This is a genomic window from Shewanella sp. GJ50-10 (assembly GCF_055808815.1).
Genome location: NZ_JBVVSS010000001.1, coordinates 2,595,214 through 2,710,556, shown reverse-complemented (window position 1 = coordinate 2,710,556; position 115,343 = coordinate 2,595,214). Strand labels below are relative to the sequence as shown.

At 40.2% G+C, this 115,343-nt stretch carries 95 protein-coding genes, 4 tRNA genes and 1 pseudogene (2 of these 100 only partly in view); 61 read left to right on the top strand and 39 right to left on the bottom strand.

Annotation, left to right across the window (positions count from 1 at the left end; genetic code table 11):
• From AC0L4E_RS11380 to glnS, 14 genes and pseudogenes are all read left to right on the top strand, one after another.
• Positions 1–922 carry the final stretch of a TonB-dependent receptor gene (locus AC0L4E_RS11380; protein WP_473679269.1) on the top strand. The gene continues 1,925 nt to the left of window position 1, outside the view, so the window shows 922 of its 2,847 coding nt (coding positions 1,926–2,847); its start codon lies off the left edge, out of view; it ends in the stop codon at positions 920–922.
• Positions 923–1,009: 87 nt separating this feature from the next.
• Positions 1,010–1,255, top strand: coding sequence for a hypothetical protein (locus tag AC0L4E_RS11375; protein WP_473679268.1), 246 nt, complete (start codon positions 1,010–1,012; stop codon positions 1,253–1,255).
• Positions 1,256–1,711: 456 nt separating this feature from the next.
• Positions 1,712–2,495: pseudogene (locus tag AC0L4E_RS11370) on the top strand (DUF3450 domain-containing protein).
• Positions 2,495–3,850 (top strand): MotA/TolQ/ExbB proton channel family protein, encoded by a 1,356-nt coding sequence (locus AC0L4E_RS11365; RefSeq protein ID WP_473679267.1) that lies wholly within the window; start codon positions 2,495–2,497, stop codon positions 3,848–3,850. The pseudogene AC0L4E_RS11370 and the gene AC0L4E_RS11365 overlap by 1 nt, the downstream one beginning before the upstream one ends.
• A complete protein-coding gene (locus AC0L4E_RS11360; RefSeq protein WP_220755538.1) occupies positions 3,850–4,377 on the top strand; it encodes a MotA/TolQ/ExbB proton channel family protein in 528 nt (175 codons plus the stop codon). Before AC0L4E_RS11365 ends, AC0L4E_RS11360 begins: the two co-directional genes overlap by 1 nt.
• Positions 4,378–4,391: 14 nt before the next feature.
• Complete coding sequence (locus AC0L4E_RS11355) at positions 4,392–4,796, top strand: ExbD/TolR family protein (protein ID WP_055023897.1); 405 nt, start codon at positions 4,392–4,394, stop codon at positions 4,794–4,796.
• A gap of 1 nt (position 4,797) precedes the next feature.
• Entirely contained in the window at positions 4,798–5,418 is a 621-nt protein-coding gene (locus AC0L4E_RS11350) for an energy transducer TonB (RefSeq protein ID WP_473679266.1), read from the top strand.
• Positions 5,418–6,668: a tetratricopeptide repeat protein gene (locus AC0L4E_RS11345; RefSeq protein WP_473679265.1), complete on the top strand. Its 1,251-nt coding sequence runs from the start codon at positions 5,418–5,420 to the stop codon at positions 6,666–6,668. Before AC0L4E_RS11350 ends, AC0L4E_RS11345 begins: the two co-directional genes overlap by 1 nt.
• A 202-nt stretch (positions 6,669–6,870) precedes the next feature.
• Positions 6,871–8,703 carry a DUF885 domain-containing protein gene (locus AC0L4E_RS11340; protein WP_473679264.1) on the top strand — a complete coding sequence of 611 codons (1,833 nt, stop codon included), beginning with the start codon at positions 6,871–6,873 and terminating at the stop codon, positions 8,701–8,703.
• A 102-nt stretch (positions 8,704–8,805) separates the two neighbouring features.
• A complete protein-coding gene (locus AC0L4E_RS11335) occupies positions 8,806–9,084 on the top strand; it encodes a peptidylprolyl isomerase (protein ID WP_473679263.1) in 279 nt (92 codons plus the stop codon).
• Positions 9,085–9,201: 117 nt separating this feature from the next.
• Positions 9,202–9,711 (top strand): GNAT family N-acetyltransferase, encoded by a 510-nt coding sequence (locus AC0L4E_RS11330; RefSeq protein ID WP_473679262.1) that lies wholly within the window; start codon positions 9,202–9,204, stop codon positions 9,709–9,711.
• Positions 9,712–9,924: 213 nt separating this feature from the next.
• Entirely contained in the window at positions 9,925–10,164 is a 240-nt protein-coding gene (locus AC0L4E_RS11325; RefSeq protein ID WP_220755543.1) for a FeoA family protein, read from the top strand.
• On the top strand, positions 10,157–12,451 hold the full coding sequence (gene feoB / locus AC0L4E_RS11320) for a Fe(2+) transporter permease subunit FeoB (protein ID WP_473679261.1): 2,295 nt from the start codon (positions 10,157–10,159) through the stop codon (positions 12,449–12,451). Before AC0L4E_RS11325 ends, feoB begins: the two co-directional genes overlap by 8 nt.
• 156 nt (positions 12,452–12,607) lie before the next feature.
• Positions 12,608–14,278 carry a glutamine--tRNA ligase gene (glnS, locus tag AC0L4E_RS11315; protein WP_473679260.1) on the top strand — a complete coding sequence of 557 codons (1,671 nt, stop codon included), beginning with the start codon at positions 12,608–12,610 and terminating at the stop codon, positions 14,276–14,278.
• A 95-nt stretch (positions 14,279–14,373) separates the two neighbouring features.
• Here the strand turns inward: glnS and AC0L4E_RS11310 are convergent, their stop codons facing one another.
• Both AC0L4E_RS11310 and AC0L4E_RS11305 read right to left on the bottom strand, forming a co-directional pair.
• Entirely contained in the window at positions 14,374–15,360 is a 987-nt protein-coding gene (locus AC0L4E_RS11310) for a glucosaminidase domain-containing protein (protein ID WP_473679259.1), read from the bottom strand.
• A gap of 191 nt (positions 15,361–15,551) precedes the next feature.
• A complete protein-coding gene (locus AC0L4E_RS11305) occupies positions 15,552–16,148 on the bottom strand; it encodes a Yip1 family protein (RefSeq protein ID WP_473679258.1) in 597 nt (198 codons plus the stop codon).
• A gap of 325 nt (positions 16,149–16,473) precedes the next feature.
• Between AC0L4E_RS11305 and miaE the strand changes: the two genes are divergently transcribed.
• Positions 16,474–17,226, top strand: coding sequence for a tRNA isopentenyl-2-thiomethyl-A-37 hydroxylase MiaE (gene miaE, locus AC0L4E_RS11300; protein ID WP_473679257.1), 753 nt, complete (start codon positions 16,474–16,476; stop codon positions 17,224–17,226).
• Positions 17,227–17,331: 105 nt separating this feature from the next.
• Here the strand turns inward: miaE and AC0L4E_RS11295 are convergent, their stop codons facing one another.
• Complete coding sequence (locus AC0L4E_RS11295; protein ID WP_473679256.1) at positions 17,332–18,054, bottom strand: UDP-2,3-diacylglucosamine diphosphatase; 723 nt, start codon at positions 18,052–18,054, stop codon at positions 17,332–17,334.
• A gap of 6 nt (positions 18,055–18,060) precedes the next feature.
• Positions 18,061–18,555, bottom strand: a complete 495-nt coding sequence (locus AC0L4E_RS11290; RefSeq protein ID WP_220755472.1) for a peptidylprolyl isomerase — start codon at positions 18,553–18,555, stop codon at positions 18,061–18,063.
• Positions 18,556–18,697: 142 nt separating this feature from the next.
• Here AC0L4E_RS11290 and cysS point away from each other — a divergent pair, with 142 nt between their 5' ends.
• A complete protein-coding gene (gene cysS, locus AC0L4E_RS11285) occupies positions 18,698–20,080 on the top strand; it encodes a cysteine--tRNA ligase (protein ID WP_473679255.1) in 1,383 nt (460 codons plus the stop codon).
• A 182-nt stretch (positions 20,081–20,262) separates the two neighbouring features.
• Here cysS and folD read toward each other — a convergent pair whose 3' ends face one another.
• Positions 20,263–21,117 carry a bifunctional methylenetetrahydrofolate dehydrogenase/methenyltetrahydrofolate cyclohydrolase FolD gene (folD, locus tag AC0L4E_RS11280; protein WP_473679254.1) on the bottom strand — a complete coding sequence of 285 codons (855 nt, stop codon included), beginning with the start codon at positions 21,115–21,117 and terminating at the stop codon, positions 20,263–20,265.
• A 253-nt stretch (positions 21,118–21,370) separates the two neighbouring features.
• Here folD and AC0L4E_RS11275 point away from each other — a divergent pair.
• From AC0L4E_RS11275 to AC0L4E_RS11225, 11 genes are all read left to right on the top strand, one after another.
• Positions 21,371–21,447: transfer RNA gene (locus AC0L4E_RS11275), tRNA-Pro, on the top strand.
• Between the two features lie 108 nt (positions 21,448–21,555).
• Positions 21,556–21,632, top strand: a tRNA-Arg gene (locus tag AC0L4E_RS11270).
• Positions 21,633–21,639: 7 nt separating this feature from the next.
• Positions 21,640–21,715 (top strand) — tRNA-His (locus tag AC0L4E_RS11265).
• A 284-nt stretch (positions 21,716–21,999) separates the two neighbouring features.
• Positions 22,000–23,304 carry a trigger factor gene (tig, locus tag AC0L4E_RS11260; protein WP_473679253.1) on the top strand — a complete coding sequence of 435 codons (1,305 nt, stop codon included), beginning with the start codon at positions 22,000–22,002 and terminating at the stop codon, positions 23,302–23,304.
• An 88-nt stretch (positions 23,305–23,392) separates the two neighbouring features.
• Positions 23,393–24,004, top strand: a complete 612-nt coding sequence (gene clpP / locus AC0L4E_RS11255) for an ATP-dependent Clp endopeptidase proteolytic subunit ClpP (protein ID WP_153916032.1) — start codon at positions 23,393–23,395, stop codon at positions 24,002–24,004.
• Between the two features lie 129 nt (positions 24,005–24,133).
• Positions 24,134–25,414: an ATP-dependent protease ATP-binding subunit ClpX gene (gene clpX / locus AC0L4E_RS11250; RefSeq protein ID WP_473679252.1), complete on the top strand. Its 1,281-nt coding sequence runs from the start codon at positions 24,134–24,136 to the stop codon at positions 25,412–25,414.
• 130 nt (positions 25,415–25,544) lie between these two features.
• Entirely contained in the window at positions 25,545–27,896 is a 2,352-nt protein-coding gene (gene lon, locus AC0L4E_RS11245) for an endopeptidase La (RefSeq protein ID WP_473679251.1), read from the top strand.
• 265 nt (positions 27,897–28,161) lie between these two features.
• On the top strand, positions 28,162–28,434 hold the full coding sequence (locus AC0L4E_RS11240; protein WP_055023877.1) for an HU family DNA-binding protein: 273 nt from the start codon (positions 28,162–28,164) through the stop codon (positions 28,432–28,434).
• 221 nt (positions 28,435–28,655) lie between these two features.
• The gene (locus AC0L4E_RS11235; protein WP_473679250.1) at positions 28,656–30,527 is read left to right on the top strand and encodes a SurA N-terminal domain-containing protein; all 1,872 of its coding nucleotides are present in this window, start codon (positions 28,656–28,658) and stop codon (positions 30,525–30,527) included.
• Between the two features lie 114 nt (positions 30,528–30,641).
• Complete coding sequence (locus AC0L4E_RS11230; protein ID WP_473679249.1) at positions 30,642–31,232, top strand: HAD-IB family hydrolase; 591 nt, start codon at positions 30,642–30,644, stop codon at positions 31,230–31,232.
• A 124-nt stretch (positions 31,233–31,356) separates the two neighbouring features.
• A complete protein-coding gene (locus AC0L4E_RS11225; protein WP_473679248.1) occupies positions 31,357–32,280 on the top strand; it encodes an AraC family transcriptional regulator in 924 nt (307 codons plus the stop codon).
• A gap of 46 nt (positions 32,281–32,326) precedes the next feature.
• Here the strand turns inward: AC0L4E_RS11225 and AC0L4E_RS11220 are convergent, their stop codons facing one another.
• The 8 genes from AC0L4E_RS11220 to pspF form a co-directional block, all read right to left on the bottom strand.
• A complete protein-coding gene (locus AC0L4E_RS11220; protein WP_473679247.1) occupies positions 32,327–32,497 on the bottom strand; it encodes a DUF819 family protein in 171 nt (56 codons plus the stop codon).
• Positions 32,498–32,660: 163 nt separating this feature from the next.
• Positions 32,661–33,863 (bottom strand): enoyl-ACP reductase FabV, encoded by a 1,203-nt coding sequence (gene fabV, locus AC0L4E_RS11215; RefSeq protein ID WP_473679246.1) that lies wholly within the window; start codon positions 33,861–33,863, stop codon positions 32,661–32,663.
• Positions 33,864–33,968: 105 nt separating this feature from the next.
• Entirely contained in the window at positions 33,969–34,754 is a 786-nt protein-coding gene (locus tag AC0L4E_RS11210) for a peptide ABC transporter ATP-binding protein (RefSeq protein WP_473679245.1), read from the bottom strand.
• Positions 34,735–35,742, bottom strand: a complete 1,008-nt coding sequence (locus AC0L4E_RS11205; protein ID WP_473679244.1) for an oligopeptide/dipeptide ABC transporter ATP-binding protein — start codon at positions 35,740–35,742, stop codon at positions 34,735–34,737. The genes AC0L4E_RS11210 and AC0L4E_RS11205 overlap by 20 nt, the downstream gene beginning before the upstream one ends.
• A gap of 3 nt (positions 35,743–35,745) precedes the next feature.
• Complete coding sequence (locus tag AC0L4E_RS11200) at positions 35,746–36,636, bottom strand: ABC transporter permease subunit (protein WP_473679243.1); 891 nt, start codon at positions 36,634–36,636, stop codon at positions 35,746–35,748.
• A complete protein-coding gene (locus tag AC0L4E_RS11195; RefSeq protein ID WP_473679242.1) occupies positions 36,626–37,654 on the bottom strand; it encodes an ABC transporter permease in 1,029 nt (342 codons plus the stop codon). The genes AC0L4E_RS11200 and AC0L4E_RS11195 overlap by 11 nt, the downstream gene beginning before the upstream one ends.
• Complete coding sequence (locus tag AC0L4E_RS11190; protein ID WP_473679241.1) at positions 37,654–39,282, bottom strand: ABC transporter substrate-binding protein; 1,629 nt, start codon at positions 39,280–39,282, stop codon at positions 37,654–37,656. The genes AC0L4E_RS11195 and AC0L4E_RS11190 overlap by 1 nt, the downstream gene beginning before the upstream one ends.
• Positions 39,283–39,355: 73 nt before the next feature.
• Positions 39,356–40,453, bottom strand: a complete 1,098-nt coding sequence (gene pspF / locus AC0L4E_RS11185) for a phage shock protein operon transcriptional activator (RefSeq protein ID WP_473679240.1) — start codon at positions 40,451–40,453, stop codon at positions 39,356–39,358.
• A gap of 178 nt (positions 40,454–40,631) precedes the next feature.
• Between pspF and pspA the strand changes: the two genes are divergently transcribed.
• From pspA to AC0L4E_RS11155, 6 genes are all read left to right on the top strand, one after another.
• Positions 40,632–41,327: a phage shock protein PspA gene (pspA, locus tag AC0L4E_RS11180; RefSeq protein WP_473679239.1), complete on the top strand. Its 696-nt coding sequence runs from the start codon at positions 40,632–40,634 to the stop codon at positions 41,325–41,327.
• 20 nt (positions 41,328–41,347) lie between these two features.
• Entirely contained in the window at positions 41,348–41,587 is a 240-nt protein-coding gene (gene pspB, locus AC0L4E_RS11175; RefSeq protein WP_299572097.1) for an envelope stress response membrane protein PspB, read from the top strand.
• On the top strand, positions 41,574–41,969 hold the full coding sequence (pspC, locus tag AC0L4E_RS11170) for an envelope stress response membrane protein PspC (RefSeq protein ID WP_220755360.1): 396 nt from the start codon (positions 41,574–41,576) through the stop codon (positions 41,967–41,969). Before pspB ends, pspC begins: the two co-directional genes overlap by 14 nt.
• A 207-nt stretch (positions 41,970–42,176) precedes the next feature.
• Positions 42,177–43,619 (top strand): YcjX family GTP-binding protein, encoded by a 1,443-nt coding sequence (locus tag AC0L4E_RS11165; protein ID WP_473679238.1) that lies wholly within the window; start codon positions 42,177–42,179, stop codon positions 43,617–43,619.
• A 14-nt stretch (positions 43,620–43,633) separates the two neighbouring features.
• The gene (locus AC0L4E_RS11160; protein ID WP_473679237.1) at positions 43,634–44,713 is read left to right on the top strand and encodes a TIGR01620 family protein; all 1,080 of its coding nucleotides are present in this window, start codon (positions 43,634–43,636) and stop codon (positions 44,711–44,713) included.
• A 153-nt stretch (positions 44,714–44,866) separates the two neighbouring features.
• Positions 44,867–45,202 (top strand): ComEA family DNA-binding protein, encoded by a 336-nt coding sequence (locus AC0L4E_RS11155; protein WP_473679236.1) that lies wholly within the window; start codon positions 44,867–44,869, stop codon positions 45,200–45,202.
• Between the two features lie 105 nt (positions 45,203–45,307).
• Here AC0L4E_RS11155 and AC0L4E_RS11150 read toward each other — a convergent pair whose 3' ends face one another.
• Positions 45,308–46,045, bottom strand: a complete 738-nt coding sequence (locus AC0L4E_RS11150; RefSeq protein WP_473679235.1) for a YciK family oxidoreductase — start codon at positions 46,043–46,045, stop codon at positions 45,308–45,310.
• A gap of 259 nt (positions 46,046–46,304) precedes the next feature.
• Here AC0L4E_RS11150 and AC0L4E_RS11145 point away from each other — a divergent pair, with 259 nt between their 5' ends.
• The 3 genes from AC0L4E_RS11145 to AC0L4E_RS11135 all read left to right on the top strand — a co-directional run bounded on the left by AC0L4E_RS11145 (position 46,305) and on the right by AC0L4E_RS11135 (position 50,966).
• Complete coding sequence (locus AC0L4E_RS11145; RefSeq protein WP_473679234.1) at positions 46,305–48,794, top strand: VolA/Pla-1 family phospholipase; 2,490 nt, start codon at positions 46,305–46,307, stop codon at positions 48,792–48,794.
• 121 nt (positions 48,795–48,915) lie between these two features.
• Positions 48,916–49,929, top strand: a complete 1,014-nt coding sequence (gene sohB / locus AC0L4E_RS11140) for a protease SohB (protein ID WP_473679233.1) — start codon at positions 48,916–48,918, stop codon at positions 49,927–49,929.
• An 8-nt stretch (positions 49,930–49,937) separates the two neighbouring features.
• Positions 49,938–50,966, top strand: a complete 1,029-nt coding sequence (locus tag AC0L4E_RS11135) for a helix-turn-helix transcriptional regulator (protein WP_473679232.1) — start codon at positions 49,938–49,940, stop codon at positions 50,964–50,966.
• A 46-nt stretch (positions 50,967–51,012) separates the two neighbouring features.
• On the opposite strand, the gene AC0L4E_RS11130 is transcribed toward AC0L4E_RS11135, so the two are convergent.
• From AC0L4E_RS11130 to AC0L4E_RS11115, 4 genes are all read right to left on the bottom strand, one after another.
• On the bottom strand, positions 51,013–52,176 hold the full coding sequence (locus tag AC0L4E_RS11130; protein ID WP_473679231.1) for an SO2930 family diheme c-type cytochrome: 1,164 nt from the start codon (positions 52,174–52,176) through the stop codon (positions 51,013–51,015).
• A 318-nt stretch (positions 52,177–52,494) separates the two neighbouring features.
• Positions 52,495–55,143, bottom strand: coding sequence for an SO2930 family diheme c-type cytochrome (locus AC0L4E_RS11125; RefSeq protein WP_473679230.1), 2,649 nt, complete (start codon positions 55,141–55,143; stop codon positions 52,495–52,497).
• Positions 55,144–55,433: 290 nt separating this feature from the next.
• A complete protein-coding gene (locus tag AC0L4E_RS11120) occupies positions 55,434–56,501 on the bottom strand; it encodes a DUF3083 family protein (RefSeq protein WP_473679229.1) in 1,068 nt (355 codons plus the stop codon).
• Between the two features lie 209 nt (positions 56,502–56,710).
• Positions 56,711–57,292, bottom strand: a complete 582-nt coding sequence (locus AC0L4E_RS11115) for an arylesterase (RefSeq protein ID WP_473681622.1) — start codon at positions 57,290–57,292, stop codon at positions 56,711–56,713.
• Between the two features lie 49 nt (positions 57,293–57,341).
• Here AC0L4E_RS11115 and AC0L4E_RS11110 point away from each other — a divergent pair, with 49 nt between their 5' ends.
• The 4 genes from AC0L4E_RS11110 to AC0L4E_RS11095 all read left to right on the top strand — a co-directional run bounded on the left by AC0L4E_RS11110 (position 57,342) and on the right by AC0L4E_RS11095 (position 62,030).
• Positions 57,342–58,079: an ABC transporter ATP-binding protein gene (locus AC0L4E_RS11110; RefSeq protein ID WP_473679228.1), complete on the top strand. Its 738-nt coding sequence runs from the start codon at positions 57,342–57,344 to the stop codon at positions 58,077–58,079.
• On the top strand, positions 58,079–60,562 hold the full coding sequence (locus tag AC0L4E_RS11105; RefSeq protein ID WP_473679227.1) for an ABC transporter permease: 2,484 nt from the start codon (positions 58,079–58,081) through the stop codon (positions 60,560–60,562). The genes AC0L4E_RS11110 and AC0L4E_RS11105 overlap by 1 nt, the downstream gene beginning before the upstream one ends.
• A 41-nt stretch (positions 60,563–60,603) precedes the next feature.
• The gene (locus tag AC0L4E_RS11100; protein ID WP_473679226.1) at positions 60,604–60,897 is read left to right on the top strand and encodes an antibiotic biosynthesis monooxygenase family protein; all 294 of its coding nucleotides are present in this window, start codon (positions 60,604–60,606) and stop codon (positions 60,895–60,897) included.
• A 254-nt stretch (positions 60,898–61,151) separates the two neighbouring features.
• Entirely contained in the window at positions 61,152–62,030 is an 879-nt protein-coding gene (locus AC0L4E_RS11095; protein WP_473679225.1) for a LysR family transcriptional regulator, read from the top strand.
• A gap of 141 nt (positions 62,031–62,171) precedes the next feature.
• Here AC0L4E_RS11095 and AC0L4E_RS11090 read toward each other — a convergent pair whose 3' ends face one another.
• Positions 62,172–63,071 (bottom strand): TIGR01777 family oxidoreductase, encoded by a 900-nt coding sequence (locus AC0L4E_RS11090; protein ID WP_473679224.1) that lies wholly within the window; start codon positions 63,069–63,071, stop codon positions 62,172–62,174.
• A 495-nt stretch (positions 63,072–63,566) separates the two neighbouring features.
• On the opposite strand from AC0L4E_RS11090, the gene AC0L4E_RS11085 reads away from it, so the two are divergent.
• From AC0L4E_RS11085 to AC0L4E_RS11045, 9 genes are all read left to right on the top strand, one after another.
• A complete protein-coding gene (locus tag AC0L4E_RS11085) occupies positions 63,567–64,658 on the top strand; it encodes an AI-2E family transporter (protein ID WP_473679223.1) in 1,092 nt (363 codons plus the stop codon).
• A 44-nt stretch (positions 64,659–64,702) separates the two neighbouring features.
• Positions 64,703–65,632, top strand: a complete 930-nt coding sequence (locus AC0L4E_RS11080) for a class I SAM-dependent methyltransferase (RefSeq protein WP_473679222.1) — start codon at positions 64,703–64,705, stop codon at positions 65,630–65,632.
• Positions 65,633–66,101: 469 nt separating this feature from the next.
• Positions 66,102–66,260, top strand: a complete 159-nt coding sequence (locus tag AC0L4E_RS11075; protein WP_220754848.1) for a periplasmic nitrate reductase, NapE protein — start codon at positions 66,102–66,104, stop codon at positions 66,258–66,260.
• A 39-nt stretch (positions 66,261–66,299) separates the two neighbouring features.
• Positions 66,300–66,560, top strand: a complete 261-nt coding sequence (locus tag AC0L4E_RS11070) for a chaperone NapD (protein ID WP_153913658.1) — start codon at positions 66,300–66,302, stop codon at positions 66,558–66,560.
• Positions 66,561–66,562: 2 nt separating this feature from the next.
• A complete protein-coding gene (napA, locus tag AC0L4E_RS11065) occupies positions 66,563–69,052 on the top strand; it encodes a nitrate reductase catalytic subunit NapA (RefSeq protein WP_473681620.1) in 2,490 nt (829 codons plus the stop codon).
• Positions 69,053–69,063: 11 nt separating this feature from the next.
• Positions 69,064–69,534 carry a nitrate reductase cytochrome c-type subunit gene (locus AC0L4E_RS11060; RefSeq protein ID WP_473679221.1) on the top strand — a complete coding sequence of 157 codons (471 nt, stop codon included), beginning with the start codon at positions 69,064–69,066 and terminating at the stop codon, positions 69,532–69,534.
• 20 nt (positions 69,535–69,554) lie between these two features.
• The gene (locus AC0L4E_RS11055) at positions 69,555–70,142 is read left to right on the top strand and encodes a cytochrome c3 family protein (RefSeq protein WP_473681618.1); all 588 of its coding nucleotides are present in this window, start codon (positions 69,555–69,557) and stop codon (positions 70,140–70,142) included.
• Positions 70,143–70,564: 422 nt separating this feature from the next.
• Positions 70,565–72,175 (top strand): ABC transporter substrate-binding protein, encoded by a 1,611-nt coding sequence (locus AC0L4E_RS11050; protein WP_473681616.1) that lies wholly within the window; start codon positions 70,565–70,567, stop codon positions 72,173–72,175.
• Positions 72,165–72,923, top strand: coding sequence for a substrate-binding periplasmic protein (locus AC0L4E_RS11045; RefSeq protein ID WP_473679220.1), 759 nt, complete (start codon positions 72,165–72,167; stop codon positions 72,921–72,923). Before AC0L4E_RS11050 ends, AC0L4E_RS11045 begins: the two co-directional genes overlap by 11 nt.
• 23 nt (positions 72,924–72,946) lie before the next feature.
• Here the strand turns inward: AC0L4E_RS11045 and AC0L4E_RS11040 are convergent, their stop codons facing one another.
• Positions 72,947–73,366, bottom strand: coding sequence for a hypothetical protein (locus AC0L4E_RS11040; RefSeq protein WP_473679219.1), 420 nt, complete (start codon positions 73,364–73,366; stop codon positions 72,947–72,949).
• A 405-nt stretch (positions 73,367–73,771) separates the two neighbouring features.
• Between AC0L4E_RS11040 and AC0L4E_RS11035 the strand changes: the two genes are divergently transcribed.
• Entirely contained in the window at positions 73,772–74,077 is a 306-nt protein-coding gene (locus tag AC0L4E_RS11035) for a hypothetical protein (protein WP_220754854.1), read from the top strand.
• Here AC0L4E_RS11035 and AC0L4E_RS11030 read toward each other — a convergent pair.
• Entirely contained in the window at positions 74,074–75,075 is a 1,002-nt protein-coding gene (locus AC0L4E_RS11030; protein WP_473679218.1) for a D-alanine--D-alanine ligase, read from the bottom strand. The genes AC0L4E_RS11035 and AC0L4E_RS11030 overlap by 4 nt on opposite strands.
• Positions 75,076–75,316: 241 nt before the next feature.
• Entirely contained in the window at positions 75,317–76,402 is a 1,086-nt protein-coding gene (locus tag AC0L4E_RS11025; RefSeq protein ID WP_473679217.1) for an acyltransferase family protein, read from the bottom strand.
• A gap of 246 nt (positions 76,403–76,648) precedes the next feature.
• Between AC0L4E_RS11025 and AC0L4E_RS11020 the strand changes: the two genes are divergently transcribed.
• The 6 genes from AC0L4E_RS11020 (at position 76,649) to AC0L4E_RS10995 (ending at position 84,556) form a co-directional block, all read left to right on the top strand.
• A complete protein-coding gene (locus AC0L4E_RS11020) occupies positions 76,649–77,308 on the top strand; it encodes a GntR family transcriptional regulator (RefSeq protein WP_473679216.1) in 660 nt (219 codons plus the stop codon).
• 90 nt (positions 77,309–77,398) lie between these two features.
• A complete protein-coding gene (prpB, locus tag AC0L4E_RS11015; RefSeq protein ID WP_473679215.1) occupies positions 77,399–78,277 on the top strand; it encodes a methylisocitrate lyase in 879 nt (292 codons plus the stop codon).
• A gap of 216 nt (positions 78,278–78,493) precedes the next feature.
• Positions 78,494–79,618, top strand: coding sequence for a bifunctional 2-methylcitrate synthase/citrate synthase (gene prpC / locus AC0L4E_RS11010; RefSeq protein WP_473679214.1), 1,125 nt, complete (start codon positions 78,494–78,496; stop codon positions 79,616–79,618).
• 195 nt (positions 79,619–79,813) lie between these two features.
• Positions 79,814–82,444, top strand: coding sequence for a Fe/S-dependent 2-methylisocitrate dehydratase AcnD (gene acnD, locus AC0L4E_RS11005; protein WP_473679213.1), 2,631 nt, complete (start codon positions 79,814–79,816; stop codon positions 82,442–82,444).
• 160 nt (positions 82,445–82,604) lie between these two features.
• Complete coding sequence (prpF, locus tag AC0L4E_RS11000; RefSeq protein ID WP_473679212.1) at positions 82,605–83,825, top strand: 2-methylaconitate cis-trans isomerase PrpF; 1,221 nt, start codon at positions 82,605–82,607, stop codon at positions 83,823–83,825.
• A gap of 242 nt (positions 83,826–84,067) precedes the next feature.
• On the top strand, positions 84,068–84,556 hold the full coding sequence (locus tag AC0L4E_RS10995) for a type II secretion system protein (protein WP_473679211.1): 489 nt from the start codon (positions 84,068–84,070) through the stop codon (positions 84,554–84,556).
• A gap of 528 nt (positions 84,557–85,084) precedes the next feature.
• Here AC0L4E_RS10995 and AC0L4E_RS10990 read toward each other — a convergent pair.
• The 12 genes from AC0L4E_RS10990 to rmuC all read right to left on the bottom strand — a co-directional run bounded on the left by AC0L4E_RS10990 (position 85,085) and on the right by rmuC (position 105,633).
• Positions 85,085–85,216, bottom strand: coding sequence for a hypothetical protein (locus AC0L4E_RS10990; protein ID WP_473679210.1), 132 nt, complete (start codon positions 85,214–85,216; stop codon positions 85,085–85,087).
• A 181-nt stretch (positions 85,217–85,397) separates the two neighbouring features.
• Positions 85,398–85,574 carry a DUF6435 family protein gene (locus AC0L4E_RS10985; RefSeq protein WP_473679209.1) on the bottom strand — a complete coding sequence of 59 codons (177 nt, stop codon included), beginning with the start codon at positions 85,572–85,574 and terminating at the stop codon, positions 85,398–85,400.
• A gap of 112 nt (positions 85,575–85,686) precedes the next feature.
• Complete coding sequence (gene recD, locus AC0L4E_RS10980; protein WP_473679208.1) at positions 85,687–87,774, bottom strand: exodeoxyribonuclease V subunit alpha; 2,088 nt, start codon at positions 87,772–87,774, stop codon at positions 85,687–85,689.
• Entirely contained in the window at positions 87,771–91,580 is a 3,810-nt protein-coding gene (recB, locus tag AC0L4E_RS10975; protein ID WP_473679207.1) for an exodeoxyribonuclease V subunit beta, read from the bottom strand. The genes recD and recB overlap by 4 nt, the downstream gene beginning before the upstream one ends.
• On the bottom strand, positions 91,580–95,308 hold the full coding sequence (recC, locus tag AC0L4E_RS10970) for an exodeoxyribonuclease V subunit gamma (RefSeq protein WP_473679206.1): 3,729 nt from the start codon (positions 95,306–95,308) through the stop codon (positions 91,580–91,582). The genes recB and recC overlap by 1 nt, the downstream gene beginning before the upstream one ends.
• Before the next feature lie 209 nt (positions 95,309–95,517).
• On the bottom strand, positions 95,518–96,270 hold the full coding sequence (locus AC0L4E_RS10965; protein ID WP_473679205.1) for a hypothetical protein: 753 nt from the start codon (positions 96,268–96,270) through the stop codon (positions 95,518–95,520).
• A 747-nt stretch (positions 96,271–97,017) separates the two neighbouring features.
• Entirely contained in the window at positions 97,018–97,488 is a 471-nt protein-coding gene (locus AC0L4E_RS10960; protein ID WP_473679204.1) for a DUF2059 domain-containing protein, read from the bottom strand.
• A gap of 219 nt (positions 97,489–97,707) precedes the next feature.
• Positions 97,708–99,798, bottom strand: coding sequence for a transglutaminase TgpA family protein (locus AC0L4E_RS10955; RefSeq protein ID WP_473679203.1), 2,091 nt, complete (start codon positions 99,796–99,798; stop codon positions 97,708–97,710).
• Positions 99,785–100,879, bottom strand: a complete 1,095-nt coding sequence (locus AC0L4E_RS10950) for a DUF58 domain-containing protein (RefSeq protein ID WP_473679202.1) — start codon at positions 100,877–100,879, stop codon at positions 99,785–99,787. The genes AC0L4E_RS10955 and AC0L4E_RS10950 overlap by 14 nt, the downstream gene beginning before the upstream one ends.
• 5 nt (positions 100,880–100,884) lie before the next feature.
• Positions 100,885–101,796, bottom strand: coding sequence for an AAA family ATPase (locus tag AC0L4E_RS10945; protein WP_220754867.1), 912 nt, complete (start codon positions 101,794–101,796; stop codon positions 100,885–100,887).
• A gap of 153 nt (positions 101,797–101,949) precedes the next feature.
• The gene (locus AC0L4E_RS10940) at positions 101,950–103,899 is read right to left on the bottom strand and encodes a transglycosylase SLT domain-containing protein (RefSeq protein WP_473679201.1); all 1,950 of its coding nucleotides are present in this window, start codon (positions 103,897–103,899) and stop codon (positions 101,950–101,952) included.
• Positions 103,900–104,151: 252 nt separating this feature from the next.
• Positions 104,152–105,633, bottom strand: a complete 1,482-nt coding sequence (rmuC, locus tag AC0L4E_RS10935; protein WP_473679200.1) for a DNA recombination protein RmuC — start codon at positions 105,631–105,633, stop codon at positions 104,152–104,154.
• Between the two features lie 507 nt (positions 105,634–106,140).
• On the opposite strand from rmuC, the gene msrP reads away from it, so the two are divergent.
• The 3 genes from msrP (at position 106,141) to AC0L4E_RS10920 (ending at position 109,117) form a co-directional block, all read left to right on the top strand.
• Complete coding sequence (gene msrP, locus AC0L4E_RS10930) at positions 106,141–107,175, top strand: protein-methionine-sulfoxide reductase catalytic subunit MsrP (RefSeq protein ID WP_473679199.1); 1,035 nt, start codon at positions 106,141–106,143, stop codon at positions 107,173–107,175.
• On the top strand, positions 107,172–107,780 hold the full coding sequence (gene msrQ / locus AC0L4E_RS10925) for a protein-methionine-sulfoxide reductase heme-binding subunit MsrQ (RefSeq protein ID WP_473679198.1): 609 nt from the start codon (positions 107,172–107,174) through the stop codon (positions 107,778–107,780). Before msrP ends, msrQ begins: the two co-directional genes overlap by 4 nt.
• A gap of 491 nt (positions 107,781–108,271) precedes the next feature.
• A complete protein-coding gene (locus tag AC0L4E_RS10920) occupies positions 108,272–109,117 on the top strand; it encodes a magnesium transporter (RefSeq protein ID WP_473679197.1) in 846 nt (281 codons plus the stop codon).
• A gap of 89 nt (positions 109,118–109,206) precedes the next feature.
• On the opposite strand, the gene AC0L4E_RS10915 is transcribed toward AC0L4E_RS10920, so the two are convergent.
• The 4 genes from AC0L4E_RS10915 to AC0L4E_RS10900 all read right to left on the bottom strand — a co-directional run bounded on the left by AC0L4E_RS10915 (position 109,207) and on the right by AC0L4E_RS10900 (position 112,174).
• A complete protein-coding gene (locus AC0L4E_RS10915; protein WP_473679196.1) occupies positions 109,207–109,554 on the bottom strand; it encodes a hypothetical protein in 348 nt (115 codons plus the stop codon).
• A 315-nt stretch (positions 109,555–109,869) separates the two neighbouring features.
• A tRNA-Pro gene (locus tag AC0L4E_RS10910) sits at positions 109,870–109,946 on the bottom strand.
• Between the two features lie 103 nt (positions 109,947–110,049).
• Positions 110,050–111,852, bottom strand: coding sequence for a DUF3413 domain-containing protein (locus AC0L4E_RS10905; RefSeq protein WP_473679195.1), 1,803 nt, complete (start codon positions 111,850–111,852; stop codon positions 110,050–110,052).
• A gap of 103 nt (positions 111,853–111,955) precedes the next feature.
• Positions 111,956–112,174: a YejL family protein gene (locus tag AC0L4E_RS10900; RefSeq protein ID WP_102528342.1), complete on the bottom strand. Its 219-nt coding sequence runs from the start codon at positions 112,172–112,174 to the stop codon at positions 111,956–111,958.
• A gap of 275 nt (positions 112,175–112,449) precedes the next feature.
• Between AC0L4E_RS10900 and yejK the strand changes: the two genes are divergently transcribed.
• Complete coding sequence (gene yejK / locus AC0L4E_RS10895; RefSeq protein ID WP_473679194.1) at positions 112,450–113,478, top strand: nucleoid-associated protein YejK; 1,029 nt, start codon at positions 112,450–112,452, stop codon at positions 113,476–113,478.
• A gap of 216 nt (positions 113,479–113,694) precedes the next feature.
• Positions 113,695–114,642 (top strand): magnesium/cobalt transporter CorA, encoded by a 948-nt coding sequence (gene corA / locus AC0L4E_RS10890; RefSeq protein WP_473679193.1) that lies wholly within the window; start codon positions 113,695–113,697, stop codon positions 114,640–114,642.
• Between the two features lie 116 nt (positions 114,643–114,758).
• On the opposite strand, the gene AC0L4E_RS10885 is transcribed toward corA, so the two are convergent.
• Positions 114,759–115,343, bottom strand: partial view of an HD-GYP domain-containing protein gene (locus AC0L4E_RS10885; protein ID WP_473679192.1) — the 3' portion only. It continues 672 nt past the right edge of the window; 585 of the gene's 1,257 nt are visible here — the last part of the coding sequence; its start codon lies beyond the right edge, outside the window; its stop codon occupies positions 114,759–114,761.

The window sequence follows — 115,343 nt, the reverse complement described above, 5'->3', positions numbered from 1 at the left end:
GTTCGCTGGTGCTTCTGATAACAGCCCTTCAGTTACTGATAAATGTGCAACTAACCCAACAGCATTCTGTATAGCTGATGGTGTACCTGCGGCAGGTTTTGAGCCTATTGGTGACCAATTATCTTCAACTCGTGGTGGTAATGATGAATTGACACCTGAAGAAGCTGATACATTAACTGTTGGTATCGTTTATAGCCCTAGCTTTATTGATGGTTTATCTGTAACTGTTGATTACTGGGACATTGAATTAGATAACGCGATTTCAACAATCGGTGAACAACTAATTCTTGATAAGTGTGCTGATGAAGGTCTTTACTGTGACAAAATTACTCGTTACGGTGCCGATCAAGGTGCATTGTACGGTAATTCTAGCGACATTGATGACCGTAATATTAACGTAGGTTCAATTACATCTAGTGGTTATGACTTTAACTTATTATATGCGATTGAAACTGGTATTGGTGATTTAAGCTTTAACTTAGATTCTACTTACTACGATACATATGATATTACTCAAGCAGATGGTTCAGTTGTACAAAATGCTGGTTGGTTCCGTCGTTCAAGTGGTGATGGTAACTTCCCTGAGTGGAAAACAAACTTGAACATCAACCTTGCTCAAGGTGATTGGTCTGCTAACTGGAAAATCCGTTACATTGGCGAATCTTTAGAGCCATTTGATGCAAACAATGACGGTACTACTGATTTAGATGATTTAAGTGATTCTCGTACTATTGATAGTCAAACTATTCATGATGCTCGTTTTACTTATTACTTCGATAATGTAAGTACAACTATCGGTGTCAGTAACGTGTTTGACCAAGACCCTCCATATGCTGCAACAGGGTTTAATGATAATACCGATCCACGTACATACTCTACTACTGGTAGACACTTGTACCTAGGTGTAGGTGTTAAATTCTAAACGAGTTATTTATTAACTAGTTAGGATTGAAATCTGATAGACATGGTTTGCAAAAGCCATGTCTTTTTCAATATAAAGGAGTATAAAATGTATAAATCTACAGCCTTGGCATTATGTGTACTGTTATCTGGGTGCGCTTCACAAAACACTGATGATACGGTTACTTATAATGATGAAGAATTAGTCTGTGAATACATAGCTAAAACAGGAAGTAATTTGAAAAGAAAAACTTGCATGACACGTCAGTTATCAGATGAATTAAGAAAAGAAAGTGAAAATGACTTAAGGGAATCCTTTAGAAAGGGGCAAACTCAAGCTCATGTAAAAATCTAATTTCCCTCTAGATTTTTCACTCGAATATAATCCTAATGAATTTATTTTATTAGGATTTTTTATATTTATTGCCACTACTGGTCTGAGGTGATAAATGAGATTTTTCTAAAATACTTTTTTAATTAACCTTCACAAATCATAGGACTATGTAGTGACTCACTACATTTTTTACCTTCAATAAGTTTTTACTTTGCTTAAAAATACAACGTTCAAGCAATAACCCCCGCATAACTCCTCTTTCTGGTAGTTTTAGATGTTCTCAATTGTTGACACAGGTCAACATTTTGTGAAATGATGCGAGCGGGTCTATGCCTTAGCTGGTATAGAATAGGGAAGAAAAAACTAACAATCACAAGAGAAAGATAGACTTAGTTGCAGCAACAAGGATTAACAAAATAATCTTGGTTGTTACACATTAGTTAAGCTTTCTAATTCACTATAAATTGGTTGGGAACTATGTCCAAGGTAAGCAATAGAACTAAAATCGCTACTGCACTGGTTGGCGCGCTTGCATTAGCTAGCAGCAACTTCGTGATTGCAGATCCTCTAAGCGATGTACAAAAAGCAGATACTAAGATCCATACAGATGCTGCTGCGTCGCAAAATAAAGTTGATAAATATTTCGATCAAGCACAAGACATGCTTTTTGAGTATGGCTCAGTTGCTGACGAACGTGAATCTTTAAAATCATACAACGATTACGTTGCAGGCTTAGTTGCAGACCAAGAAGCAACGATGAAGCTAATTCAAGACGATATCGACGGTGTTGATGCTCTTAGACAAGGTGTTGTTCCATTAATGTTTAAAATGGTTGATGCACTAGAGCAATTTATTGCTTTAGACCTACCATTTAATCTTGAAGCTCGTGAAACTCGTGTTCAACGCTTAAAAGATACATTAAACAGTGCTGAAGTAACTTTAGCAGAAAAATACCGTCTAATTCTTGATGCATACAATATTGAACGTGAATACGGTTCAAAGCTAATTGCTGAAACAGGTCAATTAGAACTAGACGGTAAAGAAATCTTAGTCGATTTCTTAAATTTTGGTCGCGTGAGCTTATATGCTCAAAGCCAAGACCAAAAGTCAGCTTGGATGTACAACGAACAATCTAAAAGCTGGGATAAGTTAGAAGCTGGTTATCTTCGTAACTTAAGTAAAGCTATTAAACAGGCTCGTGGTCAAGGTGCTCCTGATCTCATTCGCCTTACCGATCCCTGCTGCGGAGGCTGCGCAATAATGAAAAAGTTTATTACTACAGCAATCGTTGCTGCAAGTTTGTCTCTAACTTCTGGAATGGTTAGTGCAGCTGATGCGCCTAAAACGATTGAACAATTATTACAACAAGTACAAACAGATCGTGCTAACGCTAATAAGACAAACAAAAAGCGTGAAGCTGAATTCTTAAATGAACGTGGCGATAAAGCTGCACTTCTAAAGCGTGAAAAGGCTGCATTAGCAGCTGAAGCTCAACGTGGTAAAGACTTAGCACAAGCTTTCACTGATAACGAACGTAAAATCGCTCAGTTAGAAGAAGACCGTAAAATTGCTTCTGGTGACTTAGGTGAAATGTTCGGTGTTGTTAAAGGTGAAGCGGGCGATTTCGCAGGAAAGTTAGTTAGTTCTAACATTACTGCACAATTCCCTGGCCGTGATGCGTTTATCGCTGAGCTTGGCGCTCGTAAAGAATTACCTAAAATTTCAGAGCTAGAACAATTTTGGGAAGCACAGCTTTTCGAAATGGTTGAGTCTGGAAAAGTTGTAAACTTCGATGGCCAAGTAACTGGATTAGACGGAAACGTTGAATCTACAACAGTTACTCGTGTTGGTGCTTATAACTTACTTGCTGATGGCGAATATGTTGTTTACAACGCTGATTTAGGTTTGATTCAAAAACTATCTCAACAGCCTGGTAGTGCTCAAGTTTCTAGTGTTAAATCATTCACTAGCGCCACTTCTGGTTACGAAAAATTATTCGTTGATCCAGCTCGTGGTGTTCTATTAAGTGTATTCACCCAAAAAGCAACCATTGAAGAGCGTATTGAAGCTGGTGGACCAATTGGTTACATCATTATCGGTATTCTAGTACTTGGTGCGCTAATCTCGATTGAACGTTTAGTAACGCTTTACATTGTTGGTTCTAAAGTTAAAGCACAACGTAAGAATATTGATAACCCAGGTAACAACGCTTTAGGTCGCGTGCTTAAGGTTTATCATGAAAATAAAGACGTTGATGTTGAAACTCTTGAGTTAAAACTTGATGAAGCTATCTTGAAAGAAACACCTGCGTTAGAAGCTCGTATTTCAATCATTAAAGTATTAGCTGCAATTGCTCCAATGATGGGTCTGTTAGGTACTGTAACCGGTATGATTGCAACCTTCCAAACAATTCAATTGTTCGGTACAGGTGACCCTCGTCTAATGGCTGGTGGTATTTCTATGGCATTGATGACTACGGTTCAAGGTCTAGTTGCTGCATTACCATTAATGCTGATGCATGCAATCGTGATTGCACGTAGTAAAACAGTTGTTCAAGTTCTTGAAGAGCAAAGTGCTGGCATTATCGCAGACCATGCTGAGAAGAGGGCTGACTAATGATGCTAATCCTGATGGACGTTTGGGACTCTGTCAGGGGCTTCATGGCCACCGGAGGAGATATCCTCTGGCTGGTAGCGGCTGTACTATTCCTAATGTGGGTATTGATGCTAGAGCGCTTTTGGTATGTCAGTTGGGTAGCACCAAAAGAGCATAAAGGTATTATAGACCTATGGAATAATCGAGAGGATTCAACCTCTTGGTATGCGCACCGTATCCGTGAAGCTTGGATGTCCCAAGCGAAACAAGATATGAATGCTCGTATGCTGATGATCAAAACCTTAGTAGCAATCTGTCCGATGATTGGTCTACTAGGTACCGTAACCGGAATGATAGCAGTGTTCGATGTGATGGCAGTTCATGGTACGAGTAACGCTCGTATGATGGCGGCTGGTATTTCAATGGCAACCATGCCAACAATGGCAGGAATGGTTGCTGCACTATCAGGTGTATTTTTTAGCACTAGATTAGATGCAAAAATGAAAATCAGTCTTGAAAAGCTTAAAGATAGCTTGCCGCACCACTAGAGAGAGTATTTAAAATGGCACGTAAAAAGCATTTAAACGTAGAAGAAGAAGCACAAGTAGATATGACACCGATGCTAGATATCGTGTTTATCATGCTTATCTTCTTTATTGTGACGACTTCGTTCATTAAGCCATCAGGCCTTGATTACAAGAAACCTGAAGCTTCTACTGCGACACAACAAAAATCTGCGAACATCTTTATTGGTGTGAGTAAGACAGGCGTAATTAAGATGGAAAACCGTCAGGTTGACATCGAGCGTGTAACAGCAAACGTTGAGCGTATGTTAGCTGAAGCACCTGAAGCGGCTGTTCTTATTGAAGCAGATCAAGAAGCCGAACATGGCCTTGTTGTTAAAGTAATGGACAACGTTAAGAAAGCGGGTATCGATAAGATTTCGATTTCAGCGGGGAAAGACTAATATGCTGAGAGCAATAGTATCACTCATTTTAGGTGCTGCTGTTACTTTCGCCTTGTTTATCTTCATGGCCTTCTTGGTCGGTGGCGGCGCAAAGCGCGCCGACACCTCAACTGACTCTCCTATCATTGAGATCAGTATGGAGAAGCAGGATACGAAAGTTCAGGATAAGCCAAGGGTTAAACCGAAGCCGCCAGCACCACCTGAGCAACCACCAAAGCCGGAAACTACTCCGCCAGATACGTCATCAGATATTGATACGAATATGGCATTCAACATGAGTGGTGTTGTGGCAGGCGGTGCAAACACAGGTTTTAAACTCGGTAACATGATGACGCGTGATGGTGATGCAACACCGATTGTACGTATTGATCCTCAATACCCAATTGCTGCAGCACGTGATGGTAAAGAAGGTTATGTACAACTTTCATTTACTATTAATGAGTTAGGCGGAATCGAAGACGTTAAAGTTATTAAAGCTGAACCTAAGCGTATTTTCGACCGTGAGGCTGTTAGAGCTTTAAAGAAATGGAAATACAAGCCTAAAATCATTGATGGTAAGGCTATGAAGGTTCCTGGAATGACGGTTCAACTAGATTTCACATTAGATAAAGGAGGTCGATAATGCGAACAGTAAATAAACTTGCTAGTGCTTTATTGATTACTTTATGTAGTAGTTCACTTTTGGCTGTTTCAACTGCACAAGCTGCAGAGAAATGTCCAATTGATGAACGCCAATCTAGAGCTGTTGGCGCAAGTGCAGGTAAAAAAGTTCAACGTGCATTTGAAAGGTATACAGAAGGTCAGTTAGACGAAGCAATTGAGATTTTACTTGAAGTTAATGCCAAAAATGACTTCGATAAAGCCTATATTGGTCGAATGATTGGTTCTTTTTATGCTGAAAAAGGCCAAATGAGTACGGCTATCAAGTACTTAAAAACAGCTGTTGATGCTGACATTCTTGGTGGTACAGATCATGCTGCAACAATGCGTTTGTATGCTGATTTATTACTACAAGAAAAGCAGTTTAAAGACGCTATTCCTTACTACTACAAGTGGATGGATTTCACTTGTAAAGTTGACCCAGTTGTTTACCGTCGTATCGGTATTGCATACAGTGAACTTAAGCAGTGGGATAAAGTACTTGAAGTTGCCGATAAGGGTCTTTCCTTAATGGAAAAACCTGATAAAGGCCTTTATCAAATGAAATTGACTTCGTACTTCAATCAAAAGAAGTATAAAGAAGCGGTAAAAGTACTAGAGATTATGGTGCCTTTATTCCAAGACGATAAACGTCTTTGGGTACAGCTTGCTCAATTTTATTTGATGACTGAAGATTACACTAAGTCGCTTGCGACCTATGATCTAGCTTATAAAAATGGTTTTCTAGAGACAGATGGTAATATCACTCGTCTTGCTCAACTTATGTCGCAAAACGGTGCTCCGTATAATGCAGCTAAGTTATATGAAAAACATATGAAATCAGGACTTATAAAAGAGAATGAAAAGACAATAAAGATTCTCGCTGGTTTCTATCATAATGCTAAGAACTTCAAACAAGCTGCTAAGCTATATGGACAAGCTGCTGAGCTAACAGGTGATGCAGAATTATACCTTAAACAAGGTAAAATTTTAGCTATCGCTGAGCTACCAAAGTCTGCTATTCCAGTGTTTGAAAAAGCACTTTCAGCAGGTCTTGATGAGCCAGGTGAAGCAGAACTTGAATTAACATTAGCCCACTTAAGTTTGAAGCAGTATAAATCTGCCTACAAACGTGCTAATCGAGCTGCTAAACACAGCAAGACTAAAAGAAGTGCTAACAGTTATATTTCATACATCAAAGAAAAAGCTCGGATTAACAATATTACTCTTTAATAGTTAATTCGTATAAAAGCCCCTATTAGGGGCTTTTTTTATCTGATATTCAAATAACAATTATCAACTTATATTTGTTATTCTCAGTTACAAATTTTTACTAACCACCAACATCAAAAATTTTATATATTGCCAATAATAATTACAAAGAAAGACTAAAAGATTACGGCACTGTTCACTTGTGCCAACATAGGGAAATAATATGCAAAAAACCATACTAGCAGTCTCAATCACCTCGCTTTTGTTATTACAAGCTTGCAGCGAACCTCAAACTACAGCCTCAACTAAACAAGCCAATTCGGCTGTGTCTTCAGAAGTTGTAACCAAGAAAAGTGCAGCTGATATCTATAATGAAATGGCAGATAATTACTTTAAAGATGTTCTTGCTTTAGAGCCTATCTATGCAACATATGTTGGCGTCAATGATTATAATGACCAATTTGGTGGGGCTTTAACTGAAGAATATCTTAAACAACGTCACGAACTTAATTCACGTTACCTAAAGCAAGCTAAGTCATTAGATGTTGATGCATTACCTGAAAACCTACAGCTTAGTTTTGATATGTTCATTTACGACCGCCATATGGATTTAGTGGCAGAGTCATACCCTGAACATTTTATTCCTATGAATCAATTTTATAGTACTGTGATCAGCATGATCCAATTAGGTAGTGGTGAAAGTGCTCAACCTTTCAAAACAGTTGAAGATTATCAAAATTGGCTTGGTCGTTTGAAAGGATTCATTCAGTGGACTTCTCTAGCACAAGCTCGAATGGATGAGGGAATAAAAAGTAAAGTAGTATTGCCAAAGGTATTAGTTGAAAGAATCATTCCACAACTTGATGCTCAACTTGTTAAATCGGTAAATGAAAGCTTATTTTATGCTCCAATTAATTCATTCCCAGATGATTTTAGTACCGAAGAGAAAACAGCTTTAACTGATAAATATAGCGAGTTGATCAATGCTGAGTTATTGCCAGCACTGACACAGCTTAGGAATTACTTTAAGGAGACCTATTTACCACATGCACGAGCATCTGATGGTTGGTGGGGATTACCGAACGGTAAAGAGTGGTATCAGTCTCTAGCAAATAGTCACACTACAACCACTATGCCAGTTGATGAAATTCATCAGATTGGTCTTTCTGAAGTTAAGCGTATTTTAACCGAAATGGATTCTGTACGTGAACAAGCTAAATTTGAAGGTGACTTAACAGCATTTTTCGCATCTTTAGGCAGCGAACCTCAATATTTCTTTACCGAGAGACAGGGGCTTATTGATGGTTATATGGCTTTAAAAGATGATATCAATAAAGAACTGCCTAAGTATTTCAATATCATGCCTAAGGCAGATTATGTTGTTAAACCTGTTGAAAGTTTTAGAGAAAAGTCTGCTGCAGGGGCTTCTTATCAGTCACCGGCAGTTGACGGTTCGCGTCCGGGTGTGTTCTATATCAATACTTACAACCTTAAAGCACAGCCTAAGTGGGGAATGACTACACTATCTTTGCATGAAGCGGCTCCTGGCCATCACTTCCAAATTGCGATTAAACAAGAATTAACAGGTATCCCCGAGTTTCAACGTTTCCAAGGTTATACTGCATTTGAAGAAGGTTGGGCGTTATACGCTGAGTATTTAGGGATTGAAATGGGGTTATTTAAAGACCCTTATCAATACTTTGGCAAGTTATCTGATGAAATGCTTCGTGCCATGCGTTTGGTTGTAGATACAGGTTTACATGCAAAAGGTTGGAGCCGAGAACAAGCAATTCAATATATGAAAGATAACTCGCCTATGGCTGAATCTGACATCATTGCTGAAGTAGAACGTTACATGGCCATTCCAGGTCAGGCTCTATCATATAAAATTGGTCAATTAACTATTTTAAAGCTAAGAGCTGATGCCGAAGATAAACTTGGAGAAAAGTTCGACTTAAAAGCGTTTCATGACCAAATACTGACCACTGGTTCATTACCAATGGCGGTTATGGAGAAAAAGATTGCTCGTTGGATTGAATCTGAATTGGCAAAATAACGAATAGCTGTTAGCTTAGCGATTGTTATTATAATTTTAGGGAGCAAAGTATGCTCCCTAAAGTTTTTAAGCGTTATAATTTATTTAAAGTAGGAGTGCATCATGGTACAGGCAACTGCAAGACACCTTTTAGTTAGCTCAGAAGAGCAGTGTGAACAATTGAAGCAAGAGATTATTGCCGGTGCAGATTTTGCTGAAATAGCTAAAGCAAACTCATCTTGTCCTTCAGGTGCGCAAGGTGGTGAACTTGGTTCATTCGGCCCAGGAATGATGGTACGTGAGTTTGATGAAGTGGTATTTAGCGCTCCGTTAAATGAAGTTCAAGGTCCTGTTAAAACTCAATTTGGTTATCATCTTCTTGAGGTGACAAGCCGCGGTTGATTAATACTCAACTGAAGAAGGCAGCTTCGGCTGCCTTTTTTGTTTTTTGAAACCGGTAATTAGCTTGTTGTTCTAATAGAGGGATACTTAATGATCGAGTTGTACACGGATAGGCTTGTGATTAGATCTGTTCAAGAAAAAGATTGGCCTAATGTACTTGCACTAAATTCTAACCCATCAGTACTAAAGCATATCAGGGAAGTGACTTCAGAAACTGAAATTAAACACACATTTAATCAAAGACTAGCAGCTTGGGAGTATGAGTCTAACCAATGGCTGACATTGATTATTGAGACAGTTTCAACTCAGGAGTTTGTTGGTCTTACAGGCTTTTACCGTGAAAATGAATTGATGAACCGTGCTGAGGTGGGTTATTTGATATCTCCTAAGCAACAAGGTTTAGGTTATGGAACAGAAAGCCTAAAAGCGATAATTGATTGGGGGATTTTTCAGTTTAATATCAAAAAGTTTATCGGTTACTGTGCAGTCAACAATTTAGGTTCAGCCAAAGTTATGGCTAAAAGCGGTTTTACTCAAGAAGGCTTGCTTAGAGCAAATCATATGATTGGCGACCAAATCATTGATGAATATGTATTTGGGTTGCTGCAATCTGATATTCGAACATAACAAGCTGTTTCGGTTAAGCTGTTTTAGTAATCACTTATCAAATTAAAAGTGCAAATTCACTATTTTATTGCGGACTTTTATCACATAATTGGCAATACAATTGAAAACTATTCTCGTTTACACTTACAAAACATGATCTATGTAAAAGTATTGCGTTAATGGCTCATATAAAATCAGTTTATAAAATATTTTTGAACGCAAGGTGGATGTCTAATGAAGCTCAGTGAACTTAATCCCGGAGACTCGGCGAAGATTGCTGAAATCGGTCAACTTTCTTTACCTCAAACAGTAAAGCGTAAGTTGTTATCAATGGGGATTACACCTCATACAGCGTTCAGAATGTTACGCAGAGCTCCCATGGGTTCTGGTGTTGAATTAGAGTTACGTGGCAGTCGTTTATGTATGCGCCGTGATTTAGCGGATATTATTGAGGTGGTAGTAACAAATGACTAAAGAATTCCATTGCGTAACAGTAGGCAACCCAAATGCGGGTAAATCCACTCTGTTCAATGCATTAACAGGTTCGAATCAACAAGTTGGTAACTGGTCAGGTGTAACTGTTGAGAAAAAAACAGGTTACTTCACTTTAGATAATACTAACGTACATCTAACTGACTTACCGGGTATTTACGACTTGCTGCCGGCTGGTAACAGTTGTGACTGTTCTTTAGATGAGCAAATAGCACAGCAGTACCTTGCTGAGCAACGAGTTGATGGCATTATCAATTTAGTTGATGCGACTAATATAGAAAGGCACCTTTATTTAACTGTGCAACTTAGAGAACTTGGCGTTCCTATGGTTGTGGTTTTAAATAAGATTGATGCAGCTAAAAAGTTAGGAATCACGACTGATTTAGAGTCAATGAGTAAAGAGCTTGGCTGTCCCGTGATAGCGGTTTGTTCAAGAGAAGAAGCTGATGTTAAACGGGTTCAAGATCAGGTTTTAAGATTATTAAATGGCGAAATCACTGAGTCGCCATTGATGCTTGATTATGATGAAAGTATCGAGTCAGGTGTTAAAACGTTACAGCAACATTCAGCAGATTTAAGCCGCGGCCGTGCACTAGCCATGTTAGGTAATGGTAATGGTTGTGGTCAGTGTGATAGTACAAACTTAAAAGATGTTGTGAATGAATGTACTCAAGTCGCAGAGCAATCTGGTACAGATATCGAAGTATTAGTTGCGACTACTCGTTTCGATTTTGTTCAAAAGATATTTGATAGTTCAGTAAATGTTGCAGGCCATGAGAGTGCTAGCGATAAATTAGATAAAGTTTTGCTCCATCCAGTTCTAGGTGTACCTGTATTTCTATTCGTGATGTACTTGATGTTCATGTTCAGTATCAACGTAGGTAGTGCTTTTATTGACTTCTTTGATATTGCAGCAGGTGCTGTTTTTGTTGATCAATTTGGTGCAATGCTTGAATCTATCGGTTCTCCAGTGTGGTTAGTGACCATTTTAGCTGGTGGTATCGGCCAAGGTATTCAAACTGTCGCGACATTCATTCCAGTTATTGCGGCACTATTTTTAGCACTTTCAGTGCTTGAAGCTTCTGGTTACATGTCTAGAGCGGCATTCGTTGTTGATGGCTTGATGCGTCGCATCGGTTTACCAGGTAAAGCTTTTGTTCCTATGATTGTCGGTTTTGGTTGTTCAGTACCCGCGATTATGGCAACTCGTACATTAGGTAGTGAAAGAGAACGTATCGTTACTGGGATGATGGCTCCATTTATGTCTTGTGGTGCGCGTTTACCTGTCTACGCTTTATTTGCTGCAGCATTTTTCCCTGATTCAGGACAAAACCTGGTATTTTTACTGTATATCATCGGTATTTTAGCCGCTGTAGGTACGGGATTATTGTTACGAAGCACAATATTACCTGGCAGCAGCAGCGCAGTTGTAATGGAACTGCCTAGCTATGAAATGCCAAAACTTAGAGCTGTTTTTTCTCGTACAACAAAACGTACTAAGAGCTTTATTTTAGGTGCAGGTAAAACCATTGTTATCGTAGTGACTCTGCTTAACTTTGTTAACGCTATTGGTACTGATGGCAGCTTTGGACATGAAGACAGTAAAGAATCTGTCTTAAGTGTGTTAAGTCAAAAAGTAACACCACTATTCTCGCCAATGGGTGTAGAACAAGAAAACTGGCCTGCAACTGTCGGTATCATCACAGGTATCTTTGCTAAAGAAGCGGTTGTTGGAACGTTAAATAGCTTGTACTCAGATCCAGCTGATGGTGAAGAAGAGCTCGCTAGTCTTTCTGAAAGCTTTTCTGAAGCACTAGCAACAATTCCTGAAAACTTATTTGGTATTGCGCCAGAAGATCCATTGTCATTGGATGTAGGTAACGTCGAAAATATTGAAGAAGCAGCAGAAGAGCAGGGTGTTGATCGTTCAACCTTTAGTGCGCTTCAAGCTGGTTTTACAACTAAGGTCGCTGCGTTTTCATACTTACTATTTGTGTTGCTCTATACTCCTTGTGTAGCGGCTATGGGTGCACTAGTAAATGAATTTGGTAATAAGTGGGCACGCTTTGCTGCTTTATGGACCTTTGCTTTAGCTTATGGCAGTGCGACGGTTGTTTATCAAGGAGCAAATATTGCTAAGCACCCAGTACAGTCGGTAAGTTGGATTTCGTTCTTTACTATTGCGTTAGTGGGCTATTACATGTGGCTTAAGAAACAAGGTAAAAAGAACCAACAAATTATTCCTGGTGTAAGAGTTATCACTGAATAAGGCTTTTTAATGTTCAATTTAAAACCAGCATTTTAATAAATGCTGGTTTTTTGTTTTTAGACTATTATTTTTATCAAACAGGCATTGTAACTCGCGTAAAACTGTAGGATCATCGAAGGTCATATAATTTTACCATCGTGCACTAAGAGGAACTCCATGAGTCAAGTGGACAACGAAGTACGTCCAAGTAACTTCATACGTAATATCATTGATGAAGACTTAAAAAGTGGTAAGCACAACAGTGTGCAAACCCGATTCCCGCCTGAGCCAAATGGTTTTTTACATATTGGTCATGCTAAGTCTATTTGTTTAAATTTTGGTATTGCAAAGGATTATCAAGGTCAGTGTAACTTACGCTTTGATGATACGAATCCTGAAAAAGAAGACATCGACTATGTTCATTCTATTCAAGATGACGTTCGTTGGTTAGGTTTCGATTGGTCTGGTGAAATTCGTTATTCGTCTAACTATTTTGATCAACTGCATCAATATGCGGTTGAGTTGATCACTAAAGGGTTAGCTTATGTTTGCTTCTTAAATGCAGAAGAGACACGCGAGTATCGTGGCACTTTAAAAGAGCCTGGTAAGAATAGCCCATACCGTGATACTTCCGTTGAAGAAAACTTAGCGCTATTTGAAAAAATGCGTAAAGGCGAATTCAAAGAAGGTGAATGTGCTCTTCGTGCAAAAATCGATATGGCTTCACCGTTCATGTGTATGCGTGACCCTGTGATTTATCGTATTCGTTTTGCCCACCATCATCAAACAGGTGACAAATGGTGCATCTACCCGATGTACGATTTTACTCATTGTATTTCTGATGCGATTGAAAATATCACTCACTCATTATGTACATTAGAGTTCCAAGACAATCGTCGTTTGTATGATTGGGTATTAGATCATTTAAATGATTTTAATGTCCCAAACCGTACCAGACAGTATGAATTTTCAAGATTGAATCTTGAATACACTATGATGTCAAAGCGTAAGCTAAATGATTTGGTTACTCGCAACTTAGTCAATGGTTGGGATGATCCTCGCATGCCGACTATTGCAGGATTACGTCGCAGAGGTTATACACCGGCGTCTATCCGTGAGTTTTGTCAGCGTATTGGCGTGACAAAGCAGGAGAACTTAATTGAAGGTGGCGTTCTTGATGCATGTATTCGTGAAGAGTTAAACGAAAATGCACCTCGTGCAATGGCAGTGCTAAAACCGATTAAAGTGATTATTGAGAATTATCCATCAGAATCACCAGAAATCATTAATGCACCAATGCACCCTAATAAGCCAGAAATGGGAACGCGCGAGTTAGCATTCGGTAAAGAGTTATTTATTGATGCTGAAGATTTCCGTGAGTCAGCGAACAAACATTTCAAACGTTTAGTATTAGGTAAAGAAGTACGTTTACGTAACGCTTATGTCATTAAAGCAGAACGTTTTGACCAAGATGACGAAGGTAATGTCACTACTGTTTATTGTACTTATGACAATGAAACATTAGGTAAGAACCCAAGTGATGGTCGTAAAGTGAAAGGTGTGATTCATTGGGTTGAAGCTTCAACTGCTAAAACTGCAGAGTTTCGTTTATATAACCGTTTGTTTACTGAAGCGACTCCTGCAGCATTCGAAACACTAGATGAAGTAATAAACACTGAATCATTAGTGGTATTACAAGGTGTTGCTGAAGCGGGTCTTGTCAATGCACAAGCTGAAAAAGCTTACCAGTTCGAGCGTGAAGGCTACTTCTGTGCAGACAGTAAAGACTCTTCAAAAGAACATTTAGTGTTTAACTTAACAGTTCCATTACGCGATTCTTTTGCATAAGAACGTGTTATAGCTTTTCGTTTAGATAAAGAAATGCCAGAGTAAAAACTCTGGCATTTTTGTTTTTGGTGGCATTCCATCACTTGAATATTAATTTATTGATTAGCTGATATTAAATGAAGTGGAGCATCGTCACTTAAATAAGCCTCATCAACTTGATCTAATTTATTGAAGCGGATCATCCCTTGAATACCATCAATATAAGCTTGACCACGCTCAGAGTATTTATCTAAGGTGTTAGCTAACTCTAATCCTGTTATTGGCTGTTTATCAGCTCTTAAGTCTCTTCTAAGCTCGCGTAACTTTATATAAGCAGCATTAGTATTAATATTTAGCATATAGCCTTCAACAGATGCTTGAGGGGTATCAAATCTTGCTAAACCATAGTTACCAAGCTCTTTTCGTTGTTGCTTAGGGATCATTCCATTACCACTGAAATCCCATTGGCCAAAGAAAGCATTACCCTCTACGGTAAATCTTGATGTTGCCCAGCCACTTTCTTCTGTTGCTTGTGCTAGTACCAGTGAAGGCGGCATGATATCAACACGCTTCAAAAGTTGTTGGCGTTGCTCTTCGGTTATTGACTGTAAAGTTTCGCTAGTGACTCTGTATTTTCTTGCTATAGCGGTTAATTTAGCATCATCGAGTTTAGCGAGTTTGACAACTTCTCTTTCTGCTGTGATGTTTTCATTACTAATGAGGATAAGCGGGGCCATAAGCCTAAAAAAAACCATTTTTTTAAGTTGTACTGGTATCTCATTCGAAGTCTGCTGCCATTTCTCGCTAACATTCTCGAAGGTCAGCCTTGGGACTTCACGGACGCCTGCTTGCCAGCTTTCAGTGTTGTAATTGAGGGTATCAAATAAGGCTATAAGCTCATCTAAGGAATTCAAATTAATATCTTTAGCTTGCTGCGGGTGAGAGCTTTTAGTAGAGATTTTTGTTTCAGAAACAAGTTTTTCAGACTTATCTTGTTGGTCAGCTGGTATTGATGGTGAAGACTTCACCCAATAGTTAATAGCAAACAGGCTCATCAGGAGTATTACAACAAAGAGTATTTTTTGATAAGTGTTTTTGGTCATATTTCATCCTAAAGGCTGTTGCAGGTTTTTGAACAAAGTTGAGCGTATTGTAAGTGCGACAAAATTAGTGGTTTTATTTAATGAATTTAATGAATTTAATGAATTTAATGAATTTAATGAATTTAGTGAAAACGAGATGAAAACACATTAAAAAAGGCGCGTAAGCGCCTTTTATTATAGTTTAAAAATAGTTATTGCATCATAGGACCAAAACCAAGGCTCCATAAAATAACACTACTTCCCATTAGCCCGACTAGCAGAACTAATCCTGCAGTAACGACTGAGCTTGCGTAAATGAATCCTTTTTCTTCAGGAATATTCATAATAATAGGCACGCCCGCATACAATAAATAAACCGAGTAGGCTAAGCCAGCTAAACCAACGAGCATAATAAACCAAAGCACAGGGTAAAGTACCGAAATACCAACCATAAATAATGGTGTCGCAGTATATGCGGCGAGTTCTAATGCTTGGGTAAATGTTGGTGATGCATCAAAGGTTTTTGCCATCCAAAAAGATAAGTATGCTAACGCCATCACACCACCGATAAGGCCGAAATACATTCCTACCGACATAAACATTGCACTTTGTGGTGTCAAAAATAGAGGTTCACCATTTGCAGGGTGCCAACCGATGTAAGCTGTCGCAATAAAACTGCATACAGCAGGAATTAAGGCGATTAATAAAATATGGCTGAGACTGCTTTTAACTGCCTCATGATTGCGTTCAATTGTTTTCCACTCTTGTTTCGGATGAGTGTAAAGCCCCATTAAGTGATTTAGTATCATAATTATTATTATCCTTGTTTAGCATTCATACATTAGCTCGCCAAACTGCAGACGAACTGATCATAGTCCCATATATCAATCGACTTAATCAGCTCCAGATCTACTCAATATCGTTAGACATTTATTGAGTAGTAACTTCATCCCTTACGAAGTTCATCCATTTAAGTAGATTGAAATACAACTTTTGCAACTATTGTTACGAAGATGTATAGACTATTTATTGAACATAAGCATCGATTCGTCAAGGGTTAATCGTGTTTTATCTGTAGAAATATCCTCAACGAAGGTAAAATACGTTCAAACCCTAACAAAAGTTTAAAATCACATGCAGCAATTATTGGCGCCCATTTATCGTTTTTTGAAGTGTGAGACTCCTGATAGTTGGATTGAAAAGGCAAGTCACCCTGACAATTTATCCATTATTCTACGAGACCATTTACTTTGTGAACTCAAAGCCGCCCAAAGCGCCATGTTTCTGATTCGTAAATATGCAGTTGATAAAGAAAGTGCGAGTAGACTGACGCAGTGGGTAAAACCTTATGAGGAGTTTGCTTACAAACGCGTCGGTGATTTAGCGAGCTTAAAGGGCAAAAGTAGCATCACTAAGCAAGTCACCGTAAGGGATAATTGTCCCTACGGGCAGGACCTTGTTGATAAAATGGTGTTGCTGATAAAAGAAGAGTTGCATCATTTTTGCCAAGTCATGGAGTTGATGGAGAAAAAGAATGTGCCTTATGAACTACTTGAAGCTGGCAGATATGCCAAGGGAATGATGAAGCATGTTAAGACTTTTGAGCCTGATGCATTAGTTGATAAGTTAATAATTGGAGCGTTTATTGAAGCAAGATCGTGTGAACGTTTTGCAAAACTAGCTCCACACCTTGATACTGATTTAGAAAAATTTTATATCTCTTTACTTCGCTCAGAAGCCCGTCATTATCAAGACTATTTATCACTTGCAGAGTCTATTTCAGGCAAAGACATTAGTGAAAGAGTCGCTTTTTTTGCAACTGTAGAAGCAGATTTGATTTTATCTCCTGATGAGGATTTTAAGTTTCATAGTGGCTTGCCAGTTTAAACCTTAAGGCAATAGCTTAATAAGAGTGGGATTGCTAACTATGAAAGATAACTTAGTGTTTTTATTGATTGGCTAGGTATAAAAGTTTTCAACAACTAGAGCTAATTACTTTTTATCGGGAAAGGGCAGTTGCTGTAATTCAGTACTGTCTTTTTTTACAATCAAAATGCTACCTTGATCGTACCAATCACCAACAACAATACGTTGTTTATTGTCATCTAATTCATGAATAGCAGGGCGATGAGTGTGGCCGTGGATCATTCTTTGGGTATGGGTATCGGCAAGTAATGTATCCACTGCTGATTGCTCAACATCCATGATGACATAACTTTTATCTTGATTGCCGCTTTGGCTTTTAGTTCTAATGTCTGCTGCAATTTTTTGTCGAGTAGATTTAGGTAAGTGGCAATAAATCCATTTAACTATTGCTGAATTTCTAAAACGACGAAAACGTTGATAAGACTTATCTAGGGTGCATAAACTGTCACCGTGTAACACTACAGTTTCGATGCCGTATAAATCGAGTACTTTGATTTCAGGTAATAACTGCATACCAGATTTGGCAGCAAATTCTTTACCTATCATAAAATCACGATTGCCATGAATAAAGTAAACAGGCATTCGCTTAGACACTTGTTTGATATGTGTAGCAATGTCATCAGTAAAAGGCTCAGCAATATCATCGCTGGTCCACACTTCAAACAAATCACCGATAATGTACATGGCTTCAACTTCAGATAAATCTGAATTGAGGTAGTCAATAAAGGCTTGAGAGATATCAGGACGATCGGCACTTAAGTGCAAATCGCCCATAAATACAGTGTGCACTATAGCTTATTCAGCAATGCTAGCACTGTTGATTACCACGGCTTCTAGTGGCACATCTTGATGCATACCACGGTTACCCGTGCTAACACCTTTAATTTTCTCTACGATGTCTAAGCCTTCAACGACTTCAGCAAATACACAGTAACCCCAGCCTTGACCAGTTTCTGCTTTATGATCTAAGAAAGTGTTATCGCTAACATTGATGAAGAATTGTGCAGTTGCTGAATGTGGATCAGAAGTACGCGCCATTGCTAATGTACCGATTTTGTTTGATAAACCGTTGTTAGCTTCGTTTTTGATAGCTGCGTTAGGTGTTTTCTGAACCATGTCTTCAGTAAATCCACCACCTTGAACCATAAACCCGTCAATGACGCGGTGAAAAACAGTGCCGTCATAAAATCCGTCTTTAACGTACTTGATGAAGTTTTCAACAGTAAGAGGCGCTTTTTCAGCATTTAGAGCAATTTTAATATCGCCCATGTTTGTGTGCAAAGTGATCATATTTAAATACCTAGATAAAAATTGTTGCGCGATTCTAACTTATCTAACGTGAGGCTTAAAGTGCAGTGTTCAAAACAGTGTTGCTCATGATAGACTTTGATCCAATTATATTGGTATCAAAACGAGTAAAAGAGAACCATCGATGTTGAAAATTTACAATAGTATGAGTCGTGAAAAGCAAGAATTTAAACCGATTAACCCAGGCAAGATTGGCATGTATGTATGTGGTATCACCATATATGATTTATGTCACATTGGTCATGGTCGTACTTTTGTTTCTTTCGATATGATTGTTCGTTATTTGCGTTACAGTGGTTTTGACGTGAATTACCTACGTAACATCACTGACGTTGACGATAAAATTATTAAGCGTGCCGCAGAAAATAACGAAAGTTGTGATTCATTAACTGAGCGATTAATTGGCGAAATGCACAATGATTTTGACTCATTAAATATGATGCGTCCTGACTTTGAGCCAAGAGCGACGCTGCACATCGAAGAAATCATTGAAATGGTGCAAACACTCATTGCTAAAGATCATGCCTATGTATCTGAAAGCGGTGATGTGCTGTTCAGTGTGTCTTCGTTCTCTGAATATGGTCGTTTGTCTGGTCAAAACCTTGAACAACTACAAGCTGGCGCACGTGTTGAAGTAGAAGACACTAAACGTGACCCTATGGATTTCGTGTTGTGGAAAATGTCTAAACCTGGTGAACCAACTTGGGAATCACCATGGGGTCCTGGTCGTCCTGGTTGGCACATTGAATGTTCAGCAATGAACAGCAAGCATTTAGGCGAGCATTTTGATATTCATGGCGGCGGTAGCGATTTACAGTTCCCACATCATGAAAATGAGATTGCACAATCATGCTGTGCACACGGTTCAGAATATGTGAACTACTGGATGCATACTGGCATGGTCATGGTCGATAAAGAGAAAATGTCTAAATCATTAGGTAACTTCTTTACCATTCGTGATGTATTAGCGCATTACGATCCTGAAACGGTTCGTTATTTCTTGCTTTCAGGTCATTACCGCAGCCAGTTAAATTATTCAGAAGATAATTTGAAGCAAGCTAAGTCAGCCCTAGAGAGAATTTATACCTCACTTAAGGGGTTAGACTTATCAGTTGCTGCTGCGCCTGCAGAAGCCTTTATTGCTAAGTTTAAAACAGCAATGGATGATGATTTTAATACTCCAGAAGCTTATTCTGTTATTTTCGAAATGGTGCGCGAGATTAACCGTTTGAAACTAATCGATATGGCACAAGCAAGCGCACTCGGTGTCAGTCTTAAATCATTGACGGAGGTTTTAGGTTTAATCAATCGTGATGTTGATGCTTTCTTCCAAGGTGAAGGCAGCGATGACGAAGTTGCAGAAATTGAAGCGTTAATCGTTGAGCGTAATCGCGCTCGTGCTGAAAAGGACTGGCCTGCTGCTGATGCCGCGCGCGATAGATTGAATGCACTAAACGTTGTCTTAGAAGATGGCGAAGAAGGCACGACTTGGCGTAAAAAGTCATAAGAAGCGATTAGGGTAGAGTGATTAACTCAGCTGAATTTTATTCAGTATAGTAAAACTCTGCTTACTCAGTTGTTATCTTAATCAAATAAAAAGCCTGCAAATGTGCAGGCTTTTTTGTTTCATTTTCGCTTGATATTCAGCTTAAATACTTATGAAAACTTAATATCACTATATGAGTTTAATTAGTCGTGGTATTGCTCTGCAGCATACAAGGTGTTTTCAAGTAAGCTTGCAATAGTCATTGGGCCTACACCGCCTGGTACCGGGGTAATGAATGCCGCTCTCTCGGCTGCAATGTCAAATTCAACATCACCAACAAGTTGACCACTTTCAAGGCGGTTAATACCCACATCAATCACAATAGCGCCAGGCTTAATCCAATCACCAGGAATAAAGCCAGGTTTACCTACTGCAACCACGAGTAAATCAGCTTGACGAACTTTTTGTTCAAGATTTTGAGTAAAGCGATGACATGTTGTGGTTGTACAGCCTGCTAGCAATAACTCTAACGTCATTGGACGACCAACAATATTAGATGCGCCAACGATAGTGGCATCAAGTCCATAGGTATCAATACCTGTTGACTTGATGAGGGTAATAATCCCTTTTGGCGTACATGAACGTAGTACAGGGATGCGCTGGGCTAATCTTCCAACATTATAAGGATGGAAACCATCGACATCTTTGTCTGGTCTGATGCGCTCGATGACCTTTGAGTCTTCAATATGATCAGGTAAAGGTAATTGTACTAAGATGCCATCGATTTTTGGGTCTTCATTACATTGATCAATTAATGCTAATAATTCAGCTTCAGTTGTTGTGGTTTCAAGGTCATATGAATACGACTCAAAGCCAACTTCTTCACATGCGCGGCGTTTGCTGCCAACGTATACTTGTGAGGCGGCATCTGCGCCAACTAGAATCACTGCTAGACCTGGAACACGCTTACCAGCTGCTTTACGTGCCAATACTTTTTCTTTTAGTGAGGTTCTAATAGATTGAGCTATCGCTTTGCCATCAATATTTTGGGCAGTCATGAGTGTATAGTTTCCTTTATATGGCGCGATTGAGGTGATTTTTAACGAGGCGTATTCTACCAGTCAGCCATAGGCATGTCATGATTATTGGCTAAACGATTTATTAAAAACAGAATTTTTTGTTTGTAAAAACAGCAGCTGAACCAGATTGCAAAAAAAATCGTTGACGATAGTAAAGTGACTCGTTAATATGCGCTCCGTTCTCACAGATAAGCCGTTAAGTATTAACTTAAAACTACTGTTGAAGACATCTCGGTGATTAGCGCAGCCCGGTAGCGCATCTCGTTTGGGACGAGAGGGTCAGAGGTTCGAATCCTCTATCACCGACCAATTTTATATTTGTAAAGCGAATGTTTTGCGAATAAGCTTGAAACATTAATTGAACACCAAATCAATTAATTGTGACAGCTGGTTATTCAGATTAGATTTGTAAACCATGCGCCACTAGCTCAGCTGGATAGAGCAACGCCCTTCTAAGGCGTGGGTCTCAGGTTCGAATCCTGAGTGGCGTACCAAATTATGGTGATTGTAGCTCAGTTGGTAGAGCCCCGGATTGTGATTCCGGTTGTCGTGGGTTCGAGCCCCATCAGTCACCCCAAATTTTGCACTAAAAATGCACGATTGTAGAGAAAGCGACCTTAGGTCGCTTTTTTTATGTCTAAAATCCCCATATAACCCCGTTTTCACACTCGACTCAGCCGTAAACCGTCGCTATAATGTCGCGTCTTGATAAATATCTAATACGAATTACTACGGGTAATGGCGCTGAAAAGCTGCTGTATCGCACTTTTATTAGAAAACATTAATAATCAAGAAACGAATATTTAATAGTTGAGGTTTCGACTATTACAAAGGACGTCAGACATATTTCGAGGTAAAACAATGCAAGTTTCTGTTGAAACAACTCAAGGCCTAGAACGTCGCCTAACAATTTCTGTTCCTGCTGAACAAATTGAGAAATTAGTTAAAGACAACTTATTACGTGAAGCGAAACGTGCAAAGATTTCAGGTTTCCGTCCAGGTAAAGTACCAGTATCTGTGATCAATCAACGTTACGGCGCAGCAATCCGTCAAGACGTTACTGGTGAAGTTATGCAACGCAACTTCATCGAAGCTATCATGGCTGAGAAATTAAACCCAGCTGGCGCTCCAGTTTTCGCACCAGGCGAAGCTGAAGGTGAAAACTACGTATTCGTAGCGACTTTCGAAATCTACCCAGAAGTTGAATTAACTGGTTTAGATGCAATCGAAGTTGAACAGCCACAAGCTGAAGTTAACGACGCTGACGTTGACACTATGATTGAAACTCTTCGCAAGCAACACGCTACATTCGCTGTAGTTGAAACTGCTGCTGAAGAAGGTAACAAAGCTAAAATGAACTTCGTAGGTTCAGTTGACGGTGAAGAATTCGAAGGCGGAAAAGCTGATGATTTCGAACTAGAGCTTGGTAGCAATCGCATGATCCCTGGCTTCGAAGCTGGTGTTATTGGTCATAAAGCAGGTGATGAATTCGAAATCGAAGTGACATTCCCTGAAGATTACCATGCTGAAAACTTAAAAGGTAAAGCGGCTAAGTTCGTTATTACTCTTACTGAAGTTCAAGCTGCAGAACTACCAGAAGTTAACGATGAGTTCGCTTCTTTATTCGGTATCGCTGAAGGTGGCTTAGAAGCACTTAAAGCTGAAATCCGTAAAAACATGACTCGTGAACTTGAGCAAGCGCTTAAAGCAAATGTTAAAGAGCAAGTTATTGAAGGTTTGTTATCTGCAAACGAAATCACTATTCCTAAAGCATTAGTAGAAGGTGAAGTTAACGTTCTTCGCCAACAAGCTATGCAACGCTTTGGTGGTCAAACTGAAAACATGCCTGAGCTTCCAGCTGATTTGTTCACTGAACAAGCTGAGCGTCGTGTTAAAGTAGGTCTACTTTTAGGTGAAGTAATCAAAACTAACGAACTTCAAGCTGAAGACGAACGTGTTCAAGGTCTTATTGCTTCAATGGCTTCTGCTTATGAAGATCCAAGTGAAGTTGTTGAATACTACAATGGCAACAAAGAGCTTATGCAAAACATGCGCAACGTAGCGCTTGAAGAGCAAGCTGTTGAAGTTCTATTAAAATCATCAAAAGTTACGCCAAAAGAAGTCGCTTTTGAAGAATTTATGAACAAGGCAACAGGTAAAGCGTAACCTTCGCTTGACTTGATTGGCGGATCGCCATTTAATGGCTCGTATGAGGTTCCTCATACGAGCCATTTTTATTTTAGGGAAGCATAAAATGCATAAAGCGCCAGAATCTGTACTCAATGCTCTTGTACCTATGGTTGTTGAACAAACGGCTAAAGGTGAGCGTTCATATGATATTTACTCTCGTTTATTAAAAGAGCGAGTAATTTTCTTGGTTGGCCAAGTGGAAGAACACATGGCTAATTTGATCGTGGCGCAATTATTGTTCCTAGAATCAGAAAGCCCAGATAAAGATATCTCAATTTATATCAATTCACCTGGCGGCTCTGTTACTGCTGGTATGGCAATTTACGACACGATGCAATTCATTAAGCCTAATGTAAGCACAGTATGTATTGGCCAAGCTTGTAGCATGGGTGCATTCTTATTAGCGGGTGGTGCTGAAGGTAAACGTCATTGTCTGCCTAATTCACGTGTGATGATCCATCAACCACTTGGTGGTTTCCAAGGACAAGCATCTGACATCGCTATTCATGCTCAAGAAATCTTAGGCATTAAGAATAAATTGAATGAAATGTTAGCTGAACATACAGGCCAGCCATTAGATGTTATCGAGCGTGATACTGACCGTGATAACTTTATGAGTGCTCAAGAAGCTGCTGATTATGGTTTAGTTGATTCAGTTTTTGAAAAGCGTAGCTGATCTTTAGGCCTGAGTACGCTATTCTGTGATGAATAGCGTATAAAAAATATTTGACTGTTCCTGTGTAGGTGAATAAATGCACAGATGGTTTCTTGAAAACAGTGAACAGGCTGCAACAGAGGTAGGGTAATGGGCGATAATAAAAGTACCGGTGACAGTGGCAAACTACTGTACTGCTCTTTTTGCGGAAAAAGCCAACATGAAGTTAGAAAGCTAATCGCTGGACCTTCAGTATATGTTTGTGACGAGTGTGTCGAGCTGTGTAATGACATCATTCGCGAAGAAATTAAAGAAATATCGCCTAAGCGCGATCATGATAAGTTACCGACGCCGCACGAATTGCGTACTCATCTTGATGATTATGTTATTGGCCAAAACCAGGCTAAAAAAGTCTTGTCGGTGGCGGTATATAACCACTATAAACGTTTGCGTAATGGCACACCGATTGAAGGTGTTGAATTAGGTAAAAGTAACATTTTGCTAATCGGTCCAACCGGTAGTGGTAAAACGTTATTGGCTGAAACGTTAGCACGTTCTTTAGATGTGCCATTTACTATGGCTGATGCGACAACATTAACCGAAGCTGGTTATGTTGGTGAAGATGTTGAAAACATTATTCAAAAGCTTCTTCAAAAATGTGACTACGACGTTGAGAAAGCTGAACGTGGCATCGTTTATATTGATGAAATCGATAAAATTAGCCGTAAATCTGATAACCCATCAATTACACGTGACGTGTCAGGTGAGGGTGTTCAGCAGGCATTATTGAAATTGATTGAAGGTACTGTTGCTTCGGTTCCACCTCAAGGTGGTCGTAAGCATCCACAGCAAGAGTTTTTACAGGTAGATACCTCTAAAATCTTATTTATCTGTGGTGGTGCGTTTGCTGGGCTTGAGAAAGTGATTGAGCAACGTGGACTAACAGGTACTGGTATTGGCTTTGGCGCTGAAGTTAAAGGCGAAGCTGATAAAACGACGATTTCACAAACGCTTGGTAAAGTTGAACCAGAAGATTTAATCAAGTTTGGTTTAATCCCTGAGTTTATTGGCCGTTTACCGGTTGTTGCTACCCTAACTGAGTTAGATGAAGCCGCATTGGTACAAATTTTATCTCAACCTAAAAATGCACTGACTAAGCAGTATGGCGCATTGTTTGAGATGGAAGAGGTTGAACTTGAGTTCCGTGAAGATGCACTTAAAGCCATTGCTCATAAAGCAATGACGCGTAAAACAGGTGCTCGTGGCTTACGTTCTATCATCGAAGATATCTTATTAGATACCATGTATGACATTCCTTCAGTAGAAGGTGTGATAAAAGCCGTTGTTGATGAATCAGTAGTGAAAGGTGAGTCTGCACCTATCTTGATTTATGAAAACACTGACAGCCAAGTGGCTGGTGGCGAACAATAAATAGCCGCTTTTAGCAGTTTATGAAAAATAAGGAGTCCATTGGGCTCCTTTTTTCGTATTAAGCATTGAAACTTCAAGAAACATCCCAATATACTGATTATAAAATCCATTCATCAAACGGAATCGAACTATGACCCAAGAGCGTGAAGCGCATATCGAACTCCCCGTGCTGCCACTTCGAGATGTAGTGGTTTATCCCCATATGGTAATTCCGTTATTCGTCGGACGAGAGAAATCAATTCGATGTTTAGAATCGGCAATGGAACAAGATAAACAAATTTTATTGGTCGCACAGAAAGAAGCTGATTTAGACGAACCAACAAAAGACGATATTTTCGAAATTGGTACAGTAGCGTCAATTTTACAATTACTTAAATTGCCTGACGGCACGGTTAAAGTATTGGTCGAAGGTGGTCAACGCGCTAAAGTTGACAAATACACCCAAGAAGAAGAATTCTTCGTCGCCACAGCCCAATACTTAGAATCTGAACAACTTGCTGAAAAAGAAGAAGAGGTGCTAGTACGTAGCGCTATCAGCCAGTTTGAAGGTTACATTAAGCTAAACAAAAAAATCCCACCTGAAGTACTGACTTCATTAACCGGTATTGAAGAAGCTGCGCGTCTTGCTGACACAATGGCTGCTCATATGCCGCTTAAGTTAGAAGATAAACAGTCAGTACTGGAAATGATCAACGTTGGCGAACGTCTTGAATATTTAATGGCGATGATGGAAGGCGAGATTGACTTATTACAAGTTGAGAAGCGTATCCGTGGCCGTGTTAAAAAGCAGATGGAAAAAAGCCAGCGTGAGTACTATTTGAATGAGCAAATGAAAGCCATTCAAAAAGAGCTTGGCGACCTTGATGAAGGTCAAGACGAGTTTGAAGTACTCGGTCGCAAGATTGAAGAAGCTAAAATGCCAGCTGAAGCGAAAGAAAAAGCAGAAGCTGAGCTTAATAAGCTAAAAATGATGTCACCAATGTCAGCAGAAGCAACAGTGGTAAGAAGCTATGTTGATTGGATGACGTCAGTGCCTTGGAGCCAACGTTCTAAAATTAAGCGTGACTTATCTAAAGCTGAAGAAATTTTAGATACTGACCACCATGGTTTAGAAAAAGTTAAAGAACGTATTCTTGAGTACCTAGCAGTTCAAAGCCGTGTTAAACAGCTTAAAGGACCAATCCTGTGTTTAGTTGGACCTCCGGGTGTAGGTAAAACTTCATTGGGTCAATCTATTGCTAAAGCAACAGGTCGTAAGTATGTTCGCGTTGCCTTAGGTGGCGTGCGTGATGAAGCGGAAATCCGTGGACATCGTCGAACTTACATTGGCTCAATGCCAGGTAAAGTGATTCAAAAAATGGCTAAAGTGGGGGTTAAAAACCCATTATTCTTATTAGATGAAATCGATAAGATGAGCTCAGACATGCGCGGCGACCCGTCGTCAGCATTGCTTGAAGTACTTGACCCTGAACAAAATGCAGCATTTAACGACCATTACTTAGAAGTCGATTACGACTTATCTGATGTCATGTTTGTGGCTACATCGAATTCAATGGATATTCCTGGACCGTTATTAGATCGTATGGAAGTGATTCGTTTATCGGGTTATACCGAAGATGAAAAACTTAACATCGCTAAAAAGCATTTGCTGACAAAGCAAGTTGAGCGTAACGGTCTTAAGCCTAAAGAAATCAATATCGACGACAGTGCCATTATTGGCATGATCCGTTATTACACTCGTGAAGCTGGTGTGCGTTCATTAGAACGTGAGCTGTCTAAAGTGTGTCGTAAAGTCGTTAAAATGATTTTATTAGACAAGTCAGTTAAGACTGTCGAAGTGAATCAAGACAACTTGAAGTCATTCTTGGGCGTGCAGCGCTTTGATTACGGTAAAGCAGAGTCAAATAACCAAATTGGTCAGGTGACAGGTCTTGCGTGGACTCAGGTTGGCGGTGATTTGCTAACGATTGAAGCCACATCTGTGTCAGGTAAAGGCAAACTTGCTTATACCGGATCACTTGGTGATGTGATGCAAGAGTCAATTCAAGCAGCTATGACTGTTGTAAGAGCTCGAGCTGAACAATTAGGCATTAATGCTGACTTTTACGAGAAACGTGATATTCATGTTCACGTACCTGAAGGAGCAACACCTAAAGATGGTCCTTCGGCAGGTGCTGCAATGTGTACAGCGCTCGTTTCAAGTTTAACTGGTAATCCAGTTAAAAGTGATGTGGCGATGACGGGTGAAATTACCCTTCGCGGCGAAGTGCTTCCTATTGGTGGCCTAAAAGAAAAGTTACTTGCGGCACATCGCGGTGGTATAAAAGTTGTTCTTATTCCTAAAGAAAATGAGCGCGACCTAGAAGAAATTCCTGCGAATGTCATTGCGGATCTTAAAATTCATCCAGTTAGATGGGTGGATGAAGTGCTTGAATTAGCCTTAGAGAGACCTGTAAAGGGCTTTGAAGTGGTTAAAAAGTAGCTAAATAACAAAAAAACATGCTTTGAAGCCAAAAAAAGTGAAAAAAGGGGCTTAACAAACGCGAAAGCTGTGGTAGCCTAGATAAGTGGAGAGTCAGTTAGCACCAAACCCTTGGCGCAACTGACTTTGAGCTGTATCCAAGTACATTTTTTTGGTTTTCCAACTAAGTTTGGTGTGGTATCAAACTTATTACAAAAAAGCCTCCGCAGACCGCTCTAAAGACGGATTTGGTTGCGGCGCGAAAATAAACATTCAAGGGGATGACATGAACAAATCTGAACTAATCGAGAAAATCGCTTCTGGTGCTGACATTTCTAAAGCTGGCGCTGGCCGTGCATTAGATTCTTTCATTGGTGCTGTTACTGAAGCACTTAAAGAAGGCGACAAAATTTCTCTAGTTGGTTTTGGTACTTTTGAAGTACGTCAACGTGCAGAACGTACTGGCCGTAACCCACAAACTGGTGCGGAAATCAAAATTGCAGCAGCAAACATTCCAGCATTCAAAGCTGGTAAAGCTCTAAAAGACGCTGTTAACTAAATAGTTAATATCGTTGCCTTTTGTAAGGCATTTGTAGAAAGCACTGTTTTAACAGTGCTTTTTGCGAAAGAAATATCAGAAAAAACTTAGTTAGTTTTGATATTCGGAGGAATTGGGTCATACCCGAGGTAGCGTCTGATAACTCCACATAAATTACAAGAAGGCGCATCCCCAAGTGGTGCGCCTTTTTATTTTTTTAATCGCAACAAGCGAGAATTCAGATGTTAGAAAAAATTCGCGAAGGTTCACAAGGCGTTATTGCTAAAAGTATTTTAGTGCTAGTGATTCTTTCGTTCGCATTTGCAGGTGTAAGTAGTTACCTAGGAACTTCAACTGAAGTTGCTGTCGCTGTAGTTAACGGTGACGACATTACTGCAAATGAACTAGAACAAGCTTATCAAAACGAACGTGGCCGCTTAGAACAACAACTAGGTGAAATGTTTGATGCATTATCTGCTGATGATAACTACATGAATGGTATCAAGCAAAATGTATTAGACCGTCTGATTGCTGACAAATTAATGACTCAAGCAGCAGAAGATTTAGGCTTACGTGTTTCAGATGACCAAATTAGACAAGCGATTGTTAATGAGCCAGCTTTCCAAACTGATGGCGTGTTTGACAACGATCGTTACTTAGCTGTATTACGTCAGCTAGGCTACCAAACGACAAGTTTCAGAAATATGATGCGCACTGATATGACGCGTCGTCAGCTATTAACATCGTTAGTAGGCACTGAATTCGTATTAGATGGTGAAGCAAAGCAATTAGCTGAAGTTCAAGGCCAGACTCGTGACATTCGCTACTTAGTTGTTGACTCAACACCTTACTTAGCTTCTGCTTCAGTATCAGAAGACGCGATTAAAAACTACTACGACAGCAACTTGATGCAGTTTATGGATCAAGAAAAGGTGAGCTTAGAGTATGTAGAACTTAACGTCGCTAATATTGCTAAAGGAATCGATGCATCAGTTGAAGATGCACGTGCTTATTACGAAGAAAATAAGCAACAGTACCAAACCCCTGAAAAACGTTTAGCTGCACATATTTTATTTGCCTCTGGCGATGACAGTGCTGATGAAGCGAAAGCTGAAGCGAGTTTAGCTAAATTGCAAGCAGGTGAAGACTTTGCTGAAGTAGCAAAAGCTGATTCGGATGACCAGTTCAGCGCAGAGCAAGGTGGTCAACTTGACTGGTTTGAACAAGGCGTAATGGACCCTGCATTTGATACTGCATTATTCGAACTTAACCAAGGTGAATACTCACAAGTTGTTAAAAGTGAGTTCGGTTACCACATCGTTAAGTTACTTGACGTTCAATCAGGTGCAGCAGCACCATTTGATGAAGTTCAAGATAAGATTGTTGCAGACCTTAAAAACAAGAAAGCCGTTGATGAGTTCTACAGCTTACAAAGTGTTTTAGCTGACACAAGTTACGAAGTACCAGATACATTGGACGAAACAGCTAAAGCATTAGATGTTGAAGTGCAAACAACTCAGCTGTTCTCACGTAACAATGCACCGGCTAACTTGAACAAGCCTGACTTAATCCGCGCAGCCTTTTCTGATGACGTTATCGGTAGCGGCATGAACAGCGAAGTGATTGAGCTTGAGCCTAACCACGTTGTTGTTATTCGTTTACTTAAGCATCAAGATGCAGGTACTTTACCTTTAAGTGAAGTCAAAGCAGGTATCGAAGCACGTTTAGTGCAAGAACAAGCTAACCTTGAAGCAAGTGAAAAAGCCAACGAATACTTAGCTGAAATGAAAGCGGGTAATGAGATCACTGAAGCGACTATTGCTACTAAAGCGCAATTAGCTCGTTTCAGCCAAGATATCGACCAAGCTATCACCACTAAAGCATTCCAAATGCCAGCGCCAGAATCAGGTTCTGTTGCATTTGATACCGCGGCTCTTGCGAATGGTTTTGCTGTTATCGCACTTGATAATGTGAATGCTGCAGTCGGCATTGATAGCAATATTATCGACAGCATTAAAGAACGTTTAGCACCGCAATATAGCGAAGCGGATTATCGCGCGATTGTTGATGCGTTAAAAGCAAAAGCTAAAATTGAGTACCCTGTAGCTGAGTAACATCTAGTTCAAGGGATATAATTTAAAAGCCAAGGGAAACCTTGGTTTTTTTATGTCTTACTTTTAAGCTTTACTCAACCATAAGTTTTAACCCAGTCATGTAGAAGGAACTTCATGAACATTGCGCTTTTTGATTTTGATGGCACAATCACAGAAATTGACACATACACCCCATTTATTCATTTGAGTGTGCCTAAATGGCGATTTATCGCCTGTTATCCTATTTTACTGCCCGTTATATTACTTTATAGATTTAAGCTGATTGGTGGCTCTTCAATTCGAACTGTTATTACTCGTTTTAGCTTTTGGAATCGGAAAGCTGACGAGGTGTTTGTCCAAGGAAAAGAGTATGCTTTAACATTAGATTCGCTTATGAAGCCAGAAGCTAAAAAGCGTTTAGAGTGGCATAAAAATCAGGGTGATTTAATCGTCATTGTGTCAGCATCGTTGGATGCGTATTTAATTCCCTGGTGTGAGCAACATGGGTATCAATTAATTTGTGCCAATTTAGAAACACGCAATGGACGTTTAACTGGTCGTTATTTAGACGGTGACTGCAGTGCAGAAGAAAAAGCTAACAGAGTCGAGCAACAACATTCGATAAGTGATTTTGATAAAGTCTATGCCTACGGCGATACCGAAGAAGATACTCACTTACTCGCATTGGCTGATGAAGCTTATTTTTGTTGGGAAAAAGTAAGCTGATGAGTTTGCTGTAGTTACAAATGTTGTTTCAAACGTCGTTTTTAAAGTGATAGAAAGTTCTTCATCATTTATTCAACTGGCAAAGATGAATAAGTCGAACAAATGGAAAGAGAAAGGGAAAACAGTGGACAATATAACTCAACGCTTTGAGCGTGTATTAACTCATATTGATAACCATTTATCGTCGAGTTTAGATATTGAAATGTTAGCTAAACTAGCACAGGTTCCTGAGTATCATTTTGATTTTATTTTTCAAAGCCTATTTCATACCAAGGTTAAAGATTACATTGAATTATTGCGTAATCTAGAAGCTGCGCAACAACTTGGTTTTGATAAAAATATTGCAATTAGTGCAGTGGCGAAAGCGGCAGGTTTTAGTTCTGAGAAAGATTTTGAGCGTGCTTTTACCAAAAGTATTGGTCAAAGCCCAAAACAATTTCAGTTCTCACCTGATTGGGGTAACTTTTTTCAAAAACAGCAACCGTTAAAAACATTGTCAGAAGGGCATGATGAATTATCAGCTTCCGAGGTGAATGTTGAAGTAGTATTGCTCGACGATATCCCGCTAATTATTATTGAACATCGAGCATTAGCAGAGTATTTACCGCAATCAATTCAGGCGATGCGCGCGTTTAGGCAAACCCATCAACTTTCGCCAACCAATACCCAGACTTTTAATTTTATTTATCAGACTAACCCTGATGAAGTTGAACCCGAGCAGATTAATTCATCAGCACAAGAATACAAAATTGATATCGCTGTTAGCGTCAATGCACAGCAGAAAGCTTCATTAGGGGCGGTTATTGAATCCTCAGAGTATTTTAAAGAAACAATTATACCTAAGGGGCGCTACGCTTCCTTTTTGCATTCAGGTTCAGATGAAACGCTAAATAAAAAAGTAAAATATTTATATGGCGCTTGGTTAGTTGAAAACAACAAAACTAATCAAACTCAATTAAATAATATGCCGTTAATTTTTGAAAAGTTAAATATAACTGAGCCAAATCAGGGACAAACCAGAGTGTATTTACCCTTGGTCGAAGAGTAAACCTAAGCACATTTTTTTACTTTTCGTTTTACTTTTCTTTTTTACTTTACTGTGCGGTGACTCGCATCATTTCAGCGCAAATCCACGCCATGTAGGTCGCCCAAGCATAGCCAAAGACTGAAAACAAGATTGCGACAGGAGCCAAGGAACGATGAAATGCCATTGCAACTACTGGCGATGATGCAGCGCCAATACAACACTGGCTGGCCATCGCCATTTAAGCCACAGGTGCTTTCATCAACTTGGACTTTTTGTTGAGTGAGTTTCTGGTTATTGTTTTGAGCTTTAGAAAAGTGAGACCATTGAAAAGTTGAATAACAAGCATAAAAAACCAAGTCAATTGACTTGGTTTTTATGTTTTCAGGTGTTGAGTTTATGATTTATAAACTGACAACATCAAAAGTCACGTTAGGATTAACGTCTGCTTCATAATCAATACCGTCGATACCAAAACCAAACAGTTTCAAGAACTCTTCTTTATATTCATTGTAATCTGTTAGTTCAGCTAAGTTTTCAGTGGTTACGTCAGCCCACAGTTCACGGCAATGCTTTTGAATTTCTTCACGTAATTCCCAATCATCTAAACGTAGACGATTATCTGCATCCGTTTCTGGTGCTGCGCCATCTTCACGGAATAAACGCTCACTGAACATGCGATAGATTTGGTCCATACAACCTTCATGAACGCCTTCTTCACGCATTTTCTTAAATACCATTGCGATGTAAAGTGGCATTACAGGAATTGCCGAGCTTGCTTGTGTTACTACACTTTTAAGTACAGAGACGTTAGCTGAGCCGCCGGTGGCTGATAGCTTTGTATTTAATGCATGTGCTGCACGGTCTAAATCCATTTTGGCTTTGCCAAGGGCACCGTGCCAGTAGATTGGCCAAGTGATTTCAGTACCAATATAGCTATAAGCGACTGTTTTACAGTTATCGGTTAATACGCCAGCTTCACTTAAGGCGTTCATCCATAATTCCCAATCTTCACCGCCCATCACAGTAACTGTATCTGCAATTTCTTGCTCAGTAGCTGGTTCAACTGATGTTTCGATAATAGTGTTTTTATTGGTATCTACTGCAGTCGCGGTATAAGTCTCGCCAATTGGCTTAAGGCTTGAGCGGATAACTTCACCAGTATCAGGTAGTTTACGCACAGGAGAGGCCAATGAATAAACCACCATGTCGATTTGACCAAGGTCTTCCTTAATCATCTCGATCACTTTTTGTTTCGCTTCATGGCTAAAAGCATCGCAGTTAATACTTTTAGAATATAAACCTTCCGCTTTAGCAAACTTGTCAAAGTAAGCTGAGTTATACCAACCTGCAGTACCAGGCTTAGTTTCAGTGCTAGGTTTTTCGAAGAAAACACCAATAGTGGCAGCATCGCTACCAAACGCAGATGCGATACGTGAAGACAAGCCATAACCACTTGAAGAACCCACTACGAGTACCTTTTTAGGGCCATTAGCAATTTTGCCTTTCGCTTTGGTTAATTCAATTTGTTCTTTTACGTTAGCTTCACAGCCAATTGGATGTGTGGTGGTACAAATAAAGCCACGTGTCTTTGGTTTAATAATCATAATTTCGTTTCTTCCTTTAACAATGGCCCTAGGATAAATAGTTAGCCGCCGAAATGGCACTCATTTTTGTTAAAAATAGCCATTTAACTCAGTGGTTGGAGCAGTTTAGCGTTTTGCTGAGAGCTGAGTTTGCTCTGCAATCAGTCTGCGAGTGTATTCATGTTGTGGGTTTTCAAATAATTCCTCAGTGGTACTTTTCTCAACCATGACGCCTTTATTAAGCACCATGACTTTGTCACTGAAGTGTCGAACCACATTGAGATTGTGGGTCACAAAGATATAAGAAAGCCCCATTTCTTTTTGTAGCTTGAGCAACAAATTAAGAATTTGAGAGCGAACTGATAAATCTAACGAGGTTAGCGCTTCATCAGCAATAATAATTTTTGGATTTAACATTAAAGCTCGTGCTACTGCAACACGTTGCTTTTGACCCTCTGACACCATATGCGGATAAAAACTGGCATGTTCTGGCAGTAAGCCCACTTTACGCAGAGTATCGGTCACTTGAGCTTTACGCTCATGGGGTGTCATATCCGTATTAAATCGCAATGGCTCTTCTAATAACGCACCAATGGTTAATCTTGGGTTAAGTGAAGTATTTGGGTCTTGAAAAATCATTCGTATTAAACGGCAGCGCTGCTTTAAGTTACGCGCCTCTAATGCTTCACCCTCAAACTCGATAGTACCGGTTGTACGGGGCTCTGCGCCCACAAGCATTCTTGCTAAGGTACTTTTACCTGAACTCACCTGACCAACAATCGCTAAGGTTTGACCTCGCTCAAGTTCAAATGAAACAGGGGAGAGCGCTTGATTATATTGAGCCTTAAAGCGTTTATAACCAATAAAATATCGCTTACTGAGATCGGTAACGTTAAGTAATGGCGTTGTCATCTTCAGTCTCATTGTTATATGGGAAGTGGCAAGCAAAATAGCGATCTTTCTCATGAGCTAAATTGGGCTGTATAACGCATTGTCGTTGCGCATCTGGGCAACGTGGGCCTAAGCGGCAACCAGCAGGTAAGTGCTGTAATGAAGGAGATGATCCCTGTAATGAAGGCAAATATGACTTATGACGCATTTTACCTGTGTGTTCAGGCAAGTTTTTAAATAAGGCTTTGGTATATGGATGATACGGGTTTTTAAGCAGTTCACTTACCGGTCCCGACTCCATAATTTGGCCACTGTATAAAATACTAATACGGTCACACCATTTTACTAATGTCTCTAACTCATGACTCACTAGCAAAATAGACACGTTTTGTAATTGATTAAGCTGTGACAAGAGCCTAAATATTTGCGCTTGAGTGCTAAGCTCCATTGAATTGGTCGGCTCATCGGCAATTAATAATCTTGGGTGATTTGCTACTGCCATGGCAATCATTACTTTCTGGCATTCGCCTTCGGATAATTCCCAAGGATAGCTTTTCATAATGGCTTTAGGTTGTTTAATCCCCACTTTATGCAGCCACTTTTGCGCGGTTAAATGGGTATCTTTAGATCTACGCCAAAAAGGAATCGTTTTATTGGGTGTTAATGACTCAATTAGCTGGCTGCCAATAGTTTTAACTGGATCTAAACTGCCAGAAGGATCTTGAAATATCATCGTCATGTCAGTGCCCATTAAATTACGGCGTTGTTTTGACGTCATTTCTAGCAGGTTTTTGCCATCCCACATCATACGGTCGGCAATGATATTCCAGTTTGGACCTAACACTCCAAGTACGGCTTTAGCTAACAAACTACGGCCAGAACCTGACTCTCCCACTAACCCATGCACTTCACCAGGATTAATGGTTAAACTGACTTTTTCAAGTACCTTTACCGTGCCTTGAGGAGTATCAAGCTCAATGGTGAGGTTTCTGATATCAAGTAATGGCATAAGTTAATTTCTTATCGGCGCTAACGCCGAGCGTAATCCGTCACCCACCAAGTTGATGGATAAAACCGTAAATAAAATAGCAAGCCCAGGAATGGTGATGGTCCAAGGTGCAATTAATAGGCTACTTAGACCTTGGAAAATCATTGAGCCCCATTCCGAGCTAGGCGCCTGTGCGCCTAAGTTTAAAAAGCCAAGTGCTGCAATATCCAAGATAGCCACAGAAATGGCGATGGTGGTTTGAATAATCACTACATCCCACACATTAGGCATAATCACGTACCAGAAAATTTGTACTTGGCTAGCGCCATCGAGTTTTGCCGCTGTGACATACTCTTTTTGTAACTCTTCATGGACAGCTTGGTGTATTGCGCGAACAAATTGTGGCGTTAAGGCAATACCTACGGCCCAAAATACGTTGGTGAGGCCTGGGCCTGTAACAGCGACTACAAGAATAGCTAATAGGAGTGATGGAATTGATAATAAAGCATCTAGTAAGTGGCCTAAAATACTCGACTTTAATCCGCGCATCATTCCTGAAAGCGAGCCAATAATGAAACCTACAACTAGCGCACAAATTACAACAATCAGCGACATGCCGAAAGTGAGCCTTACACCGTGGAGGATTCGACTAAATAAATCACGGCCTAAATCGTCTGTGCCTAAAAAGTGTGACACATGACCAGCAGCATCCCATGATGGTGGCAATAAAATGGCATTAGGATTTTGAACTTCAGGTTGAAAAGGTGCGAGTAATGGCCCGAAAACAACTAACAGTAATAGAAATATCACCGCCCATAAACCAGCTACAGCAAAAGGATTACTGGCAAAAGCATGCCATAAATGCCCAAGTGGCGAATCTATTTGTTCTTCTTGGTAGAGTTTTTTAATTGGCATACAACTCTTTCCTATTAATTGGATTAATAGTGGTATGTACTAATTCAATCACGATACTCAAAAAGATAATCAATAATGAAACTGACAATATACCCGCTTGGATGACAGTGTAATCACGCTGGTAAATACCATTAATAAGCCATGAGCCGACACCAGGCCAAGCAAAGATAACTTCAACAACGATACCGTAACTTGCAAATGAACCTAGCATTAATCCAAAAGCTTTTAGAACTGGGATAAGCGCATTTGGTAAAGCATGTCTAAGTAGAATTCGATATGTGTTCAAGCCACGAGCTTCGGCTGCACGAATGTAAGTTTGAGTCATTACCGTCATCATTGCTTGACGAGTAATGCGGATAACGACTGTAAAAGGCAGTACTGCCAAAGTCACCGCCGGCAAAATAATATGCAGCAAAGCATCCTTAAAAGCCGACATTCTGTAGGTTTCTTCCGATAACAAAGTATCAATTAACATCAAGCGAGTAACGGGTTCTATTTCGTATAAAAGGTTAATTTGGCCAGAAATAGGCAGCCACTCAAGTTGCACACCAAACCAAAGGGTAAGGGTTAAACCTAGCCAGAAAACCGGTATAGAATAACCGGTTAAGGTAATGGCTAAAATGCTGCGCTGCACTGATTTACTTTTGCTAAGAGAAGCCAAAACCCCCAAAGGCACGCCAAAAAATACCGCAAGACATCCTGCAAACAACGACAGTTCAAAAGAGGCGGGAAGCACAGCGCTAAGTTCATCTGCTACGCTTTGTTGGGAGTTAACCGAAATCCCTAGATTACCTGATAATCGCTGAGTGACATAAGCTACGAATTGACTCAGTTGATTGCCTTCTAATTGATAGTCTTCAATCGTTTGAGCTTGTTGCTCAGCAGTAGGAAACTGTATGCCAGATAACGCATAGCCTTTTTCAACAGGAAACATGCCAGTTGCGAAAAACAACACGGCAATCATCACTAAAGAGGTTGCAAAAAAGAGATTGATTCGTCTTAAAAAATAGCGCCACATTAGGGTTGAACCTCCTCTTTTTTCAGTTCAACACTGGAAAAAGACATTCCGCCGTAAGGGTTAACATTTTTGATACTGATATCGGTATTTTTTAAAAGTAATTTTTGAGCGTGTGCAATGTTAACCAGTGGCACTTGTTCATGAATAATCTTTTCAGCTTGCTTATAAAGAGCTTTCCGTTCGGGTTTAGAAAGGGTTTCTTTTGCTTGAGCTAAAATACTGTCTAGTTCGCTAGAACACCATCGAGAGCGATTATTATTCGACTCAAGTGCACTGCAACTCAGTAACGGAGTAAAAAAGTTATCAGGATCGGTATTATCTGCGTTCCAACCAATTAATACTGAATCGTAATCACTTGAAATAAGCTTTTGGGTGAATACACTCCAATCGTAACTGACGATATTAACGGTGACGCCAATATTGGCTAAATCAGCTTGAATGAGTTCCGCTGTTTTAAGTGCATTTGGGTTATAAATCCTGACCACTGGCATAGCCCAAATATCAAAAGATAGATCAGTTACCCCTGCTTCTTTTAGCAAGCGCTTTGCTTCTTCGGGATCATAATGATTGGCATCTTCTGTTTCTGAGTAGGCCCAAGATGCAGGTGGTAACATTCCGGATGCCGCTACTGCGGTATCGTGGTACACCACATCAAGAATATTCTGTTTATCAATCGCGTGAGCCAAAGCGTGTCGCACTCTAGCATCATCTAAAGGAGGTTTTTGGGTATTGAAAGCCCAAAAGGCTACGTTTAACCCAGGTTTTTTACGTAACTCAAGGTGCTTATGTTTTTTAATCACTTTAAGCTCATTGGCTTTAGGTAGGGCTGAAACTTGGCAGTCTTGGGTAATGATTTTAGCCAGTCTTGCTTCACTTTTACGAGTTATATCATAGACTAATAAGTCTATTTTTGTTTGCTCGCCCCAATAGTATGGGTTTTGTTTAAAGCGTATGTATTCATTTTTAACATACTCTGATAAATAAAATGGGCCAGTACCGATAGCAAAAAAATCAACATTTTCTGGCGTTCCTGCCGCCAGCTGTTGTTTGGCATATTCTGCAGATAAAATCACCGCAAAATCCGTGGCGAGATTCGATAAAAAAGACGCATCTTTGTGGGTGAGATGAAAGATGACTTCATGATCATTCACTCTTTCGATATCGGCGACTAAGTTTGAAAAGTCGATACTTTGAAAAAAGGGATAACCAGTACGGCTGACTAAATGGTAAGGATGATTAATATCGATAATGCGTTTGAAAGAAAAGATCACATCATCAGCATTAAAAGCTCGCGATGGGCTAAATAGATTACTGTATTGGAATTGTACGCCTTCACGTAATTTGAAGCGATAGCTTAGCCCGTCATCAGATACATCCCACTCGGTCGCAAGTGAAGCAACGTAGTCTGAAGAGTCGTCGTTATAGTCGATTAGACGGTTATACAGCTGGTTTGAACTAGCATCAATGGTGGTGCCAGATGTAACCAATTGCGGATTAAAGGTTTCTGGATTACCTTCAGAGCAATAAACAATCCCTGACGGGACATTTAACTCACCACAAGCTGTTACTAAAAAAGATAGTAAGCAGAGTAATGCTAAGGGATTCCAGCGTTCTCTCTTCACACGCATTTTTTCATCATTTAATTTTTAGGCTGTAAACGACTATTTTAGCAGTGTTAATAACTTAGGAGCAAATATCATCTTAAGCCTTCTCCAATAAGTTGTACTTTTTTAAAATGCCGCGCAGTTGGTGATAGCTTAATCCAAGTAACTCAGCAGTTTTCTTTTGGTTATACTGACTTTCTGATAATGCTTTCTTGAGCAATTCGACTTCATAGTTTTCAGTATGATCTTTAAAATTAATCGGAAAACTAAACTGTGCAGTCAGTTGAGACGCTGATGTTTCTTGCGCTTCGTTATTATTTTCGCTATCGACAGTATTAGTCGTTGCAGGCTCAATATTTGCTGCTACAGGCGCTTGTTGGCGCTCACGTGTTTTAACGCGACTTGTCGGGCGGTAAGGTGACGCAAATGGATCAAGAATAATATGGTCAATTTCATCACCATCGGAGCCGCGGCGATACACGCTGCGCTCAACCACGTTTTTAAGTTCACGAATATTGCCCGGCCAGCGATGAGACATTAACTGTTCTATTGCCACAGGGCTAAAACCACCGAAATATTCTAAGTTGAGTTGCCTTGCCATGCTAATAGCAAAGTACTCAGCCAATGGCATTATGTCTTCTGTTCTACATCTAAGTGGTGGTAATGTAATAACATCAAATGCCAGTCTATCCAGTAAATCAGCGCGAAACTCGCCATTTTCAGCAAGTGATGGTAAATCTTCGTTGGCTGCGCAGACTAAGCGGACGTTAGTTTGTACTGTTTTACTGCCACCGACACGTTCAAATTCACCGTATTCGATAACCCGCAATAGTTTTTCTTGAATAAGACCAGAGGTATTAGCGAGCTCATCTAAAAATAGCGTACCGTCATCAGCACGTTCAAAGCGGCCTTCATGTTTTCCTTTAGCTCCAGTAAACGCACCAGACTCGTGGCCGAATAATTCGCTTTCAAGTAAAGACTCACTTAAAGAAGAACAATTGAGCTTAATAAACTCTTGATCCCAACGTGCGGATAGAAAATGTAATCGTTCTGCGATAAGTTCTTTACCTGTACCACGTTCACCGATGATTAAAACCGGCTTAGAAAGTGGGGCAACTTTAGACACATGTTCCAATACTTCTAATAAAGCATTGGATTGTCCGATAAGATTGTCTTGCTCAAATTGTCTAGTCACTGTAATTTTTAGTCTATTACGCTAACAAGTGGTGAAAATCATAATAGTTGGCTAGCGCTTTAAAATAAAGAAAAAGTTAATAATTTGGTTAACTTATTGAAAATTAATGTTTATACAAAGTTGGCACGCCTTGTGAATAGTAATATTCGACATTAACAAAATATTTGAGGGACACATTATGGGAATCTTCTCACGCTTTGCAGATATCATTAATTCTAACATCAGTGCTTTACTAGATAAGGCCGAAGATCCAGAAAAAATGGTTCGTCTGATTATTCAGGAAATGGAAGATACGCTAGTTGAGGTTCGTTCAACTTCTGCAAAAGTTTTAGCAGAAAAGAAAGAATTACTTCGTCGTATTAGCCGCGTACAAGAACAAGTTATCGATTGGCAAGCGAAAGCCGAATTGGCTTTATCGAAAGATAGAGAAGATTTAGCAAAAGCGGCGCTAGTTGAAAAGCAAAAAACAGTGACAGTGCTAGAAACCCTAGAAATGGAACTGCAAGTGGTTGAAGAGCATATTGCTCGTCTTAAGCAAGAAGTTGAACAGCTTCAAGAAAAGCTTAATGATGCAAGAGCACGCCAAAAAACAATCATTATGCGTAAGCAAACTGCGACGTCACGCTTAGAAGTGAAAAAACAGTTAGACTCTAGCAAAATTGATGACGCAATGGTCAAGTTTGAAAACTATGAGCGCCGCGTTGAAGGCTTAGAATCACAAGTTGAAGCATACGATATCGGTAAGAAAAATAATCTTGCAGATGAGTTTGCTGCATTAGAAGCTGAAGATTCAGTCAATGAAGAGTTAGAAGCATTAAAAGCGAAAGTAAAAGCGAAATCAGCTCCAAAATCGCAAACTAAAACAAACAAGTAAACTTTTTTCAGAGGTGAGTTATGGATATGGATCTTCTTATTGCCCCAATTATTATTTTTCTAGTGATTGTGGCGCCTATCTGGTTGGTTCTTCATTATCGCAGTAAGCGACAAGTGAGCCAGGGGCTCACTGAGGCAGAGTTTACGCAATTAAACGAATTGATTGCCCAAGCAGAAAAAATGGGAAATCGAATCGAAACATTGGAAGCTATCTTAGACACGGAAGCACCAGAGTGGAGGGGAAAACATGAGCAAGGCTAACGGTCGTACATTATACCGAATCCCCCAAGCAGGTAAGATTTCAGGAGTATGTGCAGGGATTGCCGATTACTTTAATTTTGAAACTTGGCTAGTGCGTGTCATTGCGGTATCAATCTTTTTAGTGGGTGGTTCAGGGCCCATTTTAATTATCTATATCGCCTTGTGGGTTATCTTGGACAGTCAGCCTGTTGATGATAGTTCGAAACAACACCATAAGGATATCGAGGTAAAGAAAAAAGTGTGGCAGGCTGGAGAGCCAGCCAAACGTGCACTACATGAAGTGAACAGTCAGTTCTATGCACTTGAAATTAGATTGCAACGTTTAGAGCGCCATGTGACTTCAGATAACTTTGATTTAAAACATGAAATTAATAATTTATAAAGATTAATAATTATTTTAAATGACAACAACTGCGTTACCTCGCTCTATTAAGAGCTGCTAAATCCAATGGGCGGTATTCCGCCCTTGAATTTTTCCTTTCTTGCCTAAATGTTATAGTAATAAACGTTGCCCAAACTCCTACATCATTTCCTCTACTTATTAGTAAACAGTTAGTAGTAGGGATTTAATGAGAACTTGAGATAAATTATGAGTTTTATTGATCGCTCTATAAGTAAAATATCCCAAAAAACCCATCAGTTAGTTAATCGCAGCACCGACAGGCATGTCCGTTTAGCGGTGACAGGGTTATCTGGAGCGGGAAAAACCGCTTTTATTACAGGGCTTGTTAATCAAATGCTCCATGCTGGCAGTAACGTAAAACAAAACCCTTTACCACTGTGGCAGGTTTCCCGAGATAACCGTCTTATTGGTATTAAGCGTGCTATGCAGCCTGATTTAGCGATAGCCAGTTTTGATTACCAAGGTGGAATGAATGCCTTAACCTCATCACCTGCAAGCTGGCCTGCGTCAACCCGCAATATTTCCGAACTGCGTTTAGCGATAAAATATCGCCCTAGAAAGGGCATATTGGCAAAAATATCTGATACAGCAACATTGTATGTTGATATCGTCGATTACCCTGGTGAGTGGTTATTAGATTTACCCATGCTAAAGCAAAGTTATACCGAATGGGTCACAGGTCAAATAGAGGTTAAAAAACGATTACGTCATTCAGCCTGTTACTCCGCTTTTGAACACGCTATTAATCAACTTGATTTTGCTGAGACTGCAGATGAACATAAACTTAAGCAAGTGGCTGACTTATATCAAAAGCTATTAGTCGATTTAGTTAATGCTCAAGGCTTTTACTTAGCCCAGCCTGGGCGGATGTTATTGCCAGGAGAGTTTGCAGATACGCCTTTATTGGCTTTTTTCCCTTTGGTGAGTTTATCTGTAGAGCAACTCGCTGAACTTGAAACCTCTGCTGAAGATAGCTATTTCCAAGTATTGAAAAAGCGCTATCAAGAATATGTCTCTGTCGTCGTAAAGCCTTTTTATCGTGACTATTTTGCAAGCTTTGATCGCCAGTTAGTGCTGGTGGACTGCTTTAATGGCTTAAATAATGGTAAAGAACAATTTGAAGATATGGGCAATGCATTAAATAGCATTGTTGAGAGTTTCCATTTTGGTCAATCTAGCCTGTTAAAGCGTTTGTTTTCGCCTAAAATAGATAAATTATTATTTGCTGCCAGTAAAGTCGACAGAGTCACCCGTGATCAGCAAAGTCATGTATTAAGCTTACTTACCGATATGCTCAAGCACAGCCAACATTTTGCTAATTATGAAGGTTGCGAAGTGGAAACGATGGCGATTAGTGCCATCAAAGCAACCCAGCACGGTATGGTAAATACCTCAACGGGCGAGCAAGAAGTGGTAAGAGGCATAGATGAAAATCAAAATATGCTGACTATTTTCCCTGGTGAAGTACCACAATCATTACCTGAAAATGAATTTTGGCTAAAGCAGGGGTTCAATTTTGTGTCGTTTAACCCTCCTAAATTAGCGCATTCAGCAACTTCTGATCCGCAATTTGAACATATTCGATTAGACCACTTGCTGCAATTCTTACTCGGGGACAAGTTACAGTAATGAATCAATCAAACATGAAAAGCTCAGCAGCTGACAGTTCAGTCGAGCAAACGGAATTGAAGCAACAACAAGTCTTTGAGTCGGAAGCTATAGATGAGCCGCAAGTAAAAGCGGGTCAAACTTTTGCTGAAGTTGAGTTTATTTGCGAAAGCGCTTTAGCTGAAGTTGCTCCAGAAATTAATGTTAACGAAACGCAAAAGACGTCTAAAAGATGGTCTATTCTGGCCAAACTCTCTTTGGTGGGCATAATTCTCGCAGTGGTTGTACAAACACTATTAGGCTTACATACAGCATTTCTTCAAAGCCCATGGTTATTTGGCTTCTATGCAGCAGTAACTTCGATTGTTGTGGCGTGGGTGTCTTCAATGACACTGGTTGAGTGGCGTAAATTAGCTCGATTAAAGCATGTCGCTGATACCCAAGTCACCGGTGAGCGCCTATCACAGAGTATGCAACGTGGTGAAGCAGAAAAGTTTATCTCCCCTTTAATGGCACATTACCCTGATAGCAAAGGTAAGCAGCACTATATTGCTATTAATAGTAGCGAGCATAATGATGCAGAAATGGTACTGCTATTTGATGATTTAGTCGTCAGTGAACGTGATGAAAAAGCGAAACAAATAGTCAGTCGCTATGCCGCAGAATCTGCTTTATTACTCGCTGCCAGTCCGTTAGCAGTCTTAGACATGGCAATTATTTTGTGGCGTAATCAGCGAATGATTAATGCCATTGCAGAAGTTTATGGTATTGAGCTAGGTTATTGGAGCCGAATTGAACTGATTAAAAGCATTGTTGTTAATATTGTTTATGCAGGCACCACTGAAGTCGTTACAGATTTGGGGACTCAACTGTTATCCGTTGAAATGACAGGAAAATTGTCTGCAAGGTTAGCTCAAGGTTTAGGTGGAGGTTTACTGACTGCAAGGTTAGGTTATCAAGCGATGGGTTTGTGTCGACCATTAATTTTTAAAGAGCAAAACCGCCCGAAACTTGGACAGATCCATCAACAACTGTTAACTGAGTTAAAAACATTCTCAACCTCAATGATGCAAAAGAGCAAAGTTAAACAAACCAATAACACTGAACAAGAATAGTTTTAGGTTAAAATTTGAACTATTCAAATTGTTGACTACAGTTTTATGATAGTTATTTTACCGCGTTAATTTGAGCGCTTGGAAAATAACTTAATCAGCCGATCAAGGATAGGGAAGCAGATCGGTTTTAAATTGGACTTAAAGGAGTTAACAATGAAACATCCATTTCTAATGGGCGTAATGTGCGCCTGTGCTTTATCTGTCGTTATTTCAGCTTCTAGCGAAGCCAAACAGGTTTCAACAGCTGATGCAAAACAAACTCAAGTACCCACTAAAGCCGCTCAAGAGAGCAAACAGGCTAAAGTAAATATCAATAAAGCCAGTGCCACTGAATTACAGCAGTTAAAAGGTATTGGAGAATCCAAAGCGAAAGCGATTGTTGAATATCGAGCCAAGAATGGCAAGTTCAGTAATCTGGAGCAACTTAGCCAAGTATCAGGAGTAGGGGATAAGCTGATAGAACAAAACGCAAAACAAATTAGTTTTTAATTAAGTGAAATCTAAAGCAGGTTGTTTATAAATCTTGCTTGTAACCCTGCATAAATCAAAAAGGAGCCATCGGCTCCTTTTTATTTTTACAGTATTACTCAATGACTATTGAGCGTTAAATTGCTGACCATTAATCTCAAGAGATTCATCACCCATTAGATAAAGGTATGTAGGCATAATTTCTTCAGCTGTTTTCAGCGTTGCTGGATCTTCACCTGGGTAGGCTTTTGCGCGCATTTCTGTGCGAGTAGCTCCTGGGTTGATACTATTTACTCGAACGGTTGTGCCTTCACATTCGTGAGCTAATACTTGCATCATGCCTTCTGTGGCGAATTTAGAGAAAGCATAAGGGCCCCAATAAGCACGGCCTTGTCTGCCAACACTACTTGAAGTGAAGATTAACGAAGAAGATGGCGCAGCGCGCATGATCGGTAGTAAGGCTTTTGTGAGAATAACTTGTGCAGTGACGTTTATTTTCATTACATCTTCTAAAGACTCTAAATCAATATGCTCAAATGGCCCGAGTGCGCCTAACAAACTGGCGTTATGTAAAACGCCATCTAAGTGACCAAATTGCTCAGCAATGGTATCTGCCATATCTTTATAGTTTTGCTCAGTAGCGCCTTTTAAATCTAGTGGCACAATGGCAGGTTTTGGGTAACCCGCTTGTTCTATTTCATCGTAAACCGCTTCTAGTTTTTTAACGGTTTTACCTAATAAAATGACTGTAGCGCCATGTTTTGCAAAATTTATTGCTGCAACGCGGCCAATGCCAGCACCTGCGCCAGTAACAAGAATGGTTTTATTATTTAATGAATCTTTTTTAGCTTGATATTCCAACATGGTTCAATTTTTCCTTCGGCAGCAAAAGCACGTCAAATCTAGACTCGAACAAAAGATAAACGATCGTTTAAAACAAATGACTGATAAATGTTAACGTGTAGTACTTTCGCATGTAACAAATATGTAGCTAACTCAATGCTTTTACGTTAACTTGAGATGAGTTAAGGACAAAAATATGTCCTTATGGTCATGCGTTTACGCTATTGTGACCAATTTTTGGGGAAATTAAAATTATTACAACAAGATTTGGGGAAAAAAGATGAAAAGACTCATATTGGGTGTTGCTATTGCATCTGCTCTTGGGCTTAGCGGCTGTAGTGAAGATAGTACAAATGAAGCAAAAGATTCTGTGGAGCCACTCATTCCATTCTCTCAAGTGGTCTTCGACCCTGCTGCTGGTGATGTACCACTACCAAATGACCTTTTATTTAACGGAACCACAGATGGTACGTTAGCTATTCCGGGTGAAGATGGTGTTGACTATGTTGACCCAACATTAGCATTAGGCGCACTGGATGGTTGGTCAACTTCTTCACCTATTTCAATTACAGTAAACCTTGCTACTGATAACTCTGGTGAAATGTTGACGTTAGACGCCGCATCTGTTTTCCAAGCTGGCGCTGTGCGTTTGTTTGAAGCCACAGTGGGCGGGGCGTTATCAACTGATCCAGAATGTGCAGACGCATTAACGCTTTCAGCGTGTAAAATTGGTGATGAACTTCAATTTGGGGTTGATTTTGTCACACAAGCTTCAGGCAGCACCATTGCTGTAGTCCCACTTAAAGCACTAAAACCAAATCAATCGTATATATACGCAACAACTAATCTAATTCAAGATTCTGCTGGTCGCGCCGTTGAGCCTTCAACGACTTATAATCTTCTTAAATTAGATATCGACACTAAGCCACTTGAAACTGATGAACAGCTTTTACTTCAAGGTTTAGTGAACAGCTATGAGAAAGGCATGGCTGCTGAACATGGCGTTGATGCTGAAACGGTTTCATATTCAGGTTTGTTTACTACTCAGTCTGTCGCTGATGTGTACGAAACAACAAAGCTCTTGATGGCTTCAACTCCAGGATATACTCCTTCTTTTGTTCAAACTCCGATGCCGATGGATAATGGTTTTGGTGGAACTGTGACTGTTGCGCAAGCTGCGGGTTTAACGGAAGCTGATGGCGTCGCTTATGTTGTTTCTGACATCGCTGAAATTTGGACTGCAGTTGTTCGATTACCAATATACGGTGATTGTTCATCTTCGGCTTGTAACATCCCAATTGTTGATGGTGCACCTACAGCGCCAAATGGCCGTTGGTTTGCACTCGGTGATAGCCCTGTGTCTGTTTTACTGGCTCTTGAAGCAGGTACCATGAGTGTTGCTAACTTTAGCTCACAAGCTGTTGCGCAAGGTGTTGATCCTGCAGCTGCATTGCAAAACCCTGCATTAATGGCGGGTAAAACTTGGTTGTTAGATGACGGCACAGCTGCTGATCCCACTAAACATTTAACTAAGTTTAATCCAGTACCAGCTATCATGAATTATGAAGACGTTAATGTACAAATTACGCTTCCTAATGCTGCTAAACTAGCTGCTTTTCAAGCATCTCAAGGGTTAACTTTTACACCCCCTACAAATGGTTGGCCTACAACCATGGCTCTGCACGGTCTGGGTGGCACTAAGCAAATGGCACTTGCCTATGCTGGTACTTACGCTGCTTTAGGCGTAGCAACTATTGCAATTGATATGCCTTTGCATGGTGACCGTTCTTATGATGCAACAGGTAACGGCGTGTATGATATTTCTGCTACCAGTGAGTTATTTGGTCCTGAATATGCCAATGGTAACCCTTTAGTATTTGTGAATGTGGCAAGTACACTGACTGTACGTGATAACTTCCGCCAAGCCACACTTGATCATTTAGGATTACGTTTACTATTAACTGGCATGTACAGTGAAATTGCGCAGGGTGGTGGTCAACAAGTATTTGATATCAGTAAAATTAGCGCTCAAGGCTTAAGTCTAGGCGGTATCGTTGGTACCACTGTATCAACTTATGCTTCAACAGGCTTAACTAATCCTGCTGATGGCACTGAACTGCCAAATGCATATGCTATTAATGCTGCATCGTTAGTTGCTCCTGCTGGCGGTTTAGCAGGTTCATTTGCCGGTTCTGCGACGTTTGGTCCTGTTTTATTTGATACTGTTACAGCAACTGATGATTTTATGGCTTTGGTTGATGAAGCAAACGTTGCTGACTATGAGCCTGGTACGCCTGAGTATGCTGCGTTAGTTGAATCAGTTTATGCTGCATTTATTCCAACATTTGCATTTGCAGTGCAAACTGCAGTTGATTCAGCAGACCCAATTAACCATGCAGCGATGTTAGCTGATACTCAATTACCTGTGCATTTAATTGAAGTTGCAGGCGATGGCGCAGGTAATTTACCTGACCAAGTATTACCTAATCAGGTTGAAGGCTTCCCACTATCTGGAACTGAGCCGTTAATTGCAGGTTTAGGTCTAGGTTGTGTTAGCTCTAATAACGCGGGTTCTGGAGTGGTTCGATTTGCAAAAGGACATCATAGTTCTATCGTTAGTCCTGATGAAATTGAAGGTGTTACAGATGGTATGGCAGCACGAGCAACGGTTGAAATGCAATCTCAAGTAGCCACATTTGCTAAAACAGCAGGTTTAGGTGCAGCAACGATTCTTGTTGATGATGAAGAAGTTATCGTGCCTTGTAGCTAATTAATGATGTTTAATTGTTAATTGACTAAAAACCCAGCAAATGCTGGGTTTTTTATTGTCTACAATGTTTAACTTCCTGCTAAGATAAGCCGTAATAACGTTTTTCTTTATGGAGTGTATTTTGGAGTTTTTATCTGAGTACGGCATGTTTCTAGCTAAGGCTGTCACGATTGTCGTCGCAATTCTTGCAGTAGTGATTGTTGTTCTTGCTAGCAGCATGAAACAAAAAGCAGAGAAAGGTGAGCTTAAGCTAACTGATGTCACTGATGAACTAAAACAACTTGAGAAAGAATTAAAAGAAGAGCTGCTAACTAAAAAGCAATTTAAGGCTTACGAGAAGCAATTAAAAGCTGATGATAAAGCAGCTGAAAAAGAAGAAACAGCACCTTCTAAAGTATTTGTAATCGATTTTAAAGGCAGTATTGATGCAGGTGAAGTGGCTTCGTTACGAGAAGAGATTACTGCTATTTTGACTGTTGCCGATAAAGACGACCAAGTATTAGTCAATGTGGAAAGTGGCGGCGGTATGGTTCATGGTTATGGACTGGCATCAAGTCAGCTTGACCGTTTAAAGCAAGCGAATATTCCACTGACTATCTGTATTGATAAAGTGGCTGCCAGTGGCGGTTATATGATGGCGTGTGTTGCAGACAAAGTTTACGCAGCACCTTTTGCTATCGTTGGTTCAATTGGTGTTGTCGCTCAGTTACCTAACTTTAGCCGTTTGCTAAAAAAGCATGATATTGATTATGAACAGCACACCGCTGGCGATTTTAAACGTACTTTAACCGTGTTTGGTGAAAATACCGATGAAGGCCGTGAAAAGTTTCAGGAAGAGCTTGAAGAAACACATGTATTGTTCAAAGAGTTTGTAAGCAAGTATCGCCCTGATATGGATATTGCTAAAGTCGCTACTGGTGAGCACTGGTATGGTCAACAAGCGATTGAACTAGGTTTGGTTGATGCCATTTCAACCAGTGATGATGTGATTTTAGGTTTGGCCAAAGAGCATCAAGTGATTAAAATTAAATATCAAATGAAGAAGAAATTAGCTGACAAAATTGCCCATGGCGCTTCCTTGTCTGTTGATGGCGTTCTAAATCGTTTGATGGAGCGTGAAAACGCCGTTAAGTAAGGGTATCAATGCAGCAAGAGTCGGGTTATAAAGCGAATATGATGGTGGGGGATCAATGTTACCCTGCTTTTGAATTACGCAATTTACTCAATTTTATTGAAGTTCACCTCGGTGAAACTGTTGCTGCTGATATCTACAATAAATTGGGCTTAGGGCCATTAGAGCTTAACGCCATGCAGTTTGTTTATGTATGGCAAGTTGAGTTTGCAATGGAGCAATTACGTTTGCTGAGCCCAGATAAAGAGATTGGTGCCCGCCTAGGCAGCAGTTATCAAGTCGAATCCCTCGATGTTTTACTGCCTTTTTTTGATGAATTCACCACCTTAGGTCAGTGCCTTAAATTCGTCATCCAAAATCCTGATTTAGCTGGTAGTTTTGCAGATACTTTAGTTCGGGTTGAAGATGATAAATTGTGGGTTCGTTGGCTAAATACCGGCAAAGTCTCAGCAGATAAGTTTGCCTTTCAATTTCAGCACAGTGTGTGTGCTTTATTAGGGGCAGCAAGACAGTTAGTTGATACTCAGGTATTTATTGATCAAATTCATTTAGCTTCACCAAGCTGTAATACTGACTACTTAATCCAAGAAACGGGTGCTGAAATCACCTTTGATTGTGACTTTTTTGAATGGGGGTTAAATATTGAAGTATTAGATAAGCCCTTAGCTTATCAATTCAAGCAAGCCAACATTGAAAAAGCAGCTCCCGACAGTATTTCGTTTATTGATCATGTACTGACAGGTATTCGCCACAGCATGCCAAATCCGCCTAAATTAGAACCGTTTGCTTTATCGATACATATGAGTGAGAGAAGTTTTCGGCGTAAACTTTCTGCAGCAGGGACAAGCTACCAAAAGTTAATCGATCAAGTACGTTGCCAAGCTGCAATCAATTTAATCCTGACCGATACAATATCTATTGAAGATATTGCCGAAACCCTTGGTTATGGAGATGTGAGCCATTTTAGGCAAAGCTTTAAGCATTGGTTAGGATATCCTCCAGGACACTTTCTACGACTTAACCAATTGCCAACTCAATAGTCCATTATTCAGTAGATAAATATGCCTAGCGAAAGTCTAAAGGCTCTTACTGGCATAGGCCAATAGTCGGTGACATGCTATCAATCCAGCGCTCAACTAATTGTGTTCCTTCGGTATGAATAATCTCGCGACCGATAGGTGGCATCTTGTCTTTTGCAGACGATAATATCTGTCGATAATGCATTATTGAGCGTTCAGCATTTCCAGGCACTATGTCATATGACAATCCATTAGGGCCACCATCCCATCCTGGAGGCTGTTTACAAACGCCGTATTCAAAGCTTGTGTGGTCAATAAAATAGCTTAAACGTAAACCTGAAATACTCGCAAAACCCTGCTCATTATGACAATGAGCGCAATTTATATCTAAATATCCTTTGGCACGATTGGTTAAGCTCATTTCATTATTTTCAAGTCCATAGGATTTATCTACGCTGCTTAAGTTCGGCAATAATCTGAGCATATTTTCATCTGACCAAAAAGTGAGTTGGTTAATTTTATTGCCATTACTTAGGGTTATGTCTCGATTCAATAAGTGCGCTTTTACACCTATGGGGTTAATACGGCTGATATCATTTTCAGTAATTTGATGACAGATTTTGCACTCAACTTTGCTAGGAATATGGTAATCAAAAGTGACAGATTCACCTTGATTATTCAGTGTATGAGTTACATCCGCTCCCGCTATAATCAGTGATGCGTTTTCTTGCTGCCATTGGTAGTTTAATGCTGTCCAGCCGGCTTCTCGATGGATCATTAATCGAGTTTCAATCAGCTTTTCGTTATTTGCCCCAGTCAATTGAGTATCAAATGGTAGCGCAAATGTTTTAACTAAAACACTGCCTACAGGAAGGGTAAACACCTGCTGTGGATTAAACGTCATTGATTGATCATCAGGTAGAAAAACAAATCGATATTTACTGGCATAGTTTGAGAAAAGTTCAGTAGATAGTTGATAGTTGATACCCGGTGTCGTTGGTGAATGAGTCGGCATACTTGGGTCAATAAATAATCCGTAATCGCTTAAGTTAGGGCAATCCTTAGACATTAAAGCTGTCCAATTAACTTCAGAACTTGATTGCTGACAGACATCATCTGAGGTATCAGGTTGCTCTGGTGTCGTGGGCGTAGAAGGAACTTCAGAGCTTGAATTGTCAGTTCCAGAACTATCGCTTTCAGAACTGCCACTGTCAGAACCGCCGCATGCCATTAATATTGAAGTTAGGGAAATGATTAACAGGCTCTTTGTCCATACACTCTTTTTACATTCACTCTTTGTCCATAAAGTCTGATTCAAATATCTTTGATTTAAAACTCCTCTATTTAATACCTTCTGATTCAGTAGAGTCTGTTTAAAAAAACGGGCTTTGAAATGGAAGAGATAAGACATTGGCGGTATCCTGCTTTCATTTTGATAAACAACAAAAAAGAACAAAGAAAAATTAAGAATGATAAAACTGGCTAAGTGTTTTTAGCTAAGAAAAGTAAAAGAGGATGAACCTAAGTCCATCCTCTTATTAAAGGCGTTTTAAGAACAAGACGCCGCTGGTAATCGCTTAATCCATTCGCTGATTAAGGCTACACCTTCATCATGAGATAGACTGCGACCAATTTCAGGCATTCTATCGCCAGGGTCGTTACTTTCCATACGGAAGTGTAAAATCGACTCCTCAGGGTTACCTGGCACAACATCATAACCTAAGGTGCCACCACCATAAGCCACAGGTGACTTACACGTACCATGAGAGAAACCAGCATCTTCATCATAACTGCGCCAATATTCAAGCTTTAAGCCTGTATTGGATGCATTACCTTCTGGGCGATGACAATGAGCACAGTTAATATCTAAATAGCCTTTAGCGGCTGCCATTAACTCAGTATCAGACATTGAAGTAATGTTTACTTCATCACCATCTTGATACTCAGGCACCATGTCAACGTCTGACAAGGTTGGTAATCCTTGTAAAATACCAGCAGCTTGCCATTTGGTTAGCTGATTCATACTGCCATCAACGTAGGCATAGTCACGGTTTAAATGTCGGGCTTTAGGCCCAATTGGCATAAACACCGCGTTACTATCGGCATCAGGTTTGAATTGATGACATTGCTTACATTGATTCATGCTTGGAACGACATAATCAAAATTAAGCATTTCGCCTTTATGAGTGACTTGTTTCCCCTGAATCGCCCCAGCTTTTGCCAGTACAGCATCCGATTTATCCGCTTTCCATACATAAGGCAGTGCACTCCAACCTGTTTCACGATGGATTAATAGTCGGGTTTCAATTAAATCTTCATTTGCGAAACCGCGTGCGTTGGTATCTTCTGGTAGTGCAAATGTTTTACTGATCACTGTACCGACAGGAAAATCAAATGATTCATTTTCTGTGTAATCAGCTTTAGTGCCTTCTGGTAAGTACACAAAGCGATATTTACTGGCATGGTCGGTAAATAATGGAGTATTGAGATCGTAAGGTAGACCATTAGAGTTTGGCGCTGCTGTTGGGTTAGCCATGTCGGCAAACAGGTTATAATCTGACAGGTTAGGGCAGTTTGCTTTTAATAACGCATCCCAGCTGACATTATCTCCAGTTGCTTCACATAGACTTAAATCGCCATCACCCTCAAGGCCACCTTCACCTTCGCCAATCGATCCACCACCACCAACTAAGATGCCGCCATCACAACCTTCTGTTTCATCATCCACACCACAACCGAATATTTCATCACCAAAAGTGACGGTATGAACCGGTAAACTGACTTGTGAACAAGCTAAAAGATCTTCTTGAGGAGCTTGTAACAATGCTTCAGGTAGATTTTGATCTGTATTGGAGTTGGCATAAAGACGTCCCACACTGACATCGCCATTATTGATTATACAAGTGTTATCACTGCCGTCTTCTGCAAATGGTAATTCTTGTAAACCGAGATAAGCCGCAGTGCCATTATTGGATAATGCTTCACCTAAGCCATCGTAAATAATACCTGGCATTTTCCCATGAGTGAGTACGTAGGCTTTAATAATGTCATCAATCAAATGACCATTAGGCTTTTGACCGTAATCACTAATGTTATTGTCATGGACATGAATATTTCTTGGTGTTGCTCGCCAGCCATCACTAATGGCTTGCCCTGGTTGGGCGTAGTTAGCAACAAACGTACTTATATCTCTTTCTGCCACGAAGAAACTGGTTATAGCAACCGCTAAGCTGTCATGGTTACTAATGTCATTGTTGAATACTTCAACATCATCGGTAGAAAGAATAATGACACCAGTCCCAGGAGGGACAATGTGGACACCACCAGGATTAGATGAACCATTGGCGAAGTTTTTGGTGTTGTTACTGTGAATTTTATTATTAAAGACACGAACACTTGAACCATATCTTTGGTTATTAATCGGTAAATCAAATACTAATACGCCACCTGTATTGCCTACAGCTTCATTGTCATATACATCAGCATATTTAGAGTTTTCAATTTCAATACCTGCGACGTTCTCCTTAGCAATATTACGACGAACAACAATATATTCTGATTGACCCACATAAATACCGGCGTCAGCGCTACCGCGTACATAGGTATCTTCAATTAGGATATTTTCACATTCAACAGGGTAAAGACCGTAAGCCCCATTATCTTTATCGAGTTCACCCTCCCAAATGGTTGCCAGCCTTCTTAAGATAATGCCGTTAGTATTTTTAAGCTTAATACCGTTATTTTTTGCTTCATTAACCGACAGGTCTTGAATGATAATATTGACTGCATTTTGGACGAAAATACCGTCACCAGAGTTGGCTTCAGAGAAATCGAGTACGGTTTCATCTTGCCCGTAACCCATAATGGTCACGTTTTTAGAAAACACGCCATCACCGTCCACATCACCATCAAACAGTAATGTCGATTCAATTTTGAAATTCCCTTTTGGGAGAACAATGACATCATTACTTTGAGCATTGATTAATGCTTCTTGAATACTCATGGTGAGGTTTTCACCAGCTTCAACCATGATGGCACCTTCAGGAAAGGTAGGGCCGGTTTCTGCAGGGGGCTGAACAACTGGTGGGGTTTCAGTTATGGTTGTGTCGTCATCATCTGAACCACAACCGCTTAAACTCATTGTGACAGCTGTTGCTACAAGGGTAGGCACCAGCCAAGGCATTTTCTTGTTGAACATAGCATCTCCTGCTTATTATTATTTCATTCCTACTCCGTTAGGTTCCGCCAGTGGAGTGGATACGATTTAATTCGTATGTTGTCCAACATGCCTTGTTTGATAATTGTTAATCAATGTGAAATCTGGCCACATTTACATAACATATGCTTTTGGGGTATATCTGAATTAAATCAAAATAGCGGATGTTTAAGATGAGTTTATTGATTGCTAGAGTCAGTGCAGAGGTGAAGAAAAGACGTAAAAAACGACAGCATTTGCTGTCGTTTTAAAGTTTTGAGTACCAGCCAGAATTAGGCTTTATAGCTTAAATGCTGATGGAAACGCACGATGACATCGATATGTTCCTTATCGATATCAAATTGATTAGTAAATTGGCGAATTGCATCATCAACTTGGCTCATAAAGCGGCCATAACTTTCATCATGTTGATCTGCTTTAGATGCAACGATAACAAAACGAATCGCTTCAGCGAGCTTAGTGTCATCCCAATGAAAAATGGGTGCTGGGGCTGTATCACTAGGGTCGAAACCGACCATCTGGAACTCAGCGGTACTATCGAGCTGTTCGTATTTACTGTTACGAACTAGGGGGACTTTGCCGTTAGCAATCATAGCAACTCGATTTAGCTTATTGGCTGCAGTAGCTTTAACAAAGTGATCAGCCACTCTTTGGTATTTCTCGCCAAAGCTAGTGGCGTTTTCAGCAGCAAGTTGCTGTTTAATACGGCGACCCATTGGTAAGCTAACTGTCACATAATTTAGCGCACTAACCGATTCTGGTAGGTCGCATTCACGGCGCTTGTAACGGCTGTCTACAGCGCGAAGTTTATAACCATAAGTCTCTTTGAGGCCTTTTGCTTTGGCAAAAAAGTCGTAAGAAATATGCTGATGGTCTCGAATTTTTGTCGGGATATCACTAATCGGTAATAGCGGCTTAATTTCAGCTAAAAAGCTTTGAATTTTTGCATGGAACTCAGCAGAGTGACTGCGAAGTTCTGTACCTGTTGCAAGGAAAACTACTTTTAATTTTTTTGCACGGTAACCTGGAAGCGTGTGAAGACGATTGGCTTCATGATGAGCAGGATTATAAAAGAAACGAAGTTGTTCTTCGGTGGTGAGGCAATAAGCTTCATTATGGTAACGAACCATAGGCAGCTTGTCGTTAGCAACAACATGAACATTAAATAGGTCATGTTTATCAGCAATTTTGTAAACAAGTTTACTGAATTCTTGGTAACAATTATCCAAATCACTGTATGACGCTAATAACTCATCGGTTAACGTGAATCCAACGGTGATGTACTGGTTTTTACGCGTTGCTGTCGGTAAATAAGCTTTCTTTTGACGACTGACGGACATAATTTTTCCTTTTAGTCATAGGGTTTTACCAATTACGTGTGTATGAAAGCTATTTTATGAAATGCGCTTTCGTAAATTGCTTTGATAAATCGTCACAGTAAATTGGTACTTTTTGCGTTTAAAACAAATCCATTTTGGTACAGTTTAATTGGTAAAGCTTAAATTAAAATTACTTTTTTATCTTTATTAATGAAATATTTTAACCTTGGTTACTTTTTTAATGCATCGATGATCCAGGGCTGCATCCATTGCGTAATTTTAGGTTGAGCATCTTGATTTGGATGGATGCCATCGCGTTGCATTAAATCAGGGTTTGCTGCGATTTCCATCATAAAAAAAGGTGCTAACGGAATATCAAAATCATCAGCGAGATCATGATAAACATCATTGAACATTTTAGTGTATCTTGGACCGTAATTAGGTGGCACCATAATTTCAGTGAGAAGGACATTAGCGCCACTGTCTTGTGACAAGTTAATGATTTTTGTAAGATTTGATTTCAGTTGATTAGGTGGGAAACCGCGTAATCCATCATTACCTCCGAGTTCAACAACAACGAGTTCAATCTCGCTAGAAGTCAATAAACTCGGGAGTCTACGTAAACCACCAGCAGTGGTTTCGCCACTAACAGAGCCGTTGATAATGTCATGTTCAGGGTATTGGTCTCGTAACAATTGTACCCAACCTTGCTCTTCCGACATGCCATATCCCGCACTTAGACTATCACCTAAGATCAAAATCGTGGCAGCATAGCTAGATGTTGAAATAAACATTGTTGAAACAACAAACATAACCGCCGCAGTAAGCAGGCGTTTAGCTGGTAAAAATAAGAAGGATCGTATGTCGACTAATTTTGCAAATAATTCAAGTGCCATTAACGTTACTAACCTCAATAAAACTGTGGTGACCCAAGAGGGAGAGCTTACTATCCTCAATGGCATTAATATGGATGTCAAGCAGGGAGACAGTGTTGCGATCCTTGGTCCATCAGGATCTGGCAAGTCTACGTTACTGGGATTGCTCGCAGCGCTTGATACGCCAACATCGGGTGAGATATTGCTTGATGGACAAGCACTGTCTGGACTCAACGAAGAACAAAAAGCTGCACTGAGAAAACAAAAAGTCAGCTTTATTTTCCAGTCTTTTATGTTGGTTGATACTTTAACAGCGCTTGAAAACGTCATGCTACCAGCTGAACTTGCCGGAGTACAAAATGCCCGTGAGAAAGCGGAAAGCATGCTAGATCGCGTTGGCTTATCTCATCGTTTAACTCATCTACCGAAACAGTTATCTGGTGGTGAGCAACAACGCGTTGCCATCGCGCGAGCTTTCATCTGCGAGCCTAAAGTGTTATTTGCTGATGAGCCGACAGGTAATTTAGACAGTGCTAACGGTGATAAAATTGCTGATATGCTGTTTGCGTTAAACCAAGAAAGCGACACCACATTGGTATTAGTGACACATGATTTAGAGCTGGCTAAGCGATGCAAAAGGCAGTTAGTGATGGAAAACGGTCACTTATCTGAACCTTCAGTTAGTGCCGAAGAAAGACAAAACGTCTCAGAGGAGGCGTGTTAATGGAATTACAATTAGCATGGCGTTTATTTAAACGTGAATTAATGCAAGGTCAGTTATTACTGATTGTATTGGCGATAACCTTAGCGGTGTTGTCAGTCAGTGGACTTGCCCGTGTCAGCGAGCGCTTACAAGTTGCGATTAATGGTGAGGCGGCTAGTTTTATAGCTGCCGATCGTATAATTGATTCGCCAGTGCCCATAGATAAGCAAGTACTCACATTAGCTGAAAATCTCGATATTCTGCATGTCAGTAATATGAAATTTAATTCGATGGTGTATTCGGGCGATAAGTTTCAGTTGGTGACGATAAAGGCTGTTGGAGATGGTTATCCGCTTCGAGGTGAAATTGAACTGTCTTCTGGAATTACTCAAACTTTACCTACAACGGGACAAGCTTGGTATGAAAACAGATTAGGCGGATTACTGGGGTATCCAGATACATTGGAACTTGGTAATACTGAGCTGAATTTATCCGCTGAAATAAGTCGCTTACCCGATGCTGGTTTTAACCCTTTTGCTTCATCTCCTGTGCTATTAATGCGTTTAGATGATGTTGAAGCTACTGGGATTATTCAACCCGGTAGCCGCGTAAGCTATGTGTACCAATTTGCCGGTGAAGCCCAAGCTTTAACTGAGTTTGAAGCTAAAGCAAAACCATTGCTGAATAACAGCCAGCGTTGGACTGATGTGCAATCTGGTGATTCACCAATTGCTTCAGCGGTGCAGAGAGCCGAGCGCTTTTTGTTACTTGCAAGCTTGTTAGGTATTGCATTAGCTTGCGCTGCAATTGGTATTGCGGCGCAGCGATATTGTCAAAGACATTATGATGTAGTGGCGATGCTTAAAACATTCGGCGCATCTTCTAAGCAAATTCGAACCTTATTTGGTATTCATTTAATGCTGGTGACGCTTGTCGGTATTGTGTTGGGGTTATTGGGGGGCTTATTACTTGATTTAGGCATTAACCAATTTTTACCTGCCGAAATCGCTGCCTATTCACCGCCATATTCACGGCCTTTACTGCTAGGTGTTAGTACCGGCTTAATCAGTGCTTTCATGTTCTCTGCGTATCCATTAATGCGCTTATTGGCGATTCCGCCTTTAAGAGTGCTACAAAGACAGCTTGAAGGTTTGCAGTTTGGCATGTGGCTACATTTGTTACTCAGTCTTGGCGCAATGGCGTTATTAGGATATTTGTATTCTCGCAGTATTGCCTTAACCATGACTGTTGTACTGGCGGTGTTATTGCTGGGTGTATTGCTGAGTATTTTAGGCTTTGCAATGATCCGTTTAGGTCATAGCGTCGGCATGAAAACCACCAACCCATTCCAATTAGCATTGGCAGGTCTTCGTAGACGCGCAAGACAAAATGCTGTGCAGCTAGTCGGTTTTAGTAGTGCGCTAGTGTTGTTATTAACTATTTTGGCGCTAAGACAAGATTTGCTCAATGAATGGCAAAAGCAATTGCCTGAAGATGCACCTAACTATTTCTTAGTGAATATTGCTCCTGAAGATACTAAGCCATTGGATGATTTTCTTGATAGCAATAAGATCATCGCAACCGACATTTATCCAGTGATCCGTGGCCGTTTAACGCATATTAACGATGAAGAATTAATTTCACGTCAAGAAGAGAAAGATGGTGCCGAAGGGCGAGTGGGTATTTCACGAGAGTTAAATTTAACTTACCGAGAAACACTGCCACCTAATAATAAAATCACCGCTGGGACATTTAACCAAGCTGATGATGAGGTCTCTGTTGAAGCCGAAGTGGCTGATCGCTTAGGATTGTCGTTAAACGATACTATGACGTTTAGCATCGATAACCAGAGCTTTAGCGTAAAAGTGACCAGTTTTAGGCAGGTTCAGTGGGAAACGCTCCAGCCAAATTTCTTCATGATATTTAAGCCTAAAGCACTTGAGCCGTTTTCGTATACTTCTATGGCAAGCTTTCATCTTAATGATGAAGACTTAAAAGCCAACGGCAGTGACTTAACTGCAAATGCTGTGGTATTGCAATTAATCCAACAGTTCCCAACAATTTCTGTGATTGATGTTGGTGCTATGGTGGGGCAGTTACGACAGATTATTGAGCAAGTATCATTATCGTTATCGCTGGTTTTAGCTTTGGTCTTATTGGCAAGTGCATTAGTACTGATAGCACAAACAGAAGCGGGTATGGCGACAAGGCAGCGTGAACTCGCTGTGTTACGTACTTTTGGTGCATCAGGTTGGTTACTACGTTCAGCGACTGGCCTTGAGTTTGCTTTACTTGGCGCTATTGCGGGTATTCTCGCGGTCATTGTGGCTGAGTTCGCGCTATATATGCTTAAAACTCAAGTGTTTGAATTAGTGGTTTATATGCATTGGCCATGGTGGGGCATTGCACCGTTGGCAGGCGCTGCTGTGGTAGCCTTTTTAGGCATGTGGCGCTGTCGTCAATTACTTAATCAGTCCTGTAGTGATTTATTAAAAGCAGGATAATATCCTTTTTATGAAATAAGCGAGTTTAAAAGGAGTTAGACATGTTCGCCGTTATTTTCAAAGCGAAAGTCGGCAACCAAGATCAACACTATGTCGATACGGTTGCCATAATGCGCGATTTGGCATTTGACCAGTATGGCTGTGTCGACTTTATTGCTGTTGCTGAGGGCAAACAAGAGATTGCTATTTCTTACTGGCATAGCGAAGAGGATATTAAACGTTGGCATCAAGATGCTAAGCATGCTGTCGCGCAGAAGCTAGGTAAAGACAAATGGTATAGCTCTTATACGGTTGAGGTGGTTGAGATAAAAAGGCAATACAGCTTTGGTGAGTAGCTCTAAGGCTTAAGTTGTACCGTTTGCTTTTATTATTAATGATGCGGAAGCTATTTGCATATCTGTTTTAGACGCTTATTTATGTAGTTTGAATATTTGAAATGCCGTTAAGCCTGCTTAACGGCATTTTTGTTTCAAAAGACCACTAATTAGTAACTATGACCAATTCTTGTTATTAAGCTCTCTCATTTTAATAATTTATTGTTATAGTAGAGGTATAAGTCTAATTATTTGTAATGCTGAGTAGCGCTTTTATGATAAATCAAAAATGGTTAACTACCTTTTTAAAGCTTGCCGAAATAGGCCATTTTACCCAAACAGCAGAGCAGCTGTTTATGACACAACCTGGTGTCAGTCAGCACGTACAAAAGTTAGAGCAACAGCTTAACGTACAGCTTATTCAGCGATTTGGTAAACGATTTGAGCTAACAGATGCTGGTATTCAGCTGCAACAATACGGAGAGCAATTATTGAAGCAGCAGGAACAATTGCTCAGTGATATTCAGCTAGATTCTCCTTACGTAGGCGATTGCCGTTTTGCTTGTTCAGGTTCACTGGCAATGTGGCTATACCCGCACTTTATCGATTATCAAATTCAACATCCGCAATTGTCGGTGTCTGTTGAAGCTGCGCCAAATAAACGCATTATTGATCAAGTGATAAACAACGATATTGATATCGGTATTGTGACCCAATTTGTGTCAAATCCGGAACTTGAAGTAAATCCTATTGGTGATGACAATTTATGCTTGATAGTACCTGCCAAATTCCAGGGTAAGGATATGAGTTTTGAGCAATTAACATCACTTGGATTGATTTCTCATCCCGATGCAATGCATTACCTGCAGCAATTAATTAGTAGTAATTATAGCGATGAACAGGCCAGCGCTATTCCTACTGCAAGTTATGTGAATCAGTTGAATCAAATCTTATTACCAGTGGCCAAGGGGCTCGGTTTTACAGTATTGCCTGAGTTCGCAGTAAACAGTTTTAATCAGCCTGATTTGATTTCGGTAGCCAATTTAAAGCACCAAGTGAAAGAGCCTTTATATATGATCCGTAAGAAGTTTCGGCCACTTCCCAAGCGATACGATTGGTTTATTGCAACAACAACGAGTTTAGTAAATCAATAATCAAAGTTGAATAAATTCGATCACAATTAGTAAAGCTTAAACTCAGGGTAAGCTAGTTAAAAAAACCAAAAAACTAAGAAAAGGGCTCAAGATTATTAATAATCTTGAGCCCTTATTTGTTTGTTGGCTATTGAGTGGTTTTTAAGCTTTTAGAATAGAATCTAACGCAGGATTAATTTCCAGGTACTTGAAATTAAACCCTGAGGCCAAGGTGCGTTTAGGCAATACAAATTGACCTTCTACAATCAAATCAGCCATCTCACCCATTGCAAGTTTTAGAGCGATTACGGGCGTTGGAATACATGCAGGGCGATTTAAGCTTGAGCCAATCGATTCAGCAAACCGTTTATGATTAACCGGGTTTGGCGCTGTAGCATTAAATATGCCTTGAGCGTCATTAGTTATCATTAAATGCTCAATTAAATGAGTCAAATCGTCAATATGTATCCAGCTAACACCGTGTAATCCTTTACCGATTGGCCCGCCAAGACCGAGCTTGAAAGGAGGTAGCATTTTAGCCAGTGCGCCACCATTCTTACCTAACACTATGCCAATTCTAAGTACGCAAACACGAGTGGTTTCTGATTGCGCTTTAAGGGCAAGGTGTTCCCATTCACTGCATACTTGGTGGCTAAATTCATTATGGGCTTGGCTGTCTTCATCCACGGGTGTGCTTCCTTGGCGTCCATAATATCCAATTGCAGATGCACTAATAAAGCTTGCTGGTGGCGTGTCACTTTGTTTGATCAATTGAGTCAACATTGCAGTGATATCCCAGCGACTATCGCAAATACGTTGCTTTTGTTGATTGCTCCATCGTTTACCGACAATAGGTTCACCGGCAAGATTAATAACAGTGTCAAAATCATTTAAGTTATCTAGTTTAGTAAGGTTATCAATGTACTGATGTTTTGACCCCAACACTTGGGCTGCATGTGAAACATTACGTGTCACAATGGTAAGTTGATGAGATTGCTGGCTTAGCAATGCGACTAATTGCTGTCCGACAAATCCTGTTGCGCCAGTCATTAATATATTCATATTCTCACCATTTTGTGGTTACTTTGTTTAAAGCGGTCTTGAGAAACGGTTTAAGTCATTCATTAATAATCAGTACGAGTGATAACAGGCATAAGATCAACTTAACCCAATTGAAAGCATCCAAATTCAAGATAATGGAATTTTGGCTTTGACTATTGCTGAATGTTTCTTCTTAAGCGATTGGTTTGTACTTTCCTGTAAGCCTGTTTAGCTCAGATTCAGCTTAATCTTGCTAAAGTTGCGCTAATATTTAATTAAATAGCCTTAATATAGCCATTCATACTCAATAGATAACGAGTATAATGCGTAAGTTATTCTTATTGTGCTAGTTTAATTCTAGATTAATGTTCGAATTTATAAAATTTATAAAATTTATAATCATCGGCGTTCATTTGCTTTAGTACATTGATGGTGAGAGAGCATTATTCAAGTTAACGCTCAAATAAAAAGTAACTATGTATCCGATAATTTCAGCAACAACAAAGGGATTTAAATATGAGTGGCGGTAATTCTTCATCAATGGCGTTACGTGGTTTTGCCATTATGGCTTGTTTAGTCGTTATTTTAGCGGGTATAAAAACAGCCAGCCCCATTGTAGTGCCATTTGTATTATCAGCATTCTTAGCCGTAGTGTGTAATCCAGCAATTCAATTTATGACCCGCTACAGAGTACCTAAATGGTTATCGGTCATATTATTGATGATGTTTATTGTGATGATGGGACTTTGGTTAGCTAGTCTTGTTGGTAGTTCGATAAACGAGTTTTCCCAACAAATGCCATTTTATCGTCAACAGTTGATTGAGCAATTTTCTTGGATACTCGAAAAGCTCAATGGTTTAAATATCAATATTTCAAAAGATAAAGTGTTGGAATATTTTGACCCAGGAATGGCGCTAAGCATGACAACCAATATGTTGTCTGGCCTAGGTAATGTGATGGCCAACTTGTTCTTAATTATTTTGACTATTATTTTCATGTTATTTGAAGCGCAATCTTTACCCAAAAAGTTTCATTTAGCGCTTGATGATCCAGATATGCGTTTAAAGCAAATCGATAAGTTTTTGCACTCAGTAAACCAATATATGGTAATCAAAACACTGGTCAGTATCGCGACGGCTATTATCATTGGTGTTGGGCTATCGATTATTGGGGTTGATTACGCTTTGCTTTGGGCTGTTATTGCTTTTTTGTTTAATTTTATTCCTAACATTGGTTCTATCATTGCTGCGATTCCAGCTGTTTTATTGGCCTTTATTCAAATGGGGCCTGGGGCTGCTGGTTTTACCGCACTATTATACCTTGGTACTAACACTGTGATGGGTAATGTGGTTGAACCAAGATTTATGGGCCGTGGGCTAGGCTTATCTACCTTAGTGGTGTTCTTATCATTAATCTTCTGGGGCTGGTTATTGGGCTCGGTCGGTATGCTGTTATCTGTACCGTTAACTATGATTGTAAAAATTGCCCTTGAGTCCAGTGAGGGTGGAAAATGGTTCGCCATTTTATTGTCTGACGAAATTCCTGATGAAGCCGATAAACTTCAACAACCTGAGGCTGAGGAAGCAAGTACAGTTGATAAAGCGTAAATGTTGCTTCAATAACTTAATTATTAATTTGTGAAAGTAAAAAAATGAATCTAGTGAGTGATGATTTTCCTCTTGGGCAAGCGCTTGCCCAAGTACAATTAACCGATGAACTTTGCCGTGTATTTCATGGTAGAGGTGGTCGTTTTGAAAGTTTTGAACACCTTTGTTTAGATTGGTTTAAGCCAGTACTATTATTAACCAGTTTTAAAGAATTATCAGAAGCTGAGCGTCTTACTTTAACTGACGCAATCGCTGAAGTATGGCAAGTAAACCACAATGAATTAGATCTTAACCTTGTATTCCAATACCGCAACGCGGGTAAAACTGTCACTGAGATTGTGTCAGGTGAAGTACCTGAAAAACACATCGTCACAGAAAATGGTGCAGATTTTTTAGTGCACCTTTTACGTGGCCAAAATCATGGTATTTTTTTGGACATGGCCAACGGTCGCCGATGGGTTAAAGGCCATGCAAAGGATAAAAAAGTACTCAATCTTTTTGCATATACCTGTGCTTTTTCTGTGGTCGGTTTGCAAGGCGGCGCGACTGAAGTCGTTAATATGGATATGAGTAAAGGCGCACTGAGTATTGGTAAGCAAAACCACCTTTTGAATGGGTTTGAATCTGGAGCACGTTTTCTTGGCCATGACATATTTAGGTCTTGGGGCAAGCTGACTAAATTAGGCCCTTATGATTTAATTGTTGCCGATCCACCAAGTAATCAAAAAGGCAGTTTTGTGGCAACTAAAGACTACGTAAGACTATTACGTAGACTACCAGAGTTGTTAGCAGAGCAGGGAGAAGTGCTACTGTGTTTGAATGCGCCTGAATTAGGTTGTGATTTTTTGAAGAAACAAGTCACTGAAACAGCGCCTATTCTTGAGTTTATTGAACGTATTGATAACCCGCCAGTATTTGCTGATATCGACAAGCAAAAGTCATTAAAAGTATTGCGATATAAACTAAGAAGCTAAACAGCAGTTCTAGCAGTCAATATCAATTATTTAGCACAATTGAATATAAATTCAATTGTGCTTTTTTGTTTGTTTATCAAAATAAAGCAAAGTTGTATTTAGTTTTGAATGGATAGATTTTAAAAGTCTTCGAAGTTTTGCTTAGATCATAATGGTGCAAAGGGTCGGTTAACAAGTTGATAACTTTTGGCTAAGAGGCTATATATACTTAGGTATTAAAAGCGATATTAGCTTGTTTTATTTTTGTAAGTCATTTTGACGTCGATATACAGTTGAGTTAATTAAGTCAAACAGAAATCTATATAGAGCAACTGTTTAGTGTGTTTTTATGATCCAGATCAACAAAGATTCGTTTTACCAATTTGTGAGTATATAGTTTAGTCTTTGATTAAAGATAAAATTCTCGCAATTCTTAGTAGGTAACAACTAAGTTACATTACTTTCTTTATATCCCTCTGCAGGAGGCTCCATGAGTACAGATCTGCAACGTGAAAAAAGCCTAGAATTTAAAATTTTCATATTCTTAACGGTTTTTTTAGCACCAATCTTATCTGCACTGTTAGTTAGTGCGCTCGGTTTTACCATTTGGTTCAGTCAAATCCTTTCAGGCCCCCCTGGTGCTGGTTAGTTTCAATTAACAAAAATAAATAATAGAGAATAAGTGTCGATGAGCAAAAAAGAAATCCATGTAACCAGTCTAATTGTCCAAGTTCAACCTGAGCAAATGGCTGAAGTACGTCAGAAAATAATGGCGATGGAAAATGCTGAATTATCAGTGAATAACGAAATGAAAATTGTAGTGGTGATTGAGGGGCCAACACAGCGCTCTTTAATGGATGATATCTCTACCATTAATGCAATCCCAGGTGTGTTAACTGCCACTATGGTTTATCACCAAAGCGAAGAGCTAGAAGAGGGTGAAGAATGAGTATGAACAGACGTGAGTTTATGAAAGCCAATGCTGCTATTGCAGCAGCTGGCGTTGCTGGCATGGCTTTACCCGCATCAGCGAGTAACCTAATCACTAGCTCGGAGCAAACAAAATTAGAGTGGAATAAAGCACCTTGTCGTTTTTGCGGTACAGGTTGTTCAGTCATCGTCGCTACGAGAGACGGTAAGGTGGTTGCTACTCATGGTGATGCTAAAAGTGAAGTAAACCGTGGTTTAAATTGTGTTAAAGGCTACTTCTTATCAAAAATCATGTATGGCCGCGATCGTTTACAAACGCCAATGTTACGTATGACAAATGGCAAGTACGATAAAAACGGTGAGTTCACTCCAGTTAGCTGGGATATGGCTTTCGATACCATGGCTGAAAAGTGGAAGAAAACCATTAAAGCTAAAGGCCCAACGGCTGTTGGTATGTTTGGTTCTGGCCAGTGGACAGTTTGGGAAGGCTACGCTGCAGTTAAACTGATGAAAGCGGGATTCGGTTCAAACAATATTGACCCTAACGCACGTCATTGTATGGCTTCTGCGGTAGGTGGCTTCATGCGTACCTTTGGTATTGATGAGCCAATGGGCTGTTACGATGATATGGAAGCGGCTGACGCTTTTGTATTGTGGGGCTCAAATATGGCAGAAATGCATCCTATTCTTTGGACTCGTGTGACTGACCGTCGCTTAAGCGCACCTCATGTAAAAGTGGCGGTATTGTCGACGTTCCAACATCGCTCATTTGATTTAGCTGATTTGCCGATTGTATTCACGCCGCAAACTGATTTAGCAATGCTTAACTTTATTGCTAACTACATCATTCAAAACGACAAAGTTGATAAAGACTTTATCAGTAAACATGTTAATTTCCGTAAAGGTGAAACGGACATTGGTTATGGTTTACGTGCATCGCATCCGTTGCAGAAAAAAGCCAAAAATGTTGGCACTGCTGGTGATTCTACTCCAATAGATTTTGAAGAGTTCAAGAAATTTGTTGCTGATTATGATGTTGAAAGTGTTAGTAAACTATCAGGTGTTCCAGAGCATAAATTAATTGAATTGGCTGAGTTATATGCAGATCCTAAAAAGAAAGTCACTTCATTCTGGACCATGGGCTTTAACCAACATACCCGCGGCGTATGGTGTAACAACCTGATTTATAACATTCACTTATTAGTGGGTAAGATTTCAACTCCGGGTAACAGTCCTTTCTCGTTAACAGGTCAACCATCAGCATGTGGTACCGCTCGTGAAGTAGGTACTTTCTCACATCGTCTACCGGCAGATATGGTGGTTACCAACCCTAAGCATCGTAAACTTGCTGAAGAAATTTGGAATATCCCAAGTGGTATTATTCCGCCTAAACCTGGCTACCATGCTGTTGAGCAAAACCGCCGCCTCAAAGATGGTGACTTGAACTGTTATTGGGTTCAAGTGAATAACAACATGCAAGCTGCAGCTAACATGAATGAAGAAGGTTTACCGGGCTACCGTAATCCTGACAACTTTATTGTTGTATCTGATGCCTATCCAACGGTTACTACTCAAGCGGGTGACTTGATTCTCCCTTCAGCAATGTGGGTAGAAAAAGAAGGCGCCTATGGTAATGCTGAACGTCGTACTCAATTTTGGCATCAAATGGTGCAAGCACCTGGCGAGTCAATGTCTGACTTATGGCAGTTGATGGAGTTCTCAAAGCGTTTTACTACTGACGAAGTTTGGTCAAAAGAAGTCCTTGATGCAAATCCGCAGTTTAAAGGTAAAACATTATTTGAAGTGCTTTACCAAAACGGTAATGTTGAAAAGTTCCCGCTAAGTGATGCTGACCCTAAATTTATGAACAATGAAGCGAAGCATTTTGGTTTCTATGTTCAAAAAGGTTTATTTGAAGAGTACGCTCAATTTGGCCGTGGTCATGGTCATGATTTAGCTGATTTTGATGTTTATCATACTGAGCATGGTTTACGTTGGCCTGTTGTTGACGGTAAAGAGACTAAATGGCGTTATCGCGAAGGAGCAGATCCTTATGTGAAAGCGGGTAAAGGCTTTGAGTTTTATGGTAAACCAGACGGTAAAGCGATTATTTTTGCCTTGCCTTATGAGCCAGCACCAGAAGTGCCAGATGAAGAGTTTGATATTTGGTTATCAACTGGTCGTGTTTTAGAGCATTGGCACTCAGGCTCGATGACACAACGTGTACCAGAGCTTTATAAAGCCTTCCCTGATGCAGTGTGTTTTATGCATCCTGATGATGCTAAAAAGCGTGGATTACGCCGAGGTGATGAAGTGAAAGTCATTTCACGTCGTGGTGAAATCAAAACTCGCGTTGAAACTCGCGGTCGTAATAAACCACCGATTGGATTGGTTTTCGTGCCATGGTTTGATGCTAGCCAGCTGATTAATAAGGTCACACTTGATGCGACAGATCCTTTGTCAAAGCAAACTGACTTTAAAAAGTGTGCGGTTAAGATTGTCAAAGCCTAAGGAGAACGACCATGAAAGCACGTAAAATTTTATCAATGATTGCGTTATTGGGCTTCTCTTTTAGTTTAATGGCGGCAACTGTACCAGCAGATAAAGTAGCGACATTACGTTTAGCTCCAATTGATGTTGAACCAACGCCGCCTGCAATGCAGAAGGTGATTAACTCAGACGTAAAACAAGTGCGTAACTATCCAATGCAACCGCCGATTATTCCGCATCGCATCGACGGTTACCAGATTGATTTAAAAGTGAATAAATGTATGCAGTGTCATGCACGTAATAGTACAGGTCACTCACAAGCTCCTATGGTGAGTGTGACGCATTATATGGATAGAGAGAATAACTTTTTGGCTTCATTATCGCCTCGCCGTTATTACTGTACTCAATGCCATGTATCTCAATTAGATGCCAAGTTACTGGTGGAAAATGATTTCGTTGACGTAAAAGAGTTAATGAAAAATCCTGCTAAAACTGAGCACTAGGAGCCTGTATGATTGCAAAAATATTAGAAAATCTAAAAGTGATTTGGAAGGTGATACGCCGCCCAAGTGTTCACTATAGTCTGGGTTTTCTTACATTAGGTGGCTTTGTCGCTGGGGTTATTTTTTGGGGTGGATTTAACACTGCCTTGTCTGTTTCAAATACAGAAGCGTTCTGTATTAGCTGTCATGAGATGGAAAATAACGTTTATGAAGAGTTAAAAACCACAATTCACTTTACTAACCGAAGTGGTGTACGTGCAACTTGTCCTGATTGTCATGTTCCACATAACTGGACGGATAAAATTGCCCGTAAAATGCAGGCTTCTAAAGAAGTTTGGGGCAAAGTGTTTGGCACCATTAACACGCGCGAAAAGTTTGAAGGTAAACGTCGAGAGTTAGCGGAGCACGAATGGGAACGGTTAAAGGCAAACGACTCTTTAGAGTGTCGTAATTGTCATAACTTTGATTACATGGATTTTACTCGCCAATCTAAGCGTGCATCAGCGATGCATTCAACTTCGCTTGCCAGTGGTGAGAAAACCTGTATCGATTGTCACAAGGGTATTGCACATCAATTACCTGACATGGCTGGAGTGGAAGGTTTCTAATACTTCCTGTTTGGTAAAGTCGTGTAGACTTTAGTCAATATGTTATATAAAAGGTCAGCGTAAGCTGGCCTTTTTGTCACTAATGAGGCTATATTAAATATATATAATTTTTAGCAGTTATAGAGACTTAATTTGGCTGGTTTGTTTTAAACGGCACTGAAGCAGGATGCATGCAGAAATTAAATTTAATATATAACGACATTAAAAAATTACTTTACCTCAATCTAGTTGTGCTCTGGATTATGGTGACTTTAAGCCTTACTTTGCCTACCGTAGTTGTTGCTGGTGAAAACTTATCTTATTTAAAAGAGCTAAATTCAAAAGTATTAATTGATAAACCCTCTGCTGATAACAGTATTTTGGACGTTGATTCCCAAGAAATACCACCAACAACCGAACTTAAATATTCAAATGATCTATTGATGAAGTGGCTTGAGTCTGAATTTCAACCTTCCACTTTATCAGTATCCCAGCAATTGAAAGAGTTGAACTGGTTTCAGACAAAAGCGCAACCTTTTAAAGGCATGACCATAAGAGTTGTTTCTGAGCGAATAAATACCCATCAATATGAAGCCAATATTTTAGCGAAAGCTTTTTACGATATTACTGGTATCCATGTCATTCATGAGTTAACCAATGAAGACGATGTGATTAAAAAGTTTTCTGCACAAATTATGACAGGTCAACGTCTATATGATGCTTATATCAGCGATAGCGATCTCATTGGCAGCCATTTTAGGCAACAACATGTCATTTCAATTACTGAACTCATAAATAACCAAGCAAAAGCTTATACGCTGCCATCTCTAGATTTAAATGACTTCATCGGCCTTGCTTTTACCACTGGCCCAGATGGAAAAATATATCAATTACCCGATCAACAATTTGCCAATTTGTACTGGTATCGAAGTGACTGGTTTGCCAATGCGGATTATCAAAAATTGTTCGAAACCAAATATGGTTATCCATTAGGTGTGCCACAAAATTGGCAAGCCTATGAAGATATCGCGCAATTTTTTACTGTCGATATTAACGAAATAGACGGTATTAAAATATATGGTCATATGGATTATGCCAAGTCAGACCCTTCATTAGGCTGGCGAATTTCTGATGCTTGGCTTTCGATGGCTGGTGTCGGTGATAAAGGGCTCCCGAACGGCTTGCCAGTTGATGAATGGGGCATTCGTGTTGAAGATTGTCACCCTGTGGGTGCGAGTGTAGAGCGAGGAGGGGCCTTAAATAGCCCTGCTGCGATATACGCTATAGAAAAGTATAAAGAGTGGCTAATCAAGTATGCGCCGCCTGAAGCGCAGCAGTTAACTTTCTCTGAATCTGGTGATTGGGCAGCAAAAGGCAATATCGCCCAACAAATATTTTGGTATACCGCATTTGTCCCTGACTTTACTAAACAAGGCTTGGCGGTGATGAATCAAGATGGCACCCCCAAATGGCGCGTAGCTCCATCTCCTGTGGGTAAATACTGGCAAAAAGGCATGAAATCAGGCTACCAAGATACAGGAGCTTGGACTTTCTTAAGTCACACACCTGATAGCAATCAAATTGCTGCTTGGTTATACGCCCAATTTGTTGTCTCTAAAACGGTTTCATTAAAGAAAACCCTAGTTGGTTCAACACCTATACGTCAATCGGATATAGATTCTGACTACATGACAAAGAAAGCGCCATTTTTAGGTGGTTTAGTTGAGTTCTATCGAAGTCACGCTAGAAACGTTTGGACGCCTACCGGCACCAATGTACCCGACTATCAAGGTATGGCGGGGTATTGGTGGCAAGCTATTAGCCTCATTATTGAAGGCAAGGTATCAGTAACGGATGGAATGAATGCGTTAGCTGAACAAATTGATAGTCATTTACTTGAATTACAAGAGCAAGATTTAACATGTGGCCCTAAAGTGAATAAAAAGATTAATCCCTCGATTTGGTTGAATAAATCTGGTGCACCAAAAGCGATGATGCCAAATGAAGTTAAAGGTAAAACGTTACCTTTTGAGGAGGCTATCAATGCTTGGTAATAAACAAAATTATTCTCAGATGTTAGGGGGCGTGCTATGTGGGTTTATGATACTTGCGAGTGTTTTAGTATCCCATAAGGTTTTTGCTTCTGAAATTACAGTTTACACCTATCAACACGTACCGTTTGCTGAACAAACAGATACCAAACACCAAGGGATGATAATTGAAGTTATCGATGAACTGTTTTCGCGAGCAGAACTTGAATATAAGGTGGTTTTTAATCCATTAAAACGTGGGTTAACGATGACGAAAAGAAGTCACAATGTGTGTGTATTACCTATTGTACGCACTCAACAAAAAGAAAGTGATTACCGGTGGGTTGGGCCAGTTTTAATCTCGCGCTACGGTTTATTCAGTGCTAAGAGTCAAACAATGCCTCTAGTGACGCTTCAGGATGCGAAGTCGTTATCTATTGGTACTTATTTAGGAAGTGGGATCAGTGAATATTTAACATCATTTCGCTATCAAGTTCAGGTTACTAATGATGATGCATTAAATATCAAAAAGCTTGAAAGGAATCGCATCGACCTTTGGGCTGCAGAATTGATTAGTGCACAAGCCTTAATGAGACAGTCTAAAATTAAATTAGGGGAGCCTGAACTCATTTTTCATACATCTTTGCGGGCGATGGCCTGTAATAAAACCTTGAGCAACGATAAACATGAGGCACTGGTGAATGCATTAAACAGCATGTACCAAGATGGGTTTATGGAAAAAGTAAATCTCGCCTACGGTGCTTCCTTGTAGGTAGGCATGGGTTGCTTTCTTTATTAAATGCTGCTGCGAGTAAAAGAGTATGTCGACTTTCCAAAATCAGCCATTAATTGATTGTGTTGTTCAATTTTTTGAGTCGGTACTAGTGAAACTCCATTTTTTTTGTTTAATATAACCATTTGTTTCAAAGAGCTTCTCAATACACCTGATTCTTCATTCGGTAAAAACGAAATAACACTTTCATTCTCAGACCAACTACCTGATGAAAAACCATAAATTCCAATTTTTCCTTCAAGTGAAGACTGATAGCTTCCGTCATCATTTAGCACTATATGAGTATTGTTACCAAAACCATCATAATTGAGGTACGTCCCCAAAACGTTTTTGCTCAATTTATCAGAATTATTGGTTGAAATACTTGCTGCACAGCCAGTAGTAAGTATGAGCATTGAGCTTATCAGCACCTTGTGGAACATTTGAAATTTCCTTCTATTCTAGTTTCTACATGGTTCAAAAAACGTATGCATAATGATGAAATGTAGTACTAAAGTTTAATTTATTATTATGGGATATTGATATGTCTAATTAATGAATGCAAGTTAAAAAAGTCATTTATTTGACGGGCACCGCCAATTTGACGGTATGTTTTTTTTGAATATGTTATTAAGAACTTATTTTATTTTAATGACTTACGATTTATTCGTCTGACAATCGATTGCTACATTTGTTTAACAATTAATTATCAGATGTAAGCCTGTTTGGTCTATAAAAAGTATTGTTTCCAAAATTATTGAGTTAACAAACTATACTTGTTCTATTCAGCCAGCTCTCAACGGATGAGATATCCGCTGATAACAACATGAGCTTTTTGGGAGGGTATTATGTCTATGGTGAGTTCTAAAGATTTTGCTAACTGGCTTAAGTTACAGTTTGATCAATTAGAGTCTGGCGTTAGCTTAACAAGAGAAGATATTAATCAATTAACTGGGAGGCAAGGTTTCTCTTTGGTGTTCATTAACGACATTCATTATGAGTTGATGCAGCATGGTATTGCATTTGTTACTGACACATACAGACAGGACTTTTATATGGTCAAGGTGCAAGATAAACCGTGGCGGGATGAATTGGAAAATGCTGGCCATCAGCAAACATTCTCCAATATTATCTCAATTAATATGTCGCGTTAAAGCTGACTTTCGATGTTGTCTACAAGGTAAGCGGTAAAGTCTTCACCATGATTTTGAAGCATTTTCGGGAACATCGAAATGGGCGTCGAGCCAGGGAAGGTATTAATTTCATTTAATAAAATTTCATTCTCATCTGTTAAAAAGAAATCAATTCTTGATAAGTGTCTGAGCTTCATCCCTTTGAATGCCTTTATGGCATATTCTCTGATTTGTTGTGTTACTTCTACAGATAAGTTTTGTGCGACGACATCGGTTCTGGCTTTACTGCTAGCATTGTATTTTTCTTCAAAAGTATAAAACGTATTAGTCGCACAAATTATTTCTCCCGGTAATGTGGCAATCACTTCACCTTGATACTCATAAACCGCCACTTCAAGTTCGCGGGCAACGATGGTTTTCTCAACCACCACAGAAGGCGCAAAACCAAAAGCATCATTAAGCACTTGTTCGACTTGTGATGCATCATCCACTTTATAACAACCCACAGATGAGCCTTGAGACGCTGCTTTGACAAATACAGAGCCCCATTCTTTGAGTGCTGTTTTCGTTTGTGAAATGGCCTCTTGGGTTAAATCATTTAAGAAAATATAGGGCGTGTTTGGAATACCTAATGCTGTAAACCACATTTTTGCAGTAATTTTATTAAAGCAGTTACTTGATGCCTCTGATTCACAACCAAAATAAGGCAGTTGGATCAGGTTAAAATAAGATTGAATATCACCTGTTTCACCGGGAAAACCGTGAATACAAGGAATGGCATAATCAACAGGCCATGCGGGTTTACTTTCATTATCAAAACGAACTTCACGGCGGTTAGTTAGCTCACATCGATTACCTTCTGTATCGAAATAGTGGCCATTAGCATCAAGCTCTAGTCTAAGCAGATTTACTTTATCTGACTTTGCTAAAGATGATTCAAAATAGTTAGCTGACAATACTGAAACATCGTGTTCAGCGCTGCCTCCGCCACAAATTAGCAGTACATTGATAGTTGTCATATAGCCCCGTGAGAAGTTGACGGTGAAAATAGGTTTATCGTTGGTTCATGATAATGAACTGGTAAGGTTTAGTGCAAGCAAGGTTTTCGGTAACTGCTTATCTAATCATCAATATGGGTTATTAATTACTAAAGTTTAATTACTCGCCTTCATCTATACAAAATAAACCAGTTTGTCAGCCAATCAAAAGGCCTTGCTGTTAATCAACAAGGCCTTAGTTATTGACGTTGATTCGCCAATTTTACCAGCCAATGAGATAACGGCTCTTTTTATCAAATAATTTCTTGATTGCAATGGCAATGAAGTAAGAAATGACGATGACTAACATAGTGACAATTAATGTGGTGAGAATATTCCCGCTACCCGCTAAGCCGAAAATATCTGGACTGTTATAGATCATCCACCAAGGAGTTGTTATCCAAGGATGAATAAAGTAAATCGCAAAACTGACTTCAGCGAGCTTTTGCAGTGGCTTAATACTGATGTGTTCAAACTTATTTAAAATCGCCAATATGACAAAAGTCAGTAGTATTTTTTGTGGCAACATCAAATCAGGCACTGTCAGTTCAAGTGCTGCTTTATTTAACGTCCCCGCACCAAACCAATGTGCTTGAGCAACCGCTAAGGCGATGGCGACTAGTAACATCAAAATCCAGTATTTATCGATGAATGGAAATAGTTTATCTCTATGGGCTGAGCCCCATACACCAAATAAATAGACAGGTAAAAAGTAAAACAAAGACTGAATCGCGTTGAGGTTTGACTCCGGTCTGTGAATTAACATGGCAATGATGAATAATGGTATCGCTACAATAAGCAGGTGTTGACGCTTGATTAAATGCATCACCCAAGGAGATAGCGCAAACAACATCATTCCCATTGGGATGTACCAATAAGCGGTTAGTGTTCTGCCAGTGATGACATACCAGCTTGCTGCAACAGCGGGCTTTTCAATATCGGCGTACATTACATGCATCGCGGGATCTGTACCGACTGATAAGTGCCAAAATATCCAAGGTAGTGATAGCAATATATAAGGTAAGAATACAAACTTGGTTTTGCTTTTCATGTATTTCTTATAATCCCAGCGATGATAAAACACGTGGTGGAATAAAAAACCTGAAATAAACACAAAAAATACCGTGCCATTCATCATTAAATTAAACCAAGCTTTATCGGCTAAGGTTTCGACCTCCCAACCAGCAGGGCGATAACAGTGAGCCATCACGATAAAAATAATCGCTATTCCTCGAAAGTGGTTAATGCTGTTTAAAAAGCCCTTTTTCTCAGCTGGGTTCAGGTGAACTGTTTTTGCACTCTCTGACATATTAAGCCTTGATTCTATTATTCTTTAATAAGAAATATCAGTGTTGCTCCATTGTGCTTTTATTGTTAAGAAATAACAATACTAGAGCTACCTTGTTTGAATCTCCTTATTGCAATTAAAAATGTACTGAAATGTTGACGTCCACGTTAGACCTTTGTCGACAATGCGTCGGTTTTATATTGACCATGCTATTAAATGAGCATATATTGTCGACAATTATTCGAAACATAGCTCAACTTTATTCTAATGACATTTTTTAACGAACAGCCAATAACCGCAGCCGATAAGACTTTCTTTGAATTACGCAAAGATATTGTCGAGGGCGACATTCAAGCTGGCTCTAAATTGAGTGAAACAGAACTGTCGACAAAGTATCAAGTAAGCCGAGCTGTTATTCGTGAAGCGATTAATCGGTTAGAGTCGTGCCATTTGGTTGAGCGCAAAGCAAATGTTGGCGCAAGAGTTGTGGCGTTAACGCCTGAAGGCTTGATTGAGCTATACCAAGTTCGTGAGTCGTTGGAAGGTATGGCTGCAAGACTTGCAGCTAAAAACATGTCACATACCGAAATCGCCGATTTAAACTCCCTGCTAAACCGTCATTTTGATGAGGTTCAATCAGGCGAATCCTATTACCAAGAAGCTGGCGATGTCGACTTTCACTACCGCATCATATTAGGCAGTAAGAATAAACACCTGATAACCGTGCTTATTGACGGCATGTATCACCTTATACGCATGTATCGCGTACAGCTGGGAATGGCGGGGCCACGTGTTACCACTGCATTTGATGAACATAAACACATAGTCAAAGCGATTTCTAACCGTGACGAGGAGCTGGCAGAAATGCTCATGCGACGCCATATCATGTACTCAAAAGCGAATATCGAATCGAAGCTAGAAAACTAATAAACCAACAAATCCATTCAATCGCACGTGTATTAATAGCAAAACACGGTAAGCCATTGAAGACAATTGCACATTAAAGAGAGGGAAGTCATGAGCGCAGGCAAAAAATTCCGTCAAGCACTAGCTGACAACAAACCACTACAAATCGTCGGTACTATCAATGCTTATGCAGCGATGATGGCAAAACAGATAGGTCATCAAGCAATATATTTATCGGGCGGCGGTGTTGCAAATGCATCCTACGGTTTGCCTGATTTGGGCATGACATCATTGAGCGATGTAATCGTTGATGTGCAGCGCATTACTTCAGCCTGTGACTTACCATTATTAGTAGATATTGATACTGGGTGGGGCGGCGCATTTAACATTGCTAAAACTGTTCGTGATATGGAAAAAGCAGGCGCTGCTGCAGTACACATGGAAGACCAAGTAGCGCAAAAGCGTTGTGGCCATCGTCCAAATAAAGAAATCGTTTCAACAGAAGAAATGGTTGACCGCATTAAAGCTGCGGTTGATGCGCGTATTGATCCTGACTTTTTCATCATGGCTCGCACAGATTCTTTTGCTCAAGAAGGGTTAGAGGCCGCAATCGCTCGTGCTAAAGCTTATGTGGCAGCCGGTGCAGATGGCATTTTTGCGGAAGCGGTTAAAACAGAAGAGCATTACCGTGCATTTTCAGAGGCGTTAGATGTGCCAATCTTGGCGAACATTACGGAGTTTGGCCAAACAGAGTTGTGGAATAAAGAGCAGCTAGGTGAGTGGGGCGCAGACATGGTGCTTTACCCTTTAAGTGCCTTCCGCGCAATGAACAAAGCAGCTGAGAATGTCTATTCAGCAATTTTAAATGATGGTGACCAAAAAGCGGTTGTCGATACCATGCAAACCCGCATGGATTTATATGATTACCTGGGTTATCACGATTACGAGCAAAAGTTAGATAGCTTATTTGCTGAAGGTAAGAATAAATAAGCTGCATAAATATTTATCTAATAGCTGTTTGCTAGAAGTTATGTGCTAATCGTCAGTATAAAAATTAGCCAAACATTGTTTTGGGACAATGATAATTTTTAGCAAGCAGATAAGTTAGAAAGAGTAATGAAGTAAGTGTTAACAGTACCTAATAAGCATCTTTGATTTATCGAATATGTGAAAAATAGCAGAAACATAAAAGAATAGGACATCATTATGGTAGACAAGAAATTAAGTGGCGCAGGCCTTCGAGGTCAAAGCGCAGGTGAAACAGCATTATGTACCGTGGGTAAATCAGGTTCTGGTTTAACTTATTGCGGTTATGATGTGGCTGATTTATCTGAAAATGCCACCTTCGAGGAAGTCGCATATTTACTGTTTAACGGTGAACTACCAACATTAGACCAACTAGAAACCTACAAATCAGCACTGAACGCTCAGCGTGATTTACCACAAGCGCTAAAAGAAGTACTGCAACGTATTCCTGCAGATGCACACCCAATGGATGTGATGCGTACGGGTTGTTCATTTTTAGGTAATTTAGAGCCAGAAGTGGATTTTACTCAGCAAAATACCGCTGCTAATCGTCTACTTGCAGCTTTCCCTGCAATCATGTGTTACTGGTACCGTTTTAGCCATGACGGCGTTGAAATTGACTGTGTTACTGATGAAGACACTATTGGCGGCCATTTCTTAAAACTGCTTCGTGGTGAAACACCGTCTGAGCAACATCGCAAGGTTATGGATGTCTCGTTAATCCTTTATGCTGAGCATGAGTTTAACGCATCAACCTTTACCGCTCGCGTTTGTGCATCAACGTTATCTGATATGTACTCATGTATTACTGGTGCTATCGGTACACTTCGTGGTCCATTACATGGCGGCGCTAACGAAGCGGCAATGGATATGATCCAAAAGTTTACCTCACCTGCCGATGCTAAAACTCAAATGGCTGGCATGCTAGAGCGTAAAGAGAAAATTATGGGCTTTGGTCATGCCATTTACCGCACCTCTGATCCGCGTAATGTGATTATTAAAGCGTGGTCAGAAAAGCTTGCCCATGAACACGGCGATACCAGTCTTTATGATATTTCTGTTGCCTGTGAAGAGTTCATGTGGGATAGCAAAAAACTATTCTGTAATGCTGACTTTTTCCATGCCTCGGCTTATCACTTCATGGGTATTCCAACCAAGTTGTTCACGCCAATCTTCGTTTGTTCTCGTCTAACGGGTTGGGCTGCGCATGTTATGGAGCAGCGTACTAATAACCGTATTATCAGACCAAGTGCTGATTACACTGGTTCAGAGCCTCGTACCGTCACACCAATTAGCGAACGATAAAGTCTAAAGGCTGACGGAATCCGTCAGCCTTTTTGTTTATTTAAACGCGAACAAATTAGTTTGTCTTACATCTTTTTATCGTTCCTTCACTGCTGAATACGTTGCAATAAAAACAAAAACGATCTGCAGGTCATTTAGTAAAACACAGCAAACGATTAGAAAAAGATGTTAACCATCAATAACAACGGATTGATTATGAATTCCAATTTTAGAAAGCCCCTAGCTGGTAGCAATCTTGATTATTTTGATACCAAAGCTGCAGTCGACGCCATTAAGCCAGGTGCTTATGAAAAACTGCCATACACTTCACGCGTATATGCTGAAAACCTTGTAAGACGTTGCTCACCAGAAACCCTAACAGATTCACTTAAGCAAATTATCGAGCGTAAACGCGATCTTGATTTTCCTTGGTACCCAGCACGTGTGGTTTGTCATGATATTTTAGGCCAAACCGCATTAGTGGATTTAGCGGGTTTACGTGATGCTATTGCTGAAAAAGGCGGCGATCCATCGAAAGTCAATCCCGTGGTACCCACTCAATTAATTGTCGACCATTCATTGGCTGTAGAGCATGCTGGCTTTGAAAAAGATGCCTTTGAGAAAAACCGCGCGATTGAAGATAGACGAAATGATGACCGCTTCCATTTTATTAATTGGACTAAAACGGCATTTGAAAACATTGATGTGATCCAGCCTGGTAACGGCATCATGCATCAAATTAACTTAGAAAAAATGTCACCAGTGGTGCAAGCTCGTGAAGGCGTGGCATTTCCTGATACGTTAGTGGGTACAGACAGCCATACGCCTCATGTAGATGCGCTCGGCGTTATCGCAATTGGTGTGGGCGGCTTAGAAGCTGAAAGCGTTATGCTTGGTCGTCCTTCATGGATGCGTCTGCCTGATATCGTCGGTGTTGAGTTAATGGGTGAGCGCCAAGCTGGCATCACTGCAACCGATATTGTGTTAGCGATTACTGAGTTTTTACGTGAACAAAAAGTAGTATCAACTTATCTTGAATTTTACGGTGAAGGCGCAGCAAACCTAACATTAGGCGATCGCGCAACCATCTCTAACATGACCCCAGAATTTGGCGCTACTGCTGCAATGTTCTATATCGATGATAAAACCATTGATTACTTAACGCTGACAGGTCGTGATGATGAGCAAGTTAAGCTTGTAGAAACCTATGCCAAAGCCAATGGTTTATGGGCAGATACGCTTACTAATGCTGAATACGAACGTGTGCTTAAGTTTGACTTGTCATCAGTTGGTCGCAACATTGCTGGCCCGTCGAACCCACATCGCCGTGTTTCAACCTCTGACTTAGCAGCAAAAGGCATAAGCGGTGAAGTTGAAAATGAAGCAGGGTTAATGCCTGATGGCGCCTGTATTATTGCCGCAATCACGAGCTGTACTAACACTTCAAACCCTCGTAACGTTATTGCTGCCGGTCTCATTGCGCGTAATGCCAATGCTAAAGGGTTAACTCGTAAACCATGGGTGAAAACTTCATTAGCACCAGGCTCTAAAGCGGTACAACTTTACCTTGAAGAAGCCAATTTATTAACCGAACTTGAAGCCCTTGGTTTCGGTATTGTTGGTTTTGCCTGCACCACTTGTAATGGCATGAGTGGCGCATTAGACCCTGTTATCCAACAAGAAGTTATTGCGCGCGATTTATACACTACCGCGGTGCTATCTGGTAACCGTAACTTCGATGGTCGTATTCATCCTTATGCAAAACAAGCATTCTTGGCATCACCGCCATTAGTCGTTGCTTACGCCATTGCCGGTACTATCCGTTTTGACATCGAAAAAGATGTATTGGGTAAAGACAGTGAAGGAAATGACATTCGCTTGAAAGATTTGTGGCCTTCAGATGCTGAAATCGATGCTGTGATTGCTAAAAGCGTTAAGCCTGAGCAATTCCGTAAAGTTTATGAGCCAATGTTTGATATCAAAGTAGACTATGGTACTGGTTCCTCACAAGATGGCTCTTCACAAGGTGCCTCTTCACCTAAGATTGACCCGCAATATGAGTGGCGTCCGCAAAGTACCTATATTCGTCGCCCACCATATTGGGAAGGCGCATTAGCAGGTGAGCGTACTATGAAAGGTATGCGCCCATTAGCGGTATTGGGTGACAACATTACTACTGACCATTTATCGCCTTCTAATGCGATTATGCTTAACAGTGCTGCGGGGGCTTATCTTGATAAAATGGGCTTACCAGAAGAAGACTTCAACTCTTATGCAACCCATCGAGGCGATCACTTAACCGCTCAACGAGCGACTTTTGCCAACCCTAAGCTGCTCAATGAAATGGTCCAAGACAATGGTCAAATTAAGCAAGGTTCATATGCGCGTATTGAGCCAGAAGGGCAGATAAGCCGTATGTGGGAAGCCATTGAAACCTATATGGAGCGTAAGCAACCATTAGTGATCATTGCTGGTAAAGATTATGGCCAAGGTTCTAGCCGTGACTGGGCAGCAAAGGGCGTCCGTTTAGCGGGTGTTGAAGTGATTGTCGCTGAAGGTTTTGAGCGAATTCATCGCACTAACTTAGTCGGCATGGGCGTATTACCTGTTGAGTTTATCAATGGTGAAACCCGTCAAACATATCAAATCGATGGCAGCGAAACCTTTGATGTGGTCGGTGAACGTACCCCTGGCGCTATGATGACATTAATTATTCATCGTCGTGATGGCTCGCAAGCTGAAGTGTCTGTTAAGTGTCGTTTAGACACAGCTGAAGAGCTATCGGTATACGAAGCTGGCGGTATTTTACAGCGCTTTGCTCAAGACTTTCTTGAAAATAACCTGTAACCAGTGATCTGTAATCAGTAACTAATAAATCAAAAACGACATGATGTAAGCGCGAAAATACTCTTTCGCGCTTAGTATTTTGGGAATGTTTGGGCGATTAAGTCCATACATCCATTGATGATTTATAGATTTTATAAGAATAAATTGAGTAGGAATTGATATGTCTACGCAACAACAGGCGCAAGCTCCACAAGTGAAAATACCTGCCACTTATATGCGTGGTGGCACCAGTAAAGGCGTGTTTTTCAATCTAACTGACTTGCCTAAAGTGGCTCAAGTGGCTGGTGCTGCTCGTGATGCATTATTGCTGCGAGTGATCGGCAGCCCAGATCCATATGGTAAACAAACTGATGGTATGGGCGGGGCGACATCAAGTACCAGCAAAACGGTGATTTTATCTAAAAGCACTCAAATCGATCACGATGTGGATTATTTGTTTGGCCAAGTTGCCATTGATAAGCCGTTTGTGGATTGGAGTGGCAATTGTGGCAACTTAACTGCCGCTGTTGGATCATTTGCTATTTCGAATGGTTTAGTCGATGCCAGCCGTATTCCACAAAACGGCATCGCTGTAGTGAGAATTTGGCAGGCTAATATTAACAAGACCATTATTGCCCATGTACCGATGACAAATGGTGAAGTGCAAGAAACTGGTGACTTTGAATTAGATGGTGTGACATTTCCTGCAGCCGAGGTACTTGTGGAATTTATGGCGCCAGCTGATGCGGACGCTGCTATGTTCCCAACAGGTAACGTGGTTGACGAGTTAGTGCTTCCGCAGTCTATAGCTGAGTTTAGCGACAAGGGCGTTAAGTCAGTGAAAGCCACTATGATAAACGCTGGCATTCCGACCATTTTTGTAAATGCAGCAGATATTGGCTATCAAGGTAATGAACTGCAAGATGACATTAATAGTGACCCACAAGCTTTAGCTTTTTTTGAAATGCTCCGCGCTCATGGGGCTGTGCAAATGGGATTAATTAATCACATTGATGAAGCTGCGAGTCGTCAACATACGCCCAAAATTGCCTTTGTATCACCCGCTAGTGATTACACTTCATCAAGCGGAAAGTCGATCACAGCTTCGGAAATTGATTTACAAGTTCGCGCCTTATCTATGGGGAAACTTCATCATGCCATGATGGGGACTGCTGCTGTGGCGATTGGTACTGCAGCGGCTGTAGAAGGTTCATTAGTGAACTTAGCTGCTGGTGGGATACCACGCACTCAAGTGGTGTTTGGTCATCCATCTGGTACGCTAAAAGTTGGCGCAGAGGCAACATTGGTTGATGGTAACTGGCAAGTGAACAAAGCCAGTATGAGCCGCAGTGCCAGAGTGTTGATGGAAGGCAGGGTAAGAATACCTGGTGATAGTTTTTAAAGCTTAATTTTTAAAAGCTAGTTTTACACATATGTGTTTAAAATTTAGGTATGAAATTTTACCTTTACTTAGCTTAGTCGCTGATGTTTATATAAGGCTAGCAATATGATTATTGCTAGCCTTTTTAATTATGTTTTCAGTTTGCTCCATTATTTAATAGGGCGTGGTCTGTTAAATTATTAAAAGATAATAATGCCACTAAAAATCAAGAATTAGACAATTAATGTAAAAGAAAATGGAATATGAATAGAGAAGATAACCAGAAAGGGTTTACATTAATCGAGCTAGTGGTAGTGATTATTATTTTAGGCATTTTGGCTGTTTATGTAGCACCAAAATTTATCGATTTACAAACGGATGCAAAAAATGCCTCACTTCAAGCTATCCAAGGAGCAATGGAAGATGCTGTTAAGTTAACTTACAGTAAGTCATCGATTAAGGGTAATCAGAAAATGACTGCTGGAAGTTCAGTTTTTGTCGACATTAACGGTACGCCGGTTTCAATTAAATTCGGAACGCCGTTAGCCAATTATGATGGAGACCAAGGTAGCTGGGATGATTTGATCACGTTAGATTACGATACACTCACTACGACGATAGTCGGCGGGCATTTCGTCGTTTATTTTGAGTCAGATACCTTACCTACTGCTTTAAATGATGAATGTATGCTTCATTATAAACAAGCTAACACTATCAATGACCCACCTGAAATAGAGGTTAACCCTTGCTAATTAATCATCTAACTTTTGGTATTTGACTCTCCGTATTGGCATAATTTATAGTATGAATTAAAAGGATTTCTGTTTTACATTCAAGGATTAGAATGAACCACCTATTTGTTTACATCTGCTTAAATGGCTTTTTCTTGATGTATTTAATCATCAAGAATAATCAGATTCAGAAAGACATTTGTCAATATATCGAGCATGAATACCCAGAGTATTGGCTGAAATATTTGCTTAATGGTAAAAGGCTAGGAAATCCTGAAAAGTGGTCAAAAAATTTTGCTATTGAGTCAGCAACCAGCGGTGAAATCTTTAAATTTCAGAACCCGGACTTATTAAACCTTCAAACGAAACAAAGTAATAATTTCGATCTAATGGCTTTAATTCCGATATTCCTAACAATAATTTTAACTTTGGTTGAATATTTATTGAATTAGGTGAGCACTTCTTTTAAACAATCACCTTAAACCTTGGGTATGTGTTTTATACTTCTTAAATTCTTTGATACTGGCAGGTTTATTTAAGTTCATACCTTCAAGTTAATCTATTGCCTGCCGCAGGTTTATGTGCAAACACGACTATGACACGCTGCAAGTTCATCCCTGAAAGCTCGGCCATGACGTCCATGTCACGGACGGTCACAGCCGTGCCTACACTGAGATTCAAATTTCTTCGATGTAACTTTACTTGGAATTAAAATAATAAAAGGCATGTTCGATGGGTAAATCATATGCATTGAGAGTACTAAGCCATTTGTGAATCAACAGACGTTAACCAATAGTCATGAGTATGGATTCATTAACAAATTAAATATGGGCTTTATAAACATAAGCTATTCAAACTCAGCTCATACGTTTGTGGTTTCAAGGTCTTGTATTTTTTTGAGTACAGCCTCTGCATCTGCAGTTAAACTCGAGTAAGTTCTAATATCTCCTTTTCTTTGAGCGTGAATGGCTTGTTCAAGGAGCATTGAATACTGTTTTTCAAGCTTATTGATAGGATTAGTTTTAAAAAAGGAAAACATAAGCACTCCGTCATTATTTGATAATGTAAATGTACGAAGTGCTGATTAAAAGAGTTCAGTTTGATAGTAACTCTCATTAACGAGTCTACAGAAAAAACGAGCAGTTTAGCTGCTAACGATCCTCTCCCCATAATCTCAGTGCTAATCCTGAAGCTCTAGAGGTGACTTGCTTACAAGCTCGTTCGAAAACATAAGGTGAGCCTAAGCAAATAAAGTGCTCTTTAGCTCGAGTAATTGCAGTGTAAACCAACTCTTTAGTGAGCAGTTGCCATTGCGCATTGCTGGGTTTTTGCGGCAGAACAAAGGCCACTTTTTCAAATTCACTGCCTTGGCTTTTATGTACGGTCATCGCAAAGCAGCTGTCATGATGTGGTAAGCGAGCGGGCTGCACTTTAAGTAAACTACCATCTGCTTTTACAAAGTAAGCCATAAGACGCTCTGGTTTAAGCTCATCTTGTAAAATCAGCCCAATGTCACCGTTAAACAAGCCTAGGTTGTAATCGTTACTCTGGATGATAATCGGTCTGCCAAGATAAAACTCTTGGCTTGGCTTTATCCAATGGTTTTGCTCAAGTACTTTGGTGATGGCAAGGTTGATTCCATCGACGCCAAATTCACCTGAGCGCATGGCACATAAAATACGGAATTTATTGAAGCTTTCAATAATGTTTATTGCTTGATGAATATCCTCACGTGAACCAGAATCAGCATTAGAATCAGAACTCTGTTGATAAGCAAATTGATTATCGAGGATCATTTGCAAGTATTCGCTATAAGCCGCAACAGACAGTTGAAGTAATTGTAAGCTTTGGCCTTCAACCTGATGCTCAATCCATGTGAGCTCTTGATGACCTTGTTGCCATTCACGGCGAATACCATTGATATCGACAGTATTAACCGCAGTTGCCAGCAAGCCAATCCCCGCATCACCTTTAAAGCGATGGCTGTGCATTAACATGCATAGGTTGTCACCAATCATTGGTGTTTGATCAATAAATTGATGGGTATCCTCACCAGTTAACTGATGAAGTAACTCAGCTTGTTTGGTTGAATAACGCATTCGCCAAGGCTGTGATTGCTCATTGGATTTTTCTGGGCTAGCAGTTGAATTTACAGCCTTATTGGCAAGTCCCGAGCAAATATCGGCTAAGACTGCGCCAGCTTCAACAGAAGCTAACTGATCTTGATCGCCTAAAAGTATCAATCTTGCTTTATTTGGCAATGCATTTAACAGCTTATGCATCATAGGTAAATCAACCATCGAGGCTTCATCTACCACTAATAAATCTAATCGTAGGGGATTGTCTTTGTTATGACGAAAAGCATGAGAGTTTGGAATAACCCCCAATAACCTGTGCAAAGTGGCAGCTTCTTCAGGAATATTATTTAGCGCTTCAATTAACTCAGGTTTGCCTGTTTGGCTGACCTGAGTAAGTAAACGGGATTTAGACGCTTTGATTGACTCACTTAACCTTGCCGCGGCTTTACCCGTAGGCGCCACTAACTTTATGGTTAACGATGATTGAGTCAGCAGAAGCAATAAAAGCTTTGTCACTGTGGTAGTTTTACCTGTGCCAGGGCCGCCCGTAATCACTGCTAAGGCTTTAGTTAACGCTGTGGCTGTAGCCACTTTTTGCCAATTGATCATCGGGGCTGACGAGCTTGTTTTTGCTTCATCAAACAAGTCATTTAAATAAGCGGGCAATACTTGTGAGTTAGCCGATAAATCGATATCTAGATTAATTGCCGCCATGTGATTGAGGCGGTTAGCCACTTCGGTTTCAAAGTGATAATACTTATTAAGATATAAACGCCCATGTTCAAAAATAAGCGGTTTATTATCACTGGGCTCACCGACACACTCTAAGTCGATTATCGCATTGGCTAATTGCTGGTGGTCGAGCGCTAGTTTACATAAAGCTTGTTGCTCGCAAAAAGGGTTAGCTAAATCGATATCGTTAATCACTAAACAGCTGTGCTGACTCGATAATTGCTGACTTAATAGGGCACAAACAAACAATAAAAAGTCATCGTTTGAGCCGTTATCGGTTTGAGTTGCCTGGCTTGAAATTTTAGCCTCAACTTGAACTTTGGCCATTTCCAAAGCGAAGTGGCGATCTAGCGGGGTGATTAGCCCTTGTTGTTGCCAATGTTTTAATAAATCTTTTATTGGTGCGCTAAGTTGGAGTAATTGGCTCATGATGCAGACTCCATTGATGCTCTTGTTTCTGTTGAAGCATTTGACTCAATTGAAGCACTAAATAAGACATCTAATTGCTCAATTAACGCTTGAGGTGGCTTGTCGAAAAACACACCCGATTGCAGCGATTGTGGGCTCATTCCACGTAAAAATAAGTAAAAGCTGCCACCAATATGACGTTGATAATCATAGGTTGGCATGCGCAATGACAAGTAACGATGGAGCGCTAAGGTATACAAGATATATTGCAGGTTATAGCGGTGGCTACTGATGGCTTTGCCCATGGCATCGATATTGTAATCTTGGTAGTCATCACCTAAATGATTCGATTTATAATCGGCAATATAAAATTGACCATTATATTCAAAGGTTAAATCGATAAAGCCTTTTAGCATGCCTTGCAGCTCATCAAATTCAAGCCCAGCATCATAACCGTAATGGGTTAACAGTTGGTTTAATTGCTCCGACTTTAACCGGCTAATGGGCAAGTAAAACTCCATTTCCACCAGCTTTTGCTTTTCAGTTAATTCACTTAAGGTTAGTGGCATCCCTTGGGGAGTAAGCAATTGTTGATCGCACTGCTGATAACCCGTTAATAGCGGGGTATGCAATATTTGCTGATACCAATCAAATAAGGTGTCAGTCCAAATTTCTTTATCAAAACCGTATTGATCCATGGCTTTGATTAAGGCATCTGGTAATTCATTATCGGCATTAGTGAAGTCAAATAACTCTAATACCAAGTGCATAAAGCTACCGGCATTAGCGCCGCGTTCAAAAGTAAAACGGTTAATGGCATCTTCTTGGGCTTCAGTATCAAATGGATTGATATCACTGCTTGGCTCAAATTGTGGCTGGGTTTCTTGGCTGAAGTCTTCATCATCAGCGCCTGGGGCGACTTTTTCATGGGCTAAATGCTTCACTAGACCAGAATAACTGCCGACGCGCCAAGGCGTATGGTAATCGCGCACTAATGTTTTCGGTGCAAGCTCTTGGTCGTTGTTATCTCTGTTGATAAGCGCTGACTCATCGATGGCATCGATTTCAGTAATACTTATTGCATCAATACCATTGCCCGTTTTATCTGTAGTAAGCGATAGCGCTTTTAATTTGAGCTGCTCAAAGTCGCACTCTTTACTGGTGATACCCAATAAATAACCGATGGCAGTTTCAAATAACTGGCTGCTAATACCTGCTTTTAACATACGGCTATGATTGGCGATGTATAAATAACACACATAAACAGGGCGGGTGAGCGCAACATATAAAAGGCGTAAATCTTCGGCGAGGTTTTCTTGTTTATATTGCTCCCAACCTTCTTTACTGGCTTCTACATCCCATACTAATTGGTCGTTTTGATGGTAAAGCATTGGTGTGGGTTTGCGGCGATTATCACGGGCTAGACTGATAAAGGGGACAAAACATACTGGGTACTCAAGCCCTTTACTCTTATGAATCGTGACGATTTGTACCAAGTTTTGCTCACTTTCAAGCCTAAGCTGCTGCTCGTCGCTACCTTGACCATCAATCAGTTGTTGCTCAAACCAATTGATTAAGGCACTACTACCATCAAGCTCAGTGGCTTTTTGTTGTAACAGCTCAGATAGATGACGAAAATCGGTTAAGCGGCGCTCGCCAGTTTCAGTTTCGTTGATAGCTGCTGTTGACTCATTCGCATTCCCTTTGGCTAAGTAACGTTTGATTAGCGCTGTTTCACTGGCGAGGGAAAGCAGTGCTGGCATAATGCCGTGACGATTCCACAGTTGATGCCAGTCGGCGAATTTATCTAATAAATCTTGGCGCTGTTCTTCATCTTGATTAAATTGATGAATTTGCTGGGCGCTGTAGCCCATTAACTCGGTAGCCATGGCGCTGCGTAAGCTACGCTCATCTTTTGGGTTAGCTAAAGCACGTAATATAATCGCGAGTTCAAAGGCTTCCTGGGTTTTAAATACGCTATCACGGCTTAAAAATACTGCGCCAATATTACGATCGCTTAAGGCTTTTTTCATGACCGCCGCTTCGTTTCGGTCGCGCACCAGTACCGCAATGTCTTTAGCAATAAGCGGTTTGGCTGATTTACCATTTGAGGCATTATCCTTAAAATCATTGCCCGTAAAACACTGACCATCTTGTGATTCAGTTAACAGCCGCTTAATTTCACTGGCGGCATCATTGGCTAATATTTTACGGCCAGTGGTTTTATTTAATCCTGATTCATCTTCACCCAGTAACTTTATGCGAAGTGCAGCAGGGTTGGTGGCTGCTTCGGTGAGTATTTTATTGTCAGCACTTTGTGGCGTATTGACTACATCATAAGGAATTGCATCACTGATAAACGGGTCGTCATGTTGGCTAAATAACTGATTTACACCCTTTACTAGCGCAGTTGATGATCGGTAATTAGTTTCAAGGTTGTAATGGGCTTCGGTTTGCTTACGGGCTTGAATATAGGTATGAATATCAGCGCCGCGAAAGGCATAAATCGCTTGTTTAGGATCGCCAATCATTAGCAAACTGAGTTTATCTAATTGTTTTTGCTGCTGATAAATAGCTGAGAAAATCGCAAATTGCAACGGATCGGTATCTTGGAACTCATCAATTAAAGCCACCGGAAAGCGAGTGGCAATGGCGTTAGCAAGCTGCTGGGAGATGACTGACTCAGCAGGTTGTGATGCTTGTGATTCTTGTGATTCAGAAACTTGACTATTTTGCGCAGAATTTAGTGCACCAGCTAAGGTGATTAATAGATCGTCAGGGGTCATCAAATTACGTTGGGCTTTTTGCAGCGCAAAACGTAATTTAATCCCATCTTTAGCCCGAACTAAAAATGCGGGTTTGATTTGATTAATTAAATCAAACAATCGCTCTATATGATCTAATAACGGCGCTTCAGATGGCGTTGGAACCGTGCCACCTTTATTGAGTTTAAGACCTGACAGTGCCAACATTTCTAATTCTTTAATTGGCGGCAAACCATAATCAGCTTTGACCCAATTGGTTAAGCGGTCGAACATTGCTGCAAGTTTCGGGTAGTCATCGGCCTTTTTACCAAAGCGGGCACCATTAAGCGGCAAACTATGGAGTAGTGTCAGCGCTGTTTCACTGTCGGCTGCCCAGCGCATTTTAAAGCGTGACAAACTTTGAATAAGCTCATTAGTTAACTTATTAAAGTCTTTGGCTATAAATGAGGTTTTAGCTTGCGTTGCGCCTAACAACTGCCTTAGCTGTTTGGCTAAATCATCAGGGCTGCCAAATTCATTGGCGATCACTTGGGCTAATACTGGCGGCAATGGGTAACAGGTTTCACGCCAAAAATCTCTTACCGCATGATGTAAAAACTCGCTGTCATCTAGAGTAAACTCAGATTCAAATAACAATGATGACTCGAACGCCATGTCAGATAAAATCCGCTGACAGAAACCATGAATGGTAAAAATGGCAGCTTCATCTAATGACTTTAACGCTAAATCTAAACGTCTTAACGCGATTGAACGTTCAGACTCAGGTATTTGCTGATAAAGCGCTTTGACAAACTCATCGTTAGTTTCAAGGCCAATAAAACATTTAAAGGCCACCTGAATTCGTTTACGGATACGGTCACGTAGCTCTTCGGTGGCAGCATTGGTAAAGGTCACCACTAAGATTTGTTCGCAGGTTAATGGCGCGCTGTTTTCATCACCCAACAGCAAACGTAAATATAACCCTGAAATGGTATAGGTTTTACCTGTGCCAGCACTGGCTTCAATTAAGCTACTGCCCGCAAATGGTAAAGTGAGGGGATTTAATTTGGTTACAGTGACCATTATTGATTGCCCTCAGAGCTAGTCGATACGGTTTCGTTGATGTATTCATCTAAGTCAGCCAAGGTGCCTTTGTGATACACGCTGATCATCGGCTTAAGTAATTGCATGGCTGTACGGCCAAATCCTTGCTCAGTGAAATCCTCTGGGAAGCTAAATAAACGCTTATTGTGTGGATCGTTTCCTTCGCCAAACTCGGTTTGTTCATCAATCCATTGGCTTTGGGCTTCATGGAGTTTTTCATCGTGCTCACCTTCGGCTTCAACGTAGGCAAGGGCTGTGCGAGGCATAAAGCAAAGTGGCTGTGCTTGGCCGTTAACATAAGCTTGAATAAACTGTTGTAGCAGTTGCTGGGCAGCCTCAGCTTTTATGGCATTAAAGGCATGAAAATGGCCTATGTCGAGCAGGTAACTGTTTTTCTCTACCCCAGCCGCGTTTAAACACAAGTGACGTAAGTAAACCCGTAAAAAGTCTCGGCCGTGCGCAGTCCCTGGACGATAATTCACTTGGCCTTTGGCGTAAATATCATCAATGCGGCCAATCAAATTGACTTCGATGGTTTGCTGCGGCGTTAATTGAATGTCGTTAAAGGATAAATCGACATCCACCTCAGTGGTTTGGGTTTCAGCAGTTAAATATTGAACTCTACTAATTAGTGCAGCAATATCCTTTTGATATCGATTAAGTAGTAAGTCGTCGAATGGAGGCATTGGTAATGAGCCGCCAGCTTTTAGCTTGGCGACAAACTCAATATCTGCATGTTCTAACTGATTTGAAATAGCGCTATCGAGTAAAGCGGATTGCAGCTTGTAACGCTCAAGCGAGTCTAAACCAAAAGGTTCATCATTATCGTCGGCCTGAATACGCAGGTTAAAGTCGACTTTAAGACTACGATTTAAAAAGAACTGCGCCGGACTTCTAAAGAAACGCAATAAAGCAGATAGCTCAAGAGTAAGCTGATGTTCTGTCGCTGCATCGGCTAAATCTGATTGTAAATCCACAGCAATAGGCTTGGCTGAGTCGATAAATGCCGATTGCCATTGCGCTGTTAATGGGTCATTAAACTTAGGCGGGCACCATTGATGACTATAACTTTGCTGAAAAGAAGAGTGTTGTAAACTAGATTGCTGCGATGGCGAGTCTGAAAACGCTGGCTGAAATAGTTGCGCATCGAAAGGTTGCAGCGGCTGCTGAACAATCAAATGCTCAATGATGGCTTGGTCGGCAGCGTCATTACTGATGCTTGAACGTGCAGCAGAGTCAGAACCTTCGGTTAAGCAATAATCGGCAAAGTAACACAGCTGATAATATTCAATAAGCTCCGAGACTAACATCGACGGAATACGCTCGGCATTATCGCGCTCTGAGTGGCCAATGTAACTGATATACAGCTGCTGCCTTGCGGACAAAAGCGCTTCTAAAAACAGGTATCTGTCATCTAATCTGCGTGAGCGGTCACCTTTAATTGCGCCATTGTGCGCCATTAAGTCAAAGCCCACAGGATGCTGGACTCGTGGATAAACACCGTCATTCATCCCTAATAAACACACTACTTTAAATGGAATCGATCGCATTGGCATCAAGGTACAGAAGTTGACGCTACCTGCAAGGTATCGTTGGCCCACTCTTGATTCATTCAAGCGTTGATTGAACCACTGCTTAAGTACCTCAATATCAAGTTCGCCTTGATGGCCTGCACCTTCTAATTCTTCTTTTAATGACGTTAATGCTTCACGGATGGTTTGTACTTGTTCGCGTTCTTCGTCATCAGCTTCAAAAAATACATCGAGTAATTGATAAAGCTGTTCAATACGCTCAAGTGTCGGGCAAGTGGTCGCAAGTTGCAGTTGATACTCATCGATAGATTCTAAAAAGTTAAGCAAATAGCCTAAGGTTTGCGCAGATTGTCCTTCAACCCCTTTAACTAACAAGGTGTCATGGTAAATCGATGAGTCGTCGTTAAACGCATAACCTTGAATAAGACGGCTAATACCAAACGCCCATGAGTTTTGTTTAAAAGCAGGCACGCCTTGTTGCAGGCGGGTTTGTTCATCACGCCCCCAACGAACATTGGCGTCATCTAGCCAGCGTCTGATGAGCTGTAAGCCGTCATCATCGAGTTGAAACTTGCGTAAAATAGCCGGCACTTCAAGAATGCTAATAATATCTGTTAAGCCAAAACGGCTTTGATTGATATTCAGTAAATTTAAAAAACTATTAATTAGCGGCGACTCTTGCGCTGCGCCTCTATCCGCAATGGCGTAAGGAATATAATAGTTACTTTGACGAGTCCCTTTTAATGCACCTTGTAAAGAGCTTGATTGGCTATTACTGGTGCCAAAAACAGCATCAATATACGGCGCATAAGCGGCGACATCAGGCATCATCACCACGATATCTTTTGGTAGTAAGCCGTCACTATTATCTTTATTGGACAGTAATTCTAATAAATGGTCGTGTAAGGTTTCGACTTCACGTAGCGGGCTATGACAGCTTCTTAAAGTAATCGAGTCATCAGTTGGTTTAAGACTTCTTCGCGTGTCAGTATTTTGATAAAAATGCGCATCTGGCCCTAATGCTTGACCTAGTGTCTCCATTTGCAGAATGTCGAACTGCAAACCTTGAAGTAGGTTTAACTCGTCAGGGGATTGCTCTGGTTCAATGTAGCAATCGTAGCTAAAGTCAGTGTGCTCAGCAGGTAACTCCAGCATTAAATCTAAAAGCTCACGGCCCATTTTGCCGTTATTGGCAAGAATAGGATTACCGACTTCTAGCTTTTCTTCCCACAGTTCGCCTAACTGCTTTTTATCAGCGTATTGCAGCGCCATACGAGCACGGGCTTTAGGGTCAACAATATCGCCCCAATAATGCTGGCAAGGGCTTAATGAAAACATGATAACTTCGATACGTTCGGCTAAATGGTAAAGCACCTCAAGGGTTTGCGGTGGCATGGATGAAATACCAAACACAAATAAGCGCTCTGGCAATGAGCCGATAACCGTTTGAGGATTTTGCAGCGCTGCAATCAATTCTTGATGTAAATTGGCGCGGTGATAATGGCTACCCTTGATGGTGTTTTGATTGTAATCAATTAATGCTCGCCACAACTTAGGTTGCCATAACTGATTTTGTTCAAGCTTTATTGGGTGCTCGTTTTGCTCCCAACCAAGGATCCAACTTGGGCGATAAACTAAGTATTGGTCAAAAATATCGGCAATACGGCCACACAATTGATACAGCTTCATCGCATCAAAGTGCTGTTGATGCTGGGCCGATAAAATACTTAAGCTATCTTTTGTCGAAGTATGTGTTTGCGTTTCTTCTACTGCAGAAAGAGCTGAGCTTAGGTTAGAGTCTGTAACATCGGTCGCTAATTCAGGATTGAGATAGGCCTTTAGTGGCGCAAAGTCTTCATCAGCTAATAAAGTTGGCAGTAAATCCATCAACTTCCACGTCATGGCCGCCTTGGTAAAAGCATTGTCTTTAGGCACATCAGGCAATAATTCGTGGCAAAGTTGCCAAGTAAAACTCGATGGCAGCGGGAAGGAAAGGGCCGCGGCAATACCATTGTATTTAGCCACTTCTAAACGCAGCCAAGTCGACATCCCCGGACTTTGGACTAGCACATGCTCGTTAGCCAGCAAGTTAGCATTATCAAGGGGAATAGCTAACATTTTGGAAAGCTGTTCAGATAGCACTTCCATCTGATTCGATTGAATTAATCTAAGCATTACTGACTCGGCAACTGATGATAAAAACCATTCTAAGAGGTTGTTATTAGGTTTGAAAGGCTTTTATAACATAGCGGGGTTAAACGATAAAATAGCAAGCAAATAGGAAAGGCTGGGGTTGTTTAGGTTTGTGATGTTTTCAGGGGGAGGGAGTTAATAAATTGGGTCAGAGATTTAGTTTATTCTGTCCCAATTTAGTTTTTGTTAAATCAAAACTCACTTCCCATCTTACCTATAACATCTAAACACACCCCAAATAAATCTTGGGCACTATCGATTTCATAAGTCGCTTGTGGGTGTTGAGTAGGGTTACGGTAAGCTGTGCGTATTAGGTCTAGTGAGTTTAATAATGTTTCAGGGGGCTTATTTCTAGTTTTTGCTTTTAATTGTTGAACCATACTGGCCCAGATTGGCTTAGCTAATCTATTTTGACGTTTGTGATGTAAATAGTAATGTTTTAAAACTGACTCTGTGGCTCTTAAAATATGAAAAGCGGAAGCAGTTGCTTCACCAAACAATAAACATTTACATGCAGATTTAATATCGTGTTGTGCTATTTCATCAAGCAATTCAAAAACACCATCAGCCAATAATTTTTCAGGTGTTTCTAATAGGTATTGAGTATTGAACCTTCTATTAGGAAGTATATATATCTTCTTAATGCTTGACTCTGGGAATACTACAGTTTCAATAAAATGAGCTTGTTCAGATACTTGTCTAGAGATTGCATCGCCTATTTCTTCTTGGTCGTTTTCGAGAGTACTTAAATCTTCCTGCATGTTATTAAAAGCTATAGATCCCATTGCTGCGAGGGTGACCTCAAAATTCCCCTTTTCTAATTGTTCGATTAAGGTGTCGAGAGCCGCTTCAACATACTCCTTTTTATCGGTAGCATTCACGTTACGTAATAAGCGTATGGCCAATCCAATTTGTATATAGGTATAACAATGCTGAACTTGCACTAAACTATCCTTTTGATGTTACTATTTGCATAGCACTTATGTATGTTTTATAAACATACCAATTAACCTTTACTAAAGTAAAGTTATTGATTTTTAAGAACTCTATCAGACTTATGCTGAGTAAATGAGCTTCATTAATTAGAATGTGCTCATTGGTGGTAACAGCTTATCCGTTTTTCAAACGGAATTGGGATTACATTCAACGTCGTGGCGCTTCGCCCACACCCGACCAAAAGGGAGTGAACGGCAACTCCCTCTTGGAACACCCAGCCGCTCCAACGAAGTTTAAAAAGCGAAACTTCCAATGGAGTTATTCATAGCGTTTAACTTCGCTTGTAGACTGCTTCGGCAAGCTACAAAAATCACTAACGCTTACGATGGGGCGTCCCTTCCCCTCGAAAGCTAGCTAGCCATCCATGGCTAGACTCACGTAATTTTCTTGCTTGACTCAATTCAAATTGAACCTGCCGGTGCAACAGATCCCCATTGAAATTGCTGAAATGTGTTGAAGAAAATAGCGTAAGCCTGACAGGACGTCAGGCTAGCTTTAGTTGGCCATGGATGGCCTTTCTAAAGCGTTAGCTATTTTCGAATAAGCATGAGGCTTGCTCGCTTTTCAGAGCAATTTCGTAGGGGCGGCAAGGGATATCGAAAAGGGAAATGCTGTTGTTTCCCTTTCGTCTGGTGTGGGCGAAGCGCCACGACGTTAATCTTTATCTGTATGTAATTAACGAACCAAATATTTGGTTAATGATTTACACCGTGTTTTTCAAGAAATGGCTGCACACGTTCCATAAGCTGAGCTTGTTTAGATTGTGCTTCTTGCATACCTATTTGAGCGCCCATTTGCATTAATTGTGGGGATTTTGCTAAGAACTTTTGACCAACAGGGGTTTGGTAAAATTCAGTTACTGCGTTGAGCTCTTCATCTGTGAAAGAGTCTGAATATAGTGCTTTAATTTCATTGATGATTTTAGTGCGATCAATATCTTCGTTAAACCAAGCTCGGAAGATTTCTTTAAGTTCTGCTTTGCCTTCATCATTTAATTGAAATTGAGCAGACATTTGGTCGATGACAGGGAGCATAGCTTCGAAGCCGCCATTCATCTGTGTGTCCATATTCATCACTTTGAACATTTTGTCGATTGCCGAATCTTCGGCCATTACAGGTACGGTTAATGCAATAAAAAGCAGGGGTAATATTAATATTTTCTTCATTTCATGTCCTTATGGGCAAACAGCTTGATAAATAACTCATCCTATATAAGTTATTTAAATAAATCATACACTTGATATCTTATTGAAGTAAAGGCATGCAAAGGTTTAGGTGAAAAATAAACTGTTGATATCAAAGTGTTAATGTGAAGAGTGCTTTATAGAAGAGGGCACTTGAGCCTCAACTGAATGAGGCTTTAGTGGCTGAGGTTCATACCAAGCCTACAACCCCATTTTCACTTTCCTAAAATAGCGCTTAAACAAGATTTGATGTTGCTGAGCCTGCTTATCACTCAACTGCTGGTATTGCAGTGCAATAAAGTGTTCTGTCAGCTTGTTAAAGTCAGCGATGACTTGAGGTTTGTCAATTAAGGCTTGTTCAATAAAGCTGGCGAACGCTTGTGGTGGCATGGTTTCTCGTGGGTAACCTTTTTTAGCTAATTTAGTGCATATAAGGTTATAACGTTTGATGATTGGATCTTGTTTGGGGCTTAAGTTAAACACACCCGCATAATAGGCAATCACTAAAGCAATAAGGCTAAAGCTGATAATCATTAAGATGATCATTTTACTGGTATTAACATCACCAAGTAATTCACTGAGCACTTGTTGCTGGCGCTCTCCATCAAAGCCAAGTACCCAGACGCTCCAGTAAAAATCCAAACTGGCTAGTTGCAGTCGGATATCATTAAGCCAAGGGATTTCTTTTAATCGTAAACTGGTAAATGGGCTGTCTTGTAAATAGCTATCTTGGCCAGTAAACATGGCATCAAAACCATCTAATATTCGCTCTGGCGCTATCATAGCCGTTGGATCAAAACGTACCCAGCCTTGTCCTTCAAACCAGACTTCGGTCCATGCATGAGCCATGTACTGATAAATACTGTAATAACCCGCTTTAGGGTTGTATTCACCGCCTTGATATCCTGCAACCATTCGAGCAGGTATGCCACTTGAACGTGCCATAAACACTAATGCTGACGCGTAATGAGAGCAAAAACCCGCTTTGTTTTCAAACAAGAAATCATCCACTTGATCGCCGCCAATAGGAGGTGGGCTCAAGGTATAAAAATACGGTTGTTCAGTAAAATATCGCATCATTGCGTTAATGCGATTAACGGGATTAGGGTAATCCTTGGCAAATTGCTGCGCCAGTGCTTGAGTTTTAGGATTGGTTTTAGTTGGCAGAGTTAAATTAATCCGCTTGGTTAGTGGTGGTAATTTTGCTTCAAGTTGACTGTTAGGATAAGAGGTCACTCGATAACTAAAACGTTGATCAATATTACGCAAAGAGAACAAGCGATAATCGTCCAACTCCTTCACTTGGTCAGTTTGCGAGAATGCCTGATCTAAGCCGAATAACCATTTTTGATAAGTGGGTTCGGTGATCACTTGATAATTAAGTGGCACTGCTTTATCAACTACTTGTGATTCGCTTCTTTGTTGCCTGTTGCCATAAGCACTGCGCTGCTCATTTTTACGTAAGTTGGATTGTCTCCAAGTTTGACCGTCATAGCTTTCCATCACTAATGTTCGCCAATAGAGTTGCTCATTTGGAATAAGTTGTAACTTTGAAGTGTTATTGACTTCATTATCAAATCCGACTCGAAACGATAGGCTTGGCGAGCGAGTGAGTTTACTGATATCTCCCAATGAAACTTCATCAGATAAGCCTGTAGTAGCATTTTTCATACTGGGTGCTAGCCATAAAGGAGGGAGGCGCGGGAATACCACAAACAGGAGTAATGCTAAGGGCAGACTTTGTAAAAACAATTTAAAACCAAAGCTTAAATTAACTTTCCTGCTGCTATGTTGATATACGCTGATAAGTACACAGGCGTTGATAATGCAAACAAACAGTAAATGCAGCGTATCTAAGATGCTTTGCCGCTCAAGCAGCGCAAACGCAATGAGAAAATAGCCTACTAACACCACAACTTTTACATCGCGAATTTGACGCATTTCAATGTATTTAAGCGCGTAGCCAAGCAGTAGTAAATTGACTAGTGCGTTGAGCATACCAATTTCTTTAGACACTAAAGCTAAAGTGGCTGCGGCACCAATGGCAAGGCTGGTAACTAATAGCTTTGGCGGGGCGGCGACTTTGCCTAAATAAATACCCACTCGCCAAACAAAACAAATGGCGCAGATACCAATACTCCATAACGTGGCATCTTGATAAAGTGGCGATAATACTAATACATTGGTTAACAATAGCCAAAACAGGGTATTACGACCAATGTTTTCGTTAAAATTATCGTTAAACGAATCAGTTAAACTGGTATTTTTGAGTGCTGCTTTATTTGTTTTCATCAGCACTCCCATTTTTTAATTCATTGTCTAATTTATTGTTTAATTTATTAGTTTTGCCGAATAGTGCAATGAGTTGTTGGCATTGTTTACGGTGCGCTTCACCGCTGTCTTGTTCAATAATGTGCTGGTTAAGGGCTAAACCAAATACTTGCTGCCCTTGAGATAAGGCATTGACTTGCCAAGCGAGTTTGCTGAGTTTTTGCTCAAGGCTATTTCCTTGAGTGTCATCTAGGCTTAACCACACGGGTTTACCCTCTGGCTGCGCAAACTCTTTGGTTAGCATGCCGCGGCCTTGGGCCCACTGTTTCCATGCCACCTGTTTTAATGACTCACCTTCAACATAGGTTTTTAAGCCTTTGTAATCGTCTACTCCAGGCTGTAACTTGCCGTGGTCAAACTCTGTGCTGTTATCATCATCTAAACTGGTGAGAGATACTTGAGTGCTAAGCGGTTCAGCATAAATGATGTGATTGATATCTAAATCAACATAAGTCCAAGTGCGGAACAAACCTAATGGAAAATTAGATGAAACTTGAATTCGCCCTGGGTTAAATGTGCCACGAACTTGTGGAGAGAAAGCGATCGTTGCATGGATTGACTCACCAACATCTGTCAGTCGAATATGCCGCTGGTCAGCAAAGCTAAGGCAAATTTGTTGATGGCTTGTATGACTGTTATTTTTATTGATTTTGCTGGTTAAACTTACCGGGAAGGCAATATTTTGATTGGCATAAGTTTCTGGCGGTGTTTGAGATGTAAGTGTTAGCCCTGCAAGGTTTTTATAACTGTAGATAATACAAGTGTGCAGCACACTTGCCAGCAATAAACTTAAGCCTATGACTAAGTTATTTTGATAGTTTGTACCAAATAGATAGAGCACGAAAATAAGTGCAAACCATGCGATACCAAAGCCACTGGGTAAAATGAAAATACTCTTATGGGTCAGCGTGACTTGCTTGTTGGCCGGAATGCGCTTGTTGAGCCAACGACCCCAACGTTGCTTTATTAGCTGAGGAATAAAGCGTGAATACCATTTGGGCTTTGGCTGAAAATTAGCTTGCGGTTCAACTATCTTGTTCATATTCGCTAGCTAATTGGGTTAACGCTAGCAAGAATATGATCAGACAAGGCTTGACCTTGTAACTGACTATTCGTGCGAATACGGTGTTCAGCTACGCAGTGAAATACCGCTTGAATATCTTCAGGCACAACGTAATTGCGATGATGTATAAACGCCCACGATTTAGCGGCATCTAACAGCGCAATACTGGCGCGTGGAGATAAGCCGTTGCCATCAGCTTGCTGGCGAGAAAATTGTGCTAAATGAATGAGGTATTTGAGCACCGCATCAGATGCGCTCACTTTCTGAACTTGGTTTTGCAAGCTGATTAATTCATCAGGCGTAAAGCATTGGGACAGTGGTTCAGCTACGCTACGTGAAGTTAAACCTTTGAGCATTTCAAGTTCAGCTTGCTCATTAGGGTAGCCAATAGAAATGCGCATCATAAAGCGATCTAATTGGGATTCAGGTAATGGAAACGTCCCCGATTGCTCAATAGGGTTTTGCGTTGCAATAACAAAGAAAGGTTTTGGTAATGGGTGAGTGGTGCCATCTAAGGTGATTTGGCGCTCAGCCATGGCTTCGAGCAGTGCGCTTTGGGTTTTAGGGCTAGCACGGTTAATTTCATCTGCTAACAGCATTTGATTAAAAATGGGCCCCGGGTGAAAAGTAAATTGTTGCTGTTCCTGCTGATAAATCGACACACCGAGAATGTCGGCAGGTAGCATATCACTGGTGAATTGGATCCGTTGATAACTCATGCCTAAAGAAGTGGCGAGCGCTTGGGATAAACTGGTTTTCCCCATCCCCGGTAAATCTTCAATTAATAAATGGCCTTTAGCCAAAATGCAGGCCACAGCCAGTTTAATTTGCTCAGGCTTACCTAGTAACACACTTTCTAATTGCGATAATAATTGTTTTAGTTTTGACGCTGGCACTCAGGACTCCGTTAGTTAACAAATTAAAAGTGATGTTTGTTAACAAATACACCGAAACTATAACGTTACCTTGTCATTAATTAGAAGGAAAGCACTTAACGACATTAAGCTGTAAAAGTTTATTAAATGCTCAAGACATTGTTAACTGCTGTTTTAATATAAAAAACTCAGCTCTTGAGGGCTAAACATACTGGCATCTGAGCTATTGGATTGTTGGTAAATCAAACGGTAGCTCAGCACTGCCTGCACATATTCTCGTGTTTCTTTGTATGGAATGGTTTCGATAAAGCTCATGACATCTAATTTACCGTCCGACTCTTTTAGCCAGCGTTTAACTCGATGAGGCCCAGCGTTATAAGCTGCTGAGGCTAGCACACGGTTATTATCGAATTGCTTTAAAAGTTCTGCATAGTAGGCACTACCAAGTTGAATGTTGTATTCCACTTGGTATAAGTCTGTTTTGCGTTTGAATTTGAGTTTATTTTTGCGGGCGGTTTCTTTTGCTGTCGCAGGCATTAATTGCATTAAACCACGGGCGCCAACACCGGATGTGGCATAAGGATAAAATGCGCTTTCACGTCTTGCGATTGCGCGCACTTCATCAATATTGACTTTGTACTTTTTACTGGCTTTTTCAAACTCTGTTTGCGCCGCTGGCGGAAAGCGTAGCTTTAAGCTATTCCACTGTTTAGCTTGAATACTGGCTTCAACGCTGTAATCAAACCACCCCTGTTTAAGGGCATACAAGCCATATTCAGCCCGCATCGGATTTGATTGCCTACGAAGCATATGTACCCACTCATTGCGGGCATCTCGAGTTTTATCCATGGCAATTAATTCTACAATCCTTGCCATAGCAGAGTCGTCATTTAATCTGGCGGCAAGCTGCGGTGATGACTGCAAATTATCATCATTCATCGCTAACGGCGCTTTAATGGTTTGTGCGGTATGAAAGCCGTAAAAGTTACGAGCTTGGCTAAGCTGTGTTGAAATTTGCTTAGACTGAAGTTTGTCTGCTTCATTTTCCCCGTGTTCATCTAAATAGCGCGCTTGCCAATACTGCCAGCGTGAGTCGTCAATGACATCATCACTTAACAGGGCAAGATAGCGTTTTATGGATGCGGTATCTTGCTCGCTAATCGCCCAGCGCAGCCTGATTTGAAATAAGTCATCTGAATCTAAAATGGGTAAACTGGCGTCGATATGTTCGAGTAAGTCAGCTTCTTTATAAATTAGTGCACGGCGAACAATATAGCGGTTTAATTGTTGCCCTTTAATGGCATTGAATCGATTTGCTTTATCATATTTTTTGTAAAGTTTAACCGCTTGCTTTAAGTCCTTCCGGGCTAGTTTTCGTAGCCCAACGGTAACGATATCAGCCACCATTGGCGACTTAGAAGAAAATTTACGGGTATGACGTAAACTATTTGGATCGCGGTAAACGGATATCAGTAAATCAGCTTCAGCTCTATTTTTGGTAATTTTTCTTGCTAGGTATTGAGTCAGCCCATACTGACTTTCGTTAAAACTTAATAGCATCCGCGACCAAATGAGCGCTTGACTGCGTTTACCTGCTTTAGCCCACTCACTGAACAATACGTCGCACTCTTTTGGACGAGAGCGGCCGTATAGCCATAATCTTTCTGCGCCAGCAAAGGCGACTTTGTTATTTCCTTGGGACAGTTGTGCTCTGAAGTAATAACATTGCAGCGCGGTATCATTGGGCGTGTCAGGGGAGATGGCGAGAAAGTTTTGCCATTGTTTGCGGCTTCCGGCATTTTTCAAATAGCGATAGCGTAAGTTGTTATATAAGGGCGTAGCGTTAAATGCTTCAATAGCTTGGTGAGCTTGTTCGCCATTGAGTTTCAAAATACTGGCAGATTTTTCATGGTAATCGAGATAAACGTTCAGCGGATACTCACCGAGTTTAGTGCGTAATTGTTGATAGGTTTTCATTTGCTTTTTGTCTAACGCTTGACGGGCATCTAAATAAAGTTGCTGTTCAGCGCTGTAGTTTGCTTCTTTAGCACTGACGCAGTGACTAAAGCCCTGCAATAAAAGCAGGGCGGCAATGACAAATGAAAAATACATCATGTTACGCATAATAATGAGACCTCCGCCTCAGTACGACTTCGTTGCGAAAACTTAACTAGAGTTCAATCTATAGACCGAACTCTTATTTAAACATGCTCTGTAGGGTTGTTATTGTATCTAATGTTTTAACTCACCAATTCAATTTTAAAAAGCTCAATAAATTTGCTCAACCAAATAATAGTGCAAATAGCCATTGGTGGTTCGTTAAATTTGCTTAAATCTTTTATAAAGCTGCTCAATGCTCAATGCTTAAGTTAAGGCTTAGCTCTCTTTTGAGTCATCTAAGGCTTTATGGATTAGTTGTGGGTCCAAGTTTTTACTGGTTTCCACCCCTAATTTTTGCATGATGTGAGCTTGTCTTATAAGGTTACCTTTGCCTTGTGACAATTTACTCATCGCTTGCTGATAAGTTTTATCTGCAGTTTCTAAGGCGCGGCCTAATTTATCCATATCTTCAACATAACCACATAATTTGTCGTAAATTTTAGCGGCTTGTGCAGCGATGCTTTGTGCATTTTGGTTTTGATATTCGTAGCGCCAGATATTATTAATGGTACGCAGTGCAACCAGTAAATTTGTTGGACTAACGAGCATAATATTATGATCTAATGCGAAGCTTACCAGTGAAGGATCAGATTCTAGTGCTAATAAAAACGCTGGCTCAATAGGGATAAACATCAGCACATAATCAAGGCTCTTAAGGCCATGAAGCTTATGATAATCTTTTTGACTTAAGCCTTTTATATGTTGACGAATTGAGAGAGCTAACTCTTTAATTGCTTGCTGTTGAACGATTTCATCTTCACTATTAAAGAAACGTTCGTAGGCAACCAGTGACATTTTGGCATCGATAACCACATCTTTTTGTTCAGGTAGGTGAACAATGACATCGGGCTTAAAGCGTTTACCTTGTTCATCTTTTAAATCTTGCTGGGTATCGTACTCATGGCCCTCACGTAGACCACTTTCTTGTAATACACGCTCTAGAATGACTTCGCCCCAATTACCTTGTTGCTTGTTATCACCTTTTAGCGCTTTGGTCAGGTTAATCGCATCTTGACTCATTTTAAGGTTGAGGTCTTTTAAATGATCAAGCTGATGCTTAAGTGCGCTTCGCTCCGTTTGTTCCTGAGTATAGGATTCACGGATTTGCTGCCTGAAACCTTCAAGTTGCTGTTTAAGGGGGCCAAGAACGCCATCAATTTGAGTGACGTTTTGTTGTTTAAAGTTTTCGCTGCGTTCTTCGAAAATGCGGTTCGCAAGGTTTTCAAATTGCAGCTTTAATCTTTCTTCTGCGCTTTCTAGTAGGGCAATTTTGTCGTTAAGCGCCGCTTTTTCAGTATTGGCTTGGGTTTGAATGCTTTGCTGCATAGCATTGGATTTAGAGAGTGCCAATTGGGTTTCCATGAACTTTCGTTGGCCATCAGCTAACGTTTGTTCAAGCTGCGGCACACGTTCTGCTTGTGCTTCTAATTTAGATAACTGAGCAATTAGTATTTCAGACCTTTCTCGAGCCTGATGCAATGCATTTTCTTTTTCATCGATTTGTTGCTGTAAAAGCTGTTGTTTAATCTCTAAATCAGCTTGAAGCTGGTTCATTTCAGCGGCGATTTTATCTCGATGTTGTTCCCATCGTTGGCGGGTTAAACGTTGATTAAGTAAGGCACCAATGAGTAAACCTAAAAAAGCGGCAGCAGATAATGCAATGATTTCGGCGATGGATAAAGAAGTGGGAAGTGTCATGATTTCGACCAACTGAAAATGATGGTTAAGATTCTCATGCCGTTAATGTTGGCGCAAGGGAGTAGCAGGCTATTTCATACTTAAGCGCTTAATTAATAAACTCAAAACAATAAAAAAGCTAGGGACTGTTGAACTTTGCTGTTTAGATGTTGTTCGAAGTAAAAACACTTTAATCGAGGCGAGTGGATTGCCGCCTAGTCCATATGAGCAAATAGTCATCTAAGCAACTCTTTATTTAAAAAGCAGCATTCAACAAAGAGTAAAGTGTTTATAATCGAACCCTACGGGCAGCGTTTGTTGATCACTTCTCCAGCGTTATCGGTTTTTTATGTAGAATAACTACACCACAAATCCTCTGCCTTGCATAAGTGGTCAACAATTCGCTGCAAAAATATCCATGAAAGATCAAAAGTCCCTAAACTATTTGAAATATATTTTCGTATTGAACTGTCTTATAGTTATCGAAGATGATTAATCTGTTTCTAAGTGAACGACAAGGGGTGATTTATGGTGTCAAAAAAAGGGTTTACGAAAGGAATTGGCAATACGCCTTCTTGGTCCCTTAAAGAAAATGAAGTCACTCCAGAAAGTGTGTTTAGTGACAGACGTAATATTATTAAAGCATTGGGACTTGGCGCTTTGGGTGCAAGTTTACCTGGTCAAGTACAAGCTGGGCTGTTTGATTTGTTTGGTGGTGAAGAAAAGCCTCCTTTTGCCGTTCAGGGTCTTGATTACAGTAAACCTACCCAATTTCAAATAGCTGACCGCTTAACTCCAGAAGATAAAATTACCCGTCATAATAACTTTTATGAATTTGGTACCAGTAAACAAGATCCATTTGAAAATGCCCAACAGTTTCAAGTTAACCCTTGGGAGCTAAGAATTGAAGGCTTGGTTGATAAACCTTTAACTTTAGATTTGAACGAGTTAACCACCAAGTTTGACCTTGAAGAACGTATTTATCGGTTACGCTGTGTTGAAGCGTGGTCGATGGTTGTGCCTTGGGTTGGTTTCTCATTAGCTGAGCTATTAAAAATGGCTGGCGTGTCCAATAAAGCCACTCATGTTGCTTTTGAAACCTTGTTTGATCCTGACCAAATGCCTGGACAAAAGAATCGTTTAATGGGCGGTGGTATTCATTACCCCTATGTTGAAGGGTTAACCATTGACGAGGCGATGAATGAATTACCGTTTTTAGCTGTTGGCCTATATGGTAAAACCTTACCACCGCAAAATGGTGCGCCAATTAGACTGGTTTTACCGTGGAAATATGGCTTTAAAAGTATCAAGTCGGTAGTCAAAATTCGAGTAACTGATAAGCAGCCGCCAACCAGTTGGAATCAATTGGCGCCACATGAATATGGATTTTATGCCAATGTAAATCCGCAAGTGGATCATCCGAGATGGTCACAGGCGTCAGAACGTAGCATCGGTGAGGGCGGGTTATTCTCTGCAAAACGTATCCCAACACAAATGTTTAATGGTTATGGCGAGCAAGTGGCAGACTTATATAAAAATCTAGATTTAAGGAAGTACTATTGAAGCGCCTAACACCTAGAGGTTTATTCTGGCTAAAAGGCTTATTACATTTAAGCTTTTTAAGCCCGATTATATACTTAGTCGTAATGGTGTTAACTGATAATGCCGGCGGCGATCCTGTACAGTACATTATTCATTATACGGGTATGGGCGCGATTAACGCTTTAGTGGTGACACTGCTTATATCACCTATAGCAAAAAGATTTAAACAAGGCTTATTACTGCAAACAAGAAGACTAGTGGGTTTGTATGTATTTGCATACGCGAGTTTGCACATCGCGGCATTTATCAGTTTAGATTTGCTGTTTGCTTGGGGCTTCTTATTTGAAGAGATAATTAAGCGGCCGTATATTTTAGTTGGCGCTGCCTGTTTTATTATTGCCAGCTTATTAGCATTAACTTCTTTTCAAGCACTAAAACGTAAGATGGGTAAAGGTTGGCAGTCATTACATAATTGGGTTTATGTCATGGCATTGTTAGCACCCATTCATTTTTATTGGTCGGTAAAGTCAGAAATCATTGAACCGAGCATTTATATTGGCGTGTTTGCTTTGTTACTTTGGTACAGAAGAAAGGCCATCAAGCAATGGATTTTTAAATCAAAGTAGCTGTTAACTCTTACTAATCGAGGCGTAGGGAGTGTGTTTTACTTACGTTGATACGTTAATTTATCTTTTGTTATTAATAAGCGCTTGGCTAAAGCGCTTGTGTTTATTGATTTTAATTTTGTGTCATAGCTTTGTTATTTTTGCTTTTTTTTCAATTAGTCTTCTTGTCCAATTATGTAAGCCTTTGATATATTGCGCGCCGCTGGAATAACCAGTCTTATTTGGAAACAACAATGAAAACGACCGATTATCCTCCTAGTAGAAAGGGAGAAAAATAACCTACAGTCGGTCTGTCAATGAATGTCTAGTCCAGCAGTGGCTATGATTGTACTTCACTACTTAGTTTTTATTTTTTCTCCCAATTCTCTACTCAACTCCACAATACTTTTGTATTTAAAAATGATTAGCATACTTATTTAAAAGTGGCTGATAAATAAGACCTGCCGCTTTAAATCTGGTTGGTTAAGCTTTGCAAGATAGAGAGATATTCCATGAAGCTTATAAATAAAGCTTTAGCTTATGATTCAACTCCAGAAACGAATGATGAGTCCAGCCGAATCAAAAAAGAATTCAACCAACTCACTCAAGACGAACAAGTTGCATTATTAACTTCAATGCCTATTGAAGATGCAGTCAATATGCTGGGTGAGTGTTCAGTTATTCATGTTCAAAAATTAATCGCTGAATTAGATATTATTGGCGAGGATGTTAGAGCAAGACATTATGCGCATCAGTTAGGCATCATTCTTTCAGAAGTTGAGCCCCATAAAGGCTATTTAAATACGGGGGTTTTTGCACATGTGCAACAAAGAATAGGCTGGATAATCGGTCTGGCTTTGTTAGGCATTGTTTCAGGTTTAATTATTGCCAGTTATGAAGATACGCTTAGTCAATTAATGCTATTGGCTATCTATATGCCTGTGATTGCTGCCGCAGGCGGTAACACAGGGGCTCAGGCTGCGACTTTAGTGATTAGAGCTTTGGCCACTGGAGAGCTTAAAAAACGTCAGTGGTTGTCAGTATTATGGAAAGAAAGCAGGGTTGCCTTGGTCATTGGTGCGGTGATTGCATTGGTTATTGTGGCAAGGGTGATGCTTTTCAGTGATGGTATGTCGACAGGTGGCTTTGACCTAGAACTCATCGCCTGCGCGATAGCGGTTGCGTTGTTTATTCAAATTACAATTTCAACCACTTTAGGCGGGGTATTACCCATTATTGCAAGAGCTTGTAAGCTGGATCCTGCAGTACTTGTTAGTCCGTTACTGGCATCAATCGTTGATATATCCGGTATGCTGATTTACTTCAGTATTGTGAATGCTTTTCTAGGCATAAGTTAACTACAGTTCAGTATTTTATTCTTGTAGAAAAAACACAAAAAAGCCGAGTTCAGCTCGGCTTTTTATACGTTACTTTTTTCATAATCTGATTATCTAAATAAGCAATTCTTATCTCTAGGTGGATTGACCAAACCGTTGATGCAGTAACTTGCGAATAAACTGAAGCTAATAACACTACCCATGATGATTGCCAATAAATACCAAGGTTCATGCATAGTCATTCTAAGGTCAATATACTGGTAGGTCGATATTCCCCAAACCATCACTGTCGCAATGACAAGTCCTAGCTGGATGAGTCGAGTAATCAGGTTATTTTTAAGCAGTAATAGTATTGGAAGCATCACGCAAGTGATTGCCAGTGGCATTTGGCCGAATCGTAAAAAGTGTGCACCTAAAAGTAAATAAGCCAAAGAAATTAGAATAATTCGCCACCACATTGCCATGTTCCTCACTAATCAGCTGTCATTCATGCATTTTGAATGCAGCAATATAGCTTATTAGAATATGAAGGTTCTATTACATCACTCACAGAAGTCTACTTTGGACATTGAATTAAGTGACAGAGGTCAAAAAGTGACGATTTGTAATACGGTTAAATTGCTGTTCGAAAGGTAAAAGTGGAATGGTAGAAGTCGAAAGATAGAAGTTGAATAGTAAATCTCGAATAGGGCTACGGATTATATGGGGGAGTAGTCGTTATTGAGCTAAAAAGAGTTTTGTGAAATACAAAATACTTGAAGAGTAATAAGAATTGGTCGGGATAACAGGATTTGAACCTGTGATCTCTTGTCCCCCAGACAAGCGCCTTACCGGACTAGGCCATATCCCGATTAAAATCTTACGCTGCATAGACTATCAATAAGGTATTTTTCAGGCAATAGCTTTACTGAAAAACACCATCAATTGATTGTAATTTATACGTTTATGCAGTTTTACTGATTATAAAGCCTTCGTCCTTCGCGCATCACTTGAATCAGTTCTGGCGCACTTAATTTATGCTTGAGCCTTTTTTGATACTCAATATCATAAATACGATATTTACCATGGCGGTCTAATACGGTTATTTCTTCACTTTGGTAAATAGCAAATGTGCGACTGTCACCAATATAAACCCAGCTTTGCTCGCTAGGCTGCAATAAGCTGTAACCTGAGCTGTAATCTGTGATTGGATTATCACAATGGAGTATGTGGCTCATCACAGTAGGTACAACGCCATAATGGCTTGTACGGTAAGTTACAGTATCTGCAGCCGCTTTTGGCCAATGCATGACAAAAGGCACTTGGACATTACCCGGTGACAAGTTTTGACTCACTTCAGAAGTATTACTATTAAATACTTGGCCATGGGTACCGGTAATCATGACAACGGTATCATCGCTAAGAGCACCTACAACTTGCTGTAACTGCTGATCAATGAAGTAAAGTGACTGACGATACTGGTTGTAAAGCACCCTTTGTGCAGGCTTTAAATCAATATGTGGCTTAACTGTCTCAATACCTAAAAAGCCAATAGGGGTATCGTAATGTTTCGGTGCAGATAGGTTAACTAACGAGAACCAATGTGATTGTTGCTCTGCACTCCAGTCGATAAACTGTTGCACATTTTTCATGTCAGTTTGTGCGCTGCTTGCTTCACTGTGATTGGTAAAAATAGTCAGGCCATCAAATATTGAACGCCCCTCGAACACGTGTTGGTTTTCTTCAGGTAGAAAAATAGCTTGTTGGTAACCCGCATTAGCCATTGCGGCAGTCATGATAGGCGCGGTGTGATAAAACTCTTTTCTATCCCCATAGTTGCCTTGCAAACCGTAAAATAAAGCAAACATACCCGTTTTGAATTGGTTACCGCCGCTGTAGTGCTCAGCAAATTGCTTATTGTCAGCTTGATACTGTGTTAAGAAAGGCATGGTGAGTTCATTGACCATATCTGCTCTTAAACCATCAACAGAGATGATTAGCACATTAGCTTGATCATATAATTTAACAGGCGCTTTACATTCTAGTGGAGCAACTGGGTAACTTAGTTTTCTTGCTTTTGTTTGATAACGTTTGTCATCGCTGTTTGTGCCTTCAATACCGTGGCTTTCCATGAAAGAGCGGGCTGTTGCAGGATAAGACAGCGGATAGGTATCATCAAAGCGGGTGATTTGGGTTACATCAGATGCATCAGCCCAAATATGAACTAAATGACTGCTGATAAAACAAATACCCACGAAAGCAATCGCTTTATTACCGAGCTGCTTCTTCTCTAATTTCTCTATTCTTTTCCAAATAAAGTTAGCAGCAGTAAGCTCGATTAAAATAATCGCAGTCGGTGTCGCTATATAAGATGTGCTTTTAAGCAGGGCATTAAGATCTGTCCAAGCAAGGTCAAACGCAAATGGACTTAAGTGAATACCGTAATCGTCATAAACAATGGTGTCATACAGTAAGATACACAAACCTAACGTGGCAACTAGCGCTGCATAGCCTCTTAATATTTTTGAGTAAGGCAACAACAACGTGACAGGAAAAAGAAATACGACATAAACAATAAAGGCTAAAAAACTGAAGTGACCAATAGTGCTGATAGCAAGGTAGCCCCAGCCAATAATGGTTTCAGGGTAACCGACACTGCTTAAATAGCGAGCGCCTACAATCATGGCTAAAAAACCATTAAAGAAGGCAAACCAGTGGCCCCAGTTAACAAGACGCGACACTTTGTCACGAGTCATTTGTTTTTTACGCTCAACCATGCGGTATCGTTTTCCTAATCCTATCTGGAATCAAAATAATTGTGTCAAAAGTAAAATATAAAAATAGCATACCTTTGAACAATTTAAATGACTTTAGTATGTCTTAGTCAGCTTTAACTGATTGTGCTAACGCTTTTGCGAATTGTTCAGCAACAGCTTGACGAGATTCACTCGGTACTTTGTTTTCAAGTAAGTGTGAAACACAGTTGCCTAATACCATCAGGCTTAAATCAGTTGGTGCCTGATGCTTGTTTAATACTGCTAAAAGCTCAGTTATTAATGCTTCAACTTGAGTGTTGGTATATTTAGATTGGATAGCCATAATCAGAAAAGTTCAAAAAGTAATGAATTAGCCGGCTATTATATCGGATTTAATGCGTGGTTGCTGCAAGTTTCTAATGGCTAAAAATACATCAATATTTAGCGGTTTATCCTACTTTTATGTCACATTCTTCTCTGCAGGTTTAGCTGACATTTCTTAAGTTTATTTGATTTGTTATTGCACGTTTTCGATAAGATTTTTTGAGACTTTTTAACTCGGTCTGTTATGATATCGAACGCTATTTCGCTTCCATCAATAGAGATCAGTTAGGGCTTATGAGCATCAATATCGAACAAGCAATTATCCACGAAATTTCCCAAGACAGTCAGGGACAGTTAAGTTGTCGTCTTAGACCGCAGCCGCTATTAAACAGCAATGCTGTAGAGTCTATGTTGGAAGAATTACACCAAACTTATACTGGAAAAGCGGGTAAAGGCTTTGGCTTTTTTGGAACTCATGGTGAAGATGGCGAAGCAAACCCGGCTTTTTCTAACGCATTAAACGAATATCGTAGTGGCGAGTTAGGTTTTGTTGAATTCAGTAGTGCTGCCAGTAAGTTGCTACAAGAAGAACTAGCTAAGTACGACTTCAGCCAAGGCGGATTTTTATTGATGTCTTGTTATACCAGCATGACCAGTGATTATTTATTTGTGGCGTTACTGAATGCTAAACCGTCAATGACGGTACTTGATGACATGGAGCTATCGCAGAATAATCATTTGGACTTAACTAATGTTCAATTAGCTGCTCGTATCGACTTAACTGAGTGGCAAGCTGATAAAGAGTCTCGCAAATATATCTCGTTTGTTCGAGGACGTGCTGGCCGCAAAGTAGCCGATTTCTTTTTAGACTTTATGGGCTGCGTAGAAGGTGTAAATACCAAAGCGCAAAACAAAACCTTAATGCACGCTGTTGAAGACTTTGTAGCTAGCAGCGAGTTGACTAAAGATGAACGTCAGCAGTGCCGTGACAAAGTATTTGATTACTGTACTGAACGTGCTGACGAAGGCGCTGATATTGAAGTGAAAGATTTGGCTGACGAATTAGCTGACTCTGGCATGGACTCGTTTTATGATTTTGCATGTGGCGGCACTTACGAGTTAGATGAAGAGTTTCCTGCTGATAAAGCCAGTTTACGTACACTGAAAAAGTTTTCAGGCACTGGTGGCGGTGTAACATTAAGTTTTGATGGTGGTCATTTAGGTGAGCGCGTTATCTACGATCCTATTTCTGACACCTTATTAATTAAAGGTGTACCGGCTAACTTAAAAGATCAATTAGACCGTCGCCTTAAAGGTGAATAAAGCAACATATTTCAATTAAAGCGTCCGTTTGGACGCTTTTTTTTGCATTTATTATATGTATTAAACGATTTGACCTGATTTAAGAGCTTATTTGCTCGTAATTACATTTAAACATTTTATTATCAAATTATTTTAGTACACTAGCCAAAATTTTTATGCCTGTTGTTAAAGCAAATTGATGGTGGACACAATATAAGTGACCACTTTGGGGGAACCATGATTACTGCCTATGTTTATCACAATCGCAAGTTAACTGTTCACGAACTAAATGTTCAAGACAGTATACCCGAACAAACATTATGGTTAGACATGTTCAAACCCAATGACGATGAACGTGAGTGGTTAAGCAGGTTTTCGGTAGAGGAAGTCCCCGAAGAAGAAGACATTAATGAAATTGAAGCTTCAGCACGTTTTTTTCAGAGCAAAGATGGATTGCACATTAACTCTCTTTTCCCGCAACGTGTTGGTTCTGATGTTCGTGCGATAAACGTCTCGTTCAACTTGCGAAAAGATTTTTTACTGACGATACGCGAAGATGACGTTGGCCTTATCCGTTTGCTGCGTAACTACCTACGTTTAGGGCGTTTAGATGCAACAACACCGCAAGGACTGATGTTAGAGCTATTTCATCTTAAAGTAGATTACCTTTCTGATTTAATTGAAGATGTGTATTCAGTTCTCGATGATGTTAGCCAAAATGTTTTTGAAGACAAAGAACTCGATGAAGTCTTCAAAATGATTACGCTGCAAGAAGACTCAAATGGCAAAATTCGTTTAAGTTTGCTCGATACACAACGTTCATTGCGTTATATTCAGCGCTATTATCGTGAACATTTATCAGAAGAGAACATTAAAGATTTACGTGAAATGCTATCGGATATTGAATCGTTAATGCCTCATAGCCAGTTTATTTTCGATAAATTGAATTTCCTACTAGACGCTGCAATGGGCTTTAGTGGCATCCAGCAAACAAAAATCATTAAAATCTTCTCGGTTGCTGCCGTGGTATTTTTACCGCCAACAGTGATCGCCAGTAGTTACGGAATGAACTTTGCCAATATGCCAGAATTAGATTGGCGTTTTGGTTATCCAATGGCGATTGGTTTGATGCTTGCCAGTGCAGGTGGCACTTACTTGTTCTTTAAGCGGAAAGGTTGGTTATAAACATTCTTAGATAAACGTCTTTTGCTAAAGCTTAATTAGCTTAAAAACGAAAGCCATTAATAACGCTGTTATTAATGGTTTTTTTGTTTTAGTTAATGAATGTTTCTGAAAGACTATTAAGCTTGTCCAACGCCGTAACTAATGCGTTCTCTTGGGTTTAAATATTTAAAAATATTTTCAGGTAAAGCGGATGTGGGTAAACAACGCACTATACTGATTTCTTCTCGCTCTAAATCAATAATTGGTGCTTGGTCTTTAGGAACTAAAGGATCATAAAGCATGATCTGTGGAAACAATATCTTGTTTAGGTTAACCGACATGACTAGGCCAAACTGACCACTAGATAATTCAATGACGCAGCCAGGGGGGTAAATGCCGATGGTTTTAATTAATTTTCCAACGTATTCAGTGTTAAGTTTTTGCTTATAGTTTTTATAAATAATACCCAGTGAAGCGTAAGGCGTTTTGGCTTTAGCTAATTTTGTACCATTGCATAAATTATCGTACTCATTCACGACGGTAATGAGTTGGGAAAACTTATCTAATTCTTCACCTTTTAAACCTTTAGGGTAGCCAGAACCGTCAATAAACTCGTGATGATTAGCAATCATCGGCTTAGCTTCTTCAGGAAAAGTATCGGCTAGCTTAAGAAAATTAAGGCTCATTAATGGATGCTGTTTAATTAAGTTTTGCTCAGGTTT

What these genes read in the sequence shown, in the direction of transcription:
- AC0L4E_RS11200 (WP_473679243.1), bottom strand. Translation starts at nt 36,636, where the DNA reads ATGCCAATTAAAAAACTCTACCAAGAAGAACAAATAGATTCGCCACTT.
- AC0L4E_RS11340 (WP_473679264.1), top strand. Translation starts at nt 6,871, where the DNA reads ATGCAAAAAACCATACTAGCAGTCTCAATCACCTCGCTTTTGTTATTA.
- AC0L4E_RS11070 (WP_153913658.1), top strand. Translation starts at nt 66,300, where the DNA reads ATGAGCAAAAAAGAAATCCATGTAACCAGTCTAATTGTCCAAGTTCAA.
- clpP (WP_153916032.1), top strand. Translation starts at nt 23,393, where the DNA reads ATGCATAAAGCGCCAGAATCTGTACTCAATGCTCTTGTACCTATGGTT.
- AC0L4E_RS11110 (WP_473679228.1), top strand. Translation starts at nt 57,342, where the DNA reads ATGTCGACTAATTTTGCAAATAATTCAAGTGCCATTAACGTTACTAAC.
- AC0L4E_RS11095 (WP_473679225.1), top strand. Translation starts at nt 61,152, where the DNA reads ATGATAAATCAAAAATGGTTAACTACCTTTTTAAAGCTTGCCGAAATA.
- folD (WP_473679254.1), bottom strand. Translation starts at nt 21,117, where the DNA reads ATGACTGCCCAAAATATTGATGGCAAAGCGATAGCTCAATCTATTAGA.
- prpF (WP_473679212.1), top strand. Translation starts at nt 82,605, where the DNA reads ATGTCTACGCAACAACAGGCGCAAGCTCCACAAGTGAAAATACCTGCC.
- tig (WP_473679253.1), top strand. Translation starts at nt 22,000, where the DNA reads ATGCAAGTTTCTGTTGAAACAACTCAAGGCCTAGAACGTCGCCTAACA.
- AC0L4E_RS11090 (WP_473679224.1), bottom strand. Translation starts at nt 63,071, where the DNA reads ATGAATATATTAATGACTGGCGCAACAGGATTTGTCGGACAGCAATTA.
- AC0L4E_RS11365 (WP_473679267.1), top strand. Translation starts at nt 2,495, where the DNA reads ATGAAAAAGTTTATTACTACAGCAATCGTTGCTGCAAGTTTGTCTCTA.
- fabV (WP_473679246.1), bottom strand. Translation starts at nt 33,863, where the DNA reads ATGATTATTAAACCAAAGACACGTGGCTTTATTTGTACCACCACACAT.
- prpC (WP_473679214.1), top strand. Translation starts at nt 78,494, where the DNA reads ATGGTAGACAAGAAATTAAGTGGCGCAGGCCTTCGAGGTCAAAGCGCA.
- AC0L4E_RS11350 (WP_473679266.1), top strand. Translation starts at nt 4,798, where the DNA reads ATGCTGAGAGCAATAGTATCACTCATTTTAGGTGCTGCTGTTACTTTC.
- recC (WP_473679206.1), bottom strand. Translation starts at nt 95,308, where the DNA reads ATGCTTAGATTAATTCAATCGAATCAGATGGAAGTGCTATCTGAACAG.
- AC0L4E_RS11375 (WP_473679268.1), top strand. Translation starts at nt 1,010, where the DNA reads ATGTATAAATCTACAGCCTTGGCATTATGTGTACTGTTATCTGGGTGC.
- AC0L4E_RS10985 (WP_473679209.1), bottom strand. Translation starts at nt 85,574, where the DNA reads ATGTTTTCCTTTTTTAAAACTAATCCTATCAATAAGCTTGAAAAACAG.
- AC0L4E_RS11050 (WP_473681616.1), top strand. Translation starts at nt 70,565, where the DNA reads ATGAAGTGGCTTGAGTCTGAATTTCAACCTTCCACTTTATCAGTATCC.
- AC0L4E_RS11085 (WP_473679223.1), top strand. Translation starts at nt 63,567, where the DNA reads ATGAGTGGCGGTAATTCTTCATCAATGGCGTTACGTGGTTTTGCCATT.
- AC0L4E_RS11220 (WP_473679247.1), bottom strand. Translation starts at nt 32,497, where the DNA reads ATGGCGATGGCCAGCCAGTGTTGTATTGGCGCTGCATCATCGCCAGTA.
- recB (WP_473679207.1), bottom strand. Translation starts at nt 91,580, where the DNA reads ATGGTCACTGTAACCAAATTAAATCCCCTCACTTTACCATTTGCGGGC.
- AC0L4E_RS11080 (WP_473679222.1), top strand. Translation starts at nt 64,703, where the DNA reads ATGAATCTAGTGAGTGATGATTTTCCTCTTGGGCAAGCGCTTGCCCAA.
- AC0L4E_RS11240 (WP_055023877.1), top strand. Translation starts at nt 28,162, where the DNA reads ATGAACAAATCTGAACTAATCGAGAAAATCGCTTCTGGTGCTGACATT.
- AC0L4E_RS10995 (WP_473679211.1), top strand. Translation starts at nt 84,068, where the DNA reads ATGAATAGAGAAGATAACCAGAAAGGGTTTACATTAATCGAGCTAGTG.
- cysS (WP_473679255.1), top strand. Translation starts at nt 18,698, where the DNA reads ATGTTGAAAATTTACAATAGTATGAGTCGTGAAAAGCAAGAATTTAAA.
- AC0L4E_RS11035 (WP_220754854.1), top strand. Translation starts at nt 73,772, where the DNA reads ATGTCTATGGTGAGTTCTAAAGATTTTGCTAACTGGCTTAAGTTACAG.
- AC0L4E_RS10960 (WP_473679204.1), bottom strand. Translation starts at nt 97,488, where the DNA reads ATGAAGAAAATATTAATATTACCCCTGCTTTTTATTGCATTAACCGTA.
- AC0L4E_RS11060 (WP_473679221.1), top strand. Translation starts at nt 69,064, where the DNA reads ATGAAAGCACGTAAAATTTTATCAATGATTGCGTTATTGGGCTTCTCT.
- AC0L4E_RS11205 (WP_473679244.1), bottom strand. Translation starts at nt 35,742, where the DNA reads ATGCCATTACTTGATATCAGAAACCTCACCATTGAGCTTGATACTCCT.
- AC0L4E_RS11120 (WP_473679229.1), bottom strand. Translation starts at nt 56,501, where the DNA reads ATGTCCGTCAGTCGTCAAAAGAAAGCTTATTTACCGACAGCAACGCGT.
- AC0L4E_RS11310 (WP_473679259.1), bottom strand. Translation starts at nt 15,360, where the DNA reads ATGACCAAAAACACTTATCAAAAAATACTCTTTGTTGTAATACTCCTG.
- clpX (WP_473679252.1), top strand. Translation starts at nt 24,134, where the DNA reads ATGGGCGATAATAAAAGTACCGGTGACAGTGGCAAACTACTGTACTGC.
- glnS (WP_473679260.1), top strand. Translation starts at nt 12,608, where the DNA reads ATGAGTCAAGTGGACAACGAAGTACGTCCAAGTAACTTCATACGTAAT.
- AC0L4E_RS11075 (WP_220754848.1), top strand. Translation starts at nt 66,102, where the DNA reads ATGAGTACAGATCTGCAACGTGAAAAAAGCCTAGAATTTAAAATTTTC.
- AC0L4E_RS11115 (WP_473681622.1), bottom strand. Translation starts at nt 57,292, where the DNA reads ATGTTTGTTGTTTCAACAATGTTTATTTCAACATCTAGCTATGCTGCC.
- AC0L4E_RS10900 (WP_102528342.1), bottom strand. Translation starts at nt 112,174, where the DNA reads ATGGCTATCCAATCTAAATATACCAACACTCAAGTTGAAGCATTAATA.
- AC0L4E_RS11235 (WP_473679250.1), top strand. Translation starts at nt 28,656, where the DNA reads ATGTTAGAAAAAATTCGCGAAGGTTCACAAGGCGTTATTGCTAAAAGT.
- AC0L4E_RS11230 (WP_473679249.1), top strand. Translation starts at nt 30,642, where the DNA reads ATGAACATTGCGCTTTTTGATTTTGATGGCACAATCACAGAAATTGAC.
- pspA (WP_473679239.1), top strand. Translation starts at nt 40,632, where the DNA reads ATGGGAATCTTCTCACGCTTTGCAGATATCATTAATTCTAACATCAGT.
- AC0L4E_RS11135 (WP_473679232.1), top strand. Translation starts at nt 49,938, where the DNA reads ATGCAGCAAGAGTCGGGTTATAAAGCGAATATGATGGTGGGGGATCAA.
- AC0L4E_RS11190 (WP_473679241.1), bottom strand. Translation starts at nt 39,282, where the DNA reads ATGCGTGTGAAGAGAGAACGCTGGAATCCCTTAGCATTACTCTGCTTA.
- napA (WP_473681620.1), top strand. Translation starts at nt 66,563, where the DNA reads ATGAACAGACGTGAGTTTATGAAAGCCAATGCTGCTATTGCAGCAGCT.
- AC0L4E_RS11040 (WP_473679219.1), bottom strand. Translation starts at nt 73,366, where the DNA reads ATGTTCCACAAGGTGCTGATAAGCTCAATGCTCATACTTACTACTGGC.
- AC0L4E_RS11305 (WP_473679258.1), bottom strand. Translation starts at nt 16,148, where the DNA reads ATGATACTAAATCACTTAATGGGGCTTTACACTCATCCGAAACAAGAG.
- acnD (WP_473679213.1), top strand. Translation starts at nt 79,814, where the DNA reads ATGAATTCCAATTTTAGAAAGCCCCTAGCTGGTAGCAATCTTGATTAT.
- AC0L4E_RS10920 (WP_473679197.1), top strand. Translation starts at nt 108,272, where the DNA reads ATGAAGCTTATAAATAAAGCTTTAGCTTATGATTCAACTCCAGAAACG.
- AC0L4E_RS11105 (WP_473679227.1), top strand. Translation starts at nt 58,079, where the DNA reads ATGGAATTACAATTAGCATGGCGTTTATTTAAACGTGAATTAATGCAA.
- AC0L4E_RS11210 (WP_473679245.1), bottom strand. Translation starts at nt 34,754, where the DNA reads ATGACAACGCCATTACTTAACGTTACCGATCTCAGTAAGCGATATTTT.
- AC0L4E_RS11335 (WP_473679263.1), top strand. Translation starts at nt 8,806, where the DNA reads ATGGTACAGGCAACTGCAAGACACCTTTTAGTTAGCTCAGAAGAGCAG.
- AC0L4E_RS11030 (WP_473679218.1), bottom strand. Translation starts at nt 75,075, where the DNA reads ATGACAACTATCAATGTACTGCTAATTTGTGGCGGAGGCAGCGCTGAA.
- AC0L4E_RS11325 (WP_220755543.1), top strand. Translation starts at nt 9,925, where the DNA reads ATGAAGCTCAGTGAACTTAATCCCGGAGACTCGGCGAAGATTGCTGAA.
- feoB (WP_473679261.1), top strand. Translation starts at nt 10,157, where the DNA reads ATGACTAAAGAATTCCATTGCGTAACAGTAGGCAACCCAAATGCGGGT.
- AC0L4E_RS11155 (WP_473679236.1), top strand. Translation starts at nt 44,867, where the DNA reads ATGAAACATCCATTTCTAATGGGCGTAATGTGCGCCTGTGCTTTATCT.
- rmuC (WP_473679200.1), bottom strand. Translation starts at nt 105,633, where the DNA reads ATGACACTTCCCACTTCTTTATCCATCGCCGAAATCATTGCATTATCT.
- corA (WP_473679193.1), top strand. Translation starts at nt 113,695, where the DNA reads ATGATTACTGCCTATGTTTATCACAATCGCAAGTTAACTGTTCACGAA.
- AC0L4E_RS11125 (WP_473679230.1), bottom strand. Translation starts at nt 55,143, where the DNA reads ATGTTCAACAAGAAAATGCCTTGGCTGGTGCCTACCCTTGTAGCAACA.
- AC0L4E_RS10905 (WP_473679195.1), bottom strand. Translation starts at nt 111,852, where the DNA reads ATGGTTGAGCGTAAAAAACAAATGACTCGTGACAAAGTGTCGCGTCTT.
- AC0L4E_RS10955 (WP_473679203.1), bottom strand. Translation starts at nt 99,798, where the DNA reads ATGAAAACAAATAAAGCAGCACTCAAAAATACCAGTTTAACTGATTCG.
- AC0L4E_RS11130 (WP_473679231.1), bottom strand. Translation starts at nt 52,176, where the DNA reads ATGGCATGCGGCGGTTCTGACAGTGGCAGTTCTGAAAGCGATAGTTCT.
- yejK (WP_473679194.1), top strand. Translation starts at nt 112,450, where the DNA reads ATGAGCATCAATATCGAACAAGCAATTATCCACGAAATTTCCCAAGAC.
- AC0L4E_RS10915 (WP_473679196.1), bottom strand. Translation starts at nt 109,554, where the DNA reads ATGTGGTGGCGAATTATTCTAATTTCTTTGGCTTATTTACTTTTAGGT.
- prpB (WP_473679215.1), top strand. Translation starts at nt 77,399, where the DNA reads ATGAGCGCAGGCAAAAAATTCCGTCAAGCACTAGCTGACAACAAACCA.
- AC0L4E_RS10950 (WP_473679202.1), bottom strand. Translation starts at nt 100,879, where the DNA reads ATGAACAAGATAGTTGAACCGCAAGCTAATTTTCAGCCAAAGCCCAAA.
- AC0L4E_RS11355 (WP_055023897.1), top strand. Translation starts at nt 4,392, where the DNA reads ATGGCACGTAAAAAGCATTTAAACGTAGAAGAAGAAGCACAAGTAGAT.
- lon (WP_473679251.1), top strand. Translation starts at nt 25,545, where the DNA reads ATGACCCAAGAGCGTGAAGCGCATATCGAACTCCCCGTGCTGCCACTT.
- AC0L4E_RS11100 (WP_473679226.1), top strand. Translation starts at nt 60,604, where the DNA reads ATGTTCGCCGTTATTTTCAAAGCGAAAGTCGGCAACCAAGATCAACAC.
- msrP (WP_473679199.1), top strand. Translation starts at nt 106,141, where the DNA reads ATGGTGTCAAAAAAAGGGTTTACGAAAGGAATTGGCAATACGCCTTCT.
- AC0L4E_RS11345 (WP_473679265.1), top strand. Translation starts at nt 5,418, where the DNA reads ATGCGAACAGTAAATAAACTTGCTAGTGCTTTATTGATTACTTTATGT.
- pspC (WP_220755360.1), top strand. Translation starts at nt 41,574, where the DNA reads ATGAGCAAGGCTAACGGTCGTACATTATACCGAATCCCCCAAGCAGGT.
- AC0L4E_RS11025 (WP_473679217.1), bottom strand. Translation starts at nt 76,402, where the DNA reads ATGTCAGAGAGTGCAAAAACAGTTCACCTGAACCCAGCTGAGAAAAAG.
- AC0L4E_RS11150 (WP_473679235.1), bottom strand. Translation starts at nt 46,045, where the DNA reads ATGTTGGAATATCAAGCTAAAAAAGATTCATTAAATAATAAAACCATT.
- AC0L4E_RS11020 (WP_473679216.1), top strand. Translation starts at nt 76,649, where the DNA reads ATGACATTTTTTAACGAACAGCCAATAACCGCAGCCGATAAGACTTTC.
- AC0L4E_RS11165 (WP_473679238.1), top strand. Translation starts at nt 42,177, where the DNA reads ATGAGTTTTATTGATCGCTCTATAAGTAAAATATCCCAAAAAACCCAT.
- recD (WP_473679208.1), bottom strand. Translation starts at nt 87,774, where the DNA reads ATGAGCCAATTACTCCAACTTAGCGCACCAATAAAAGATTTATTAAAA.
- AC0L4E_RS11290 (WP_220755472.1), bottom strand. Translation starts at nt 18,555, where the DNA reads ATGATCACTTTGCACACAAACATGGGCGATATTAAAATTGCTCTAAAT.
- miaE (WP_473679257.1), top strand. Translation starts at nt 16,474, where the DNA reads ATGCAGCAATTATTGGCGCCCATTTATCGTTTTTTGAAGTGTGAGACT.
- AC0L4E_RS11160 (WP_473679237.1), top strand. Translation starts at nt 43,634, where the DNA reads ATGAAAAGCTCAGCAGCTGACAGTTCAGTCGAGCAAACGGAATTGAAG.
- AC0L4E_RS11045 (WP_473679220.1), top strand. Translation starts at nt 72,165, where the DNA reads ATGCTTGGTAATAAACAAAATTATTCTCAGATGTTAGGGGGCGTGCTA.
- pspB (WP_299572097.1), top strand. Translation starts at nt 41,348, where the DNA reads ATGGATATGGATCTTCTTATTGCCCCAATTATTATTTTTCTAGTGATT.
- AC0L4E_RS11195 (WP_473679242.1), bottom strand. Translation starts at nt 37,654, where the DNA reads ATGTGGCGCTATTTTTTAAGACGAATCAATCTCTTTTTTGCAACCTCT.
- AC0L4E_RS10940 (WP_473679201.1), bottom strand. Translation starts at nt 103,899, where the DNA reads ATGCGTAACATGATGTATTTTTCATTTGTCATTGCCGCCCTGCTTTTA.
- AC0L4E_RS11360 (WP_220755538.1), top strand. Translation starts at nt 3,850, where the DNA reads ATGATGCTAATCCTGATGGACGTTTGGGACTCTGTCAGGGGCTTCATG.
- AC0L4E_RS11145 (WP_473679234.1), top strand. Translation starts at nt 46,305, where the DNA reads ATGAAAAGACTCATATTGGGTGTTGCTATTGCATCTGCTCTTGGGCTT.